Origin of the sequence: Chlamydiifrater volucris (assembly GCF_902806995.1) — a bacterium.
Classification (GTDB): domain Bacteria; phylum Chlamydiota; class Chlamydiia; order Chlamydiales; family Chlamydiaceae; genus Chlamydiifrater; species Chlamydiifrater volucris.
In genome coordinates, this window is sequence record NZ_LR777654.1 from 634,387 (window position 1) to 749,729 (window position 115,343).

At 40.2% G+C, this 115,343-nt stretch carries 69 protein-coding genes (2 of these 69 only partly in view); 40 read left to right on the forward strand and 29 right to left on the reverse strand.

Annotation, left to right across the window (positions count from 1 at the left end; genetic code table 11):
* Both radA and KJA62_RS02775 read left to right on the forward strand, forming a co-directional pair.
* Window positions 1-68, forward strand: partial view of a DNA repair protein RadA gene (radA, locus tag KJA62_RS02770; protein WP_213318502.1) — the end only. Its footprint begins 1,297 nt before the window's first position; only the last 68 of its 1,365 coding nucleotides appear in the window; the start codon falls outside the window, past its left edge; the stop codon is at window positions 66-68.
* Complete coding sequence (locus tag KJA62_RS02775; RefSeq protein ID WP_246481910.1) at window positions 46-804, forward strand: hydroxymethylbilane synthase; 759 nt, start codon at window positions 46-48, stop codon at window positions 802-804. The genes radA and KJA62_RS02775 overlap by 23 nt, the downstream gene beginning before the upstream one ends.
* On the opposite strand, the gene KJA62_RS02780 is transcribed toward KJA62_RS02775, so the two are convergent.
* Window positions 716-1,501, reverse strand: coding sequence for an SDR family NAD(P)-dependent oxidoreductase (locus tag KJA62_RS02780; protein ID WP_213318504.1), 786 nt, complete (start codon window positions 1,499-1,501; stop codon window positions 716-718). The two genes, KJA62_RS02775 and KJA62_RS02780, sit on opposite strands and share 89 nt — an antisense overlap.
* Window positions 1,502-1,537: 36 nt before the next feature.
* The gene (locus KJA62_RS02785; protein ID WP_213318505.1) at window positions 1,538-3,718 is read right to left on the reverse strand and encodes an HDIG domain-containing metalloprotein; all 2,181 of its coding nucleotides are present in this window, start codon (window positions 3,716-3,718) and stop codon (window positions 1,538-1,540) included.
* Between the two features lie 212 nt (window positions 3,719-3,930).
* Here KJA62_RS02785 and dnaX point away from each other — a divergent pair, with 212 nt between their 5' ends.
* Both dnaX and KJA62_RS02795 read left to right on the forward strand, forming a co-directional pair.
* Entirely contained in the window at window positions 3,931-5,373 is a 1,443-nt protein-coding gene (dnaX, locus tag KJA62_RS02790) for a DNA polymerase III subunit gamma/tau (protein ID WP_213318506.1), read from the forward strand.
* Window positions 5,374-5,375: 2 nt separating this feature from the next.
* Window positions 5,376-5,669 (forward strand): YbaB/EbfC family nucleoid-associated protein, encoded by a 294-nt coding sequence (locus tag KJA62_RS02795; protein WP_213318507.1) that lies wholly within the window; start codon window positions 5,376-5,378, stop codon window positions 5,667-5,669.
* A gap of 75 nt (window positions 5,670-5,744) precedes the next feature.
* Here the strand turns inward: KJA62_RS02795 and ptsP are convergent, their stop codons facing one another.
* Genes ptsP through KJA62_RS05185 form a run of 3 tightly spaced genes read right to left on the reverse strand, consistent with a single transcriptional unit; the run spans window position 5,745 to window position 8,549 of the window.
* Window positions 5,745-7,472, reverse strand: a complete 1,728-nt coding sequence (gene ptsP / locus KJA62_RS02800; RefSeq protein WP_213318508.1) for a phosphoenolpyruvate--protein phosphotransferase — start codon at window positions 7,470-7,472, stop codon at window positions 5,745-5,747.
* An 8-nt stretch (window positions 7,473-7,480) separates the two neighbouring features.
* Window positions 7,481-7,774 (reverse strand): HPr family phosphocarrier protein, encoded by a 294-nt coding sequence (locus KJA62_RS02805; RefSeq protein WP_343215980.1) that lies wholly within the window; start codon window positions 7,772-7,774, stop codon window positions 7,481-7,483.
* Between the two features lie 7 nt (window positions 7,775-7,781).
* On the reverse strand, window positions 7,782-8,549 hold the full coding sequence (locus KJA62_RS05185) for a hypothetical protein (protein ID WP_246481888.1): 768 nt from the start codon (window positions 8,547-8,549) through the stop codon (window positions 7,782-7,784).
* 494 nt (window positions 8,550-9,043) lie between these two features.
* Between KJA62_RS05185 and KJA62_RS05230 the strand changes: the two genes are divergently transcribed.
* The 4 genes from KJA62_RS05230 to KJA62_RS02830 all read left to right on the forward strand — a co-directional run bounded on the left by KJA62_RS05230 (window position 9,044) and on the right by KJA62_RS02830 (window position 14,773).
* Window positions 9,044-9,976 carry a ComEC/Rec2 family competence protein gene (locus KJA62_RS05230; RefSeq protein ID WP_425513837.1) on the forward strand — a complete coding sequence of 311 codons (933 nt, stop codon included), beginning with the start codon at window positions 9,044-9,046 and terminating at the stop codon, window positions 9,974-9,976.
* A gap of 21 nt (window positions 9,977-9,997) precedes the next feature.
* Window positions 9,998-10,948, forward strand: coding sequence for a hypothetical protein (locus KJA62_RS02820; protein ID WP_213318511.1), 951 nt, complete (start codon window positions 9,998-10,000; stop codon window positions 10,946-10,948).
* 70 nt (window positions 10,949-11,018) lie between these two features.
* Complete coding sequence (locus tag KJA62_RS05200) at window positions 11,019-13,661, forward strand: hypothetical protein (protein ID WP_281412402.1); 2,643 nt, start codon at window positions 11,019-11,021, stop codon at window positions 13,659-13,661.
* Between the two features lie 47 nt (window positions 13,662-13,708).
* On the forward strand, window positions 13,709-14,773 hold the full coding sequence (locus tag KJA62_RS02830; RefSeq protein WP_213318512.1) for a hypothetical protein: 1,065 nt from the start codon (window positions 13,709-13,711) through the stop codon (window positions 14,771-14,773).
* Between the two features lie 64 nt (window positions 14,774-14,837).
* On the opposite strand, the gene KJA62_RS02835 is transcribed toward KJA62_RS02830, so the two are convergent.
* The 4 genes from KJA62_RS02835 to KJA62_RS02850 all read right to left on the reverse strand — a co-directional run bounded on the left by KJA62_RS02835 (window position 14,838) and on the right by KJA62_RS02850 (window position 19,019).
* The gene (locus KJA62_RS02835; RefSeq protein ID WP_213318513.1) at window positions 14,838-16,871 is read right to left on the reverse strand and encodes an alpha-ketoacid dehydrogenase subunit alpha/beta; all 2,034 of its coding nucleotides are present in this window, start codon (window positions 16,869-16,871) and stop codon (window positions 14,838-14,840) included.
* 27 nt (window positions 16,872-16,898) lie between these two features.
* Window positions 16,899-18,068, reverse strand: coding sequence for a molecular chaperone DnaJ (gene dnaJ / locus KJA62_RS02840; RefSeq protein WP_213318514.1), 1,170 nt, complete (start codon window positions 18,066-18,068; stop codon window positions 16,899-16,901).
* A gap of 29 nt (window positions 18,069-18,097) precedes the next feature.
* Window positions 18,098-18,274, reverse strand: coding sequence for a 30S ribosomal protein S21 (gene rpsU, locus KJA62_RS02845; RefSeq protein WP_213318515.1), 177 nt, complete (start codon window positions 18,272-18,274; stop codon window positions 18,098-18,100).
* A gap of 133 nt (window positions 18,275-18,407) precedes the next feature.
* Window positions 18,408-19,019, reverse strand: a complete 612-nt coding sequence (locus KJA62_RS02850) for a hypothetical protein (RefSeq protein WP_213318516.1) — start codon at window positions 19,017-19,019, stop codon at window positions 18,408-18,410.
* A gap of 316 nt (window positions 19,020-19,335) precedes the next feature.
* Here KJA62_RS02850 and lon point away from each other — a divergent pair, with 316 nt between their 5' ends.
* The gene (gene lon / locus KJA62_RS02855) at window positions 19,336-21,798 is read left to right on the forward strand and encodes an endopeptidase La (RefSeq protein ID WP_213318517.1); all 2,463 of its coding nucleotides are present in this window, start codon (window positions 19,336-19,338) and stop codon (window positions 21,796-21,798) included.
* Window positions 21,799-21,977: 179 nt separating this feature from the next.
* On the opposite strand, the gene KJA62_RS02860 is transcribed toward lon, so the two are convergent.
* Window positions 21,978-22,340: a hypothetical protein gene (locus KJA62_RS02860; protein ID WP_213318518.1), complete on the reverse strand. Its 363-nt coding sequence runs from the start codon at window positions 22,338-22,340 to the stop codon at window positions 21,978-21,980.
* Window positions 22,341-22,592: 252 nt separating this feature from the next.
* Between KJA62_RS02860 and KJA62_RS02865 the strand changes: the two genes are divergently transcribed.
* The 9 genes from KJA62_RS02865 (at window position 22,593) to KJA62_RS02905 (ending at window position 37,173) form a co-directional block, all read left to right on the forward strand.
* The gene (locus KJA62_RS02865) at window positions 22,593-24,098 is read left to right on the forward strand and encodes a hypothetical protein (protein WP_213318519.1); all 1,506 of its coding nucleotides are present in this window, start codon (window positions 22,593-22,595) and stop codon (window positions 24,096-24,098) included.
* A gap of 70 nt (window positions 24,099-24,168) precedes the next feature.
* Window positions 24,169-25,692 carry a hypothetical protein gene (locus tag KJA62_RS02870; RefSeq protein WP_213318520.1) on the forward strand — a complete coding sequence of 508 codons (1,524 nt, stop codon included), beginning with the start codon at window positions 24,169-24,171 and terminating at the stop codon, window positions 25,690-25,692.
* Between the two features lie 57 nt (window positions 25,693-25,749).
* Complete coding sequence (locus KJA62_RS02875; protein ID WP_213318521.1) at window positions 25,750-27,375, forward strand: hypothetical protein; 1,626 nt, start codon at window positions 25,750-25,752, stop codon at window positions 27,373-27,375.
* A gap of 112 nt (window positions 27,376-27,487) precedes the next feature.
* Complete coding sequence (locus KJA62_RS02880; RefSeq protein ID WP_213318522.1) at window positions 27,488-28,969, forward strand: hypothetical protein; 1,482 nt, start codon at window positions 27,488-27,490, stop codon at window positions 28,967-28,969.
* A 48-nt stretch (window positions 28,970-29,017) separates the two neighbouring features.
* Entirely contained in the window at window positions 29,018-30,517 is a 1,500-nt protein-coding gene (locus tag KJA62_RS02885; protein WP_213318523.1) for a hypothetical protein, read from the forward strand.
* Window positions 30,518-30,583: 66 nt separating this feature from the next.
* Window positions 30,584-32,059, forward strand: a complete 1,476-nt coding sequence (locus KJA62_RS02890; protein ID WP_213318524.1) for a hypothetical protein — start codon at window positions 30,584-30,586, stop codon at window positions 32,057-32,059.
* A 75-nt stretch (window positions 32,060-32,134) separates the two neighbouring features.
* Window positions 32,135-33,643: a hypothetical protein gene (locus tag KJA62_RS02895; protein WP_213318525.1), complete on the forward strand. Its 1,509-nt coding sequence runs from the start codon at window positions 32,135-32,137 to the stop codon at window positions 33,641-33,643.
* A gap of 118 nt (window positions 33,644-33,761) precedes the next feature.
* Complete coding sequence (locus tag KJA62_RS02900) at window positions 33,762-35,366, forward strand: hypothetical protein (RefSeq protein ID WP_213318526.1); 1,605 nt, start codon at window positions 33,762-33,764, stop codon at window positions 35,364-35,366.
* Between the two features lie 289 nt (window positions 35,367-35,655).
* On the forward strand, window positions 35,656-37,173 hold the full coding sequence (locus KJA62_RS02905; protein WP_213318527.1) for a hypothetical protein: 1,518 nt from the start codon (window positions 35,656-35,658) through the stop codon (window positions 37,171-37,173).
* Here the strand turns inward: KJA62_RS02905 and KJA62_RS02910 are convergent.
* On the reverse strand, window positions 37,150-37,524 hold the full coding sequence (locus tag KJA62_RS02910; protein WP_213318528.1) for a hypothetical protein: 375 nt from the start codon (window positions 37,522-37,524) through the stop codon (window positions 37,150-37,152). The genes KJA62_RS02905 and KJA62_RS02910 overlap by 24 nt on opposite strands.
* Before the next feature lie 10 nt (window positions 37,525-37,534).
* Between KJA62_RS02910 and KJA62_RS02915 the strand changes: the two genes are divergently transcribed.
* From KJA62_RS02915 to KJA62_RS03020, 22 genes are all read left to right on the forward strand, one after another.
* Window positions 37,535-38,839, forward strand: a complete 1,305-nt coding sequence (locus KJA62_RS02915; protein WP_213318529.1) for a hypothetical protein — start codon at window positions 37,535-37,537, stop codon at window positions 38,837-38,839.
* Window positions 38,840-38,863: 24 nt separating this feature from the next.
* Window positions 38,864-40,366, forward strand: a complete 1,503-nt coding sequence (locus tag KJA62_RS02920) for a hypothetical protein (protein ID WP_213318530.1) — start codon at window positions 38,864-38,866, stop codon at window positions 40,364-40,366.
* A 297-nt stretch (window positions 40,367-40,663) separates the two neighbouring features.
* A complete protein-coding gene (locus KJA62_RS02925; protein WP_213318531.1) occupies window positions 40,664-43,231 on the forward strand; it encodes a hypothetical protein in 2,568 nt (855 codons plus the stop codon).
* A gap of 88 nt (window positions 43,232-43,319) precedes the next feature.
* Window positions 43,320-45,965 carry a hypothetical protein gene (locus KJA62_RS02930; RefSeq protein ID WP_213318532.1) on the forward strand — a complete coding sequence of 882 codons (2,646 nt, stop codon included), beginning with the start codon at window positions 43,320-43,322 and terminating at the stop codon, window positions 45,963-45,965.
* Window positions 45,966-46,353: 388 nt separating this feature from the next.
* Complete coding sequence (locus KJA62_RS02935; protein ID WP_213318533.1) at window positions 46,354-47,976, forward strand: hypothetical protein; 1,623 nt, start codon at window positions 46,354-46,356, stop codon at window positions 47,974-47,976.
* Window positions 47,977-48,053: 77 nt separating this feature from the next.
* Window positions 48,054-50,843: a hypothetical protein gene (locus KJA62_RS02940; RefSeq protein ID WP_213318534.1), complete on the forward strand. Its 2,790-nt coding sequence runs from the start codon at window positions 48,054-48,056 to the stop codon at window positions 50,841-50,843.
* A gap of 233 nt (window positions 50,844-51,076) precedes the next feature.
* Window positions 51,077-53,881, forward strand: coding sequence for a hypothetical protein (locus KJA62_RS02945; protein ID WP_213318535.1), 2,805 nt, complete (start codon window positions 51,077-51,079; stop codon window positions 53,879-53,881).
* Window positions 53,882-53,999: 118 nt separating this feature from the next.
* Window positions 54,000-56,621 carry a hypothetical protein gene (locus KJA62_RS02950; RefSeq protein WP_213318536.1) on the forward strand — a complete coding sequence of 874 codons (2,622 nt, stop codon included), beginning with the start codon at window positions 54,000-54,002 and terminating at the stop codon, window positions 56,619-56,621.
* Window positions 56,622-56,781: 160 nt separating this feature from the next.
* Window positions 56,782-59,388: a hypothetical protein gene (locus tag KJA62_RS02955; RefSeq protein WP_213318537.1), complete on the forward strand. Its 2,607-nt coding sequence runs from the start codon at window positions 56,782-56,784 to the stop codon at window positions 59,386-59,388.
* Window positions 59,389-59,571: 183 nt separating this feature from the next.
* Window positions 59,572-60,546: a hypothetical protein gene (locus KJA62_RS02960; protein WP_213318538.1), complete on the forward strand. Its 975-nt coding sequence runs from the start codon at window positions 59,572-59,574 to the stop codon at window positions 60,544-60,546.
* Window positions 60,440-62,290 (forward strand): hypothetical protein, encoded by a 1,851-nt coding sequence (locus KJA62_RS02965; RefSeq protein ID WP_213318539.1) that lies wholly within the window; start codon window positions 60,440-60,442, stop codon window positions 62,288-62,290. Before KJA62_RS02960 ends, KJA62_RS02965 begins: the two co-directional genes overlap by 107 nt.
* A gap of 255 nt (window positions 62,291-62,545) precedes the next feature.
* On the forward strand, window positions 62,546-65,281 hold the full coding sequence (locus tag KJA62_RS02970) for a hypothetical protein (RefSeq protein ID WP_213318540.1): 2,736 nt from the start codon (window positions 62,546-62,548) through the stop codon (window positions 65,279-65,281).
* A gap of 313 nt (window positions 65,282-65,594) precedes the next feature.
* Window positions 65,595-67,220 (forward strand): hypothetical protein, encoded by a 1,626-nt coding sequence (locus tag KJA62_RS02975; RefSeq protein ID WP_213318541.1) that lies wholly within the window; start codon window positions 65,595-65,597, stop codon window positions 67,218-67,220.
* 44 nt (window positions 67,221-67,264) lie between these two features.
* Window positions 67,265-69,946, forward strand: coding sequence for a hypothetical protein (locus tag KJA62_RS02980; RefSeq protein ID WP_213318542.1), 2,682 nt, complete (start codon window positions 67,265-67,267; stop codon window positions 69,944-69,946).
* A gap of 55 nt (window positions 69,947-70,001) precedes the next feature.
* Complete coding sequence (locus KJA62_RS02985; protein ID WP_213318543.1) at window positions 70,002-70,247, forward strand: hypothetical protein; 246 nt, start codon at window positions 70,002-70,004, stop codon at window positions 70,245-70,247.
* A 3-nt stretch (window positions 70,248-70,250) separates the two neighbouring features.
* Window positions 70,251-73,022: a hypothetical protein gene (locus KJA62_RS02990; protein WP_213318544.1), complete on the forward strand. Its 2,772-nt coding sequence runs from the start codon at window positions 70,251-70,253 to the stop codon at window positions 73,020-73,022.
* 75 nt (window positions 73,023-73,097) lie between these two features.
* On the forward strand, window positions 73,098-75,662 hold the full coding sequence (locus KJA62_RS02995; protein ID WP_213318545.1) for a hypothetical protein: 2,565 nt from the start codon (window positions 73,098-73,100) through the stop codon (window positions 75,660-75,662).
* A gap of 83 nt (window positions 75,663-75,745) precedes the next feature.
* Window positions 75,746-77,116 carry a hypothetical protein gene (locus KJA62_RS03000; protein WP_213318546.1) on the forward strand — a complete coding sequence of 457 codons (1,371 nt, stop codon included), beginning with the start codon at window positions 75,746-75,748 and terminating at the stop codon, window positions 77,114-77,116.
* A gap of 413 nt (window positions 77,117-77,529) precedes the next feature.
* Complete coding sequence (locus tag KJA62_RS03005; RefSeq protein WP_213318547.1) at window positions 77,530-80,025, forward strand: hypothetical protein; 2,496 nt, start codon at window positions 77,530-77,532, stop codon at window positions 80,023-80,025.
* Window positions 80,026-80,143: 118 nt separating this feature from the next.
* Window positions 80,144-81,544 (forward strand): hypothetical protein, encoded by a 1,401-nt coding sequence (locus tag KJA62_RS03010; RefSeq protein WP_213318548.1) that lies wholly within the window; start codon window positions 80,144-80,146, stop codon window positions 81,542-81,544.
* Window positions 81,545-81,631: 87 nt separating this feature from the next.
* Window positions 81,632-84,193 (forward strand): hypothetical protein, encoded by a 2,562-nt coding sequence (locus tag KJA62_RS03015; protein ID WP_213318549.1) that lies wholly within the window; start codon window positions 81,632-81,634, stop codon window positions 84,191-84,193.
* 317 nt (window positions 84,194-84,510) lie between these two features.
* Window positions 84,511-86,106, forward strand: a complete 1,596-nt coding sequence (locus tag KJA62_RS03020) for an RING finger protein (RefSeq protein WP_213318550.1) — start codon at window positions 84,511-84,513, stop codon at window positions 86,104-86,106.
* A gap of 14 nt (window positions 86,107-86,120) precedes the next feature.
* Here the strand turns inward: KJA62_RS03020 and KJA62_RS03025 are convergent, their stop codons facing one another.
* The 18 genes from KJA62_RS03025 to KJA62_RS03110 all read right to left on the reverse strand — a co-directional run.
* Window positions 86,121-87,542, reverse strand: a complete 1,422-nt coding sequence (locus tag KJA62_RS03025) for a hypothetical protein (RefSeq protein WP_213318551.1) — start codon at window positions 87,540-87,542, stop codon at window positions 86,121-86,123.
* 13 nt (window positions 87,543-87,555) lie between these two features.
* Window positions 87,556-88,941 (reverse strand): hypothetical protein, encoded by a 1,386-nt coding sequence (locus KJA62_RS03030; protein ID WP_213318552.1) that lies wholly within the window; start codon window positions 88,939-88,941, stop codon window positions 87,556-87,558.
* A 279-nt stretch (window positions 88,942-89,220) separates the two neighbouring features.
* The gene (locus tag KJA62_RS03035) at window positions 89,221-90,567 is read right to left on the reverse strand and encodes a hypothetical protein (protein ID WP_213318553.1); all 1,347 of its coding nucleotides are present in this window, start codon (window positions 90,565-90,567) and stop codon (window positions 89,221-89,223) included.
* A 126-nt stretch (window positions 90,568-90,693) separates the two neighbouring features.
* Window positions 90,694-92,085, reverse strand: coding sequence for a hypothetical protein (locus KJA62_RS03040; RefSeq protein ID WP_213318554.1), 1,392 nt, complete (start codon window positions 92,083-92,085; stop codon window positions 90,694-90,696).
* Between the two features lie 91 nt (window positions 92,086-92,176).
* Window positions 92,177-93,568 carry a hypothetical protein gene (locus tag KJA62_RS03045; protein WP_213318555.1) on the reverse strand — a complete coding sequence of 464 codons (1,392 nt, stop codon included), beginning with the start codon at window positions 93,566-93,568 and terminating at the stop codon, window positions 92,177-92,179.
* A 112-nt stretch (window positions 93,569-93,680) separates the two neighbouring features.
* Window positions 93,681-94,640 (reverse strand): hypothetical protein, encoded by a 960-nt coding sequence (locus tag KJA62_RS03050; RefSeq protein ID WP_213318556.1) that lies wholly within the window; start codon window positions 94,638-94,640, stop codon window positions 93,681-93,683.
* Window positions 94,630-95,028 carry a hypothetical protein gene (locus KJA62_RS03055; protein WP_213318557.1) on the reverse strand — a complete coding sequence of 133 codons (399 nt, stop codon included), beginning with the start codon at window positions 95,026-95,028 and terminating at the stop codon, window positions 94,630-94,632. The genes KJA62_RS03050 and KJA62_RS03055 overlap by 11 nt, the downstream gene beginning before the upstream one ends.
* 382 nt (window positions 95,029-95,410) lie before the next feature.
* Window positions 95,411-96,694 carry a hypothetical protein gene (locus tag KJA62_RS03060; RefSeq protein WP_213318558.1) on the reverse strand — a complete coding sequence of 428 codons (1,284 nt, stop codon included), beginning with the start codon at window positions 96,692-96,694 and terminating at the stop codon, window positions 95,411-95,413.
* A gap of 541 nt (window positions 96,695-97,235) precedes the next feature.
* Window positions 97,236-98,546, reverse strand: coding sequence for a hypothetical protein (locus KJA62_RS03065; protein WP_213318559.1), 1,311 nt, complete (start codon window positions 98,544-98,546; stop codon window positions 97,236-97,238).
* Window positions 98,547-98,924: 378 nt separating this feature from the next.
* Window positions 98,925-100,229: a hypothetical protein gene (locus KJA62_RS03070; RefSeq protein WP_213318560.1), complete on the reverse strand. Its 1,305-nt coding sequence runs from the start codon at window positions 100,227-100,229 to the stop codon at window positions 98,925-98,927.
* A 447-nt stretch (window positions 100,230-100,676) separates the two neighbouring features.
* Complete coding sequence (locus tag KJA62_RS03075; RefSeq protein WP_213318561.1) at window positions 100,677-101,657, reverse strand: hypothetical protein; 981 nt, start codon at window positions 101,655-101,657, stop codon at window positions 100,677-100,679.
* Window positions 101,658-102,062: 405 nt separating this feature from the next.
* The gene (locus KJA62_RS03080; protein WP_213318562.1) at window positions 102,063-103,163 is read right to left on the reverse strand and encodes a hypothetical protein; all 1,101 of its coding nucleotides are present in this window, start codon (window positions 103,161-103,163) and stop codon (window positions 102,063-102,065) included.
* Between the two features lie 86 nt (window positions 103,164-103,249).
* A complete protein-coding gene (locus KJA62_RS03085) occupies window positions 103,250-105,880 on the reverse strand; it encodes a hypothetical protein (protein WP_213318563.1) in 2,631 nt (876 codons plus the stop codon).
* Between the two features lie 243 nt (window positions 105,881-106,123).
* A complete protein-coding gene (locus KJA62_RS03090) occupies window positions 106,124-106,813 on the reverse strand; it encodes a hypothetical protein (RefSeq protein ID WP_213318564.1) in 690 nt (229 codons plus the stop codon).
* A gap of 180 nt (window positions 106,814-106,993) precedes the next feature.
* The gene (locus KJA62_RS03095) at window positions 106,994-108,424 is read right to left on the reverse strand and encodes a hypothetical protein (RefSeq protein WP_213318565.1); all 1,431 of its coding nucleotides are present in this window, start codon (window positions 108,422-108,424) and stop codon (window positions 106,994-106,996) included.
* 142 nt (window positions 108,425-108,566) lie between these two features.
* Window positions 108,567-112,169, reverse strand: coding sequence for a cell envelope integrity protein TolA (locus KJA62_RS05195; protein ID WP_246481890.1), 3,603 nt, complete (start codon window positions 112,167-112,169; stop codon window positions 108,567-108,569).
* 134 nt (window positions 112,170-112,303) lie between these two features.
* Window positions 112,304-113,902, reverse strand: coding sequence for a hypothetical protein (locus tag KJA62_RS03105; protein ID WP_213318566.1), 1,599 nt, complete (start codon window positions 113,900-113,902; stop codon window positions 112,304-112,306).
* 59 nt (window positions 113,903-113,961) lie between these two features.
* Window positions 113,962-115,343, reverse strand: partial view of a hypothetical protein gene (locus tag KJA62_RS03110; protein WP_213318567.1) — the 3' portion only. The gene runs 280 nt beyond the window's last position; 1,382 of the gene's 1,662 nt are visible here — the last part of the coding sequence; its start codon lies beyond the right edge, outside the window; the stop codon is at window positions 113,962-113,964.

The following is a 115,343-nucleotide window of genomic DNA, read 5'->3' on the forward strand; positions in this document are numbered from 1 at the left end:
AACTGAAAAAAGAATTACAAATCATAGGGGTACGAACAATCCGTGATGCTATTGAACTCCTCGAATAAAGATCCTCTCCATGCCTTCCGTATAGGCAAAAAAGTTCTCTCCATCGCTGCTCGACAGTCTTCGCTATCTAAAGTTCAGGCTGTAGGATTTATAGCAAAATTGAAATCTTGGTACCCTAAGCTTACGTATCGATTAATTACCACACCAACCTATGGAGACAAGAACAAGCATCTCCCATTGAGCTCTGTTACATATGAAGATTTTTTTACAAGAGAAGTTGACGACCTATTGATGGATGATTCATGCGATATTGCTATCCATTCTGCTAAGGATCTTCCCCTTTCTCCCTCCCCAGACATTCACATTGTCGCCGTCACTTCAGGAGAAGATCCCAGGGACGTTCTTGTTTACAGGCATAAGACCATCCCCCAAAACTGCACAGTAGGATGCTCGTCAGAAAGAAGAATGCTAGCCGTTCGAGCTATCTACCCACATGCCCTTTTCAAAGATATTCGAGGAAATATTGAAGAACGTCTTTATCAGCTGAAATCTGGAAAATTCGATGCTATCGTCGTAGCAAAGGTAGCTTTACAAAGATTAAACCTTAACCTAGACAACACCATCCTATTGCCCCCTCCCCATCATCCACTCCAAGGAAAGTTAGCAATTACAGTAAAAAAACATCCCCAATCCTGGAGAAAAATGCTCATGCCTTTTCACGACAGCTCTGCAATCGTCTCCGAATATTTGCATATATTTGACGAGACGTTGCATAAGGAAACAACCGAGCTATAAACACTCCTACCTTGGTAAAGAACGGGAACACATATTTCCCTCTTCCTTTCTTCAACATTACCCAAAGAATTTTTGCAGCTTTTTCTGCAGAAATATGAGGCTCTCTCCAGTTATTGAATTCTGAACAGCATGCCTTCGAAACAAAAGGGGTCTTTACTAATCCCGGACATCCTACCAAAACCCTAATTCCATACTGTTTAAATTCCGCATCTAAAGATTGAACTAAAGCTGTCTGGTATGCCTTTGAAGCTCCATACACAGCCATCCCAGGAGCCACCACTTCACCTGAAGAGGAACTGACAACCAAAACAGTCGCTTTACAATGTCTATCCCTGATAATTTGCAAAACACGAAGAAGCAATTGAGTTGTAGCTAACACATTAATATTTAACATAGAAAAAACTTTTTCTTGTTCTATATCACAAGCATCACCATAAAACCCTTTTCCAGCACAAAAAACATAATTATCAATATCCCTTGTAGAAAGCATGCTCAATAGCTCTTCTTGAACATTTTTTTTCGTTAAATCCCCCACATGACAATAACATTCTGCCTTTGGGAAAAACTCATGATCAAAAAAAAGAGTTTTAGACGCTTCTGAAGGAAAGGAGAGTATTAAAGAATGCCCCTTGCGCGCAAGAAACAAAGCCAACGCCCTCCCTATACCGGAACCCGCCCCAATAATGCATGTCATCATAAACAACGCCAATGCGCGAAAAGATCAAGAAACATGCTAAACAATAATCCCCTTTTCATTCTTTTCGTCATCAATAAGAATCGTAGCTTCTGGATATTTATTTCTAGAATGCAAGGCGCTACAAAGCATTTTTACTATAACAGAGTGAATAATCGCAAGCTCCTCCAAATTAATGGGAGAACAAGAAAACTGCTCATCAAATAATTTCTGAGCAATAATTTTCTTTATCAATTCATTGACTGAATCTTCATTAATTTCATCCAAAGAACGTGAGGCCGCTTCAACAGAATCTACTATCATTAAAATTGTAGACTCTCTCGTCGATGGTTTCCTGCCTTGATACCTGAATAGTTCTTCATCTTTCTTTCCCACAAGGGAATGACTTTGGACATATTCGTGATACACAGAGCGTAAGAGGGATGTGCCGTGATGCTCTTCTATGACACGAATAAAAGATTCTGGTAAACCGGCCTTTTTGGCCAATTCCACACCTTCTGAAACATGTGATATAATAAGCCGAGCCGTCTCGATAGGGTCTTTGGAAAAAGAAGCCCCACCTTTAGCTATCGATCGGTTTTCTATGAAAAACTCAGGACATATCAACTTACCAATGTCGTGATACTGCGCAGCGACGCGACAAAATAACCCGTCAGCCCCTATAGCGTTTGCCGCTGCCTCAGCCAAACTTCCGACAAGGACTGAATGCTGATAGGTTCCCGGAGCTTCTTCGAAAAGACGTTTTAAAAGAGGACAATCAGAATCTAGTAAGGCGAGCAAATAATCGTTACTTGAAGCCCCAAAATAACTCTCTAAAATAGGTATGAGACCTACAACAACTATGACGGTGACAAAACAATAAACAAGGCTGCTAGAACAATCTACGTAAAAAGCTTCTATCGACCAATTACCCAAAAACAGCCGCACAGCGGACAACACATTAACAGAGACTATCCACAACCGAATCCCAACACCAAAAATCGCAGACAATCTCTGTGATTTTTCCATAATAACTGAAGCATAAAGGGTACACAGCAAATTTACACCTAAAAAAGTGCTGCTATTCCAAATATCAGACCCTAAAGTATAGATTATAGCTAAGAGCACCCCTGTGATACCTGCAACGGGGACCCCCACTAAACGAGCAATCAATATGCTGGTGAAGGGCACTAGAAGAGGATACGAAGCCCACTCACTGAGGTGTAACACCCCTGAAGCAAAAAAGATTTCTACCAATTTAGTAACAAATAAAGAAAAGCTAATAATTAGTGCGTAAAGAATAAATTTGTCCGTAGATACGAATAATTCAGTTTTTAAAAACCGAAGAAGCAAAAAGCCAATAAAAATAACTATTAAACTAAAAAGAAAACTCTCTATTATCCTTCTCTGAGTAAGAATCGTAGAGGTCCTGTCCAAACTACTTCTTAAGAAACGAATTTTTTTCAACTCTTTAGGACCTATCCTTTGGTACTTAGCAACCAACACAGACCCTTTAGGAACCTTTGCTACTCGTTTCGCCGTAGACAGTTCGTTCCTAAAAAAGACCGACGTCTCTTTATCCAAAACAACATCTAATTGACTATGTCCTAACCTAGAAAGTGCAGACTGAATAGCCAACTCTGGAAAGCCTTTCTCCTCGAGGTGACGCCGAATCTTTCCTAAACACTCCGAAACAAAGATTTCTGAATCTACGGACATCTTTACAGGAAGAATAAGCCGCGATAAGCCCTGAATGGAAGAAGGTCTAAGCTCCTCTAAGCACCAATGCGTGGACAGATCTACAAAACAGACCGAACGGAGAAAATCTCTAGCAGACTTCAATACAGCTTCGGCTTCTTCTCGGGGAAGGGATGGCGATGCAGTTAATTTTCTGTGTACATCTTCCTCCAACTTTCCTGAACCACTCCCACCTTCTCCAGAGCAATCCTTAAAAGCCAGGCTATATGCTTTCCCGAAGGAATCTGGTAACTCATCCCCAAAGACCGTCCTAATATCTAAAGAGATCTCCAGATCCACGGGAGAAATTATAGCCTCATGAGCCACATCTCCTAAAGAATATGATGGGAGGTAAAAGACCTTCAACCACGAAAACAGGAACAGAGAACTCCCTATCAACCCAATAGCTAACCCTTTCATGCAAAAATGGGTCAGCTTCCTCTTGACCCCAGAAAACTTACAACTCGAACAGGACCGCCGCCTCAGGTCTACATAATCGCCCATAACATCTTTCTAGTTAGCCAACGAGTGAGAGAGGATATGCTATCGCCCATTATTTTATCAATTTTTCCTAGCTTCCGACAAATGGAGTAAAAAAACTACCTCTTTATACCTAATGCGAGGTATAAAGTTTTAAGGAGTTCTTGGGGAGCTCCTCCAAGAGATCTACAAGCGGTTAAATTAAAACATTTTAATACGTCTTATAAAATTGAGTCATGACGCCCTCTAAATCCTATATAGTTTCTGCAAGAAAATATCGCCCTAAAAAGTTTTGTGACATTATAGGGCAGCCCTCGGCTGTCACCGTTCTACAAAATGCTTTACGCCTTAACAGGTCGGCCCATGCTTACGTCTTTTGTGGCACAAGAGGGACAGGAAAAACCACTTTAGCTAGGTTATTTGCGAAGTCACTAAATTGCTCAAACCTTTCGTCAGACATAGAACCCTGTAATGTCTGTCCCTCGTGTGCAGAAATCTCTCAAGGAAACTCTTTAGACGTTTTGGAAATTGATGGCGCTTCTCATAGGGGAATTGAGGATATTCGCCAAATCAACGAGACAGTAATTTTTGCGCCAGCAAAATCTGCTTACAAAATATTTATTATTGATGAAGTTCATATGCTTACCAAAGAAGCTTTTAATGCTTTACTCAAAACTTTGGAAGAACCCCCTAACCACGTAAAGTTTTTTCTTGCGACAACGGAACCCCATCGAATTCCCACCACTGTCCTAAGTCGTTGTCAACGGATCACTCTTAAAAGAATCCCCGAGAACCTCATTGTAAAAAAATTACAAAAAATGGCCCAGGAATGTGGACTAAAATCCACAGAAGAGGCTCTACTACCTATAGCTAGAGCAGCCGAAGGCAGCCTAAGAGATGCAGAGTCCATGTACGACTTTGTCGTATCCATGTACCCTGATGAGTTGTCTACAGAAGCCGTTTGTGACGCCGTAGGTATTCCTTTGCCAAATACTTTATCTGACTTGCACCAAAACATCTTAGAGAAAAACTACCCTCGTATCTTCTCTATCACTAATGAACTTTTTGAATCGGGAAAAAGCATTGCTCACTTTCTAGACTGCCTTATTAACTTTTATTGTTCAGCCCTTTCATCTACTGACTCAAAAACAAAATTAAATATTTCTGAAGATAAGCTTTTGGAAATTACAGATTTCCTAAGTAGATCTGTTGCTAACCTTAGCAAAACCGTCTTCGAGAAAACTTTCTTGGAGTCCACACTCATTCAACTTATCTACTTGATCAATAGACCTTCCTCAACGGAAATTTTAAAGGAAGTTCGAGCATTAAAGGCGTCTCTACCCCTTAACAATACTACTCTCCAAACAACCTCAGAAAGCTCAGCGATCCTCAAAGAAGAGGCAAAGAAAGACTTGTTTAACGAGCTACGCTCCCTTCAGCCTACAGATAATTCTCCAACCCAAAAACCATCCTCTTCCCCCCAAGCTCAAGACTTTAATAACTTGATCCCTTCCCCCGAATCATCTCCAAAAACATACAGCACACCATCTTCCACAACGCCTGCATCTACAAAATCTAAAAGTTCTAAATTGATTTCTATAGAAGAATCAGCATTCACTGATACAATACTTCAGTTCACTTCTGTTGAATTTTCAGGAATCCTCACAAAAGGAAAATAATTATGGGTAGTGGTTTTGCCAAAAAGAAAAAGGAAGCTAAATTAATGGAACAACGCTTTCGAGAAATGGAAGCCTCCTTGCAAGAGCAGCGCATAGAAGGGTCTTCGGGCAACGGATTAGTGACCATTATTCTTAATGGAAAAGGAGATCTTGTCGATATTTCCATAAAACCAGAATGTATTGATCCGGAAGACCCTGAATGCCTAGAAGACCTCATTAAGGCTGCATATAAAAATGCTAGAGAAGTAATGATGGAGTCTAACGAAACTTTGGGCTCTTCCCCCTTCCCTTTTTAATCGAAAACAAGATCCAAGCATTTACTGCTGAGAACAGATAAAACCTTGTGAACTGGCCTCCTTTCGGTCTCATCTTCACTTGATGGTTTGGTGTCTTTGTAGATAATCAGGAAGTTCTTCAATGCATGTTGCTTCCAGAGCTCTTGCAGCCAGGTTGCGGCATTCAACTAAATCCAGTGTTGAAGCTATAGAACTTACCTGATCAATGGCAGCCAACGAAATAGAGACTTCTTGTACACCCAATCCTACTAGAAGAGGAATAAATCTTGGATCACCAGCAACTTCCCCACAAAGGCACACTTTTCTATTAGCATTCTTTGCTACCTTGACAATTCGAGAAATCATACGAATCACAGCAGGGTGCAAAGGTGCTTCCAAGTGGGAGTCCCCCTCTTGGTCTCTGTCTAAGACCAGAACATTCCTTGATAAATCGTTGGTCCCTATAGCAAAAAAATCACTCTCTCGAGCAAACTCCTCCATTAGAAAAACCATAGAAGGCACCTCCACCATGCATCCCAAAGAAATCTTTTGAAAAGAACAAGAAGGGTCTTCTTTCTGGCAACCCTCAACGAGTTCTAGCATTCGGTTTCTGATAAACCTAAACTCACTAACATCCGAAACCCATGGTATCAGCACTCTGAGAGGCCCTGATGCTGTTGCCAACAAAGCAGCTTTTAGTTGTACATCCAAGACCTCAGGATGGCGAATCAGCCAACGTAAAGATCGTTCTGATTCAGAACCAGAAAACCCTTCGTAAACCTTATCCCCACCAAAATCAAACAAACGCAAAACAGACGGAAAAGCTGCTCTATGGGAAGCTAATAGCTTGTACGCATGTAATTGTTTATGGAAACAAAAATTATCTACGTCTTCCAGAATGGGAAATTCGGAACGAAACAAACCTACTGCTACATTAGGATAGTCATTTTGCAACGAACGTAACGCATCGATGCTTTCTATGTTAGCAGAAATTTTTAAATGCGATTGTTTCAAATTAGATGAAGAATGATCAACCGTCTTAGATTCTTCCCAGAACCTTTTTTTCTCGTAGTAAAATTCCAAAGTTGATGCTTTAGGATTGAAAACAACCTCTCCATTGACAGCATCAACTATGACCATACAACCATGGTACTTCTCTATCGTTTCCCAGGGTATCCCCGCAACATAGGGAATACCTTTTGCTCTTGCGACAATGGCTGTGTGCGATGTTGCAGACCCCTTCAAAGACACAAAAGCCCGAATGTATGATGAATTGGCCCCAGCAATATCAGAAGGAATTAATTCTTTAGAAAAAATAATATGATTTTGTCCAACTTCCCCTATATCATCTTTACGATTGCTGCACAAATGCCCTATGATGCGATTGGAAACGTCCTGGATGTCCTGTAGCCTGTCTACAACCACACTGCTTCCGGAGGAATTGGAGATTTTCTCTTCTATGCGCTCTATGACAGACGAAAGCACATATTCGGCATTCTTTCTATCTTTGCGTATCGTATCAACGACTTCCTCAGTGATCAAAGGATCTTTGATAATTTCTAAATGTGCTTGAAGAATAGCAGAAACTTCTGAGTACCCCTGTTCCCCTTTATTTTTTTCCTTCAACGCTGCAATGTCGGAACCAGAATTTTTTAATGCCCTGTAGTACCTGTTGATTTCATGCTCAACCTCCTCCTGAGGCAAGGTAAGTTCACTGATGCATGCCTCTGTTTTAGACAAAAAATTGGCTTTGCCTACAGAAATTCCTGCAACAATAGACGTTCCCCGAAAACGTTGCTCCTCTGATAAACAATGATCGTTCATACTCTGATTCATTCCTCATCAAATTTTCTAGCAAAAACTTCTTGCAACTTAGCCGCCAACTCTTCAGCATCTTCTCCACAAAAATTAACTTCTACCTCTCCTTCATAAGGAATTCCCAGCATAAGAATGCTCATAACGCTTCTAGCATTCACTGTTTCTCCAGCATAAGTAAAAGTTATTTCACAATCACTTCCCTCAAATAAACGTACCACTGTTCCTGCCGGACGCACATGCATTCCGCTTTTATTCAAAACCTTTAACATGATGGTTTTATTCTTTTTACAAAGTCCTTTAGAGTGCATTTCCTCTTCAATAATCATAAATAATGTCTCCGCGTAAATACCTATTAAACCAATCTAAAAACGAAGGGTAATGGTGGAACTCTGAAAAAAAAGGTTTTACACCCAGCATAACATCCCCTGTTCCTCCCAAATCATCTTTGGAAAACAACATATTCGGCGAAGGAAAATTGCGACAAACCTCCGGATTCACCAGAAAGCACTGATAATTGTCTGGGGACATGCCTTCATAAAAAGGAAAAACCCCTAGAGAATAACAATCTTCTGTCTCGTCACAAACATTTTCTTTAATAAGGAGTTTCCTAAATTTCTGAAATGCTTTAGCCAAATCCTTCGAAGACAAAATTCCCTTATCTTCAAAATGGCCAAAACCATCGTGGATATTAAAGAAATTCATATAAATTCTATCTCCACAGAATGAAGGAATTTGCTCAGAACATTGAACAGGCGGGTAGCCAACAAAACTGTCTCTGTCTTCTCTACCAATATATAACAAGCACGGCTGGAAAGGACTCAATGAGGAAACCTTATAGGCAAAAACCTCTAGCGTATCCAGAGAGGAAAAAAATTCTATAATTGCAAAAGAATCTTCAGGAGAAATATCCAAACAAGAAAGCCAAAAATCTCTAACTAACTCTATGCGCTCTCTCTGATTAAGACCTGCCAACTCAAACCAACCTCTAGGCAACAAAGGCACTTTAGCTAATACTGTCTCCCAAGACGCATGATTTTTTAAATCTGAAATCGATAATGTATCGAAAAAAAGTGAATCTTCCAATCCAGTAACCTCGTGTCAAAAGCTTATTTCCTCTCATGACTTTATCCTCTGTACATCTAGAACTTTCCTACATTTGTAAGAAATTCAGATGGTCCATAGAAAACTTTTATCACTCGAATTTCGTTTTTATTACTGCGTTACACTGGTTATCAGGAACCTCAGCTTCTATAGCTCCCAACATCTCTACTTTCTTATTGCTCAGTCTGATGCCTTTTTATCTCAAACTACGATCAAGAGCCCGCAAGATTTGTCTGATCGCTTTCTTCATCCCAGTATGTATGCACGCCGCCGCCTTTAGTCATCCCCCTTTCTTACACCCTCATAGAAAAAGCCTCTGTAAACAGAAAAATCCTAACTTCACAAAAAAAATGCGAAGAGGGTTTACTTTGAGCATAAAAAAACAGTTTTCCATAACTACCAAGCAAGGGCCGCTAAATGATATACTCGAATCAAATTTTAAGTCTAATTGCTTTTCTAAGAGATTTATTGAAAAGATGTTGGAAACTAGAAGCCATCTTAGGATTTTTCTAATAAACAAAATTCAATCAAGAGTGAAAAGTACTAGTTCATCTCAATTTCTTCAGACTCTTCTTCTGGGATCCCCTCCAGAAAAGCTATTACGAGAAAGATTTAGTTCCTTAGGAATCTCTCACATATTGGTTGTGTCTGGATTTCACTTTTTCGTACTCCAGAGAGTTCTTTACTCCACAACTTGTTTACTACCACCTAAATTCCGTCCATGGACAGTTTTGTCTGCGTTAACACTATTCTGTTGGATCCTTCCTTATTCTCCCTCTACTCTGAGAGCGTGGATCGGAACTACCCTTGCCATCTGCTCACTACTTGCAAGAGGCCACTGCTCCTCATTTAACCGATTAGGAGTTAGCCTCATTATATGTGCTACCTTATTCCCAAATAATTCAATGAGCTTTATTTTAACATTTCTATCCACAGCAAGCATCATGCTATTCTCTCCAAAGATTGCATTTTCTCTAAAAAATATTCTCCACAAGTTGCTAATTAAAACACATGAATCAACAACAAACTATTCATTGTTAATTAGAACTCTTAACTACCTTGTCAATTCTTTTTCTCTCACCATAGCATCTCAAATACTTCTTCTCCCTATTATGGCAAATTACTTTGGAAAAATAACTCTCAGTGGAATACTCTACAGCTTTTTTATTTCTCCTTTGATTTATCCCCTTTTTTGTCTTTCTCTTCTTGCTTTATGCACAAACATACCCCTCATCTGTAGATTAACAGACGGTTTTGCTACGTGTGTGCTAGACCAAATTATTCTCAAAGACTTTTTTGTCTTTAAGGAGTTCTCTCTTCCCCATTTATCGACTCTTGTAATACTTTGTTACATTCTAGTGGTCTTTGCACTAGGTATTTTTTTGCGGACACGCTCTTGGAAAGACTAACCAGTAATTGTTATTAGCCCCATGATATCACGTACTTCACATCAAAATAACGCAAGCCCCATCATGACTTATTCAAGGACACCTATTCACAAGGTTGTTCTTGTTGTCTTGGGCATTCTAGTTGCAGCTCTTCCTCTAACAACAGCATTTTCCTTTCCGTTGCCAATTGTATTAGCTTTTATTATTCCTCCTGCGTTAGTTTCTATCCTTCTTGCAGCACTACTTTGCTATAAAAAAAACATCTCTGCAAAAGATGTTCCTTATTCTGTAGAAAATACTTACAAACTATTAAAAGAATATACAGTAGAGTCTTGGGAACCCAAATATAGCTCCCTAGGGGGGGCTAATCAAATTTCTCTTTCCCATAAAACAACAAATATTCGATTGTGCCTACACCAAGGACATCCTTTTGATTGTAAGCAAACACAATCCCTATCAGCTTTCTTATTTTCTATAATTCCCTCCATGGAAAAGGAAGGAAACTGTTCCAGAACTCACTCGTGTTTATCAGCTATTTCTAATCCTTTATGGGAAAAAATAAGAAAATCTCCGAAGGATCGCATGCTGCCCGGAGAATATCGTATCATTCTCTGGGAGCCCTCCCAAGGACTTCCCCCCAGATCCAGCCATCTTATTTGGACCGTTGAAACAACCTTAGAGGATTTAGGCGGCTTTTCAAAAGACACCAATGAAATCTCCTTCCTGAACCTCTTCTCTACTTTCAGAAAAAGTTATTTAGAACTGTTTCTGTTATGCTTTGAACACAAAATTTACGAAATTCACCTACCTCTGTTAGGAGATAATATACCCAAACCCGTTATCATTGATGATAAAAATTGGGAACTTATGAAAGTCTTTCCTCTCCTTGCAGCTGCTTCTCAAGTAGCTAAAAATCAAAAAGAAAAGCCTTTAGAAATCCATATTGATAGCAAAAAAAAGACGCCTCTAAAAGGTTTATTATTAACTCTTTAATTTCATCATAACTGGATTTGTGCTATTCTTCCCGCAGTTTTTGGTGAAAATTAAACAATAGAGCGTCACAATGACTTCTGCCGCAACATCTGGTTCGTCCGCAAACACAGCAACAGTTTTATCTAAAGAGTTATCTTTTACGGAGAAATCCCTTTCCTTTACCAACAGGGATATAACGAAGATCGCGTTGATAATTGTTGGGCTTGTTTCGGCTGTTAAACTATTTGTGATGGCCGCTTGTTATTTTGTTTTTGGCTCTTCCATTATAGGCTCAGTCATCTTTACCGTTGGAGCTGCCTTGCTCCTGCTTTCTTTATTGGCTATTGATGCTAGAAGAAAAACCTTCCCTCCAGGAGCACTGCCATCTGAGTTGTACCCCACACATACTAGGGATCTCCCCCTTCACTTTGCTGCCAAGCTTTGGCATTTGCCAGAAGTCACAGACTTCTCTTCAGATTACACTAGCCAAATACTACAGCCTTACACAGTTTCTGCCCCAGGAATTTCTGGAGATTTAAGTTATGACGGCAGTGCTTTATTAGTAAGACTCTTGGGTATTGGTAGAGACGATTGGAGACATCACACTATATTCTTCCGTGATTGCCGATTAATTAAAAGAGAAATCCCCAATCTGGCAAGACACATAGACGGATTAGTTCTAACGAGAAAAAGAAATGTCATAGCTTTAGATGAGCAACCTGTTTTCATTACGGAAAGCCTTTCAGAGCAACTGTTGTCTCAAGCACTGGCGTCCACACAACAATTATCCCAGGAAGAAGTAGCTACTATTGATATTCCACAGGAGCACGTTAATCAATTAGGGAAACTTATTCTTATTGTAAATAATGAATTTAATGAAAAAACAAGTCCCAAATTATTTAAAAAATTAGTTCAGACTTACACAGCCGTATTCTCCATCGCCATTCAGAACGATTTAAGGTCTATTCAACTGCCATTGTTAGGTATAAGTGATTCTGACAAGAGCGATTTTGAGCGAGAAAACCTTTGTTTACTAGCTCTACTACACGCAATACAGCTCAATCTACTAGTACAACCAGAACTAGCCCACTTTAGGGTTAATCATTTGCCTAAAAGAATTTTAGAAAGAGATCCTAAACTCTATGCCAGGATTTGCGAATATCTTCGAGATCCTCAAAAACCTCTTCCAGATAGGAGCTTCTTTAAGGAGACTCCTATTTTAGAGCACGTTCCGGCTGATAGAACTGTCCAGTATTACTCTAGTAAGTCTGAAGTGGGCTTGCTACTTACACAAGCTACCGAGAATTTTCTCGAAAGGCAAAAAGCTCGACAAGCAGAAAAGCTTCGGGAAGCTGCTGCTAAAGAAATCAAAGACGCAGGGGATAGACCTACACCTGCTCCAATATCCCAGGAGACTGTTTCTGCGGTCTCAGCTTTACTAAGCTCTTCGACAGCTAGACAGATCTCTTCTAGAGTTAAAAAGAAACCCGACTCTAGGCCAATGTCAACTCCTACACCTGTAGCTCCAGCCCCCACTCCTGTGGCCCACACACCTGTAACTACCCCTGAAGCAACTCCTACACCTGTAGCTCCAGCCCCCACTCCTGTGGCCCACACACCTATAACTACCCCTGAAGCAACTCCTATACCTGTAGCTCCAGCCCCCACTCCTGTGGCCCACACACCTATAACTACCCCTGAAGCAACTCCTATACCTGTAGCTCCAGCCCCCACTCCTGTGGCCCACACACCTATAACTACCCCTGAAGCAACTCCTATACCTGTAGCTCCAGCCCCCACTCCTGTGGCCCACACACCTATAACTACCCCTGAAGCAACTCCTATACCTGTAGCTCCAGCCCCCACTCCTGTGGCCCACACACCTATAACTACCCCTGAAGCAACTCCTATACCTGTAGCTCCAGCCCCCACTCCTGTGGCCCACACACCTATAACTACCCCTGAAGCAACTCCTACACCTGTAGCTCCAGCCCTCACTCCTGTGGCCCACACACCTATAACTACCCCTGAAGCAACTCCTACACCTGTAGCTCCAGCCCCCACTCCTGTGGCCCACACACCTATAACTACCCCTGAAGCAACTCCTACTCTTGAAGGGCCCCTGGAATTATCTTTGCAAAATCTTCTTGAACAGCTCAGTTCTTTGCTCTCACTTTCTGGAAAAGGAGCTTGTTGTAAAAAATTCTTGTCAACGAAATCTAAAAAAGAATCCTTTAGCATTGTCAGCAAATGCTCCTCTTTAACTCAGAATATGTTTAATACAAATACTCCGAAGGATTTATTTGCAGAACTTTTTGAAAGAGAGAACCCCATAACGCTAACTCCGGATTCTAGATTAATGATAGTAAACGAGTTAGTCGAAAGGTTCTTTGGATCTTTGACATGCACAGAACTTTCAGAATATCTACTAGAGATTTTAAAGAACGATTCTTTCCTTTCTGAGTTTGGCAAGAAGAATCGTACATCTTTGCAAAAAGTATACGCAGAGGCCTTACAAAACTCTCAATTGTCTTCGCCTTCAGAAAACATATCCCCTTCAATGTTTGATTTGCATAAAAAAGGAGTCGTTAAAATGGGTAAAGCGATAAGCAAAGCTTCACACAAGGCTGTTAAAGTTGTTAGGGGACTAGGATCATCAGACAAGTCTCGACCGCATCATGCCGAACAAGACAAATCCAAAGATGATCCTAAATCTGATCCAGAGTGGCAATAACAAATTTTTAATTTCTACATAAACAAAGGTATACTTTCGGTATCATTATGACAACACAAATACCTATAGTCTTCTCCCGCCCCCTAGAGAGCGCGAATGTTAGACTTTCCAATCTATTGGATAATAACAAACGCGTTGCTACGAGCATATCGGATATCACAAAAATAGTTCTAATTACTATAGGATTGATTTCTTCGTTAGAACTCATTTGCGCTGCCATCTACTTACTCTCAATTGCCATCATGCCTGTGGCGCTCTTTGTTCTGGGCGTGGGGTTGGCAATTCTTTTAGTCTCTTTGGCAGGAATTGATTCGTACAAAAAAGATTTCCCATCTACGCTAGAAGATCTTACATCTATTCCTCTCAACACCTCGTGGTTAACAAAGCAGTATATGCCATCTTCTTGGCAAATTCCTTTCCTAGAAAGTGAACCTGAAGGAGAGCTAAACAAGATTTTGACAGAGAAATATGCAGTTTTCAATGTCGAAGGGGAAGATGAGTTTGACCAATATTCTGAGATATCTCATAAAACTCTCCCTTTTACAATCCTCTTACGAGAAACGCCTCGATCTATAAGAAATAGAGTCGCAGACGATTCTTCCGCAACGGTATTGGTTTCTAACACGCAAAAACCTGATTATGGGCATGGCAAACAAGGCTTCTACCTTCGCGGGCTTCCAATAGGATTCAAAGATAAAATCTTGAGAGAGATGATAAACAGACCCATTCCTTCTGATGATATATTTGCCTGGGAAACCCCCAAAGGCACGCAAGGCTCTGGAAGATACATCTTTGCTCTGGACTTATCTTCAAAGTTGACCCAGTTACCCTTTCAGGGTAGCCTTATCTCTTCTTCCTTTACGGAACAATTTTTTGCAGATTTGGTTCAGTTAAATTCGAAATTGATCGTCTTTGCTAATATGAACCAAATTTCAAATCTGCATTTGCAAGAGCTATTGGGCATCAATCTTTGTCCTAAAACTCATCCTGAGAGATCCGAATGGAGGAACTTGTGTTTCTTGGCCTTACTGTATGCTGTAGAACTGGAGCGAGTCAGAGGAAACTTCGTAAAAACTATCAGTATAGACACTGTTGGTGACTGGAGGAACTAAAAACCTCCAGTCTTTCAAGACTTTTTTCAATATTTTCCTTCGCTTATAAGTAAAGTTATGGAAATCAAAATTCTGCTAGCTCTTTAATCCCAGCAAGAATCCGATCCTTTTGAGGAAGGACTTCACTTTCGAGGACCTTACAGTAAGGGACGGGAGTATTGAGACCGCATAATCTGCGTATGGGAGCATCAAGGTGCATACCAGCTTCTTCTGCGACAACAGCCACAATCTCACTTCCAAAACCGCAGATTTCTGGTGCTTCATGGATGACTAAAAGCTTCCCGGTACTCTTCACGGACTCTATAACCATAGCAGAATCCCAGGGGATTAGGGTTCTCAAATCAATAAGAGTAATGGATATCCCCAGGGCATCCAACTCAGATAGTAGATCTACACACAACACCAAAGGCATTCCCCAAGAAACTACCGTAAGATCTCTTCCGTCTCGGACTTTCGCTGCCTTACCGAAAGGAAGAATATAGTTACTGGAGTATACTGCTCTTGAGCTAAAGATTCTTCTTTGGTACAGGGCCTTATGCTCCATAAAAACAACAGGATTTCTGTCTCTAATCGACGCTTTCATGAGGGCTTTGGCATCTGCTGCATTGCTTGGGTAAGCCACTTTTATTCCGGGACAATGAGCCAAAAACCCTTCTATACTTTGAGAATGGTAAGGCCCCCCCTGAATATACCCTCCGCAAGGAGTCCTTATAACAATGGGGCACTCCCACTCTCCTGCAGAACGATAATGTATACTTGAAGCCTCACCAAATAGCTGATTAATTCCGGGCCAAATGTAGTCTGCGAACTGTATTTCTGCTACAGGCTTATGAATCTCATCAAAGGACATTCCTACAGCTGTGCCGATAATGGTAGCCTCAGCCAATGGAGTATTGAAGCAACGATTTTCTCCAAAAGCATCTGTTAGCCCTCTGGTAACTCCGAAGACTCCTCCTTTATCACCTGCTACATCCTCCCCAAAAACAACGACACCAGCATCCCTTTGCATTTCTTCCAAGATACCCTCTCGAATCGCATCTCGCATAGTTTTAGGTTCATTTTCCGAAAAACTCGATTCATGAATATTTTCATAATCAATGAGAACGTCAGTAGGAGGAGCATATACATGAAGAGAGGCTGTTCCCCTACCTGGGAACGGTGTCAATAAAGCTTCTGAAGCTGCCGCTTCCACTTCCTTGCTCACTTTAGCCTTCAAATCTAAAAGCTCTTCTCTTGAAGCTTCTCTCCTTAAAAGAATCTCCCTTTCTAAAACGGTAATAGGATCTTTAGATTCTTGTAAAAGAGACAACTCACTTGCTGTGCGATATTTTTCATGATTATCAGAATTGCTATGAGCCTGTAATCTAGCAACCTCTGCAATAACAAGCGCAGGCCTACTTTGGATCCTGGCCTCTTCTACAGCCTGAGCAAAAACTCTATCTAAATCACAATAGGAAGTCCCTGACACTTCATAAACGGATATACCTTTGTAACATTGTCCTAAAGCAGCTAAATCTGCTCCGCATTGTTTATCGAAAGGAACAGAGATGGCCCAGCGATTGTTTTGTATTACAGTAACAACAGGCAAGTAATGTAGGGAGACGTAATTCAACATCTCATGGAACTCGCCTTGTGACGTGGCTCCTTCCCCAGCAGATACGTAGACAACCTCTTGAGCTCCAGAATTCTTTACGGCCCACCCTCTACCTGCTGCGTGCAAAAATTGCGTACCTACAATACTAGACTGACAACAAATACGCATCTTTTTGTGCGAATAGTGATATGGCATCATACGACCAGAAGAATGATCTGGAATATCTCTGGCCAGAAAAGAAGCAAAAATTTCTTGTAAGGAACAACCTAAAGCCAAAGGGAGTGCTTGGTCTCTGTAGTAAGGGAAGAACCAATCTTTTCCTGGCTCTAAATACTTGGCTGCTAGGATCCCGACCAATTCGTGGCCGGCGCAGGACAACTGAAAACTTCCTCCCGAATCACTTTGTCGAGAGAGCTTGAACATTTTTTCTTCCGCGAGACGTACGCGATACAAAACCTCGATTGCCTCAACTAAGGAAGACTGAACTCCCCCTTTTACAAGCATCCTACCCCCTTAGCAATCTATTAACCGTTATACAGCAAAATCAGAGAAGAAACTCTTAATTTTGTCTAAAAAACCACGTTTCTTGGGAAAATTTTCAGCTTTTTCTGTAGAAGAAAATTTCCTTAATAGATCTTTCTGCTCTTCCGAGAGCCTTTGCGGAGTCTCGACCCAAACTCTGACAAGTAAATCTCCCTTGCCTCTCCCATGAACGTTTGGAAAGCCATGCCCGCGCACTTTCAGCACTGTACCACTCTGGATACCCTCAGGTATGGTTAATAAGCAAGTACCTTCTTTGAGTAAGGTAGGGATTTCCTTCTTCATTCCTAACGCCGCATCAACAAAACCTATAGGAAGGTCCAAGATTAGATTATCGCCTTGTCTTTCAAAAACGGGATGCGAGGCTACATCGATACACACATAGAGGTCCCCTGAAGGCCCTCTATTTTTTCCTGCATCACCGTAGCCATCCATCTTCAGACGCATTCCCGAATCAACCCCAGCAGGAATATGCACAGAAATCTGACGCTTATCTTTAACTCGTCCCTGTCCTTTACAGTTCTTACAAGGATCTACAATAACCTTTCCTTCTCCTCCGCATTCAGGACAGGTAGAGGCCATAGAGAAAAACCCTCGCGTTTGGACAACTTGACCGGAGCCCCTACATTTTCCACAAGTTTTGACTCCGTCTTTGGTCGAAGCTCCGGAGCCGTCGCAGCTAGCACACGCCTGGTAACCAGAAATCACCAACTCTTTATCCACTCCGCGCGCAGCTTCCTCAAAACTCAGTTTAATATGAACCTTCTTACTAGCCCCTCTAGAAGCGCTAGCGGCATCCCCGCCAAAACTATCTCCGCCAAGACCCCCAAAAAGATTGTCAAAGATAGAGCCTCCGCCTCCCAAATCACCGAACGCGCCCATAAAGGTCCTGAGAGCGTCCTCCATATTACCGAAGCCTCCCCCAGAAAAACCTCCAGCTCCAGCAAAGGGCCCATCCTTCCCGTAACGATCGTAAGACTCTCTTTTTTTAGGGTCACTCAGAACTTCATAGGCCTCAGAAACTTCCTTGAAACGCCTCTCAGCCTCAGCATCCCCGGGATTTTTGTCTGGATGATATTTGACCGCAAGCTTCCTGTATGCCTTTTTTATTTCTTCTGCAGAAGCACCTCTCTCTACACCCAACACAGAGTAATAGTCCATACACTCCTAAACCAAGTTTCACATCAAAATTACCGGCTACGATATTTTGCTGCAGCTTTAGATTTCGCTCTTTTCTTCACAGACGGCTTATCATAAAAACGATGCCCTTTGGACGCTTTCATGATTCCCTCTTTATCAACTTTCTTCTTCAAAACTCGAAGAGCCTTGTCTATTGGCTCACCAATTCTCACTTTAACACTTGGCATCGACAACCTTACAATAGATTCAAAAAACAAATCCCTCCGCTCCAGAGAAAAACATTTCTGTAGAGAGCGGTTCGCGGCAAATTGTAACACCATCATCATTACCCTTCAAGAGTTAGTTCACTCTAAATCTCCCTCAAAACGGAGAAGGTCCTGAATAATCTAATTCCAAAGAATTTTCCGCAGCACCTCTTTCCCATTGAGACTTTAGCAGAGACAGCACTCTGGAAAAATTTGGCACAACGACATCCACCGTTATATCATCAGGAATATTTTCAAAAAAACCCTTGTTAGGACATAAAATCTTTCGAGAACCATACCCTTTACAGAAATCAAAAATTTCCTTCACTCCAACCACCTTCGGCTCTACTAGAGTCCTAACCTCTCCGTCTACTAGCTCTCGAAGACAAATAAAACCCTCCCTCTTACTTACAGCAATACAGACAGTAAAAACTCCATTCTCCCGAGGAACAAAAGCTTCTGTGGTCGACCATCCCAAAATTGGAATTCGCAAACTATGAGCTATCCCTAACCCATAGGCCACACCCTGACGCAGAGAGGAAAATCTACCAGGACCTTTGCATACCCCTATCATCTCTGGTGGATAATCTAACCCTCTAACAAAATCACCGAGAGAATCTAAACCCTCCTTATCCGGCAACTCTTTGAGAAACGAAATATCATAAAAATCCGCAGAATAAGCAAAAAAAGGCCTTCCCACGGAAGTATCTAAAAGCAAAACTCGCATACCAACAGATATTTTTAACGCAGTGAACTAGAGAATGATAAAGCAAACTTTGTTTAAGAACAACTCCGTGTCAAAACTACCTATGAATCACTTTTCTTCTCAAAAAAGAAATACTATCTGGCATCGGAAAAACATCATCTTCTAAACCATCAATAACTCTTTGGGTATAAGCAAACTTGTGCGTAGTGAATTTTTTACTATTCAATCCCCTAATGGATCTTCTTAAGACTTTTTTCTACACCTCCTTTCTCTCATAAAAAAAAACCAGATGTGCTAACCTTTGCACTTTAGAAGCAATTAATTCGTGTAGGTAACAGTGGATTCTGAGGATTCAAAAGATAGTCAAGAATTTCCAGAGACTAACCCTTCTGATATTGAGAAAATTTTGGATGATAGCGAAGAAATGGAAGAGAAATCTGCAAGGAAGCATCTCCCATCAGAGCTTTTCATCCTTCCTCTCAATAAACGCCCATTTTTCCCCGGAATGGCTGCTCCAGTCCTTATTGAATCCGGCCCTTATTATGAAGTGCTTAAGATGTTAGCTAAGTCCTCCCAAAAGTATGTGGGCCTTGCTTTGACGAAAAAGGAAAATGCCGACATTTTGAAAGTAAATTTCAATAAGCTATACCGTGTAGGTGTATTGGCTCGGATTTTGCGCATCATGCCGATAGAGGGCGGTAGCGCTCAGGTTCTTCTGAGCATTGAGGAGCGCATACGCATAGAAGAACCCATCAAAGACAAGCACCTTAAAGCAAAAGTTTCTTACCATCCCGATAACAAAGAATTAACGGAAGAGCTCAAAGCCTACTCTGTTAATATTGTCTCGGTTATTAAGGAATTACTTAAGCTTAACCCTCTCTTTAAAGAGGAGTTGCAAATCTTTTTGGGTCATTCCGACTTCACAGAGCCCAGTAAGCTAGCGGATTTCTCGGTAGCTCTAACAACGGCTACCAGGGAAGAACTTCAAGAAATTTTAGAAACTGTCGATATGCATGACAGAATCGATAAGGCCCTCGTTCTCTTAAAAAAGGAACTAGATCTCAGCAGGTTGCAAAGAAGTATTAATCAAAAAATTGAAGCCACGATTACCAAAACTCAAAAAGAATTCTTTTTAAAAGAGCAGTTGAAAACAATAAAAAAAGAACTCGGCCTTGAAAAAGAAGATAAAGCTGTAGACATAGACCGATTCACTGCTAGGCTGAAAAAACGATCTGTTCCTGAGTACGCCATGGACGTTATTCAGGAAGAAATTGAAAAACTCCAAACTCTGGATACTTCTTCGGCCGAATACGCTGTTTGTCGCAATTATTTAGATTGGTTGACGATCATTCCCTGGGGAGTTCAGAGCAAAGAGTATCATGATCTAAAAAAAGCTGAAAAAATCTTAAACAAAGATCATTACGGACTGGAAGACATTAAACAACGTATTCTAGAGCTTATCAGCGTAGGAAAGCTTTCTGATGGGTTAAAGGGCAGCATTATTTGTCTTGTAGGTCCTCCTGGAGTAGGAAAAACTAGTATAGGCAAGAGCATTGCCAAAGTTTTGCATAGAAAGTTCTTTCGTTTCTCCGTAGGCGGTATGCGTGATGAAGCTGAAATTAAGGGTCACCGCAGGACATATATTGGATCTATGCCGGGGAAAATGGTTCAGGCTTTAAAACAAAGTCAAACCATGAATCCAGTCATTATGATTGATGAGGTTGATAAAATCGGTTCTAGCTACCATGGAGATCCTGCTTCTGCCCTTTTGGAAGTTTTAGATCCTGAGCAAAACAAAGATTTTTTGGATCACTACTTGGATGTCCGTGTAGATCTATCCAACGTTTTGTTCATTCTTACAGCAAATGTTTTGGACTCTATTCCCGAGCCTCTTCTGGACAGAATGGAAATCCTTCGTTTGTCTGGATATATACTAGAAGAAAAATTACAGATTGCAACTAAGTACTTGATTCCCAAAGCTAGAAAGGAAATGGGGTTAAAGGCGGATGATGTCGTTTTTCAGCCAGAAGCTATAAAGCAAATGATTAACAGCTACGCTAGAGAGTCTGGTGTACGAACACTAGATGGGAATATTAAGAAGATCTTAAGGAAGGTGGCTTTTAAGATTGTCCAAGACGAAGAGAAGCCCAAACCAAGGAGAAAACAGCAAAGAATTACTGTGGAAAATCTCTCCGATTACTTAGGAAAGCCTATTTTTTCTAGCGACAGGTTCTATGAACATCCTCCAGTGGGAGTGGCAACTGGGCTGGCATGGACTTCTTTAGGTGGCGCCACTCTGTATATTGAGAGTGTTCATGTTCCCGCAGACAAGACTGAGATGCAACTTACAGGTCAGGCCGGGGATGTTATGAAAGAATCTTCTCGTATAGCATGGACTTATCTTAATAGCGCTTTGGATAAATATGCCCCAGGATTCACCTTTTTCAACAAGTCCCAGGTACACATCCACATCCCTGAAGGCGCTACACCAAAGGATGGTCCTTCAGCCGGAGTCACTATGGTCACCTCCTTATTGTCTCTTCTCTTGGAGACCCCTGTACTGAAAAATTTGGGTATGACAGGAGAGCTTACCCTAACGGGAAGAGTTTTAGGAGTCGGAGGTATTAGAGAAAAACTTATCGCAGCAAGAAGGTCGCAACTAACAACATTAATCTTTCCCGAGGATAACCGAAGAGATTATGATGAATTGCCGGGATATCTTAAGAAAGGGCTGAAAATACACTTTGTTTCTCATTACGATGATGTATTCAAGATAGCTTTCCCAAAGAAGAAAAAGTAACCGCGATCTTAAAGGCGTAGTTTGGCTTCTATTAGCAGCAACTGCGCCTAACTTGTTTTGTATTTTGTCTTTACAAGATAGCTTCTCTATCTTTTAATTCTCCTTTTGCTATCACAACTAGGTACTATGGCCCTATCACCATTGCAATATCATCCCCATTTGCAGATAAACGATACCATTCATGAGCCTTCGTCTTCCGCACAAAAGACGAACCGTGTTTTTTTTGCCATCCTTGTAATTCTTTCGTTGATGATGGTGGCGTCCATAATTTGTTTATTAATAACTCCAGAACAGTGGCAAGTGGGATTAATAGGTTTTTTTTGTCTCTCTCTTTCTGTTATTTCTTCCTGTTTACTTTCTTTTTGCACCCAGCACTCTTCTATCTTCGAACTTCCTAAAGTACCTTCTAGCCCAGAACAAAAAAAAGAAAAATCTTCTAACGAATCACAAATAGATAATTTACCTGTCCCCCATCTCTCTCTTAATTCTCGATCAAGTTCCTTATCTTCTTTGGCCTCTCTTTGAAGAGTGTCTAGCAACACGCAAGCATATGAGAAGAATTTACTCTTAAGGAAAAATTCTCTCTTCCATCTTTTATGAAAATCTTAAAACAAATTTTTAAATACAAAATCCCTCTCTAATCTACTTCTGAGATAGAAAGTCCTTAAAAACAAAGAAATCAAAAACAATAAAAACATTTTTATAAAGAGGGTTAAAAAATTAAATTAAATTGATCAAAATCAATCATAATTAATAACTTTCTATCATCTAATGAAAAGCATTTAAAAATTTTTATGTCTCTACCCGTAGGCAGTTACGACCCTTTTAAAGACCCTATCCCTTCTACTTCATCACAAGCGTTGGAGGAATTGGACACAGCAAACAAGGTGCAGCGAACTTTTGAACTATTGAAAAACCTTCTAGATACGACAGAAAAAAGAGATAGCAGTCCTAAAACTGGCTCCGTGCAAGCGTTATTAGAAGAGCAATATGATTCTATTGTTATTGATGCAGCAAAGCGACAAATTATTAGACTTATCCAAGAAACATCTCAAAACTGCCTCCAAATCGCCAAGACATTAGTCAATAGGGAGATATGTTTAGAACAGCGGTTACAAGAAAGCCATCTCCTCACCCGACAAGAACTGGCTTCCATCAAAATTTCCCTGAAAGAACTTTGTGAGAAACAATCTCCTGTACAGCAGACAAAATCAGAAAAGCAAAAGAGCTTACCCTTAAAAAAACGAACTTACAAAGAAGCCTTTCTTCCAGAAGAAGATCTTTTACCTAAAAAAATTTCATACTCCCCAGAGGTGACTCTTCGACTTTCTAATAGCTCTTTAGAGACAGTGTTTGCGCTACTCGATATGGTGAAAGATAACAAGGGATGGGGAACAAAAGATTTTACTTGCTCTACTCATACTCCTTCTGGATGTGCAACTTGCTCTCCAATCCAACATTTGATGACTACAGAAAAATCAACTAAAGAAATGCAGTTAAGAAGGCAACTTTGTGTCTTGTTGGAATATACTTCAAGGGAAGCTCTAGCTAAATGCCTTCATGAAAATCGTCATATATTAGCTTCAATACTAGGAGGTGCTTGTCTCCCTAACCATCACTTAGCCTTTATCATTGACCAGTGTCAAATTGATGATGACATCTGTCTTCCTGATACTCCGAATCCAAAATCTCAAGCACAAATTTATAAATATATGGAAGAAATCATCAGTGCTGGAGTTGAATCTGCTTTCGTCAAAGGGATAAGGTCTGTCTGGAAAACAACAAAAATGTTCCAGATCGCCGATGCTCTAACTATCACTTCAGAGTACGACACAAACCACGAGGAAATTCTTACCAAGACATCATTTTTAGATGCCCTACCCAAGCTGCAGAAAACGTACTTCTTTACTTCTAAAGGTAGAAAAAGCAAAAACCACGCAGACGCGGCCTATTCTTTGCCGTTCGGCCTTTTCCTGACGCAGGCAACCTTTGCTACTGCTCAAGCAATATTGCATAACCCTTCTTCTGCGTTTTTATTAACAAAAACAAGTTTGGGAAAACCGCTTCCAACATTAACTCTATTGCTAAGAATACTCAGTCTGATTCTTTCCTTACACACAAAGTGGAAACTACGCCTTCTACCCTGCAAGGCAAGTGTAAAAGCTCGAAGTTATTTGCATTTCAATGACGCCGATTCTGAAGCTTTGGAAAACGACTTCTTATCGTTTACCAAGGAAAATGAAATCAAAATGAGTGGAAGTAATTACTCAAAGAAAAAGCCCCAGCCTAAAAAGCAATGAGACATTAACCCATTTTAAATACAAAAAACATCGTTAAGTAAAGCACGTTTAGAATTATTTAAATTATTGCATGACAAACCCCGTAAATCCGCGACTCTATCGCTCTCAAATCCTAACAGTTACCTCTGAAGGAGATTCTCTCAAAGAAAACGAAAAATCCATAGAAGAAAAAGTCCATAGTGCCTTTCTTATCCTAAAAGATCTCCTGACGCTTTCTTCTGAGGAGAACCCACCTGGAACCTCTCAGCAAGAACGTCCAGTATTACATCAGCTAGAAATGTACGACAGTATTGTTGTCCAGGCTTTGGGTCAACAAATTTCTCGCCTCTTAAAAGAGACAGCTCAAACTTGCTCCCAGGTAGCTAGGGCCGTCATCATGAACAACATGTCCATTGAAGGAAGATTACAATCTTGCCAACTTTTTACAAGAGATGAGTTGGAAAAATTAAAAACGACTCTACAAGATTTAAGTGAAAGCGGGTCATCTTCCTCCAAGCGTTCCCTTGAAGAAGGAAAGTCTCTTCCACTAAAGAAACGTAAGTATATCCCAGCAGATGAATTTTCTCCCTTGGTGTTACCAGAAACTTCTTCAACGTCTGCTATTGCAAAAGCCCTGCAATCCACTCAAGTACTATGCCACAAAGAATCTCTCTTAGCATTGCTAACTATGGTAGAGAAGAAGTTAAAATGGACAATAAACAACTTTACTTGTCCACAGCATACCCCTCCTGGTTGCACTTTTTGCGCTCCTATTTGTGCTTTAATGTTTTCGCCTAAAGAAGAAATCCCACAATTGAGTGACCAGCTACAAATTCTACTACAATACACAAGCAAAGAGCGCTTGGCAGGCTGTTTAAGCTCTAACACAAGTTTACTTCAAAATCTTTTGAAAGCACGGTTCTTTCGCAACCATCAATTAGCAATTATCCTATCAGAATGCGATATAAGCGATGATATTTGCTGCCCTAATGTTCCCAATCCAAAACACCAAGTCCAAATATACACCTTGACTGAGCAACTAATCACTGCTGGACCTAATTCTCCCTTCGTACAAACGATAAGAAAACTGTGGAAGCAGAGCACCCTAGAAAAACTTGAAGACTCTTTAGAACTGTCATTGAATGATCAAGGAACTACTAAACAGTCAATAACCAGAGATTTGTTCATCGCTCTTCTTCCTAAATTACACCGCACCTACTACTTTTTAACTTCAGACAAAAAATATCGGAATTTCTCCGACAGGCCAATCACACCACCCTTTGCGAGATTCCTCGCTAACGCAGCTTTTGCAACTGTTCAGTCCATTATAGAATCCAAAGAGTGCTCTGAGTTTCTCACAAAAACTCCAGAAGGAAAACTACTACCTTCCTACAGACTACTGATACAAGTCCTATGTTTAATACTTTCATCCAGCATCAAGTGGAAATTACGCTTGCTGCCGTGCAAAGCGAGCATAAAAGTACGTCATCATCTCGCATTTGACGAGAGCACTACCAGGATCCTCCACGAAGAGTTCTCTCTATTTGCACAGAGAAACCATATCAACGTAAGTGGAAGCTCTACCATTAGGGACGTTAAACCTTCAAAAAGTTAACCCATTAAAACAAACGGTAAATCGAAAAAATTAAATAAAAATAGGAATTCTTTATCAATGTCTTCATCTATAAGCAGAAGTTCTTCTCCACAATCTCCTGCATACATACAATCTTCAACAAGGAGCCCTGATTCTTTAGGCAACCGGATAGAAAAGACATTCCACACCTTGCAATCTCTTTATCTTTTCTCTTTAGATAAAAAAACATCCGAAGAGCTAACAGCTAAATACAATTTAGCAGTGGTGGACGCCCTTTCCTCGCAAATAAGCTCTATCCGTATGGAGACAACAAAAAACTGCTTACAGATAGCACAGGCCATGATAAGCCTAAATATTCATCTAGAATCTCGGCTACAGTCTTGTCAAGTTCTAACGAATAAAGAACTTCTAGATATAAAATCTACTTTAAAAGATCTGGATGAAAGCGGTTCATCATCGTATTCGGAAGCTACCTCTTCCTCGGAAATGCGACAAAAAAGTTTATTAGAGAAATTCACCGTCTCCTCGTCCAAGGAAGGAGAAAAACTTGCTAGTCAAGAAAAACGAAAAGCGACAGACTCTGCTCTTCAAAGCTCTTTACCATTCAAGAAGCGCAAACATTTCTTTGAAGAAGCTTCCTCTGCCCTTCCTTCCTTACAATTTCCATCTATTCCTCCTCTCACCCCTTCAACTCCCCTGCCACAAACTCGAGTATTACAAAAACCTACGTCTCACCCTTGTTCTGTAATTCTACATACCAGCAATATTTCAGAAGAAATTCCGTTAGAATCCATGATAGCATTTGTCGATATGGTTGCATCTCGGAAAGGCTGGGGCCCATCAGACTTTTCATGCCATAATCACCTCGGTAGCTCTTGCCCTACTTGCCGACCTATTCAACACTTAATGATACTAAACAAAACACAGAAAGAGATTTTTCTAAGAAGACAAATAACTGATTTATTAAGCTACACCACTAAACAGTCTCTAGCTAAATGCCTTGCTTCAAATCCTATATTATCGGAGTCCATAAGAAATGCTCACTATCTACGCAATTATCAAATAGCTCTAGTTATTAAAGAATGTGGCATTGGTAATGAGGTTTGTTTACCTAAAGTCTCTAATCCTGCTACTCAACTTTCCGTTTATCTTCCTTTGTTATCTTTGATTAGAGAAGGTTCTAATTCTACATTTGTAAAGTGCATCAAAGAAATTTGGCTGCAAACCAAAAATAAGGGTTACCCACCTGTCCTTCGAATAGCAGAGGATAGCCCACAATCCGCTCGATTCATCTATCTGGAAGATTTTGCCAAACATTTTCCAGATATTCAACGCTCTTACCCTGCTGTGAATAGAAGAAGAGGTATCCCTGCATTTTCGGACAAACATATGACAAACTCTTTTGCTAAGTTTTTAGCTTGTGTCACTTTTGGAACAGTCAACGCAATCCTAGCGAACCCTCAGTATCACCACCTTCTTACACCTATGCCCTCGGGAGCCAAGCTACCCTCTATGGACTTAATCATGCGAGTATGTTGTCTCGCCTTATGTTCCAACACCAAATACAAAGTGCGGATACTTCCATGTAAGATCAGTGTGAAAACACGAGACTATCTGCATTTTGGAGAGGAAACCACCAAGGAATTATTCCAGTCCCTACTGGAGTTCACTGTATCAAACAATATCAAGCTTAATGGCTGTTAATTGTCTGTGAAACAAGGTTTTTATTACAAAAACCAAATGAAATTAAAAAAATGAATTAAATTGAAACAAAAACAAAATAAATAAAATTATATCCCTAAAAACAAGAGAATTCATGACTTTGCCTATAGGCTCACCACATCTTTCACCTATTTCTTCCATCGAATCACCCACAAGTTCTGGAGGAAGCCAACAAGATAGAATCAAAGATCTTTCATCACTAATTCAGGAACTTCTCCGCTTTTCTACCGGAAGCTCTAGCTCATCAGCAATACAATCAAAGGAAGATGTATTGCTAAGCTTATACAGTATAGATTCTATAGAATCCATCTCTGAACAACTTTTTAGCGTAATACAGTCGACTTCCGCCAGCTGTTCTAAAATTGCTAAAGCTTTAATTGCATCCAATATTTCGTTAGATAATAAGTTGGCATCTAACCAAAGACTAACCCCTGAAGAACTCTCACTAATATCCTCTTCTTTGAGTGGAGATGGCTCGTCTCCAGGCATCTCAGAGAAAAGAAAAATCTCTGAAGAAACGGACCTTGAAGAACAAAAAAAACTGCCGCTGAAAAAAAGAAAGATATTCTTCGGATTACATTCGTCTCTACTGCCAGAGACGGAGGAATCTCATATTCACTCTTCAAAGCCAACCCCAATTTGTTCTTTGGAAATGGTTCGAGAATTTATAAAAACTGCACGGGAGGAATGCATAAGGGAACCCATATCCTTCCCTTGCCACAAGCACGAGATTGACAAATGTTTAATGTGCCAACCAACCTTCTTATATAACCAACCTGTACCGAATGAAACAGAACTTCTTTTGAAAAGGCAGCTGTATATCCTCACGGAACACTCCGACGTTGAAACTATTGCACAAGCAATTTTTACAACCGAAAGTCTCCTGGAATGTTTTCTCGATAGAAAATACTTCCGCAATCACCAACTGGCAGTTCTCCTAGAAAAAGGTAATGTAGGAAATTCCATTTGCATCTCAAACTTACCCAATCCTAAGTTGCATCTTGCTCTCTATACGCCTATGTCTTCCCTAGTGGAACAGGGATTAAAGAATACTTTTATCCAAAACATATTGAAATTGTGGAGCACATCTACAGAAATTGTAACCCCAATGACCACTCTAGATATTCTTGCAGAATCAGGAGCCATAGAATCTCTAGACACATCGACTTTAGAGAAAAGAATTCCGAAAGTCATTAGGACATACGTGAACGTAAGTAAAAAAACAGGAGATACAAGCCACGTAAAAAGACAGATGTCTTCTACATTCTCTTCTTTTTTGTCTTCTGTCATCTTTAAAACTATTCAGAATATCTTAATGGACTCCTCCTATCACTTTCTCCTAGAGGAAACAAGCTCTGGACAGAAGCTTCCTTCTTTTGAATTGCTGATGCGTATCTGCTCTCTAATTCTTGGATCTAGTTTCAAGTGGAAGACACGTCCTCTACCCTGTAAAGCCAGCGTAAAACTCATGGACCATTTAGAGTTTGACGTAGAAACAACCCAAAAGATTAATGAATCTTTAGTAAGATTTATTAGACAAAACAAAATAAAACTTAAAGGAAGCAGAGATTTTTAAAAAACCTTCAAAAAAACTAAACTAAAAAATTAAAAAACATTAAAAACCATGTCATTACCCATAGATCGTCGTTCACCAGGTACTTCTCCTCAACCTTCTACCTTACAAGAACCACCCCAAGAAGAAAGAACCATCGCTCCTTCCCTGAAAGAAAAAATTCTTAGCACTTTCGATCTATTGCAAAACTTGCTCTTATTTCATATCCAACTAAAAGACAACCAAAAATCTGAACCTCACACATCGTTGTCTGAATATAACATTCAAACTGTAAAATCTACTTCGCAACAGATACAAGAAGTTATGGAAGAAACAACCAAAGGATGCATGGATATAGCTAAAGCATTGATTGCTTCAAATATTTCATTGGAACAAGGGTTATCTTCTAATAGGTTGCTCACAAGTACAGAACTATCTCTTATAAAATCCACCTTAAAAGATTTCGAGGATGCAGGCGGTACAAGCAGTACAAAAAGACCATCACCCTCACAAGAAAAGGAGCTTGAACAACACCTGCCATTGAAAAAACGAAAATACTTTTTAGAAGCCATCTCTACCCCCTCTCTGATCCCACAACCTAAACGATCTTCCCTGGAATCTGAATGTTCCCTAGAAACGGTAAAAATCCTCCTGGGACTTATTAAACAAGGACAACGAAAAGAATTTCTATGTTCCATGCACACACTCTCAGAGACTTGTTCGCTATGTCTACCTATAAAACATTTTCTTTCAACAATTCATGCTGAAGGTTCCCGAGCACCGATTTTGGAACAACAAATCAGTGTGCTATTAGACTGTACGACCATGGAAAATTTAGCTAACTGCTTGTATAAGAATAGGGACATATTAAAAAACCTACTAAATGCGAAACATATTCGCAACCACCAGCTAGCCACAATAGCCCTAGAGTGCGATATTGGAGATGAGATATGCCTCAATAATTTAGAGAACCCCAAAACACAGGCAATCATATATTCCCACGTAAGTAAGTTCACCTCTGAAGGTTTATCTTCTCCTTTTGTATCAAAAATGAAAGAGATTTGGGAAAGCTCTAATCTCCCTCAAGAAATCGCTAAATGCTTCGAGATCATAAATCCCGAAACAAACGAAGTCCAAAAGATGACAGACCAAGAGTTTGCCTCATTAATCCCCTGTATACAACGTTCCCATCGATTCAGAGACCAAAGAAGAACTCATGGAATCAATTATTCCAATAGAATGATGTCGCCAAAGTTTGCTAAATTTTTGTCTTCTCTTGTATTTAGAACAGCCCAGATTATTCTACTAGACACCTTGTCATACGGTTCCTTACTAACAGAAGGACCCAACGGAGTACTTTTCCTAACGAAAGATTTGCTCATGCAAATTTGTTCTCTGATTCTTTGTTCTAATACATCCTGGATTCTTCGCATACTTCCTTGCAAAGCTAGTGTTAACCGTAGAGAAACTTTGGAATTTGAACCCAAAACCACAGCCTTATTGCATGAAGCCATAGTCAGCTTCACTCGTAGGAGCGGCATCATATTGCTTGGAAGATGCTTTCTCAAATAAGCATTTGCATTAAAAAATGGATAGCGTACACTGGCCACCTTTCGATATCACCCTGGAGCATATCGGATGTCTTCTCCTGTCAGTGGGGCTGACGGAAGCCCCTCAAGGGACTCTCCCTCCAGTTCGTCTAGAGAAGAACCCCGCTCTTCCTCGCCCGCGCTTCCCTCCATAGACACAAGGATTACCAGAACGTTTTTACTGCTTCAAGACTTGTATTTGGTTTCCTTACGAGAGATTCCTCTATCCCTTCAAGGGTACAATCCGATAGTTTTAGAGCAAACTGCTGAACAAATTCGGTCAATGATGCATTGGGAAAGAAATTTTCTCAAAATAGCTAGGGCTATGGTTAGCGCTAACATTACTCTGGAGACCAAACTAAGAGATAATTCGTCCCTTACAAATCAAGAAATATCTCTGATAACAAATACACTACAAGACATTGCCGAGGCTGGAGGAAGTGGGACATCTACCAAGGCTCAGAAAGGAACCAAACGACCTGCCGAGACAGAAGATCAAGAGGTGCCCAAGAAAAAGAGTACATCTGTGCCCGGGACTTCCAGTGAATTCCAAGAAGAACAGAGTTTATGCTCTCCTGAAACCATCTCAATGATTCTGGACATAGCTTACAACAGGCTGGGTTACAGAAAGAATGATTTCTTTTGTTACTACTTCCATAAAGAATTGCTTTGTCAGCATTGCCAAAGAGTTCAGAACTTCTTGTCTCCCCAAAAAAACAAAACAGAAATTCAGTTGCGCCAGCAACTGAAAGATTTGCTTTTGTTGTACACTAACCACAGAAAGCTTGCGTCTTGCCTACACAGGCATAAGCAGCTTCAGGAAGTTCTTCTACAGGCACAACCTTTTACTAACTTTCAGCTTGCTCTGATCATAAGTGATTGCCAAGTTTTAGCTCCAACGGGCCTTCCTAACCTTCCGGACCCCATGAACCACTTATTCATTTACTCCCGGTTAGATAAACTAGTTAAGGAAGGTCTCAACAGTCCTCTCATAAGAGCCGTAAGACAGGTTTGGTCTACGGATCGCCAACCCAGCCTGAAAGCTGACCTTATGGTGATAGCCTCTGACCAGTCTGGAGAAAAAATAGAAACCATCACCACAAGACAATTACAAGACAAACTTCCGGACATACGGCATTCCAAGTTAGTCGTAAGAAAAGCCTATTACATGAAAAAAACAATGACCCCCCTTTTTTTGGAAACCGTTGCCACGATAGCTCTGAGAACTACCAAGAGCCTTCTAAAGCGTCCAGAATTTAGCTTTTTGACTGTGCCTTCGCCGTCAAAAAGAAGACTTCCTACTCTGGATTTGCTCCTTGATATTTGCGCCCTTGTTTTTGGTTGTGGAGGGGAATGGATGGCAGAACCTCCACCATCTCGGGTGAGCCAAAGAATTTCTCCCCAAGAAAGAAATTGTTTGTTTTTTGCATCGCCTCTAAGAGAGCTTTTGCACGAAGAAATTTTGAAATACATTGAAAATAATAATATAGAATGCAACGAAAACTATTTATTTTCAAGAAAATAAAAAATCAATTCAATTGAAACAAATCATCAAATACACACAGAATTATCTCTTCTTAAAGTAATTAGAGATATAACAATGACCTCCCCTGTAAATAGCAGGTCTTCCTTTTCTCAAACCACACAACAGTCATCAGACAGTTATTCCTCAGATGATGAACAAGCAAGGTGTTCTACAGAGACTCTTCCTTCCATAAGCTCTACAATTTCAGAAACTTTTTTTCTTTTGCAAGACCTGCTTCTCTTCGCCTTAGAACAAACAAGATCCTCGGGTGATTCTTCTGTAGAATCCCATATAAAATCTTCTCTTATAGATAAGTATTCTTTATCTACTATAGAGACAGTATCCAAGCAAGTTTTCGATCTTATGAAATCTACATCCGAAAGCTGTATGAAAATAGCAAACTCACTGGTGAGCTGCAACCTCTGTCTACGTGGTAAAATACAAAACCATTTAGCGTTGACAGAAGATGAACTGTCTCTAGTTCGACAAACACTAAAGGACATTAATGAAGCTTCAGGAAGCGGGCAAGGAAAAAAACGCACTGCTTTGACTGAAAAGGAAACACCGCTAAAAAAGAGAAAATCACGCTGGCAAGAACTCACTACAAGTGAAGTCTTTGTTAATGAAGCCCCAAAAAAATCTCTGCTGGCTATCTTAGAAACTATTCAAAACAATGCCGACTGGAGTAAAGAGGGTTTCCAGTGCCCCGAGCATTTCGAGCAGCCTTACTGCCCTTTTTGCTCCCCCCTTCAGAACCTCTTACATCCCGTGAAACAACAATCAGAAAATGAACTCAGATGGCAGATTCAGGTGCTGCTACAATATACTACAAAAGAGGCACTAGCAAGTGCCTTGAAACACAATATTGAGGTGCAAAAAACATTTTTGCGCGCCAGAAGCTTTAATAATCTACAACTGGCCCGCATTCTCCTAGCTTGCGATATCTCCGATGATATTTGCCTACCTAAAGGTCCTAATCCCAAAGGCCATGTTGAAATTCTCGAATGTTTATATTCTCTTGTTAATGAAGGACCTCAAAGTTCTTTTGTTCAAATAATACAAACAATTTGGAGAAATGCTGATCCCACAATATTGTCGAGCTACTCCTTTAAGATAGCCTCTGACTCCAAAGGACTCAACATTCAAGACATACCCGTATATGCTGCCCCTCAGCTTATTCCGGATGTGAAGCGGTATTATCCCAGCAAAGACAAGAATAGTGGACTCATCATTTTTACTGAGAGGCCCATGACCTCTTACTTTGCTAAATTTTTAGCTACAGTTGTCCTAACAACCCTACAAGCTATTTTAGATAATCAAGAATTCCAAGCTTCTTTACGAGATTTATTCGTCAAATCCCCTGAAGGAGAGTGGGTTCCTTCCATGAAATTATTCCTAAAAATATGCTCGTTAGTGCTTCTTTCCACCAACACTTGGAAAACATTTTCTACTCCATGTAAGGCAAGCGTTCTAACGAAAGAACCCTTATCTTTTGAACCAGAAGCAATAAACTCGTTAGAAAAAAATCTTTTAAACTTCACAAAAACCAACTACATACGCCTAATTGGAAGTGAAATATTCTGAATAAAAGCACAAGGAAAGCTTTCTTGGCTCAAAGGGGCTATCTTTAAGTCTTTTTTATTTCTGGAAAAAGTTTTTTAATTAGAATCGAAGAAAACCAACTGTCCTTTGGGAAGAGAAAATGGCCTCTCCTGTAGGTGGTGGAGGCAGCCCCTCCAGGCCTCCTCCTCCAGAAAAAGAACCACAGGTCACGAAAAAGTCTTCTATAACGGAGATGGTTGCAAAAACTTTAGCTCTCCTGCAAGATCTCCAGTTTTTCCTTTCCGAACCGGAGAAAGTTTCTTCCCCTATCATTATGGAGAAACTTCGTCACCTAAAAACGCTCCAAACAAACGCGGAAGAAATTCGCAAACTCGCTCAAGAAACCTCTACTAGTCTTAATAGTGTAGCGACAGCAATGGTCGCCTGCAATATACAAATCGAGAAAAAGTTAAAAAAAAATACAGAGCTCTCGCGACAAGAAATTGCATCCATCAAGGCCGCCCTACAAGACATCTCAGAGGCAGGGGGAAGTGGATTATCTGCCGAGCATGCGCTAATGGAAAGAGACCCCCCTGCGCTCTCTAAAACATCTTCTACCGAACAGAGTATATCAAAATCTGAACCCTCTGTACTATTGCCACTAAAAAAACGTAGTTTTGCTCAAGCTTTCTCCAAAGAGGATCCCTCAACAGCATCTTCCGGACAGATTCTTTGGGACATCTTTTCCGCCACAGAAGCTCTTCAACCTCCATCCACTCATTCCCTACAAGCTTTCATTGACTTACTGGATATGACCATTAGCAAGCTGCCTTGGCATCTTTCAAGCCTCTCTGAACATATTCATACCACACCGGTGTGTATTCGGTGCTTCCCAATACAAAAATTGCTTAGCTGCTTAGTCATAACAGAAAATGAAGCAACATTAAAATGGCAATTACAAATCTTACTAAATCACATTAATAAAGAGCAGTTGGCGCTAGCTCTTCTAAATATACCAGAAGCTACGCAAGCTGTGCTACATATACCAGAAGCTACGCAAGCTGTGCTACGAACTCAATATCTAAGTGACTCCCTACTAGCCCTTATCCTTTACAAATGTAATGCACCAGAATCCTTATGTTTACCTAAAATGGGACATCCCAAAACACAGGGAGTCGTATATTTTTTCCTAGAAAAAGTTATTGCCTTGGGAATTCATAACAGAACTATCGGAATTATCCGAAGAGTCTGGAGAACAACTCGAAACCCAGAGTGTCTTCTCAAAAATCTGTCTATACGACTCGCTTACGACTCACGATGTTTGACTACAAAAGAGATTTGCCAAGAAGAATTCGTCAAACTTTTTCCAAAAATATCTAGAGCTTATCCATTCGGCAAAGGACAAGCAGCTTATTACACGAGCAGAGCTGTCCCTTCGTCTTTCATTGATTTTGCCTTTTGCGTAACAGTGAAAACTTTAAGAGCGTTGCAGCAACAGCCTGAGGTTGCTGATTTATTTTTAAAAAGCCCGGAAAACACCTTTATACCTCACACCGAAATGTTTATGCTTATCCTTTCGTTGACTCTTCTTTCTTCCAGTTCCAAGTATAAAATTCGAGTTTTATCAAGCAAAGCTAGTGTCACTCGAAGACAATTTCTAAGTTTCAAAGAAGAAGAGTCTAAAGTTCTAAGCAAAGAACTCCTTGTCTTTGCTAAAAGCAATGGAATAAAAATATCGGTACCGTTGGCTAGCGATGAATTGTGATGATTCTTGAAGCACAACTTAGTGTTTCAAGGCTAGAAACTTGTGTCTTCCTTTCCATCAAGAACACGGGATTGCTTTCTTATTGGATGGACTGAAGAGAAAGCAATTGCACTCCATTAAAATTTTTGGATACAGAAGGTCGAGAATTATAAGCCATCTTTCAAGAGCATAAAAGGATTATTAAAAAAAATAATTTATAAAAACAACCAAACTGTCAAAAAATGAATTAAATTGAAACAAAAACAAAACAACAATAAATTGTCCATCTTAGTAAAAAGTTGAGCATTACATGTCTTCACCCATAGGTAGTAGATCCCCATCCCCGATACCCCACACATCCTCCCAAGAACCGCCTCTCCAATCGCCCCTCTCTGGGTCCGTAAGCAACTACCTTCTACAAACCATGCTGTTATTAGAAGACCTAATGGCCTTCTCTTTGAAAAGAAAGCATGAAACTATCCTTACACAATCCCCATTTCTGAGAGGGCTAAATGTTCTAACAGTAAAGTCCACTTCCGAACAGATAAAGGCCCTTGCTATAGAGACATCGAAAAATTGTGCAGAAATTGCCCAATCTTTGCTTAACTGCAATATTTCTATAGAATCATCTTTGCTAGCAGACAGAGTTCTTTCTGAGAAAGAATTAGCACAAATCAAGGCCTCCCTCATTGGAGTCCCAGCGGAAAGTTCCGAAACGCCCTCAGAAGCAGAAAGTACTTCTTCTGGTTCATCCACACAATCCAAACAACATGTAGCATCTCAAGAGCAAAGACACTTGCCGCTGAAAAAACAAAAACTAAGATGGGGATCCTTGGTACCTTTAGAAACTCCTCCTCTCCAGGAGAGTACAGAACAACGGAATCTCTGTTCTTTGGAAGCGTTGGAAGCAATACTAGAGGTTGTCCATACGAACGCAAGAATAGGAATTGCTCTAGTCAAATTCTCTTGTCCAAGAGGACATACTGAATCTGTTTGTCATACTTGTGCACCCTTGCAAACCATGTTGACAAACATGCACTCCCCCCAACGAGAGGCTTCTATATGGCAATTAGAAGTCTTACTCCAGTATACCACCGTTAAAAAGTTAGCTGCTAGCCTTCATGCAACCCCTTCTATCCTCAAAAAGATTTTGCAAGGGTCTACTTTGCTAAATCATCAGTTAGCCATACTTATTGACTCTTGCAACATACCTGATGCTATTTGTTTACCAAATACAGCGAATCCTGCTCTTTTAGCCAATTTCTGCCGAACTTTGGAGGAAATCATTTCCTCAGGGATCCAATCATCCTTTGTGCAAGCCATCTTGCGAATATGGCAGAGTAGAGAGTATTTACAAAGTTCAACGGCTTCCATAAAAATCTCTACAGATGAGGGTACTGAGAAACATGACTTTTTCTCCCTATCTACGAAAGTTCCTTACATAGTCCGCGCCTATCTACACCAAACCAAGGGGAAAAAAGTAACATCCTACAGAAGGGTTGCTATGACTCAAGCATTCGCTGACTTTGTGGCCAAAATCACTATCAAGACGGTACAAATATTACAGGATACGCCGGAATATCAAGATATGCTTGTAAGAACTCCCGAAGGATTCCTCGCTAACATGAACCTCATAAATCGTATTTTTACTTTGATCTTCCTCTCCAGCGTGAAGTGGCAAATCTACATAGACTCTTGCAAAGCAACTGCTGGACAACTTGCTCAACGATCATCCCTTAGTGAAAATGAAACAGAGATTCTGTATGCAGCGCTGAGAAATTTCTCAAAACAATATGCCATTACATTACAAGGAAGCTCCTACTTTTAAAAAAAATTTATACAAAATATAGAACCGACTACTACTTCTAATGTCTTCACCCATAGGTAATACACCACCCCAAACACCACCATTATCCCCTTCACATGATCCCCAAGAAAATGTAGTCATCCTTTCATCAGAAGAATCTAGCAGCGATAGCGAATCCTCAACACCTAGTAGATCAACGCTGTCCCACTCTGCACGAGCTCTTCTAGCTCTCGAGTCTTTACGAACATCTCTATCTACATCTTCCGCTAGCAACCAAGAAGAAACTCCTTCCACATCCAGGGAGGTGACTACGCAACAACAGTCATCTGAATCCCCGTCCCTACCCGCCTCCTCAAAAAAAACCCAGCTCATATTTCAGATTATGCAGCTACAGGAGGAAGGGATTAACCAAGAATTGATCTCCCAAGCTTGCGAGAGACTGCAAATTTCTTTGCATCGACAACTCAATGAAGGAGTTCCTTTCTCCCAAGAGCAACTACTCTATCTTCGACAGGTATGTCAAAGCGTTGCGCAGGAACAAAAAGAAGCAATTTCTAAGCGATGTCGGGAAGAATTAGCAGAAAAACACCTCCCCTTGAAAAAAAGAAAAATTGCTCATGCGGCGCTTCAAACTCCGTCATTAATACAATCTCCTTCGCTAATTCCTTCCGTACTGCTTCCTCCTCATCCTCAAGCGCAACAAATATCCGAAGAGTTCTTTGACTCAATAGCTTACATGACTTCTTTGGCTAAACTACCGGAAACTACTTCAGGTAGCTGCTCACATAACATTTGTGGAATCCTATACAACGAGGATTCCTGCCCTAGCTGTCTTCCTTTGAGAAATTTTTTAGCAACACAAAGAATAAATTTTGGACTCATTTTCCAGCTTAGAATGCTCTTCCAAACAATAAATAAAACGGAGCTTCTAAACGCTTTTCGTGTTCTCTCTTTTATTCCCGAAGCTCTATTTAGCAGAAAAAAATCTGTCTTATCGGACTACGAACTTGCCTGCATTTTAGAACTGTGCCCTTCGGGAAGCAACCTCCTGCTACCCAATAAAACCTCGCCACTCTCTCAGTTAAAAATATACAAAGCTTTAGCCAGTCTGTTAGCAACCCAGGCAACAGATCCACTGTCCCAAAAAATTCGCTCCTTGTGGAAGGAGGCTAAGGGGCCAATACCAAATCCAGACAATATATCTAACTTGTTTGTGATCAATAGAAAAGGCGACGTCGAACCTTTCAATAAGGCCTCTCTAACCCCCTTACTATCCTCACTACATAGAATCTACTACCAAAAAAAACAAGGCGTTAAAGGGGAAATTGTGCTTCGAAAAAACATCCCTTCAACACTTTCGTACAGTAACTTCATTACTTTGACCCTTACCTATACGCTCTCTCTTATGATGGATGACCCTTCCTGTAAAGATTTTTTCTTTACCTCGACCAAAGGTATTACCTGTTCATCTAAGATTATTGCTCGCATTATTGCTATGGCCTTAAACGCTAACCCGGCAAACACAATCAAAATTTTCCCTTGTAGAGCAAGCTTATCAACCACAGAAACCCTAAATCTTTCTGAAGAGTTGAGAGAAGAGCTCTTTAGAGAATTAAGAAACCTAATCTTTCAAAACAACCCCAGAGGGATCCCTGGCGGTTGGTCCCTCTTTACATCAAAAAAATGACAACCCAAGGTAAAGCATACACATATGACGACACCGATAGATTCTTCTTGCTCAGGAACTTTTTGCTCTTTTCCCTTATCAACCTCTCTGGAAGAAAAAATAAAATCTAACCTTATAGCGCTCAGAACAATTACCCTGCAACGCATCTATAAAACAGAAGAAATTCGCTCCTTATCTGAAAACTTATTCTCCATCAGAAGACAAGGTTTCGGACCCAGAACTATTTCTGAGGCGCTTGCTATTTCTAATATCTCTCTCAATCTTTTACTGCAAACAAACCAGACATTATCAGAATCTCAGTACACAAGAATACTTTCCAACTGTAAAGATTTGAAAGAATCGTCAGGAAGCAGCCACGAAGCCATACAAACTCCAACATTGACTTCTACCTCAGCACAGGAAGAACATCATTTACCCTTAAAGAAGAGAAAAAAAACTCTTGAAGAATTTGTTAAAATAATAGAGCCTTCCTCAGCCCCTGAACTGAGGGAAACTGAAAAATCGGCAAGGCTTCTGACAATAGATACTCAGCAAGTGGAGACAACAGCTAGAACGCATGAACAAAGTTCCTCAGCTCTTGTTTTTCTTCTAGAAACGATAATAAGAGATCACCCCCAAAGTAACAAAAGACCTTCTCTTAGAGCTATTCAATGCCCTGAAACTAATGGGGAAGAACTCTATCACTCTTGCTCCAAATGTGCATTAACCAGAAAGATTTTTGTTTCTCTATCCTACACATTAAGAAAGCAGCTTGCTGTTTTGTCAGAAGCTTCTTCAAAAGAAGTCGTGGCGGAAGCTCTGCTAAATCTTCCTTTTGTAGAGAGTCTCGAAAATCTCTCTTCCAGGCATCACTTCACTCACTTAGAAATAGCTCACATTATTGCCAGATGTAACATAAAAGATGAAAACATATGCATCCCCGGACGAAGAAATCCTGCAACTCAGATCCCGCTCTACAACTCCCTAGAAAGGGTCATCTCTTCAGGATTATCCCACCCTCTCACGCAGACTATCCTGAATATCTGGCAACATTCTCCCGTAGTAGCGCGATCTTTTTATGAAGAATCCGCAAGCCTGCTAATTGTGAAAGATAATGAACCTCAATTAGTATGTACAGCAAACATAGAATCCTTGTTCTCTAACATAGATCAAAGATATTTCCACAAAGGAAGGAGCAAACGCTACCATACATCGATGTCTCAAGGATACAAAACATTCTTAGCCACTATTGCGTTACTTACCTTATATATCCTTAAAAACTCGCCTTTAGGGATTCCTTACTTAACAAATACCGCAGAAGGGACGGCCGTTCCTTGGCATGTTATCGACCATCTTGTCTGCTTAATCCTCTGCTCCAATCCAGCATGGAAAGTAGCGGTCTCGGCGACAAGGGCTTCCATAGGACCTTCTCAAGAATTGGGATTCTCTGACCAAGAGGCGGAAACGATATCACGGCACTTACTAAGATTTACTACTGCTAATGGTCTATTCCTAAGAGGTCAAAGTGTATATAATGCTTCATCCTGATAGCTTTCCTAAGAACAAGTTCAAAGCTTGTTCTTAACTCGAAAGATCTCTAAGTAACAAACACTTACACCAAAAAGAGGAACCCACAAAAAGTTGCTGTATAAAATGTTTTGCCTTTCCTATTTTTAGTCATTGATCTAAAGTGTGTTGCAAAAATTTCTCAGGAGGTTTTTATTCTCTGTATTTACCCCTCGAAGTCTTCCCTGTAGCTGATTTCTCTGAAAGAGATCCACCGACACCAATTGATGCTATTACGTAATACGAGCCCCACACCTGCCGCAGTTTGGAAAACCGCTTATGAGCATCTCCAAATCTACTGAAGCACCCTCTCCTGGCACAGAGTCTTCCCCCGTTTCTCTTCAGGAAAGAACGGCTGTTAATCTAAGTCTTATTCAGCAGATAATTTTACAACAACCTCCTCATCAAGTGGGTCAGCGAGAATCTTTATACAACCAAATTAACGCTATGGTTAATCAAGGGTTCGGTTTGTCCACAATAGCCGAAGCTATGGTTATCTCCAGATTATCTGTTAAAACCCTACTGATGGAGGATCGAATCCTTTCACAATCAGAGCTGAAAAATGTTTTGTCTTGCTGCCAAGACCTATCGGAAGCCTCTGGAAGTGGATCCCAGCAACCTCCACCAGCTCCTCAAGTACGATCGCCAGAAGAAATTATGTCTACTAGCCAACAACCTAGTATTAGTCCCGAAGAACTACAACTGCCTCTTAAGAAAAGGAAAACTATCTACGAAACTTTCATTAAACAAGTACAAGAACCTCCAGAGATTCCTTTTCCGGAAGCGCCATCCATAGAGTTTTTGTTAGATACAGCCCAACAAAACGCCTATATGTCCCTACTTAAAGAGATACCGTGTCCAAATGGAGAATCAGAGAGCCACGAGTGTCGCAAATGCTCCATGGCAAAACAAGCTGTTCGAGAAAAAAAACGAATGCTTTTCATGCAGCTGGGAGATTTTTTATCATATACAAACAAGACTACCCTTGCTCATACCTTAATTACTCTGGTTAGGGAAGGTAAGATTGCTAGTTTAGAGTCGACATTATTTTTCTCCAGGCTGCAAATCTGCCATGTACTCGAACAATGCAAAGTGGGAGATGAAGTATGCCTTCCCGGCAAAAAACACCCTGCTGAACACTTACAATTCCTTCAAAGTCTAAAAGATACTATCAACGAAGGAATTCATTCTCCGTTAACACAAAAAATACTAGATCTTTGGGACGCTCCCCTCTTCTTAGGACATATACCTTCTGTCGTATTGGTACTAAAATCTGATAATACCTTGGGCATTCTTTCTGAAGAAAACTGTTTCGCTATAGCTTCTAAGCTCGAACATAGGTATTATCGTGGCGAAAGAGCTGCCGATCTTCGATTTCTATCTTCCTCCCATATGAGCTTTTTAGCAAAAATTACTTTTGCCACAGTGAAAGCAATGAAACTTTCTAAAGAAGGATTCAAATTTTTCTCCCCGACTAAGTTTGGATGGGTTGCTATTGAATGGAAAATAGTAGAACGCATTTACAATATCTTGTTCGCTTCCAACCGTTCTTGGAGAGTGGAAATTCCTGCATCTGGAATAGCATCGCCAGCACCAGAAGATCTTAGATTTTCTCCCGGGGAAATAGATCTCGTATCTCTGCAATTACAAAAATTTACCCAAAAGAACTGCATAGTCCAATCTGCAAGCGGATATTTACCTCGCACTTCAGAAGTTGAAGTCGCTCTTCAAGAAGAAGTTGCGCCCTCTGAAAAAATTTCAGAAACTTCAGAAACTACACCCTCTGCAGAGGAACCTCCCAAGAAAAAGTCTAGAAAAACACGCCATACGCCAGAGAAAATTGAAGTAAAGTGCTCCGATGAGATCGTTCGAATGGAAAATCCTTCTCCTCTGCTTCCGTCACAAGAGGAAGATAGGGAGGCCTTGCTATTTTTACTTTCAGAAATTGCGAGAGTAGGATCTCGGAAACTCACTGTGAAATGCCCTAAAAGTACAGAAGAAAGCAAAGATTTAGAACATGTGTGCTCACACTGTTTGCTGGCAAAGCAGTTTATTTATTGCAGCCCTCCCATAATGAGAACACAACTAAGCACCCTACTGTCGCACACTACACAAAATCAACTCGCAGAAGCAATCTTAAATCTGCCTTCCAGCAGAAACTTTGCAAAATTGATCCAAAAACCAAACTTCGACAATCTGTCTGTTGCCATTCTCATGCGCGACGCTAAAATAGGAGACTCCATATGCCTCCCGGGAGGAAAGAGTCCCTTATCCCAAATAGAACTGTATTGCATAATGGATAAGGTAATTTCTTCTGGGCTGAAGGACCCTATAACTTCGGATATTTTAAATATTTGGAAAAAGTATACTCCCTCACTTAGTCATCACAACATAAGAGAAGTTCCGTCCATATTAACCTTAGAAAACAACCAACTGACACTCACAACATTAGATTCACTAATACCGCTTATCTCATCTACGGAACAACTGTTTACTTTTGTTTCAGGCCAACGAAAGCGGAATAGATGCATAACAAGCTCCCATGCTAAGTTTTTAATTACTATTACCCTTCATACCCTAAAAGCGTTCTCTTTATCGGCAACAACCCAGAAATATCTGGCATCTACACCGCAAGGGACTGCTGTCCCTAAAGACATCGTGGAACATACTTGTGGTCTTATCATGGCTTCACATCCAACTTGGGGTATTATAGTACTCCCTACTAAAGCTTCACCCGATATAGAAATTTTGCGATTACCTTTAGAAGAGACGACAATACTCCATACTGCCATGCAAAGATTTTGCAGAATACACAGGCTTGGCTTCCGCGGAAGAACCAAATTTTGATTCTGAAATAAAATCCTTTTAAACATCTAGTTTTTAACAAAATCCGTACAACATTTACCCATTTAACATCAAAAAGAATAACAAAGATATGAGTGTATCTAAACTTTTTGAATTCGCCTCATCAACTCCAACCCTTTCACATTCCGCACCTCTCGAAGATAGAATTAGAAGCAACCACAAGCTCATTCAAGAAATCGTTTCGACCAATCCCTTGGATATGACAGGAACCGAGGGCATCTTGTGCAGCCAATTATATTTTGCGGAAAGAAAAGGGTTCAACTTTCGCTTAATTGCTGAAGCTTTGGCCATTTCGGAGATATCTTTAAGAGTAATACTGAGAGAACAGCGATCATTGTCTGCAACTGAATTCAACAGTCTCCTGAGAAGTTGTCAAGATTTATCGGAAGCTTCTGGAAGCAGCTCCATCCCAGCCTCCGAAAGATTTGAACCGTCCTTACAAACTCCTTCTCTGGAAGAGGAGTCTGCCATGGAAATAGAAATTTCTACTACTCCAAAGAGACCCCTGGAAAAAGAAGAATTGGCGCTCCCTCTCAAAAAGAGAAAAATCTGGACAGTACTCCAGCCTTCCCCAGCTCTTTCTCGTCCCGCACCTATGGAAAGCCCTCCCCAACATGAGTCCAAGGAAGCAATCTCCCTACTGATGAGCACTGTCATAAATATTCGAAACGGTGTTCCGAATCCTGTTGATTGTCCTGAAACAGCTCCTCATCCCCGCTGTGACACTTGTGAGCTATCCCATTATGTAGCTTCTCAAAGAGATCTCTTTTTAATTAAGCAATTAGGGATATTACTCCTCCATACGTCTAAGGAAGTACTGACGGAATCTATAATCCACCTAATGGGACAAAAAAGGATTGCTCCCCTTTACGGTAGGCGATATTTCACTTCCCTGGAAATCGCTTACCTTGTCGATGCATGCCGACTGGGCAAAGAGATCTATTTGTCTCGAAAAAAAGATCTCAGATTAGAAGTGAATTTATACAAAATTATGGAAGATGTCGTGCGAGGGGGAATTAGACATCCTTTGGCGCAAGCATTGAAAGAACTTTGGGATTCTCCACATCCAGTGAAAATTCAAGACGTATCTATCGCCGTGAGAGAAGCTGATGGCTCAGTAAATGTGCTTTCCGTACCTTTAATAACCGCCCAATTTTCTTCTGTAACTCCTCGTCACGCTCATATGAAAAAAGTAGGGAAAAAGTTTTATGTTTCCTCAACATATTTCGGTTTTGTAGCACAAGCAACCATTCTTTCACTTAAAGCTTTACTGACAACCCCCAAAGGAGCACCTTTTATAGAAAGTACCGATTCCGATTCTGTCATTTTCCACAAAAGTACTGTGCAACATATTTACAGTCTCATACTATGCTGCCACCCTATATGGAAAGTAGAAGTTATTCCTTGCAAGGCCTCTCCTGCTTTCCCACAACTTTTAACACTCCCTGAGAAACAAATTTCTGAATTGTTTCCTGTACTAAAAAAGTTTGTTAGAGTGAACGGCATCCGACAAACGCGCGGACAATACTTTGATGAAGAAATGGCCAAAGAAATTTCTGGTATTACCGCACAAGAAAGCTCCGAAGAAACTGCATCCTCAGGAGAAGAACCTTCACATTCTGAAAGCTCTGATGAAGAAGACATTGCAATAAGAGTCTCTAGAGCCCATCATGGAGAGGCTAGCCCCTCTTCGGAGGTCGCAGAAGAAATCCTTCCTCTCGAGGAAGAGTCAGTAGAAAGGCAACAAACAATTAGATCCGTATCCTTCCTTCTCGAAACTCTTAGTAGAGATACTTCATCTCCCCAGACATGTCCTGACCTTACAAAACATATTCCCGGGGAATCTGCTTGCTTTATTTGTGGACTATCAAAACTCCTTCTACACAAAAGTTACTCCAGCTTATTAAATCAGATAAAAAGTCTGCTAGAATTCACAGATAAATCTCGTTTGATAAAAGCACTAATGAAGTTATTCAATGGAGACCCTGCTTCGGAACTCGTTAAAAAGGGATCTTTTACTAATCTCGAAATAGCTTGTCTCCTCAGAGATTGTAAAATAGGACCCGCCGTATGTTTGCCTGGGAAAGAGAATCCTGCATCATTAGCCAATTTGTACTGTTCGGTAAGTAAAGTCATCTCTTCTGGGCTAGAAGACCCTTTAACAAAAGCGATCTTAGAAATTTGGGAAACATCAGATCCTTTGATATCATCAGCAAAAGAAACCTTAGACCCTCCTTTGGTGATTAAAAATGACGGGAGTACTCATGTTTGCCAACCGGCATTACTATTACCTATACTTACTCCCGTTCCCCAGAGGTACTTTGATATGCGAAGAGGTGCAAGAAAGCGCGGACGCCTTGTCTTAAAGATGTCTTTAACAACGACAAATTTTATCGCTAAAACAACGATGTTTACAATAAAAGCTCTACAAGAATCCTCCTTAGGGAGGCCTTTCCTAAAAGACTCTCCCTCAGGCCCTATATTCCCTTGGGAAGTTATGGAACACATTTACTGCCTAATCCTAGCTGCACATCCCATATGGAAACTTGCCATATTACCCTGTAAAGTAAATCCTGGAGGACTCCAAGAACTATCCTTTCTCAAAGAAGAGATAGAACTCATCTTTGGAAAACTCCAACGCTTTACTTCAATCAATTTTATCTTTCAAGCGGGACACAGTCTTGTTAGCGCCAGGAGGAGAGAAGCTGAAACGTGAAAGCTATCCGCAAGAATATTTCCAATGAAATACCAAGAATACTGAAAAGGGTTATGAGTAAAATATTGGTAACAATAAATCTTCTAGAAAGACAAGAGAGATTTGCATCGCAACCTTAAAGCACACCAAATCTCTAACCAAAGAAAAAAGTTTTATCTTACTCAATCTATAAACTTTAGAAAAAAATTGGAATATGCGAAGTTCTTTGTCGTGTCCGTAGAAGAATACTGTGACAAACAAAACTTCCACCTCTTTCACCTTGGACCAGGAGGTTTTTCCATATCCAAACCTTATATTACCTCTCACTATATTACCTCTCACCTGGTTAATAGATAGTTACGTGCATTGCATGCTTAGATCCTTCAAAAAATACTAACCTCTTTAAGTAATGAGCATCTCTAAACCCTCTTCGACCCAATATACACCGACGGAAAATCCTACTTCATACTCCCTTAAGGAGCAGATCTCAGCTAATTTACAGATTGTGGAGGAAATTATCAAAGGCCCCTTATCCTCAGGATCCCCATCAACCAAAGCAGAAGAACTGAAACATCAAATCACTTCCCTCTTTAGCCTCGGCTATAGCTCAAAACTAATTTCAGAGGCTTTATCAGTGTCTGATCTTTACTTAAAAACTCTCCTGAAAAAGAATATGATTCTGACAACTCCCCAATATAATCTAGTCCTAGCTAATTGCCGAGACCTAAGCGAATCATCAGGAAGCAGTTCTACTCAAACAGCCCCTCAATCACTATTGGATCCTTCCTTACATGAGGATATTAGATCGGAATCTTCGAAAGAAAAATACTTGGACTCTCATCTACCTTTGAAAAAACGTAAAATCTCTTTGCAATCGCTCCCCAACCCAACAGCACCCTCCTTATCACCACTGAAAGATATCTCACAGACAGAGGCTCTACAACAAGAAAGAACTTATCAAGAACAACCTCCCCAACCAGGCAAGAGGAAAGAAAAAAGTCACCATATAGACGATCCCCATCTAGAAATTTCCAGCTCTTCAGAAGAGGAGGAAGAGCCTTCAACAACCCTTACTCAGGAACAACTCGTCATTCTCGTAAAAACTATTCAACACAAAGACAGAGAGAGAGGTCTAGGCCAAATTATGTGTCCGAATAGACAATCGGTGACAGAAGGGAAACACTCTTGTTTATTGTGTCAGTTTACACAACAACTTCTTCGCGGCAATCCGGTAGTACTAGTTAGGCAATTAAAAATGCTTTTGGAGTACACAGATGTAAGTAAGTTATCGTCAGCGCTAGCTTCCTTATTTGCCAAAGAAAGTACACATGCAGTACTTGAAAAAAGAAGGCTTTCCAACCTTGAGGCAGCGATCATCATTGATAAATGTGAAATAGGCGATGCCATATGTCTCCCTGGGTACCAAAATCCAGCCTCACAACTAAGGTTGTACCAATCCTTGGATAATGTTATTCGCCAGGAATTAAAATCCCCATTGACTCAAGCTATATGGCAAGCATGGCAAACAGACAGACCTCCCTTCTACCCTGCACCAGCCTTTCCAAGAACAGTCTTCATCATCAATGAGACAGGACATCTGCAAAAATTATCTGCAGAGCTATTATCTACCCTTTTCTCTAAAGTTGCTCACCGTTATTTTGCTCAAAGAAAAGATAAAACCTCTCGAGGAAAACTTGAGACAGGGATGCCTCCTCGAGTTTCAGATTTTCTTGCAGACATGACTCTAGCGACCTTAGAAGCCCTCAAACGATCTGGAGTGGGAAGCCCTTTTTTACTCTCTTCCCCTGAAGGACCGTTATTTCCTTGGTCAACCGTAGACCATGTATTCTCTCTTATTCTTGTCTCCAATCCCACGTGGAAAGTAGCCGTTCTCCCTAGCAAACTTTCTTTCAAAACAACAGAGGAACTATCTCTACCAGAAGAAGTCATATGTATGCTTCAACCCTCTATGCAACAATTTGCTGCAAAAAACAGAATATATTTACCTGGAGTTACTCCTTACTCCAAATAAACTACTGATGAACAGAGTTATTTTCTCTCTTGAATCTCGATCTTTCGACCTTTTCCACAACCTAACGTAGTTAAACAATGACCATATCTAGAACTTCCGAATCCCAACAACTGGAAACACCTTCTACGGCATCCTTGGAGGAACGTATTTCTGCTAACCTTAGGATCATAAAAGAAATTACCCAAAACCTTACTTTCCACCCAAAACCTCCTGACCATGATCCTGATAAAGAAATTTTACGAAGCCAAATACTTTCTATTGCTTACCGTGGTTTCTCTCTACCACTCATGGCCGAAGCTATGGCCATTTCAAATATTTTCTTAAGGACTATGATCAAGGAACATAAGACATTAACTCTAAGTCAATACAACCTCATTCTCTCCAGCTGCAGAGATTTATCAGAATCCTCAGGAAGTAGTTCTACCCAACCAGCGTTAAGAACTCCGAGTTTACAAGCCACTGCAGAAACAATCACGTTAGAAACAACAGCAATAGAAAAGACTGAGCCCGTCCTCTCCGTACCCGCGAAGAAAAGAAAAACTTGGAGAGTAACTTTCGCAGAGCAGAAAGAAAAACCTTCAGAAGCAGGAGAAAAAACTAGGAAAACACCTAGACTATCAGAAAAAGCTTCCGCTGCCCTAGAATTACTTTTGGACACTGTTGCTCTCAATAGAGGACTGGAATCTCCTTCCACTATTCCATGTCCTAAGAAAGGCTCCGAACCACAACATCTGTGTTCCATATGCATGCTGACAATGCAGCTTTCCAAGCTGTCTCCAAGTCATTTATTTTCCCAGTTAGAATTTTTGCTTTCATACTCTTCCAAAGAAGTTTTATTGGAGGTACTAACCAATCTAATTGAAAACAAAGAGGTTTCTATCACTCCCAATAAAACCTCTTTTTCCTATCTGGAGCTTGTATACCTTGTTTCCGATTGTAAAATTGGAGAAGTCGCACAAGTTCCAGGTAGAAAGCATCCCTCCGAAGAAGTGGAACTTTATCGATCAATGTCTTGCATCATCAAAGGCGGAACCTCCAACCCTCTGACAAGACTTATTACTCAAATTTGGAACTCTGATGTGGAAATAAGAAACAAAGAAGCGCCTCTTCTCATTGAGGAAGAGGATAAAAAACTCACATCAATTTTACCTTCGTCGCTATCCCCCATTTTTTCCTCCATAACTCAAAGAAGACTACAAGCAAAAGGCAGAGAAGATCGTCGATATGGATTATCTCCAGCCTTTGTGAAACTCCTATCCAACATTACCATGGCATCTCTTCATGCTTTTAAAACCTCTTCTTTAAGTTCTTCTTACTTAACAAAAACTCCTTCGGGGGAATTAGCAGTTCCTAGATACGTGCTGAAACATATATGCAGCTTGATCCTAGCAATACACCCTTTTTGGAGGGTAGAAATTCTTCCTTGTACAATTTCCCATGGCCCAAGAGAAACTCTTTCTATGACGGAAGAATCTAAGAAGGTTATCATGCCAGCACTAAAAAACTTTATGCACACCAACAGAATTAACCAACCAAGAATGCATTATTTTGAAGAACTATCAAAAAAATCTACTACCACGCAGCCCCCTTCAGGAGCTCTAGATCCAACACAGTTAAGGACAATGTTTACTCAAGCCCCTGAAAGCGTGCTAGTAAGCTCTTTAACAGAAGCTCGCGAGGAATCAGAAGACTCCTCAGTAGAGCTTGAAGAAGTTGCAGGCTCATCAAGAGAAGTCCCACAAGAACAATCCCGTGGAAAAAGAACCGAAAAGACCCATTACCTTCAAGCGCTCCCTGAAGAAACGGACTACCCTCCTGCTCCTCAAGGAGAACTCATAGAACTCACAGAAACACCTTCTGATCCCGTAATGACCCCAGAGGCACTCTTCTTTTTATTAAACGTGTTAAAAAATAAGCCCGACAAAGGAAAAGTCCTTATACCCTGCCCTAATATCCTGCAAGGATCCATCTTTAAACACTCGTGCCCATTGTGTATTCCAGCAAGAAACCTTTTAACTAATAAATACTCACAAGTAACCAAGCAATTAGCAGAATTACTAAAATATACAACAGAACAGCAATTATTATATGCTCTAATGACTCTATTTTCTGCTCAAGCTTTAAGAGAGTTACCCAAGAGAATAAAACTCTCAAACCTTGAGTTGGCCTGCCTCATACGTCTTTGCGGCATTGGGGACAGTATATGTCTGCCAGGGAAACTAAATCCTGGCTCCCAAGTACCTCTTTATTGCTCTCTCAACAGTGTAATCCAGGCAGGGTTACAAGCGCCGTTGACACAAGCGATCCTAGAATTATGGGATACTTCCCCATCATTGCCCTATCCCAAAGAGGAATTGTTATTGTCTACATCGGTTATAGAATCCGACGGCTCTATTCAAACATACCAACATTCTGCCTTACAGGAACTATTCACCCCTATTGCGCAACGTTTCTTCTCCTTTTTAGGAAGTGAATGGCGACGCAGAAAATATTCTGAAAACATGTCGCCTCGACATACGAAATTCCTTGCTACCCTTACCATATTCTCTATAAGAGCTCTCCAAGATTCCCCCTTAGGAACCTCCTTTCTCCAAAACTCCCCCCAAGGCCCGCTCTTCCCCAGATATGTCTTGGACCACGTTTATTGCTTAATACTTCTCGCAAACCCTGCTTGGAGGGTAGTCGTTCTCCCAAGCAAAGCCTCCCCAGACACCGTAGAAGAACTAACTTTCCCCTTGGAAGACACCTACCACCTGTATTCTAAGTTACAAAAGTTTACAAGAACCAACCGTATTCTTATGGCCGGGAACACTCCTTTTAGCACCAAAAAAACTATCCGAGGAGAAGAAGATCCCGAACAAACCTGAGAATAACAATGGCGTTAAAACTACGAAAACTATAACCTACTCGTTCTCTGAAACAAAAGGTTCTCAATATCTAAACCAGTAGAGAACAAAAAAGCTCTGAACGCACTCCTCTCCTCCTTGCTAGGGTAGTCCTGACAATGCGTTAGAGGGGAGATACTTTCTGAACTACTCCTACTAAGTCACCTAATTCCTTCTGGCAACTTTCACCGAGATATCATCAAGTCAGTAGTGTTATGAGCGTCTCTAGGTCTTGTGGAACGGAATCTTTAGAACAACGGGGAAATTTCCCTTCATCGTTAAGTAGCCGTATCTTATCTAATATCCAACTTATTCGAGAAATCACAGAATCTCCACCTTTCTTCCCTGCTTCTCCGGATTTCAATACAGAAAAGGAGATCCTACGCAGCCAATTGTTTTCCATAGCAGCAAGAGGATACAATTACTCGTTGGTAGCTGAAGCTATGGCTGTCTCTGGCGTCTATATGAAAGTTATGTTACAAGAAAATACTGCTCTCACAAGAGCTCAGTTCTACTCCATACTCTCCGGATGTCGAGATTTGTCAGAAGCTTCTGGAAGTTCCTCACAACCTCCTCCTTCAATACCAATAGTTGTCCCTGAATTAGAAACTTCTGAAGAGCAGGAATCGATGGAAGAATTACAAGTTCTAGAAACATTAGCAACCAAAAGATCAAAACCTTCAGAAATAGAGGAAGTTCCTGAAGAGTCCCTGCTCCCCCATACAGATTTAACAATCGTTACCGAAACAGGCTGGCAAGAAAGAGAAGCTAGTAATCTACCCTTAAAAAAAAGAAAGACATGGCAACTACTGCTGCCTCCACAACAAAAACAACCTTCAGAAGAAACTATTCATCCACAGACTTCCTTCGAAGCACCCGAAGAAGATTTATTCAGAAAAACATCTTCTTTCTTTGTTCTTCTAGATGCCATTGTCAAAAACAAAAGAAGAATCCCCCCATTCAAAATCCCTTGCCCAAACGGAGGACGCGAACAACAACATGTGTGTTCTATATGCATGTTGTCTCATCACATAATGTCATCAGAATCGAGCCGCACTTTGTCACAACAATTGGAAACTCTTCTTCTACACACAACCAAAGAAGCTCTGGTGGGTGCACTAATCTCCCTTACCGAAGAAGGCAAGATGACCTCTCTATACGACAAAAAAGTGTTCACCAGACTCGAAGTAGCTCGTATCGCTGCCAAGTGTAATATGGGAGATGCCATATGCCTCCCTGGAGTAAGAAATCCTGCTGAGGAAGTCACTCTTTATGAAAGCATGGAACGCGTAATCAAAGGTGGATTACAACACCCTTTAACTCAAACAATCAAAGAACTGTGGGAATCTTCTACGCCTGTACCAAAGATGGACCCTTCCATCCTTATGGAAGAACATGAGAATAAATTTAGTCTTGTCGCCCCCTCATCTCTTGTTCCAATTTTCTCTTCACTAACACTGCGGTGTTGTTATCATGGAAAAAGGAAAGACCGTAGAACACCTTTATTCCCTTCCTATGCCACTTTCGTCGCCAAACTAACTATCCTCTCTCTACAAGCCATAAAAGCGTCCCCACAAGGGATCAAATATTTAACTAAAACAAGTTTTAATTGGACGGCTTTTCAAAAAGAGACAGTAGCTCACGTTTATTGCCTTATACTAGCCTCTAATGATTCATGGAACATTGAGGTATTGCCTACTGTATTGTCTGTAACACCCAAACAAGTATTATCTTTCTCCACGGAAGATATGATTAGAATGACACCCTCCCTAGCAAATTTTGTTCGAATTAACGGTGTTCCCAGACCTCAAGGCATTCGTCTTGCATTCGTGAGTCAAACCGCAACGGAGGAGCTGCAAGAACCTAGCACATCACGTCTTTCTTCTGTGGACCAGGAACCTCAAAAAAAGAAAAGAAAAACCCATCATGTGGAGGAAGCAGAGTACGTGGAAGAATCTACTTCTCTCCGAACATCCGAAATATCAACCACTTCAGGAGAAACAGGTAGTCAAGAATCCACCTTGGCATCATTACGTACCCCCTTGTCGTTCCTTATGAACTTCATCCTTCAGACCAAGGGCCGAAGAATGTCTTTAGTGGACTGCCCCAACAGCTCAGGACCAACCTCCGGACATACTTGTTCCCTATGCCTTTTAGCCAAAGGTATTATCCAAAGACAATCCTTTCTTCTCATAAAACAGCTAGAACGTTTCTTAAACTACACAACAATGGATAAGCTAATACAAGCTTTAATAAACGTATTTTCCTCAGATCTTCTGACCGAACTTCCCGAACGACATTCTTTAACCAATGTAGAAATGGCTACCATCATAAGAGACTGTGGGATAGGAGACGAGATAGTGCTTCCAGGAGGTAAAAATCCTGCTTCTCAAGTAGATCTATACCTTGCTATGGAACACATAGTTTCTTCTGGATTACGTGAACCTTTAACCGCAACGATTTTAGAATTATGGAAAACTCACTCTCCTACTTCTCCCTTGCAAAGCAAGGAGCCCCTCTCCGTCATTATAAAGAAAAAAGATGGAAGTATCGGCACATGCCAAAAATCGCTTTTACAACCCCTCTTTACCCCCATATCGCAACGGTACTTTGTACGCAAAGGAGAGCGTTTTTCTAGAGGCAAAACAATAGAAGTTATGTCCAAAAAATCATCAGCATTTGTAGCCAAAGTTACAATAGCTACATTAAAGGCTCTTGAGAAATCTCAACTAGGAGCTCCCTACCTAGTCTCTTCTCCTTTAGGATCTGTCTTTCCCTGGAGAGTCGTAGAACACATTTTCAGTCTTATTCTTGCTGCAAATGCATCATGGAAAGTTGTTGTTCTGCCAAGTCAGATATCCCCAAGATCTGCGCAAGATCTATCGCTAACTCAGGAGGAGATTGCTGAGGTTTTACCCGCATTGCAAAGATTTACTCGACTTAATAAAATTTTCTTGTCCGGCAAGAGCCCTTTCGTCAGAAGAGGACCTGAAGAAGCAGAAGAGGAAGAAGAAGACTAAAAGAAGAAAGGAACCAAGCCATCCACCAGTAATTCTGTCTCAATACTGATCAACGTAGAATCTACAGCTTACCTATATCCCTTTTCCCTTAACACCTCAGCAGTACCTGCATAGCACAATGAGTATATCCACATCCCCTAAAACTCCACTGGAAAAACCAGCAGAACAAACCACACCTTCCATCGCAGAAAAAATACAAGAGACTCTCAATACTATTCAGGAAATAATCCAAACGCAACATGTTACAGGACTTGCTTCTGGACTTATACACAGTCAAATTCACTCTCTAGTCAGTAAAGGGTTTGGTATGCCTTTAATAGCTCAGGCCATAGTTGTTACCAACATATCGCTGAAGACCCTTCTCAAAGAAAATCGCTCTCTAACAGCAGCAGAACTCAATCTCGTATTGTCTAGCTGCAAAGACTTAACAGAAGCTTCAGGCAGTAGCTCCTCATCGCAACAAATCCTTTCCGAAGAAAAACCTCAAACGCCTCAAGAGTCCCCTCGCCTACCCCTGAAAAAGAGACCTCTTAAGCACTTAGAGCAATTCGAAGTTGTTGAAGTGCCGGCAGAAGCACCTCCACCAAAGAAAAAACATTCCGAAGAAGAGTCTCTTGCTAAATCTTTGCAATTCCTACTAACAACAATACGAGAAAACAGGTATCAAAAAGTTCCTTACCCAGTTTATTGTCCAGAAGCAAGCCGTGAACAGGCAGCGATGCACCGATGCGAAATATGTTCTTTAACAAAAAATATTATTGAAGAACAAAATCATTACCTAATCTTTCAGATGGAACAACTTACAGAACACGCCCATTTACAAGATGTGGTAAAAGCAGCTGTGGAATTAATTAACAGCGGGAAAATTACAAGCTTGCAAAAGGGGTCTAGACTATCTTATTTGGAAGCAGCCCATCTAGTTGTTAAATGTAGATTAGAGAATAAATTATTTCTCGCAGACAGACCCATCTCCCAGAAATTACTCGCCATCTACCAAGCAACGAAAGATGTTGCATCCATGGGAATCAATCATCCTCTGACAAAATTTGTAATCCAACTATGGAACTCTCCAGAAAAATTGACACCAGCGCAAACAATATTGGCTGCCGACGATAAGGGAAATGCAAGCTTGCTTTCTATCCCACTTTTCTTGCCTACGTTCTCTGCCCTCCACCAACGAAGATTTTTTGCTGGAGGCTCTTCAAGCGCTAGACCCTTATCTATTTACCTATCCTTGTTCCTGTCTGAACTAACGATGGCTACCTTACACGCAATAATAAGCTCTCCTCAAAATGAACTTTATGTAACAACAACCCGATTTGGGAAAAAAGCTATCTTATGGAGAACTGTGAACCATGTTTTAGGATTAATACTGGCATCGTCTTCGGATTGGCATCTTGAAACACCCAGTAGCAAACTTAATTTTGGTGTGCCTGAAGATCTTAGGTTTCCTAGCGAAGATCTTAACATTGTTTCCCAAAGCCAACAATCATTCATAAGAACCAACCAAATACTACAGACACGAATGGCTCAATCTCTGCCCTCCGTAGAAAATCTACCTGTAGAAAGCCTCCTTTTAAATTCTTCCTCAATCCATGGGACAACACTCGCTACACAGGCTGCCCCTGCAACGCTGGAAGAAGCCCCCCCAGCAACACCACCTGCTTCCTCTACTCCACTCAAGCACCAACAGAAAACGCACCATGTAGAATTAACAACAGCGGGAATGGGACATGCCCCTAGCGAAGAATCAGGACCTGCATCATCTTCCCCAACGCAAGAAGAACTCCTTCAACGCCAATCCGTAGCGTTTTTGTTGAAAATGATTGTTCTCAATAAACAACGAAAGATCGACCCGATCATACCCTGCCCCAATGACTCCTCTGGAGGCAGCCTACATCACATATGCCCATTGTGCTTCCTAACCAAAATTCTTTTCTGCAAAAGGAGACTTCGTATAGTAAACCAAATCGAAATCCTCCTACAGCATACGACGGAAACTGCTCTAGTTGACACTATGATGAATTTGCCGCTCGGTAGAACCATTCTCACTCTTTCTGAGCAGGAACTTTTACTACCATTGGACCTTGTCTATATCGTTGCCAAATGCAAAATCGGAGAAGCTATGCAACTACCGGGCAAAAGAAACCCTACGGATTTGATTGATCTGTACTACTCCACAGAGAAGCTTATCCTTGAGGGACCTTCAAATCCCACAACAACCCTTATAAGCAATTTGTGGGAACAAACTACTCCAGAGGTTGTGCAGTCTATTCGCAAAAAAAATACGTTTCCTGTAAGGATCTTCAAAGATGGCGCCTTACAATCACTATCTCTACGGCAGTTATCTGACCTTTTCTCCGGCCTTGAGATACAGTTTTTCCAAAGATACAAGGAGAAAATGATAAGAAAACAGAAGGGGTCAATGGGTAAGCCTTATGTGAAGTTCTTTAGCACCTTGGCCTCGTCGACATTACATGCTCTTATAGATTTTGAAGAAGCCAAATCTTATCTTGTTGACTCTCCTGAAGGACCAGCAGTTCCTTGGGAACTCGCTCAACACGTATGTGGTTTAATGCTATCCATAAACCCTACCTGGAAACTATCTATAACCCTTTGCAAAGCTTCCCTTGGTGATTCGCAAGAATTGAGTCTACAAGAAGAGGTCGCTACTCCTCTATTCCAGAATTTACTGAAGTTTTCAGAGAAGCATTCTATGTCCTATCCCTATACCGGGTAGAGTAATGCAATATTAGCCTATAACGTCTAAATAGAAAACATGGTGAAAAATAAAGAAATACGAAGCATCCGCAATTCCCACCCCCAATACCGAATGAAAATACAACCTACAATCCGTTGTCAAACAACTAATTTTTAGTACTTAACACATATATCGTACTATGAGCATTTCTAAACCCGCTAAATCTCCATCAGAAAAACAAACGGAACAACAATCTGCCCTTTCCATAGAAGAGAAAATACGAGAGACTCTATCCGCTATTCAGGAAATAATCCAGACGCAACACGCCAAGGGATTCGCTTCTGGGCTTATACATGCACAGATCAACTCTCTAATCCATGAGGGATTCGAACTCCCTTTGATATCACAATCCATGGTTATTGCCAAGGTATCGTTAAAGACTCTCCTTAGGGAAAATAGATCCTTAACAACGGCAGAGATCAAACTCATAATGTCCACTTGCAAAGACCTGACAGAATCTTCAGGCAGTGGCACTTCATCACAAAAAATGACTTCAGAAGAACGCCCTGAACCTCCACAAGAGCTTCCCCCATCTCGATTACCTTTAAAGAAAAGACCCCTCAAACAAGTAGAGAAAATAGGAGCTCCCGTAATCACAACAGGAGAACCTTCGGTTAAAAAGAAACGATCAGAAGAAGCATTGTCTTCGTCCTTACAATTTCTCTTAAAAACGATACGAGATAACAAAAATACAAAAGCTCCCTATCCTGTTTATTGCCCGGAGGCAAGCCGTGAACTAGTAGTGACCCACCAATGCACGATATGTTCTCTAACAAAAAATATTATTAATCAGGGAAACCATCACCTAATCTTTCAACTAGAACAACTGGTGGGGGAAGTTTGCGTAGAAGATTTGACAAAGGCAACGATGGACTTAATCCATGAAGGGAAGGTAAAAAACTTACAAAAGGGTCTCGCATTATCTAATCTGGAAGCAGGCTACTTAGCTATTAAATGCAAATTAGAAAACAAGCTGGGCCTTGAGGAAAAGAAAGTTTCCCTGGAATTATTAAATGTTTATCAAATCGCGAAAGATGTCGCGTCCATGGGAATCGAAGCCCCTCTGACAAAATTTATCATGCAATTGTGGGGATCTCAAACAAAACTGAAGACACCAGATATAATACTGGCTGCCGACAGTAATGGAAATCCCAGCGTCCTTTCTGTTCCACTTTTCTTGCCTACGTTTTCTTCCCTCAACCAAAGGAAATTATTTTCGGGAGGCACTTTAAGCCTTAGGCCGTTCTCCATCTATTTTTCTATATTTCTGGCCAAGACAACTATGACTACCTTACATGCAATAATAAACTCCCCTCAAAACGAAAGTTACGTAGTGGAAACCCCGTTCAAGAAAAAAGCCATCTTATGGAGAGCTGTAAACCATACCCTGGGTTTAATATTAGCATCCGCTTCAGATTGGTTTCCTGAAGTGCCTTGTTGCAGATTAAGCATAGGCGCATCTGAAGATCTCAGATTTCGCAAAGAAGATCTGGAAATCGCCTCCCAGAAACAAAAAATGTTCGTGGAAACCAACCGAATACTTCTACCACAAATAGCTCAACCTATTCCATTTGTAGGAGGACTACCCAAAGAGAGTTGTCTCCTAAATTCTTCTCTGACACAAAGACAAGTCCCCGTCACACACACTCCCTCCGAAAGCTCCTCGGAGAGCCCTCAGACAGCATCTATTTCCACTTCACTTAAGCATCGAAAAAAAACGCACCATACAGAACCATCAACAGAAACGAAACAAGCTCCCTGTAAAGAATTAAGCTCTGCCTCTTTTAGACAAAAATCTTCTCACCTTCAAACTTTGTTATTTCTCCTGGAAATGGTACTAATCAACAAACAACGAGCCTCTCCAAAAATACACTGTCCCAGAAGCACTTCAGAAAATAGTCTACACCATATATGCTCTTTATGTTTCTTGGCTAAAATACTCTTTCATAGGAAGAGGCTGCTTATAGTTGCTCAACTGGAAGTCCTTCTGGCGCACACCACAAAAAATGATCTAGCTAATGCTATATTAAAGCTACCCTTTAATAGGACTATTTACACTTTGTTCGAGCAAGAAGTTCTGTCACCTTTAGATCTAAGTTATATTATTTTTATTTGTAAAATTGGAGAAGCTATGCAACTCCCTGGAAAAAGCAATCCAGCAATAATGACAGGTCTATATTATTCCATAGAGAAAATTGTTCTTGAAGGACTTGAGAATCCCATGACAGTCCTTATAAACAATTTATGGAAGCACACCATTCCTGAACCCTCAAAATTTGTCCGAGAGAAAGGAAAACTTACTGTGCTAACCCTCAAAAGTAATTCTCTAAAACTTTTATCCAAATCGGAAATCATGAATTGTTTTTCTACGCTTGAATTACAAACTTTCCAAAAATGCGAAGGGAAGGTAGTGAGAAGATACAGAAAATCTATGGACAAGGCTCACATAAACTTTTTTGGATCTTTGGTTTTGTTTACCCTACAGGACCTCTTAAGTTTCAACGAAGCAAGACCCTATCTCACGAACTCTCCAGCAGGGCTAGCCGTTCCTTGGGAACTCGTTCAGCACGTTTGTAGCTTGATATTAGCTATAAATCCTGCGCAGAAAGTATCTATCACTGGTTGCAAAGCTTCTCTTGGTAAATTACAGGAGCTAGGGTTTCCAAGAGAACAAGGAGGATCTCTATTTCAAAATTTACAGCTCTATGCCAATAGGAACTCTATTTCTGTCCTTGCTTTCAGGTAGCACAGTTGATTTTCTACCCCTGCTACTGCCATGCATGAAATCTTATCTGAAAAGGCTTCTCATTTCTCAAAGCAACATTCTCCCAGAAACTACGCAAATTAAAAAGGATAGCCTTACACCTAGAGATTTTACCGACTACCTTCTTGCACCTTGTCACCACCAAAAAACAACTAAAAACCCACAATGAGCATTTCCAAAACCCACGAAACTCCCCAACAAACAATTTCACAACCGTCCTTAGAAGAGCGCATATTAGCTAACCTAGAAATTATCAAGGATCTAGCAAAATGCCCTACTTTCTTCCCAAAGCCTCCAGATCATGATCCCGACATAGAAATTCTTCGGGGGCAAGTACTCTCTGTAGTAGCAAAAGGATTTTCCCTTTCTCAATTGGCCAAGGCCATGGCTGTTTCCGATGTTTATCTGAGAACCATGCTCTCCGAAAGATCGGCTCTTACATGTTCTCAATATGAGCTTGTCCTTGCCACCTGCAAAGATCTCGAAGAAGCATCAGGAAGTGGATCCTCACAAGCTGCACCTCCGATGCAACCTCCTTTGCCACAGATTTCTGAACTATCTCTTAGAAGAAAAAGTGAAGAAGAAGAAGAAAAAAAAGCCAATCCCATTCCGCTGAAAAAGAGAAAAACGTGGCGAGTATTGTTCGAGAAAGAGAAAGAAACAGAACCTTCAGATGATCAACAAGCACTAAGACAAAGGGAAGAAATATCCATGTCCTTACAAGTGCTTTTGGACACGGCCATAGAAAGCCAAAATGAAGAACAAATCCTTCGCATTCCTTGCCCTCGTAGAGGATCCGAACAACAACATATCTGTTCCGTCTGTACGTTGACCGCAGATTTGTCTACCACAGAAGACTCTCGCGTATTGCAACAGCTACATACTCTCCTCATGCATGTATCAAAGGAAGATTTATTGAGAGTATTAACAAATTTGTTGGAAAAAGGAGAACTCTCTTTTTCAAAAGAAAAAAAAAGGGATTTCTCATTTGGAACTCGCCTACATTGCTGCAGACTGTGGAATAGGGGAAGCAATGAGAATTACAGGACAAAAAGATCCCACCGAAGAGGTGGATCTTTACCGGGCTATGTCGGCTGTTATCAAAGAAGGTGTTGGAGGAACATTAACAAGTCTCATTAAGCAACTTTGGGAGGCTGATAAACCTGTGTATCCTCTAGAAAAAACTATCTTAATCGAGGAGCACGATAAGACAACCTTATGTCTATCCCCTCAAATGTTGCATCCCATATTCCTTGGACTGACCCAAAAACGTGCATATTCAAAACAAAGATTAGAACGACAACAAGGACTCTCCCTCTCTTTTGTCAAACTCTTGTCCAGACTGACCATGACATCCCTACAAGCATTCAAAAACTCTATACTATGCCTTCCTTACTTAGTACAGACTCCATCAGGAGACAAGGCCGTCCCCAGGCATATATTGAGACATATATATGCACTAATTCTTGTAAGCCATCCTACATGGAAAGTAGAGGCTGTTCCTTGCAAAATATCCATTGGAGCTAGAGAAATGTTTTCTCTTCCAGAGGCAGCAGTTGAAGAACTCCTTCCCGCAATAAGAAAATTCATAGAACTTAACAATATACAGAAAAGCAGAATCAATTACTTTGGAGATTTATCTACAAGACGTCCGCCCAAATCCGCTCCCTCTCAGACTATAGATCAGGGCAAAATAAAACAACTTGTTGCAAAAACCCTTCAGGCGCAACCTCAACCAGCATCTGAAGGGTTCGAAGGAAGCGAAGAAGAATCTACAGAGAAAGGATTACGAGAAACATTGCCTCTAGAAACTTCTTCACCATCGGCATTTCGCACTGAAGAAATCAGCGAAGAAGGGCGATCTTCACCAAGGTCAGAAGAAGGCTCTGAAGAAATGTCTGAGCCTTTGTTGTTTTTGTTGGACTCTATCCTCAAAAACAAGGGTAAAGAACAGCTTGTCGAAGCAGAATGCCCAAAGGTTAGTAACCATATTTATGGAAGCTCCTGCTCATTATGCATTCTAGCTACACAAATTTTAAATCAACAACATGAACCCTTTATCAAACAGTTAGAGGCGATTATGGAATACACAACCAAAGAAAAATTAGTGCAATCATTGATAAACTTATTTTCCACAAAATCTCTAAAAAATCTTTCTAGTAAAGAGAAATTTTCTAACTTTGAAATAGCATGTATTATCAAATCATGTGATATCGGGGACGAGATATGCTGCCCAGGAAAGCTAAACCCAGGATCCCAAGTAGACCTTTACTGTGCACTAAACGAAGCCATCAGCTGTGGATTACACTCTCCTTTAGCCCAATCTATCATGGAAATATGGGACTCTTCAGTTCCTCTCACCTACACTAAGCGTCAAGATCTGCTGTACGTTCCTATTATAAAGGCGGATGGTTCTGTTTATAAATGCACGCATGAACTCCTAGAAAACAAACTTCGACCAACAGCACAACGAATGTTCTCCAAAACAACGGAAGGAATGCGCAGAAGAAGATATTTAGAATGCATGCCCTCTGCCTACTTGAGGTTTGTGACATACTTATCTCTGTTCACCGCCAAAGCTCTTAAAGATTCTCCTTCAGGAACTCCTTTTCTAGAAAAGTCTCCCCAAGGGCCCGTTTTGCGCGAAAATGCTTTGGAACACATATATAGTCTGATACTTCTAGCAAATCCTATACGCAAAGTGGTTGCTCTTCCAAGTAAGGTGTCTCCCGAAAAAATCGAAGAATTCTCATTATCTGAAGAGGAAACCGCCATAGCACATTCCCATCTTCTGAAATTTGCTAGAACCAACCGGTTCTTCTTGGCTGGAAACAGTCCTTTCAGCCTAGCGAAAAATTTACCCATAGAGAGCGAAGAGGGATAAAAAATCAGAAAAGCTAAAGATTTGCACCAAAAATACCAATATAACAAACGTCAAAGACCTTGGTGGTACAAAAGAGACGAGTTATTTATTAGCATTCTGAAAAAACTAACAAGCTTTCAGTCCTTTTTTATCAGTTTTTTCTTTGTTCTTCTCTATGATCTCTGCTTCTTTAGACGCAGAAACACCTAGAAGGTTTTTATCATACATTCTGATCATACAAAAAAGTAATAAGTAATATCTTGAGTTAGTTCTATCATGAGTATCTCTAGATCTTTCGAAATAAAATCCTCACAAGAACGAAGAACTTCATTACCTCTCAGCGAACGAATCCAGCTCAATACCCGACTTATAAGAGAAATTGTCGAAAAACCACCCTTTGTCCCCATCCCCTCCACTTTCAATGCTGAGAAAGAAGTTCTTCGTAGTCAACTCTTCTCCATAGCGGCACGAGGCTACTCTTACTCATTGATATCCGAAGCCATGGTTGTTTCCGAAATTTATATGAAGACTATATTAAAACAAAATACAGCACTAACAGAAAGTCAGTACCAAATGGTCATTGATAGATGCCGTGATCTGTCAGAATCTTCAGGAAGCAGTTCTTCCCAACCTACTCTTCTACCTCCAGCATCGGCTCCTGAATTAGAAGCTTCTGAAACACTAGAGACTCAAGAAAAAGGACGGCCTCCTTTTGGGGAAACTTCTTCATCAGCGATGGAAATGCCTTGCGTTCTCGAGAGAACTTCCTCAGAACAAAGATTAATCGAAATGCTACCGCTGAAAAAACGTAAGACATGGCGACTATCCTTTCTTTCGGAGTACGAGCAACAAGGAAAAATGCAATCTACCATAATAACCTCCAAAGACACAAAATCTCTTGTATCCCCCATGATATCCTCGCTAAACATTGTGTTAGATACCGTCATAGGAAAAGCGAAAAAGAAACCTCCTTTTGAAGTGATATGCCCCAAAAAAGGAGTCGATCGCAAACACGTGTGCCCCTTATGCATGCTAGCTCATCATGTGCTCTCATCAAAAAAAAGCTCCGTCTTACTGAAACAAATAGAAACATTGCTTATACACACAACAAAGGAAAATCTTCTTGAAGCTCTATCCACACTAATTACCGAAAAAAAAGTAACACCTCTGTATGACAAGACACAATTCTCTAGACTTGAAATGGCTTACCTTATTTTCCAATGCAAGGTAGGTGATGCATTGTGTCTACCGGGAGAGAAAAACCCTGCTGAAGAAGCAGGAATCTATATGAGCATGGAAAAGGTAATCAAAGATGGCTTAAAAAGCTCCCTAACCCAAACAATAAAAACTTTGTGGGAATCATTCCAGCCCGTGGCAGAGAAAGATCTTTCTGTCCTTGTCGAGGAAGGTGATAATAAGTTCCAAGTTATCTCTTCATCCTCACTTATAAACACCTTTTCTTCACTGACTCAAAGACGATTTTCTGCAGTAACAAAAAAAGAACTACGGACTCCTTTAGGACCTTTTTATGCAAATTTTGTAGCTGAAGCAACTATACGCTCCCTACAAGCGTTGAAAACATCACCCCTGGGCTCTGCCTTTCTGACCCCTACTGCATTTCAATATCCTGCTATTCGAAAAGGTGTGACGGAACATGTATACAGCCTCATATTAGCCTCTCATGGATCATGGAGAATAGAGGTACTACCTAGCGCTCTGTCAGTGACGCCTAAACAAACGTTAGCTCTGCTTTCAAAAGATTTATCTTTAATACTTCCTTCTTTCAAAAATTTCATCGTAGTTAACAGCATTGTCAAAATCAAAGAATTACATCTAGTTGGTCTTGAGGATATTGGGGAGCAAAAAAGTCCTGAATCGTCGCTTCATGCTATCGAGGGGAAGCAAAAATCCCAAAAGAGAAAAAGAAAAATCCGACACGTAGAGCAAGAGGAAGTCGAACAAGTTTCTCCCAGTCAAACGCCAATATCTTCTCCTCTACATGAACCATCCGCTAGCATATCCAAAGAAGAAGCCTTAACTGCGCTGTCTTTTTTGTTAGATTTTATTTCTCTGAACAAAGGACGAAGAGTATCATCTGTCGATTGTCCCAGTAGCTCCGAAGTAGGACACACATGTTCCTTATGCGTTTTGACCAAACAAATTCTTCGTAGAAAAGCTCCTCTTCTCATAAAGCAACTAGAGAGACTTCTTTCCTATACAACAAAAGAAACTCTGATAAATGCTCTCATGAATTTGTTTTCTATTAACATCTTGACAGAACTCTCTGAGCGCGTCTTTCTCTCTAATATTGAACTCGCTTACATATTAAGGGACTGCAAGATAGGTGATGAAGTCGCTCTTCCGGGAAACCAAAACCCTGCTAGGCTAGCGGATATGTATTTTACTGTAGAAAAAGTTTCTTCTTCTGGACTATGTGACCCTTTGACAAAGAGCATCCTGGAGATATGGAAAACCTCTCCTCCTCTTTCTCCCATAAAAAGCAAGGAACATCCGACTGTTCTAGCAAAGTACGAGGATGGTAGTGTAAAAGTCTGCCAAAAGTCTGTACTACAACCACTGTTTACTCACGTGCCACATCGCTACTTTGAACGCAGAGGAACGCTAATTACCAGAGGAAAACTCTTCAACACAATGTCTAAAAAACACTCAGCGTTTATTGCTAAACTCACGTTATACACACTGAAAGCTCTTGAAAACTCTCCCCTAGGACTTCCTTATATTGTCCCTTCCTCCGAAGGAGCCTCTTTTCTATGGCAAACCATAGAACATGTTTACGGTGTTATTCTTTCCTCAAGTACGGCATGGAAAGTCGCCGTCCTAGCAAGTAAAATATCACCCAGAACAGCACAAGATCTCTCTTTTTCCCAAGAAGAAATTTCCGAAATTCTACCTGCATTGCAAAGATTTACTGGAATTAACAAAATCTTTCTCCCAGGAAGAAGTATCTTTACAAAAACTAAAACAGAAGAGGAATCAGAGGAGGAGGATTAAACAAACTGTAAGAAGTTTTCTGTATTCTCCATCTCAAAACCACCTCAAATAATGATTCCTATAAGACCCAAAGATCCAAAATGGAAAAAGCAATAAAGCGAAAAGATTGTCTTTGAGAAAAAAATTAAATATGCCAACCTGTTCACACACAATAGCTTCGCGCAAGCTACACTGACTGCCAACAGGAATTTAGGAAAGGCTTTACCCTAGACATACTAATCTCCCCCCCTCTGGAAGTTCCTATCGATCATAAATCGCTACCAATTTTGATCCCTGTCTCTTTATCTTAGAAACTCCCACTTTTTTTGACATTATGAGCGTCTCTAAGCCTTCGACGACCAAACAGTCAGAAATCAAAGAAACTCTCCCTTCTCTAAGAGAACAGGCGGCTATAAATCTTCAACTTATCGCAGAGATCGTTGGTCAGGTTGTTGTCCCTGTCCCCAGAAGCCCTGAGAGCGCAGGGTTGAGAGACCAAATATTTTTCATGTCTAACCTTGGTTACAGCCCAAAGATCATTGCTCAAGCTCTCTCAGTATCAGGAATATACCTGAAGACTCTAATGCACAAAAATCTTTCTTTAACAGAAACAGAGTATCAAAAAGTCCTATCAAGTTGTCACGATTTAAGTGAGTCTTCGGGTAGTGGTTCTGTTCCACAACCACCTTCCATACCGCCCCTCGTCTATAAGGAGAAAGAAAAAAGCCTTTCTTCAGGAACACCAGAAGAAATCGGGGAAACAGAAACTTATTCGGATCCTGAGGAACCATCTCAAGTTCCTCCACCAAAAAAACAAAAATCCACCGATGCAAAAGAACCCAAAAAAAGAAAAGAAAAAACACGACATTTAACCCTTCCTGTTTTACAAGAAGTTCCTCAACAACTTCCAGGTGAAAGTCATGTAGAAGAAACTACCTTACAAGAGGCGCATAAAGAACTTACCCTTTTAGCAAATACTGCAGAGACGCAAAGACAACTCACAATCTTACTAGACACTATCCAATGTGGAGAAGGGTTATGTATAAAATGCCCCAGATCTTCAGAAGTTCTGGGTAAAAGCCATTTTTGCTCACTATGCCTTCTAGCTTATAATCTGACTGGAAGACGATCAACACTTCTCGTTAGACAGTTGGAAACTCTCCTTAAATATACTGAGCAGGGACGGCTCATAGACGCTTTGATAAAACTTTTTGGGCTCGGTATTGCAAACCTTCTGTCCGCCAAACAGTGTTTATCTAATATAGAATTGGCGCGCATCATAGACCTATGTAAAATAGGTGATGAAATATGCTTGCCAAACTATGCAAACCCGGCTTCTCAACTTAAGTTCTACGAATCTTTATCCAATATCATTGATGCTGGATTACGTTCCCCTCTGACGCTAGCAGTAAGAGATGTATGGAGGACATCTGAAAAGGTTACTTCCTCTAAAACCGTATCTAAACTGACTGTTTTAATTATTAATAATGAAGGAATATTGCAAAAGATCACTCCAAAAATGTTTGCACCAATCTTCTCCAGTATTTCTTTCTGCTATTCTGCAAGAACATCAAGAGGCAAAGAAGTCAAGGGGCGACGATTACCTTTTATGACTCCTAACCTCTCAACTTTTCTCGCCAAGCTGACTTTGTGCACCCTAGAATCCTTAAGACTTTCTGCACAAGGAAAATCATTCTTGACATCATCTCCCGAAGGCCCTGCTTTTCCTTGGAGCGTTGTCGAACATATATATTCTTTGATACTGCTAACAAATCCTAAATGGAAAGTCTCCATCCTTCCTTGCCAAGCCTCCCATGAAGTTAGAGAAGAACTCTCTCTACCAGGAGAAGTGAAAAAACAATTTCTTCCCTTGATAAAACGTTTCACATCTGTAAATGGAATTCACTTGCCTGGGAGGAGTGCATTTTCTTCCAAAGAAAGCCCTTATGAAGAGACCTAACAAACGAATTTTCTCCAAGCACCTGGAAAAAGTAAAAAACAACTATGAGCGTTTCTAAAACCCATGACCCCCAAAAAGCACTTCTACCACTATCCTTAGAGGATCGTATCTCTCTAAATTTAGAAATCATTAAAGATTTAGCGAGAAATCCTACCTTTCTCCCAAAACCTGTAGATTACGATCCTAATAGAGAGATCCTACGAGGACAAATGTTCTCCATTATGGCCAAAGGAGTCTCTATCTCACAACTCGCTAGAGCTATGGCTATCTCAAATATCTATTTACAAACCATAGTTAAAGAAGGAAAAGCTCTCTCGAAATCTCAATATGACCTTGTCCTTGCCAGCTGCAGGGATCTATCCGAGGCATCGGGAAGCAGAGACTTACAACCTATGCCATCACTCTCCCCCTCCCCACCTCAAATTTCTGAACCACCCCTCGGAAAAGAAGGTGAAGAAGAACCTAAAGAAGCTCCTCCTGTCCCATTGAAGAAAAGAAAAACATGGAGACTACTATTTATGGAGACAGCAGTAGAAAGTGAGCCATCCACAACACAACAAATTTCAAAACAGATGGAAGAACTTTCCGCCTCACTCAAAGTTCTCCTAGATACTGTTCTAATAAATAAAGGGAAACAAGGATCTTTATTTGTTAAGTGCCCATATAGGGGATCAAATGAAAAACATACCTGCCCCACATGTAAATTAACTTTTAGTTTAATCCGTCTAAGAAAAAGCCACTTGTTACAGCAAACTGAAGCTCTTCTTGAGCATACATCAAAAGAAATCCTATTAAAGGCTTTTGTCGATCTTGTAGAAAAAAAGGAACTCTTTTTCTCCGAAACTAAAATGTCCTTCTCACATTTGGAGCTTGCCTACATAAGTTTTGAATGCCGAATAGGAGAAGAAATAAAACTTCCCAATCAAAAAAACCCCTCAGAAGAAGTAGACCTTTATCGAACTATGGAATCTGTTATTCGCTCTGGATTAAACCACCCTTTAACACGAACTATCAAAGAACTTTGGGAATCCGATAGTCCCGTGTTTCCAAGAGAAGAGCCTATACTTATTGAAGAAGGTGATAAAAGTTTAGTACGTGCCACCATCGATTATTTATCTCCTATATTTTCTTCCATCACGCAAAGACGATCGCAGTCAAAGGGGAGAAAAGGGTGTCAGCACGGAATGTCCCCTACTTTTTCTAAAATGTTATCAGATTTGACCTTGAGTTCGTTACAAGCTCTCAAAAATTCCTCTTTGGGAGCAGCTTTTTTAACGCAAACGCCGTCTGGAGACACTGTTATTCCTAAACAAATACTGAAACATGTATATGGATTAATTTTATCAGCACATCCTTCTTGGAAAGTAGAGGTCACTCCTTGTAAAATAGCTTTTGGAGCAAAAGAAACTTTATCTCTCCCCGAAGATTCTATTCACGAGCTGCTTCCTGGACTAAGAAAATTCATTACTCTCAACAGTGCCCAACCAACGCGGATCCCATACTTTAGGGAGCTACCCATGAGGGCAAAACCAAAAGCTCAAACCTCCGAAACTATAGACATCCAAAGAGTGCAACATATGCTTGCAAAAGCCATTTCTCTAACCCAAGAAGAAGGTGAGGAGCTGCAGGAGAGCGAAGAACGAGTCGCCTCTAAAAAACATGCCCAAAAAACTCGACACACAGAAACACCCCCATCCTTTGCTAAAGAAACACACGGAAAAGAAGAAACCAAGAAAATTTCCGAGTCTCTACAGCTTTTGCTAGATTCTGTCCTTCAGAACAAAGATCAAGAATATGTGCTTATAAAATGTCCTAAAATAACAGAACACTCCTACGGAAGCACTTGTTTCCTATGTCTACTCGCTTATCAAGTATTAGCTGAAAGACGCTCTCAGCTCGTTAAACAATTAGAAAAACTTCTGGAGTACACAACCAAAGAAAAATTGTTACAATCTCTAACAGACCTATTCTCTCCAGAAAGTTTAACGAACCTACATAAGAAGAAGAACTTCTCTAACTTTGAATTGGCGTGCATTATTAAACACTGCGGCATCGGGAACGAGGTATGCGACCTTCACCAACTCAACCCAGGATCTCAAGTGGAACTATATTGCGCATTAAGTAAAGTCATTCAACAAGGGATAGGCTCTCCACTAACTCAAGCTATTCTAGAAATATGGGAAGAAGATCTTCCACTTACTTATTCCAAACAGAAAGATCTACTGTACACCCCCATTATGAAATCTGATGGTTCAGTTCAAAATTGCACCTATGACTATCTAAAGTCAAAATTGTCCTTGGTACATCAACGACTTTTTTCTCAGTGCTTAAAAAAACTTCAAAAAAGGAGAAAAATCCTAGATCACATACCCACCCCTTACCTGAGATTCGTCATAAATTTGTCTTTATTCACCACTAAGGCGCTAAGAGATTCTTCTTTGGGGATACCCTTTCTCAATCAATCTCCCCAAGGACCGGTTCTACCCGAAAGTGTCCTGGAGCACATCTACTGCTTGATCCTTTTGTCAAATCCTGTACGCAGAGTAGTTGTTGCACCATGCAAACTCCCCATGGAAGAACTGGAAGAGTTTTTCTTCCCTGAAGAAGAAGCCAATGTGTTGTATGAAAAACTTTTAAAATTTGCCAGAATCAATAAGTTCTTTCTAGCCGGAAGCAGTCACTTCAGTGTTGCAAAAAATCAACCCAAAGGTGAGGAAGATGAATAAATGCTTATAGTTCCAAGTATTCGTTAGAAAATACTCTTAATTGACTAGACGCATAATGACCATCATAATCCGTAGATTGTATAATCAGAAAGTAAACCTTCTACTACTTTACTCAACAAAAAAATTGAAACAAAAATCTCAATTGAGCCTACCTTCTGCGGATTTTTTTGGTTCTTGTTCGCCAATAGATGCTTTCACTATACGGGCCTTGACTTCTCAGGGATCTCTACTCTCCACGAAGAGTCTCTTAGGGAGCTTTCCCACCGAATCTATGTCTAAATCCAATCATCCAGCTGGTTAAGCCATGAGCATTTCTAAATCTTTTGGATCAGAACATTCGGAACGACATACACCTGTCCCCTTGTCCATAAGAGAGCAGATAGCAGTAAATGCACAATTAATTCAGGAAATGACATTAAACCCTCCTTTCTTTCCCCTTTCTCCGGACATTACTCCCGAAAAAGAGGCTCTCAGAAGCCAACTATTTTCTATGACTGCAAAGGGATTTAGTACTTCTTTGATAGCTAGAGCTCTGGCGGTTTCCGGGATTTATTTAAGAACAATAATAACACAAAATACTGCTCTAACAGAAGAGCAGTACTACAAAGTGTTATTCAGCTGTCAGGACCTGTCAGAAGCTTCCGGAAGCTCTATTCATGCATCCTTACCACCTCCGTCAACTTCTCTCTTAGAAATCCCCGAAGAACTTGAATCTCGCCCTGAAGGAGATTTGCTTTGTCATATTAAAGAGTCCGTTGCTACAGAAAAAATCACTCAGATAACCGAGCCACCCCTCCTCCCTTTCAAAAAAAGAAAAACTTGGCAAGTATTCTTTACCCCTGCACAAAGTCCTGAACCAGAGAAGCCCCAATCTCCCCCTTCTCCACATACGGAAGATAAAATACCCCTCCTAAAAGGTCGAGAAAAAACACTGGCCCAGCTTTCCCTTGTTATGGATGCTGTTGCCCTACAAAAAGAGTCTGATCCCCCCTATATCATTCCTTGTCCTCGACGAGAAGGAAAGAAAAAACATGTATGCTCTTTATGCACACTAGCTAATCGAATGCTATCATCGCAAACAAATACCTCCTTATTAGAGCAATTATTTACCCTACTTGTCCTCACGCCGAGGGACGTCTTACTTGAAACATTAGCCTCTCTCCTTGAGGAAAAGCAACTCCCTCCACTAAGTGAAAAAGACGAATTCTCTAGACTAGAAATAGCTCATATTGCCTCCAGATGCGATCTGGGAGATGAGATATGTCTGCCTGAAACAAAAAACCCTGCAACCCAAATCTCTATCTACCAGTCAATAGAAGATGTTATCAAAGCAGGACCTAACCATCCTCTGACAACAACTCTCAAAACATTGTGGAATTCTTATTCTCCAGTGAAAAGTTTGCATAAACTTTTAGTCCAAGAAAAAAGTGGCCAATGTGTTCCTTTTTCCCCGTCATCGCTTGTACCGACCTTAGAATCATTAACATTAAGAGCTTGTTATAGAGGAAGAAGAAAAGACAAATCGGCCCTCCTACATCCATCATACGCAAATTTTGTATCTAATCTGACAGCACTATCCTCACAAGCACTAATAAATTCTCCCCTAGGATCCCCTCACTTGGTTTTAACAAGTTCGGGAGCCCCTGCCATCCCCAGGAGCACTATGCAACATATATACAGCCTCATACTGGCAACGAATTCCATATGGAAGGTAGAAGTACTCCCTACCGTACTTTCTGAAACTCCCATCCAAATATTATCTCTACCCGAAGAAGATTTACCCGAGACGATTCAATCTATAAAAAATTTTATTACAGTTAACGACATCAAAAAGCCTCAAAGCCAACTTTTCCTCTCGCCCCCCGAAAAGCAAACAAGAAAAAGATCTGCTGGCGCTCTAGTTGCTACCTCTCCACCACTCACGAGAGAAGAAGATACCCTTACTAAACCACAAGAGAAAGAATCGGAACAAGAAGTAATCTCCGGAAAAAGAAAACATAAAATTCGTCATACAGAAGACGTCACCACACATACAGAACAAATGCAAGAACCAGAACCATCCGATACAGAAGCTACTACCGACATAATACTATCTCAATCTCAAGAGGTTACTGCCTTATCATTTCTTATAGACTTCGTTATAGAAAGTAGAGGAAGACGAGTGCTACATATCAATTGTCCACAAATGACCTCTGAAACAGTTCAACACGTATGTCATCAATGTATATTAGCAAAACGTGTATTACAGAGAAGATCATCTCTCCTTATGACGCAATTGGAGAGGCTTCTTATGTATACTTCCAAAGAAAAACTAGTGCGAGCCTTAATGCATTTGTTTTCTGATATTAAATTACAAACCCTTGGAGAACGCCACTCTTTATCAAACGTCGAATTAGCTCTCCTACTAAGAAACTGTGATATCGGAGACGAAGTGTGTGTTCCCGGAGCACTCAACCCTGCCTCCCAAGCGGAACTATATTACGCGATGGAAAAAGTAATTTCTTCAGGATTACAAGAGCCTCTCACATCAGCTATTCTAGAAGTGTGGAAAACCTCTCGCTCCTTACTTTCTGAAAAAGATGAAGAGAAATTCTCCATCCTGGTCCTACGCGACGATGAGAACCTTGGTCCGTGCGATATCCCTACATTGCTGCCCATCTTTACTTCCTTTGCACAACGCTATTTCTTGAAAAAAGAATCAAGAGCTACTCGGGGGGTAACTATCTCCTCGATGTCGGATTCAACAGCGAGGTTTGTAGCAAAAGCTACTATTTGTACATTAAAAGCTTTCGCCCACTCTCCTCTAGCCGTTCCCTATCAAGTTTTATCCCCTTTAGGATGGGTCTTCCCTTGGAAAGTTGTGGTACACATCTTTAGCATTATCCTATCTTCAAACGAATCTTGGAAGACTGTCGTTTTACCCAGCAGAATATCTCCAGTATCCTCCCAAGAGCTATCTTTTTCCCAAGAGGAAATAAGCGAAGTACTACCATGCCTAAAGAGATTTCTCAAACGAAATAAAATTTTCTTGCCGGGAAAAAGTCCATTTTCGAAACAGCAACTAAAACAGTACTGATGCACAACAAAGCATGGCGCCTCAGCGCCCACCACGTTTCCCTATTAAGCATCCTTAGCACCACCTGAAATAACAATGAGTATCTCCAATCCTTTCGAATCTCAATCCAAAACGCGAGTAGAAGAATCTTCTCCTTCCTCAATAAAGGAAAAAATACAAGAAACCTTCGAAACCATACAAAAGATTGTCCAAACACAAATTGCTGAATACAGACCCAGTCTTCTGCAAAGTCAAATCACTTCTCTGCAAAAGGAAGGGTTTAGTTTACAACAAATATCTCAGGCACTGGTGGTGTCTAAAATATCCATAAAAACATTATTAGGAGAAAACAAGTCTTTAACCACTAAAGAGTTCAGTCTAGTATTGTCCAGCTGCAAGGACTTGTTAGAGGCTTCTGGAAGTAGCTCTTCATCTCAACAAATTGAAACCCAGATAACGACAAAAGAAAGAGATCCCAAAAGAGAATCTCTCCTTCCTCTGAAAAAAAGACGTGTTCTCTATGCAGAACTTCAACAATCCGAAGCGATTTCTTCTGGAGTGCTTTCCACAATCGAGGAAACAGGCAGAGAACCTATCAAAGAACAACCTCTAAATTTTCTCCTGTCAACAATATTAATCAATAAGGACGTTGCATTGGATTCTTACTCCGTTGTGTGCCCAGAAAAAAATCCTGATGAAAACGAGAGTGAACATCTTTGTGAACTGTGCTCGCCGATCAAAACTCTCATCAAAAATGATAGAAGATCATTAGCGTTTCAACTAAAACAACTTATGCACAAAACAAGCCCAAGAACAGTCCTAAGAGCTCTCTTAAAACTTTACGAAGAAGGTAAGCTTTCAGATATACGGGAGATTCCTTACTTTTCTCACCTAGAAACTTCCCATCTTGTCAATCGATGCGAAGCAGAAGCATTTTTCCGTAAACCAGGGAAAACATCTTCTTCTAAACTACTAAACCTTTATCAAGCCACAAAAAACGTTGTGTCTCTGGGAACCAGCCACCCATTAACCTCCTTAATTATCCAACTTTGGGATTCTGCGATACTCCCATCAGGAGCAGAAGCTACCGTAACAGCTATCAGCGAAGAGGGTACTATCAGTATGCTCTCTACCTCAGTATTTTTGCCGTCTTTTACATCTTTATTACAATGTAGATTATTTTTAGGAGGTAAAAAAACTCTTCGCTTCATGTCTCACTCTTACTCATCATTTCTAGCTGAACTAGTAATGGGCACCCTACAAATCATCAAAAATTCTCCTCAAGGAGCTCCTTTCGTTGCCACTACCAGTTTTAACGAAAAAGCCGTTCCATGGAAAACAGTACGTCATGTGATGGGATTAATATTGTCCTCCAATGACAAATGGAAGATAGTCCCCCCCACTAACAAATTATGTTTCGGCTCTCCAGAAGAAATCAGATTTTCTAAAGAAGAGTGTTCTATAATTTCCAAGAAACGAGAAACCTTCTCTGAACGAAACAACATAGTTTGCCCCAGAACACCACCAGAAATTCCCCAAAACGTCCTATTACCAGAAGAAAGCGCACTACTATCTACAGTAACAGAATACGAAGCACTCTCACTGCAACAAAGAGAGCCTTCTCCCAAACTATCAGAGGGAGATTCTAAAATCCAACCGCTACAAATGGAATACTCCACGCAGAAAGAATCGTCTCAAAGCCCTTCGGAACGTGTCTCCCAACAATCTCTTATTTTCTTACTAGAAATGGTCCTTCTTAATAAAGGACGCGAAGCGAATCCAAACATACGCTGCCCTAACAGCAGCAAAGATATTGATCCCCAACACGTTTGCTCATTCTGCTTCTTTGCTAAACGACTATTTTATCAAGACAAAGTGGAAATGATAAAACAATTTCATATACTCCTTAAATACACGAGTAAAGAAACAATAGCTTCCTCTCTTCAACAACTACCCTTGAATAGAACATTTGAAAAATTATTTGATCAAGGAATGTTCTCACCTCTTGACTTAGCCTACCTAATATCTCTATGCGGCATTGGGGAAGATATGCGTCTACCTGGGAAAGCAAATCCTGCATCCACTACAGATCTATATCTGTCCACGGAAAGAGCTATCTTAGGAGGGCTCGAAGAACCTTTAACAAAAATCATCTACAATATTTGGAAACAATACCCTCGTCTCTCTCTAACTTTCAAAGAAAAAGAAGAATTGTCCATGACAGTACTGACGGATAAAGGCCTAGAAACCATCAATCTACAGTCCATCAGCCAATATTTCTCACTCCTAGAGCTTCAGCTTTTACAAAAGAGTGGAGAGAAGGTTTCAAAACGACAAAAGGGAACCATGACCACATCAAACGTTAAATTTTATAGTTTATTAACTCTAATCACATTACATATCCTGAAAGATTGCAAAGAAGCTCTCCCCTACCTATCAACAGTTCTGCAAGAACCTACCATTACGCAAAAAACACTCCTACACCTATATAGCCTTGTCCTAGCGATAAACCCGAGGTGGAAACTAAATGTCGTCTCTAACAAAGCTTCCAGAGGTAAAACTCAAGAATTGGGTTTTCCAAAAGAAATGGCCTATGTTCTGTTCGAAGCTTTACAGGAATTTGCAGCTAAAAATTATATATCTATCCATACTATCAAGTAGAAATTCTCCTGCTGACTGGAGGATATTATCACAGCCCTGAAAGTTCGAGCAAAATTTCTTAACTTAACCGACCCAAAATAAAAATGAGTGCTCCAAGCCCACCCAGCAGCCCACCTAGCTCAATACCAATGACGCAGCCAACACCTCTCAAAGAGCAAATTAACAACAACTTCCGTCGTATACTCTGGCTAATTTCTAGAGAGTGTCTGGAAAACATTGAACATAAGATCCTGTGTTCGCAAATTGAGTCTATGTTTTCTTTAGGATTTAGCTACCAAGTAATAGCTAGAGCTCTAACAGCATCTAAAATATCTTTAGGGGTCCTGATGAAAAATAACTCCCATCTGTCTGCAAATCAATACGATATTGTTGTCACCGCTTGTGAAGATTTATCCGAAGCATCGGGAAGCAGCTCAAGCTCAGCAACCAAATCGAGTAGAAAGAGAAAAGCCGAAGAAGAACCTAAGCAAGGCCCTTCAACCTCCACAACAGAAGGCTCTGATTTTCCGACATTATCTAAACAACCCTGCGGAGCTTCCAGCATTATCACATTATTTTTAGACACAGTTTTGGAAAGAAAGATAGAGGAAAAAGCTCTCATACCATGCCCTCAAAATATCAATAAGGATCCTAATCATGTGTGTTCCACCTGCACTTGCATTAAGGATCTTTTCTCTTGCAGAAAACCTCCCCTGATACGACAAACTGAAAAACTTTTAGAATACACTGAGAAAAAATCTCTTAGTGAAGCCTTGTCTTTGCCAATACTTGAAAGCGCTATTCAACAGAGACATTTAGGAGCTGTTGATGTTCTTCTTCTCATTGATAAATTAGGAATTGGAGATGCTGTGCGCCTCCCCAATGAACCTCACCCCACGTCCTGTCTTGGGATCTACTTATCTATGGACAAAGTAATCAAATCAGGAATGACAAACGCGTTAACACGAGCCGTTACAGTGTGTTGGAAAACTCCTTCCGTCACTCCTTCTGAAGAAAAATCCATAAGCTGTCTGTTTGTTTCTAGAGGCAATACAACCTGTGGATTTTTTAGAGAGTCTTTGGAATCAACTTTTCTCAAATTGCGTATACTTGTCCCCCAAGGAGAACAGCTAACCCTGACAGACAAGATGCCCCCCTTACTTGCAGTATTCTCATCCAGAGCTACTTTCCTCACCCTGTGCAACTTGCTGAAAAACCCTCTCGGAGAACCTTTCATCCTGCGCAGTGATAGATCCGAAAAAATCGTCCCCTGGTCCGTGGTAGAACATGTTTATAGTCTCATCTTATCCATTATGAAAAAAATTTGTATTCCGAAAAACAAAATATCAGCACAAGAAAAACTACTTTCTTTCCCGCCACAAGAGGCTTCCGAATTATCAACTATCCTCTATGGTTTTGCAGACTTTTACAATCTTAGAGAAAACTTTTCCAGCTGTTTTTGTACTCTTATTTAAGACACAAATACACTTAAACCTTTCTGTTGGAAAATAGAGGACTATCGGTTGCAAAACCAAGCTCTCGGATTTGATTTCGACAGCTTAAATACGCCACCCAAACATATACTCATAATAAGAAAAATAGATGGATTTTATGGGAATAACTCCTAACCTAATAATAACCAATATTCTCTTATCAAGACGCCTACGAATACCGAAAACTAGGGGCACAAATAAAAATCTATCAAGAAAAAACATAAACCACTAATCTGTATATTCTTACTCAAAACCACACTCCACGAACAAAGTAAAATCCAAAACAACAAAAAAACTCTTCTCATACACCAGTCGAAAATATGACCTACTAAAAAACTATTGCAGAATAGAATTTCTGTACTGCCTAACCTAACTCCTTACAAGAGTTATTATCTATGAGCGTTTCTAATCCCTCTGGATCTCAGCCAAAGACAAGTTTAGAGCTACGTTCTTCCTCTATAAAAGAACAAATTCAAGAGACTCTCAATGCAATCCAAACAATTGTTCAATCTACACAGATCGGACACTCTCCTTCACCCCTACATAGCCAAATTATTTTATTGAAAAAAGAAGGGTTTAATCCGCAGATAATTTCACAAGCAATGGTTGTATCTAAAGTATCTATAGCAACAATTCTGGGAGAGAATAGACCTTTAACTCCCCAAGAACTAGATCTCGTATTAGCCAGTTGCAGAGATTTGACAGAAGCTTCTGGAAGTGGCTCTTCGTCTCAACCTACCACGCAATCAATGAAAAGAAAACAACTTGAAGAAGAAATATCTCGCTCTCCTTCTCCAAAAAGAAGTCGTCTACTTCAAGAGAGCACCTTACAGACCGAAGACATCCTTACAGAGCCAGCTTCCTCCCAACATGCTGCAGAAGAATCTTTAAGAGCTCAATCGTTAAATTGTCTTTTGGTAACCATTATGAAAAATGAAGGTTGTACAGAATCTTACCAATTTATGTGCCCTAGAAAAAATCCCATGCAGAAAGAAGATGAACACCAATGTGAACTGTGCGAGCTAACAAAAATTACCATCAGAGAAAGCAAGTATTTACTTATCCATCAATTAAGACAACTTATGAATGAAACAGACCAAAAAATTTTGTTAAAAGCCCTTCTAAAGCTTTACAAAGAAGAGAAACTCTCAGAATTGAAAACTATTTTGTATTTTCCTCCTTTAGAAATTACACACCTAATTAAGGAGTGCAATCTTGAGAAGATATTTCCAGAAGCAAAGGGGGAAAACGTATCAAAATTATTAGGCGTATATCAAGCAGTAAAAAATGTTGTGTCCCTAGGAATTCAACATCCACTGACAGCGCTAATCATCCAGATTTGGAAATCAACAACACCCATAGTGGGAACAAAAACACCCATACTAGCCATTAGTGAAAATGAAGAAATCTCCTCCCTTTCTCCTACTTCATTCCTACCTACCCTGTGTTCTATTCCACAACGAAAACTATCCTCCGGAGGAAAAAGACGTCGTTTGATTTCCCCCCATTGTTCCATGTTCCTGGCAAGAATAATTATAACCACACTACATGCTATCAAAGCCTCTCCCCAGGGAACCCCTTACATGGTGAGGACTAATTTTGGAGAAAAGGCCTTTCCCTGGAAAATTATACGTCATTTGATAGGATTCGTCCTGTCCTCTCACGATAAGTGGATGTTACAACCCCCTACTAATAAACTATGCCTTGGATCTTCCGAAAAAATCAGATTTCCTGAGGAAAAGTGCCTTGAAATCCTCGAACTCCAGAAAAAATTCGTGCTTAGCAACCATATAATCTATCCCAAAACACCACCAAAAATTCCTCAAAACGTTCTCTTACCAGAAGAAAGCCTTCTCTTGTCAACTCCTTTGGTGCAATTAGAACAGACTTCCTCTACTTCAGAACAAATTTTGGAAGGCATCTCTTGCCATGCTCGCCCGGAGACTACCCCTCAACAATCTGTGATATTCATGCTAGAAGCGATACTATCTGAAAAAATCCTTAGGGCTACTAACGTGCGTTGTCCCAACAAAAACAAAGATCCAAGTTCTAGACATCTCTGCTCTCTGTGTCTCTTTGCCAAAAAATTATTCTGCAAAAGAAAAGCACGTATGGTCGCCCAAATCCGGATATTCCTAAGATATACAAATAAAGACACTTTGGTCTCCGCTCTTCTAAATTTACCTTTAGGAAGAACTGTCGAAAAATTACTAGACCAAACGGTATTCTCACCCTTAGATTTAGCGTATCTGATTAATCTATGTAATATCGGAGAAGATATGCGTCTTCCTGAGAAAAAAAATCCTGTCCTCCTGGTGGATTTGTATCACTCCATGGAAAAAGTCATTCTTGGAGGGCTTGAAGATCCTCTAACAAAAATCATCTACACTATCTGGAGACAATCCCTCAGAAGCTCTTTGAGTTTCAAAGAAAAAGAAGATCTGTTAATAACAGCCCTTTGGGGAAGTGATGTAAGACTAATTGACTTACAAGTCATCATTAACTATTTTTCGGATTTAGAATTTCAATTTTTGGAAACACGCAAATCGGAAACCGTAAGAAGACGCAAGGGACACATGTCCTCACAGAGTGTTAAATTTCACAGTCTGTTGGCGATTATTACGCTACAAGAGTTGAAAAATTGCGAAGAAGCTTGCCCCTACCTGGTGACCTCGCTTCAAGACTGCATACTACCTAAGGAAACAGTTCTTCACGTATATAGCCTTGTACTAGCCTCAACTCCAAGACGGAAACTAGTTGTTACTCCTAGCAAAGCCTCCTTCGGTCAAATGCAAGAGCTAGGATTTCCAAAGGAAACTGCTAACATCCTACTTGAAGCTTTACAGGAATTTGCTACCAAAAATTATTTGTCTATTCACTCTCTTAAGTGAACTTTCTCAATTCTAAAAAACTAAAAAGCTTTCCGTCTTTGCAAAAAAAAGTTGCCATTCTCGTCCACAAGCTCGAATGCGATCCCCTAATCCTTAACTTTAAGATACAAAGGTAGAAATGAGTGCTCCAAACCCATCTGACATTCGCTCCCCCTCCCCATCAACTTCTGCTGCACACCCACTGTCTCTCGAGGAGCAAATCAGCATCAATCTTGAACTGATTCGTTGGTTGGTATCTCCGAGAGGTTTATATGACGGTAGATACAAAATTTTATGCTCACAAATTATTTCTTTGACTGCGGGGGATATCACTCCCCAAGTATTGGCGAGAGCTCTTACAGTGTCTAGAATATCCTTAAGCCTGTTGATGCAAACAAACTCTTCCCTATCTACTAATCAGTACAGAAGTATTCTATCTGCTTGCAATGACTTATCCGAAGCTTCTGGGAGCGGTCTAAATACTACAACTAGTACGAGCAGAAAAAGAAAAGCTGAAAAAGATTTGGAAGAAAGCTCTTCTACCACGTCAGAATCAGGAAGTTCCAGCTCTGACCACCAGCCAACACCGTCCAAACAACCTCGTGAATCTTCCTCTATCTCACTGTTTCTAAATACGGTATTGGCAAAAAAAGCGAACAAAGACGCTCCGATGCCATGCCCAAATAACACTAGTAATACCGCAAAACATGCATGCGACACTTGCTTCAGCATAAAACGTCTCTTTTATCCTGGCAAGTGCACCCTGATACGACAATCGGAGAGGCTTCTAAACTATACACCAGTGTCGAAGCTTAGTCAGGCTTTGTCTTTACCTATGTTCAGGAATTGCCTCAAAAATCGATTTCTAAACGCTGCTGAGATTGTTGTTCTCATCAATGAACTTGGCATTGAAGAGGCTGTACGCATACCTGGCAATCCCCATCCTACTTCTCTCTTAGGAATATATACAGCTATGGACCAAGTGATTAAGCTAGGACTCTCAAGTGCTTTAACAAAAACTATCATGGCTCTGTGGGCATCACCTATCGTTACCTCTACAGAGATAGCAGCTACAAACTATTTACTCGTTTCCAGAGGATCTACTTCTTGCCTAATTTCCAAAGAATTCTTAGAAAATACGCTCTCCAAAATAGAAATACGCATTGTTTTAGGAGACTCTGGTAAAGGAGGTCCCAAGGAACAAATATCCCCTCGCCTTGCAAAATTTTTATCTTTGTCAGTTTTTTTTACTTTGTGCAACCTTCTGGAGTCTCCACGGGGAGCTCTTTTTATCAATCACGACGATAAGTCTGGAGGAGGAATTATCCCTTGGGATACGGTACGGCATGTGTATGGTCTTGTTCTGTCTCTACATTCCGGATGGAAAGTTGCTGTTGCGCCCAATAGGATATTAGGAAATGAAGAAGAAATAGGATTTTCAAAAGAAGAATCACAGATATTGTCCTCTCTCTTCCACAGCTTTACAATCTTTTACGGCCTCTACGAAGACTCTGATCAACTACCTGCTGATACTCTTTAACCCTAAAATCGCAAAAAATATTAAAAAACAATTCTCTAATACATTAGGAAAAACAAACTTCTTCCTATTCCTTAGCAAAACAATACTATGAGCATTTCCAACCCTTCCGAATCTAAATCAAGAGCAGGTTTAGGATTACCTTCTGTCTCTATAGGAGAGAAAATCCAAGAAACGCTTAACATAATCCTAACAATTGTTCAATCCACACAGATCAAACACCCTCCTTCACCCCTATATAGCCAAATCATTTCATTGAAAAAAGAGGGATTTAGCCTGCTGCTAATCTCACAAGCAATGGTTGTATCTAAAATATCTATAGCAACAATTCTGGGAGAAAATAGATCTTTAACTTCCCAAGAACTAGATCTCGTACTAGCCAGTTGCAGAGATTTGACAGAAGCTTCTGGAAGTGGCTCTTCGTCTCAACCTACCACGCAATCAATGAAAAGAAAACAACTTGAAGAAGAAATATCTCGCTCTCCCTCTCCAAAAAGAAGGCGCCTACCTCAAGAAGGCATTCTACAGACCGAAGACGTCCCTACAGAACTAGTTGCTCCACAACACGCTGCAGAAGAGTCTTTAAGAGCTCAATCGTTAAATTGTCTTTTGGTAACCATTATGAAAAATAAAGGTCGTATAGAATCTTACCAATCTATGTGCCCTAGAAAAAATCCCATGCAGAAAGAAGATGAACACCAATGCGAACTATGCGTAATCACCAAAAATATTATTAAAGGGGGTAAACATTTGCTTGTCTTTCAATTAAAACAATTGATGAAGAAAACAAATGAAAAAATTGTCCTAAACGCTCTTTTAGCTCTCTATGAAGAAGGAAAACTTTCGGAGTTGGAGAACATCTCACGCTTTTCCCACTTAGAAATTGCTCATCTGGTTAAAGAATGCAACCTTGAAGCAGTGTTCCCTACTTCGAAAGCAAATATATCAAAAGTATTGAACTTATATCAAAAAGCAAAAGACGTTGTGGCCTTAGGAATCCGGCACCCTCTAACAGAATTAATCATTCAATTGTGGAATTCAACAATGCAACCTGTAGAGACGGACACGACAATACTAGTTATCGGCAGCAATGAAGAGATAACTCCACTTTCAGCTAATATATTCCTACCCACACTATCCTCCGTTCTACAATACAGACCACTTATCAAAGAAAATACCGGAGGGAAAAGGTATCGTCCTCTTACTCCTGGACACTCAACATTCTTAGCAAAAATGACGATAGCTACCTTACAGGCCATTAAAGACTCTTCTCAAGGAGCCCCTTATATTGTCTCTACCAATTTTGTAGAATCAGCTTTTTCTTGGGGAACTGTTTGTCATGTGATAGGTCTTTTACTATCCTCAAGTACCGAATGGATGCTGCACATCCCTACTAGTCAACTTTGTATCGGATCTAGAGAGGATATTAGATTTTCTAAGGAAGAATGTTTAATGATCTCTGAAAGTAAAAAGAAATTTGCAAAAAACAACCACATTCACCCATATACAAAGGCTTTAGTTCCCAGAAACATCCAACTGCCCAAAGAAAGCTGCCTGCTGTCAACACTAGAAATGGAGGCCCAAACAACAATCCCATCATCAACCAAATCTGTTCGCCTAGTGCCAAAAAGTAAGCCAAGTTCTGCAGACAAGAAAAGCAAAGACGAAAAGAAGACAGAACAGCTTATAACTTCTTCATTACCAACAGAAACAATAGAATCATCCTTACCAACGGAACAGATAGAAACTCGGGATTTTCTTTCGCTCCTACTGCAAACAATACTGGGAAAAAAAGAAGATGAATCGTCTCCTGTACCGTGCCCAAATAATCCTAGCAAGCAGAGTCAACATGAATGTGATTTGTGCACCAGTGTAAAGTATTTTGTTATGTCAAAGTGTGTTTTGGTGCAGCAACTAGGCAAACTACTATATCATTCTACGGAACAAAAACTTTTAGAGATTTTGTCATTGCCTAGGTTTGGGAATTGTGTCAAAAATCGCCTTTTAAGTCCCATTGAATTGATTCTTGCCATTGACAAATGCGAAATCGGTGAGGCCGTACGCCTCCCCAATGAATCTTTTCCTACTTCCAATCTAGACGTATACTTGTCCATCGACGAAGTGGTCCACTCAGGACTCTCAAATCCTTTAACAACAGCCATAACAACACTTTGGGGAAACCCCGCTATTACACCCTTTGGAGCACAATCTTTGGATTGTTTGCTAGTCTCTAGAGGCGCAATCTCTTGCGTTCTCTTTAAAGAATCTTTACAGAAAACATTCTCTAGTTTGAATATACAAGTTCTTCAAAGTGACGGAGCTCGTAGTCCCAAAGAAAAAATATCTCCTTCGTTAGTAAAATTTTTATCCAAAGCTGCTTTTATCACATTACATAATCTTCTGTACTCTCCATTAGGCATTCGTTTCACGTTGCTCAGTGATAGATCAGAAAAAATGCTCTCCTGGGAGACTGTAAAACATGCTTGTGGACTTATCTTAGCCGTACAGGCTGGATGGAGAGTGGTCCTTCCTCCCAACGTAATATCTCCGGGTTATGAAGAGATTGGATTCTCGCTCGTAGAAACTTCTCCGCTATTTTCCCTTTTCCGTAATTTTGTAGCTTATTACGGACTTAATGAAGGAGATTCCTAACTCCTTAAATTTCCGAAAATTTTTCTAAACCGTTGTGAATGCCTGCAAGGGATTAACAGATACATCCCCTGCCCTGTGCTAATTTGTCACAGCTCACCTATCCCCATATACTCTTCATAAGTCATTTAAAATTACTCAAAGCATCCGTATGTATAACAAAATAAAATAAGCCTTACTCTAAAAACTCATTCCAAAAAAATACCCTTAGTCATTATCCTTCAAAGACTTAACATTTTAACGCACAGCCTTCATCGACCTTTTCTTACAGCGATCCTCCCATAGGCTTACCATTTTTGACACTACAGACAAAAAAAAAGATGAGTATTTCTAGCCCTTCTGAAGCAGGAAGTCCTTTCCCCAGCTTTTCTCCACAACCCTCAACTTCTTCCACAGAGAATCGTATCCAAGCAAACCTCAGAGTTATCCAAGAACTTGCTGAAGCTCAACTATTACAAATATCGGAAGAAGGAGCTGGACTATATTCTCAAATCTTCTCCATTAGTGGAAAAGGATATGATGATGAACTAATAGCAAAAGCTTGTTCTGTCTCACAGATTTCTCTCAGGGCTTTATTAACAGAAAATCAATGCCTCACAGAAGAACAGTTCAAGCTGATTGTATCTGCCTGCCAAGATATTGCTGAATCTTCTGGAAGTAGTACGATGCTTTCTTCAAAACAGAAAAAAAAGAAAAAAGAGTCTCAAATAACCGCTCAGTTATTGTCCACTCCTGAACACCTTCCTGGACGCACTGTAGATACTCCAGAAACACAAGAAGTAGAAAATTCCTTACTTCTAGAACTTCTTACAAAATCTAGCTCCTCCGAGAAAACTCTTTCAACACTGAAGCGCTCCATCCCGTCTCAACAATCCACTTCCCTAGAGCAACAATTCGAAGTAGAAGGTCCAAAGAAAAGACAAAAAATTTCTATACACACCCTCTACAAAGATGTACTACCCCCCTCAGAAAACACCTCTCCCGAGAACGATATAAAAATAATAACATTTTTATTGGACACCATTCAGGAAAAAATGACTGCTTCTCATCCCTTTCACATACACTGCCCTAATAAATCCCTCAGTGAACTCGGGAGGCATACCTGTCCTTTTTGTTCATGGATAAGAGCTTTCTTCGGACATAGAAGGAGTGCGTTTGTGAAGCAGATGGAGATATTCTTAGAGTGTGCATCTAAGGAAGCGCTTGCTAGAGCCCTAGTAAAACTCAATTTTAAGAATAAGGGGGTCTTTGAAAATAAGCGCTTGTCTAGTGTCCAAGCGGCTTACCTCATTGCAGAATGCGGAATAGGCCGTCAAATTTGCCTTCCAGATATTCCTAATCCATCCTCGCAAGTAGGATTGTACCAAGCTCTAGAAACTATGGTTTCTGAAGGAATACATCAACCTCTTTCGCAAATCATAAAACAGTTGTGGGAAACTACTACCGGGAGACTTCTCCCCAACCGAGAAGAAAATGCAACTATCCCAATTCTTCGCGGAGAGGAACTTTGTGAATCAAGCCCTATAACATTACAGACCCTCTTCTTAGGAGTAAGATATCGTCCCGCCCACCAAAGAAGAGAAGGGCAACGATATATTTCTGATTCCCACGTCAAATTCTTAGCAAAACTTACTTTTCTAACCCTGAAAGCCTTACTAGAATCACCCCTAGGAACTCCTTACACCGTACTTTCAGGCCCTCACAGAGCTATCCCATGGCACGTAGTGCAACACGTGCACAGCCTTATCCTAGTCGCCGTTCCAAAAAGAAGGGTAGCCGTTTTGTCAAGTAGAGCATCACTAGGAGCTTCGGAAGAAATTGGGCTCCCTTTCAACGAGGCCCTGGAATTCTTTACAGCCATAAGGCAATTCGCTGATGCAAACAACCTCTTAAGAAGAAGATACTTAGAAGAATAAGCTTCTACGAAACCCTATTTCTTTAAACCCAAAATAGTTCTTTCAAAATCTTGAAGATCAGCTACGTTTTCTTCTCCAAGATAACCACAATCGTTTAAGAAAGCTAAGCCCTCCTCTATTTTGGTGGACAGTTCGGATTTCTTACTACAAAACGATCTTAAATCCCAAAGAGGCTTGGGATTGGAAAGAAAATCTTGATCACTACATCTAATTTTGAGTTGCAACCTTCTTTCTCTAAATTTTCTGCTGCCAGAACCTTTTTCTGTAAAATCCAACAAGTCATTAGCATTACCAAAAGATTCTCCATGTAATAAAGTATATCTAAAATAATCGGAGGCCTTCCTACACAATGAATCCCAGTCCCATTGTACTCCTTTAGGGCAAACCGAAACACCTTTAGACCTATCTTCTTGAAAAACAGATAAAACCGCTGGAAGCCAGCCAGAAAACTTTTCTAATAAGAGCAACGTTGAGCAAGCTTTTGTTTGTCCCCAAAAATCCTTTATTACGGAGAAAAACTCAGTTCTATAAACACTAGACTTTTTAAAGATAGACGCATCAGCTTTGGATAAATATGAAAAACTATGTCGAAGCCATGAAAAATATGCAGCCTCTGCGGCTACTATTTGAGGATACTTTTCTATACATTTCGCGTACACAGCAGATGGATTCTTAACTCCTTTTCGAGATTCCTCTTCGTATATTCTTGAGATCTCTTTTAACTCTTCCAGAGAAAGAAAACCTAATAAAATAAACGATAATTCTCTTTTGCTTCTGCCAGATACTGCAATATCTCCTTTCTCTTCATGCAAAGCCTCTAACTTTCTTTGAGCAAAACAAATGTCGAAACTTTGCTCTATCACATCAGAAACTAGTTCAGGAGAAATATACCTTTCTTGTAAAACAATGTCTGTGATGCCCCTTTTGGATTCTTTTTTAAGGTAAGGAGAAGTCAAAAAGGATTCTCGAATCAATTCCCTCCTAGCATTTTCCGCCTCCTTGGCAACCCTTTCAGCCTGGCGCTTCTCCTCCGCAGTCTTTTCTGCTATCTCCCACTTTTTCGTTTCTAACCTTTTTAATTCAGAAAGCTCTAACTCTCTAGCGTCAGTTAAACGGCGCAAAAATCGCAATCTGAAACCCGCTGCGCAAGAAAAGCTTAATAGAGAGACCAGAAAGAATGCAGAGGCTGCAACAGCTATGACGAACGCCTCCGGAAGCAATAACTCTAATATAAGAACATTAATTCCAAAGAAAAATACACAAGATAGAACCAACCTGAGACTTGTTGCGACGCAAACAAGAAATATGTTCCTAACTTTGGTAAGAATTTCAACTTTTTTCTCTAAGTAATCCCCTGTGTCTCTAACCTTTCGGAGCTGCCCCTCTATCTCAGATAAAGGAGACAAGAATTCCTGACGATCGCTAACAAAGCTCAACTCTACCTCCCCATCAAATTCTATCTCTACTTAATCCTAAAACCTCATATTCTAATTCTACAAGGTCTTCTAAACTGCCCCCAAGACACTCTATATTCTCCAGCTCTCTGAGCCCTTCCTCAATCTTTTGCTTTAGAGAGGGATATTGCTCGCACAGTGCCTCTATATTCCAGACATTGCTAGGAGTTTTAATAAAACCTCTCTCCTCAACTGGACCACTAGATCGCTGTATCGAAGAAGAAAATTTGTCTTCATCAACAAGAAATTCTTGAAATTTCCTCAGGTTACCAGAACAATTCCCGTCAAAGCATGTCTTCCTCCCATATTTCATGGCTTTTTCGCAAAAGCTTTTCCAAGTCATTTTTATATTGAAAGCTACATCTAAACTACTCTCTTTATAAAATAAGGCTAAGGAAGCTAACCCTACACCAGAAAAAGAAAGGTCTATTCCTCTTAAGTGCTGAACATTTACATCTCTGCCAGACGAAAAATGTTTTCTACTTAGCCCCCGAAGCGCCTCACAAAAGAATGACAAGTAATCATCACGAGAACAGGATAATACATGCGGAAACACCTTTTTTAACCAATTTAAAAACATAGCCTCAAAAGCAATAACCTTGGGAAAAGTCAGAACTAACTTTGCATATTCAGTAACATTGAATCCACTCAAGTTTCCGCTTTCTAATTTTTTAATTTCGTCTGCGATGGATCCCATTTCTTCGGAAGAAAACACGCCAGAGAACAAGAGAGGAAATTCTCTAAGAAATCTTTCACGCAAGAAAACATTCGATGCAAAATCCTTAGAAGAAGAATCGTAAAAATAATCTAATTCTGGCCAAAAATCATATCCGCATACGTCTTTCCCCAACTTCGAAAGAGCGAAACAAGGGAAAGACATTGCTAATTTCTCTTCATTGGAAAATTGATCTAACAAATCCTTGATGTGTTGCTTTACGAACCCCCCTTCTTGAATAACCACCTCACTTATCTTTGCTTTTTCGGCTATGGTCTTTTTTTCTTCTATTGCCACGAGAAGCTGTAATTGACGCTTTTCTGAAGAAAATTTTTCTTGTCTCCTGCAAAACAGACTCCTCAACTTTTGACAGAAACTCAAAGAAGGAGTAGCTGCCTTATCCTTTTGCAATTCAATAGATAAAGGCTTTCTATGAAAACATGGCCCTAACGCACAAATATATACGCTACCAAAAAACAACAAAATCAATGTAGAGGCTAGCGCGCTTGCTAAAATCAAGCTCCCATGAACTCCTAAAGAAACTCCAAGAGCTAAGTTGCCTAAACATCTGAAGAAAAAACCTGACAATAACATGGCACTGATACTCAATAACCAGCTGAAGAAAAGGACTTTTATTGTCTGAGAAACAGACAGAGCTCTCATCATATTCTTAGATTTTGAAAAGCTTTCACAATGTGAGTCGCTTGCTTGAATACGATGAACACAGCTCTTTGTTCCTTTATTAAGAAAAACCAAAGGAAACCTCTCCTAAAACAAAAGAAAACAAAAAATCCTAACAAAAAAAAAAAAAAAAAAAAAATGGAAACCTTAAAAGGTTCAAAGAAAAAATTATTAAAAGAAAACAGAAAAAGATAAAATGATAAGAAACCACCGTGTAAAAATGTCTTTCAGACAAAGAAATTTCAAAAGAACCTAAGATCTTGTCTATTTCAGTCCCAGGATTGTCATTTCGAGATCCTGAATATCCTTAACTGACATCTCACCCAGATATCCGCAATTTTCTAGAGCAGACAGTCCTTCATCAATCTTATCAACAAGCATTGGATCACTTTCGCATAGAGAAAATAAATCCCACATGGGGATAGGAGTTTCGAAAAAGCCTTGATCAGCTTTTTCATAGAAGAAAGAAAATTTCTTTTTCTTGGAAAGACTACTTTCAACTCCATAGTCCACATACTCTAAAAAACATTCCCAATTCCCCAACCCGCCTTCATGAAATACAGCATCCCTACAAAATTCCGACACTTTCCTACAAAAAAAGTCCCAACTCCAATTCTCTTTTTCACGAAGCTTACGAATATTTGATCTTCGAATATCCCCCAATTCAAAATTAGAAAAACAGACAGGCCCCCATCCCGAAAGACATTGCAGTATAGGAAAACATCTTCTGCTGTCCTCAGGACAATTCTTAACAAAAAAATTTAAGTGAAAAAAGAAACTAACCTTATATCTTGTAGCGTCCCAGAAAGATGCTGATTTCGCTCGACTCAGATAAGGAAAAGCCTGCTTAATCCAGGCAAAATAAGCTCCTTCTGCCGCTACAAGGTTGGGATATCTTTTGATACATTCTGCATACAGCTTGTCCTCGCTGTAAAACCGGTGATCTTCAGCTTGTTCCCAAAGATTGTTTATACCTTCTAATTCTTCCCAAGACAAAAAACCAAGAAGAATAAAAGCTAACTCCCTTTGACAGCGGCGAGCTATAGCACTATCTACCCTGTTCTTTCCTAGAAATTCCTCTTGAACGGAACTTAACCAAGATATCCGCTCTCCAGAAGCTCCTTCTATACAAGACAAAGGAGATTGATAATACAAACGCTCAGAATCCCTTAGAATCTCCCAAACATCTTCTTTTATGTAAGAGCATCCTGTTGGAACAACGCCTGCTTCAATGGTATCTCCAGGCTCCCTAGCAATAGGTAAGCACAACTCTTCCTGCTTTTCTCGATAGAGAATCTCTTTAGAAACCCTCAAGCGATTTTCAATCTGAAATTCGACGAAAATAAGTCCCAATATAGCCAAGAAGAGTAAGGAAGAAAACACTCCCACTAAAAGAACTGTTGGAGCATTTATAACCACCCCAGTCACTAGAGCATTAATAATACCTCCAATACCAAGAACTAGTACCGAGCCACTGATGAATAAACAAGACGTACAAAGACGTTTGATTAAAGATAGCGCCTTTTGTTCGTCATCTAAGACACCTTTAGAGCCTTTTTCTAAAAGACCTACCCCAGACTGAGTAGAGGGATTTGCTCTAGCACTATTCATACATCACAATACGAAAAACCAAAGAAAAATCTTAACAAAAACAAGAAAAAAGAAGAATCTACTAACTACTAGACCAAAGCAAGTTACAGAAAACAAATTTCAAAACATCAACAACGTTTTCTCTCACTAAGGCATTTTTAGACCTAGAATGACCCTTTCAAAATCCTGCACTTCTTTAATAGATTGTTCCCCAAAATACCCATAACTATCTCCAACAGCCGATAGTCCTTCCTCGATCTTCAAGAGTAATTCAGAATCTTTTCTACACAAGGAAGACATATCCCATATAGCTTTAGGATGTAGAAAGAAGTTATCAACAGTCTTCTCGTAATTGAAAGAAAAAGTCTTTTTATTAAAAAATTCTGCAGCCTCTCCCTTATCAGAAAACTCCATGAAACTCAGCCAATCTCCAAAAATATTCTCATGAAAAATGGAACACCTACAAAATTCAGAGACTTTTTTACAAAAAAATCTCCAATCCCACTCGTGTAACTTCTTTTCCCCTAAAATAGAAACCTGTTCAGACAATATTTTTGCCATATCAAAATTAGATAAACAGGCCGGGATCCATCCAGTAAAAGCTTCGAAAAGAAAACCTGCCTTTTCTTCACCGCTAGGCCAGTTATTTACGAAGCTAGACAGACGGAGAAATAATGAAGATTTATATCTCCATGCCTCCCTAAAAATCGCAGATTGGGCGTTTCCCAAGTATGGAAAACTATTTCTCAGCCAAGAAAAATACAATGCTTCTGCAGTTATTATTTTGGGATAAAGCTTTATGCATTCCGCATATAAAACCTCCTCTAGTTTACCATCCTCCTTTATCGAATCATAAAACCTTACTATCTCCACCAACTCTTCTCTGGAAAAAACTCCTAAAAATATGAAACCAAGCTCTCTACGACTTCGTAGAGCAACTATACTTTCTATTCTACAATCTCTTGAAGCTTCTTTTTGAACTCTGGTAACCCAGTGCGACGAATCTCCAGCTAAAAAATTCATACATAGCAAAGGCTTCGAACATATCTCCCTCTCAAATTGACTTAGCATTTTCCGCACCTCACTCTTCAAATGAGAGCAGGCTCTCCCCACAATCTCCTCATCTAATGCCATGAACTGAGAAGACCAATCCGTCATCACTGAAAGTTGAGATCCTCCCCTCATTTTCTGTTTGATTCCTTCAAACGATTGGCCTACTTTCCCTTCTAGCAAGCATTGACCCAAGCCAGCATCCAAATATTTACTAAGAGAAAGCACTCCAAAAAAAGAAAAAAATAGCAGTACAGCCGAGATTCCCAGGAGAACAAGGTGGCCACCTAAAGCAAAAGAATTACAAAAAGCATTCACGACACCCAACACAGATATTGCAAACACAAGACCACTAAAAAATAACCCCCCAAGAAAAAGGATCCTTGCTAACTCCCAGTTTACTATCCTATAAGCCAATCTACGCCTTGATGCCTCTAAACAACAATCTCCAGAAGAAGCATTACTGAGAGATAACGAATTACTTCTCATGACTACAAACCAAAATTTTCCTCATCTAAACGCACCTCAAACCTGTATGTACATTCCTTTAAATACCCTATAGCTCACTTATACATCATCGTCACTTAGACTCGTCCAAACCCAAAACTACCTTTTCAAAGCTTCGAACTTCTTCCGGAGATTCGTTTCCTAAGTAACCTGATTGATACAAGTAAGAAAGCCCTTCTTCTATCTTCGCTAACAGCTCTGGATCTTTGTTACACATAGATTGCATGTCCCATAAACTTTCCGGAGAAATGAAGAAATTAGTGTCACTCTTTTCGTAACTAAATAACGGCTCTTGCTTTTGCAAGAAATATTCCTCCTTACCTTGAGACAAATATGATACGAAACCAAACATGCTACCAAATATTGGGTCATATCGTACGGCTTGATCACAAAACTCTGAAACTTTACGACAGAAAAAATCCCAATTATCACAATTATTCTCTTCCATATATGCTTTGAGAGCTCTCAAATTAATCTCATCCAGGCAGAAAACAGAAAGGGAGGCCGGAACAGCTCCTGAAAATTTTTCAAGAATAGAAGCCACTACCCTGACTGTATTAACTTTAAAAGGAGAAGCAGCAATCTTCAGCCACCTAAAGAAGAAGTTTTTATATTCCCCTTTGTTCTTGAAAATAGCTTCCTTAGCATCACCTAGATAAGAAAAACTACTTCTTAACCAACAGATCCAAGTTGCCTCCACAGCAACCAGCCTTGGCCATCGCTTGATACACTTGGCATATAGGAGATCTGAACTGCTTGCTTCAGAGGGATCTATGTAACCACGTTCTTCTTGACAAAACTCACTGATTTCCGAAATTTCGTCCATAGAAAAATATCCCATAAGAATGAATGAAAGCTCCCTACCACAACGCTGGTTATCCGATAGTTGGCCGACGATTTCTTCATGTATAACACTAGGCCATGCAATTTTCTTAGAAGATATCTCTTGAATAACGGAGAGAGGACTAGACAACCTGCTCTTCTCCTCATTAGAAAGTGTTTCCCAAACACTCTCCTTTACATAAAGACAACCTACCCTTTCCAGACTTGGAATCTTTCTCACTCCTATATCTTTAGGAACCGTTACAGGTCTCACTTCTAAGGGTTTTTCTTTCTTTTTCTCAACCTCCAATTCTGGTTCTTTTTCAACTACTTCCTTCTTTGAAGGAAAAGTACGAGTGAATACATTTCTTGCCATAACAAAAGCCGCAGTAAACACCAAAGACAACGCTAGAGAGCAGCCCAGTAGCAGACTGATATTACCTAGAACAACTGACCCAGACAAAATATTAGTTAAGAAAAAAAATAAGAATACCAGGCTACCTAACACTGCCCCAAAAACCAGAGCAACTCGGGATACTCGCGAGGATTCAATCTGAAGTAACGCTTCGTTTCCAAAAGAATTTTCCGCGAAAACTTCCTGTGCCCCTCCTCGGGAACCAAACGATGATCTACAATTTTCCATATCCCCTCCTAAGACACAAAACCGCCTTAAAATTGAAAAACAGTAGGGGAGGTTACACATAAATCTGTAATATAAGCAAGGGCCACAAATATCAATTTTAGAATCGGACCAATCAAGGAGATTTTAATCCTAACACGATGCTTTCCACTTCTTGAAGTTCTTCCACCGACTGCGAACCTAGATATCCGCACTGGGATAAATGTGATAGACCTTCCTCGATTTTGATAGCTAATTCAGGATCCTTTTCACAAAGAGAACTCATGTCCCACAGACTTCTTGGGAAAGCAAAGAAATCTTTATCTGATTTTTCAAAATCAAATAAAAAAGGCCTTTCTTGAAGAAAAGAACTTTGATCTCCTTTTTCTAGAAATTCGACAAAACATGACATCTTTCCTAAGGCATTTTTATAATGAACAGATTTATTACAAAAATCTGAAACTTTGCGACAAAAATATTCCCAGTTATTGTACTCCTTTTTCCCCTCCAAGTAAGATTTCAACCTTGATAGCGCCTCAACTTCCAACTTCATGCTAGCCAAACAAGCTGGCGCCCACCCAGACAATCTACTAAGAGCTGTGGCCACTCTAGATGTCTTCTCTCCATCACCCCCAAAAGTAGAAAAACAAGACGAAATACGAATCAACAAGGTAGATCTGTACCATCCATTAGTCATAACTATAGAAGATCCAGCGTGACGCAAGTAAGAAAAACTACTCTTAAGCCAAGAGAGATAAGCAGCTTCTGCTGCAACAATTTTTGGTGACCGCTTTATGCATTGAGCATACAAGGAATTATAGAACACATCGCCGACACTCCCTTTCTTGCACTCTTCCTTACAATAGCTACCTAATGCCACCAATTCCTCTAAGGACAGAAAACCTAGAAGAATAAATATCAATTCTCGCTCACAACGAAAATTGGGCGCTACCTTACCTTTGGTGACCTCCACATCAAAATCCGAAAGCCAATAAGGAGATTCAGAAACAATTTCTTCCATTAGAGTAATTGGACTGGTCAATTTTTTCTTTTCTTCATTAGATAGAGTCTCCCAAAAATCACTTTTAACATACATACTCTTGAGCAATCCCTCCGAAACTCAAGCAATTCAGGGGCATTCCCTCTTCAATAGGATTTTCTATTAAATCTTGTTCCTCAATCTCATGGTTCACGGCCATCTTTTCTGCTTTTATACAATTAGCTAACAATTTAGAGGACCGATTAGACACAAGTAGATATGCGAACACGCTAGAAATAAAAAAAGCGGCTGACAAGAGAATCCCCAACAAAGAACCCGCAACGACACTAGAAAGAATGGATGCTGCGCCAAATATCATGCAAAAAAGAAACAAAGCAGTAACCAGTTCTAGTCTAAACAAGACTAGACTAGATTTCCTTCTAGTCTCCTCTATCTCCAGCACCCTCCGAGAAGGTTTTTCTAAAAAAACGCCTCCATCGACCATAAAAAATTGTCCCCGGACATACAAACGGAAACAAAAAATTTTAACCCCCCCAAAAAAAACTACTGTTTTAATAAAAACAAAAAATGAAATATCTTTGTTTCTTATCCAGAGATGAAGACGTAAACCACAGAAGTTAAAGACCCTAACAAGAAATAGACGTCATATCATTCCATATTTATTCGAAGAAGTCCCTGTCCTTTAAGTAAAAAGATACAGCGATAAGCCTACTTCCTTTTTTCATCTCACTTATCTTCCAGAAAGGTTTTCATTACCTCTAACAAATTTATAAGCTCTAAACATCACTTCTTTAAAGAGACATCTAACAAATTTTCTAGTGCTTTTTACTCTTAAAAACAGTCCTAATTTTGAAAAAAATTATCCTCTATTGAAGTTGTCCTTGTAAGCCTAAAACTAAGCGTTCAAAATTTTGAATATCTTCCAATGATTGTTCTCCGAGATATCCACAATTACTTAAGGCTGTCAGACCTTCCTCGATTTTATTAAGTAACTCTTTATCCTCATTGCATAAGGATTTCATGTCCCATAACGGCATAGGAGAACAAAAAAAATCATAAGCAGACTCTTTATATACAAAGGGAATCTTATTAACAGAAAAAAGACCTAGTGAGTCTTCTTGGACAAACGATTTGAACCGCGTCAAATTACCAAAACTGTTTTCTAAAAAAACAGTTTTATTGCAAAAGTCCGATGCTTTCTTACAAAAAGTTGGCCAATCAATATTTTCTACTATGTCGTCGGGAAGAGAATCTAAAGTTTTAAAATCTAGAACAAAATTAGACAAACATACCGGCCCCCACCCTGAAAACCTCTCGAGTATGGGTATTACTTTTTCTAATGCGTTATCTGGGCATGACTTAACAAAAGTCTCCAGTCGAACGAGTATAGAACTCCTATATCCGCACAAGTTGCGAAAAATAGAAGAATAGGCCTTTGCTGTGTATGAGAAACTATTTTTCATCCAAGCAAAAAATGCTGCCTCAGCAGCTACTACATTTGGGCACCTCTTTATACACCTAGCATATAAAGAGTTCTCAAAACTTAAACTTACTTGACCTGTTTCCTTTCTCTCCTTATCTGTTTCCGTTTTGCAAAACAAGGCCATATCTGCTATCTCGTTCCACGAAAGAAATCCCAATAGAACAAACATCCAATCTCTCTTACACCTCTGGACCACTGCGAAATCCGCATCCAAGCAATTAGATTCTACGTGTACGGAAGATGGCCAATAACATTTCTTACTGGCTAAGCATTTAAGAACTAGCCAAGGATTCTTGCTTTCTTCCCTTTCTAAATCAGTCAAACAACCCAACATGCTAGGTTTTACATGAGGATGATGACTAATTTCTTCCAAAGATACTTCTCTAATCTGAGAAGTCCATAATACCCTTTTAAGAGCTCGTTTTCCTTCTTCCTCCTTAGAGTACGGTATGCTACTCCTAATATCCTTTCCTTCGTTATCGATCTTTCGCAATCTACGCCTGCAGGAAACTGCAAACACCGCTAAAGAAATTGAAAAAATACAAGCCAGGATAAGATGAAATGTAACAACAGATACAGCTCCGGAGAAAAGTAAAGTAGAAGCCACTATCCCCGCTCCTAAAAATACCAGCAACCCAAGGAAAGCTCTGCAACACAAACGAGACACCTTTGACGTACACATTAATCTTTCGAAAAGTCCGTTACGACTTTCCCTTAAAACTATTCCTTCACATTTTACATCAGAAATCTCGGATACATTTTTTGCAAACAACAATACCCCCTAGCTTAAAGACATTCCCATCAACCAATTTTTTAAGAACTTAGCCCCTAAATCGTTTCCCTAGTCCCCCTTTTGAAAACCTCTAAAATTTTTCAGACTTTCTTATTCCATTCCTAAAAGGAAAGCCTATACAATTCTAACCTATTAGAGATAAAAGCAATCTGTACCTCCAAAAAGATTTCTTACTAGTCATCTTTGAAAAATCATCCACTTTCTGTCCTATCCCAGAAAAATAACACTTTCCAAAAACCTTTCTAACAAGAAAGTCTAAAAATCTAACAAAAAAAAAAAAAAAAAAAAACAATGAAGATTCTATTAGAGAATTTTTATTAAATAATTTTCACATTGTTTAATAAAAACACAGAAGACGGTGCTAATGAACAGAAACAGGCAAGCGTAGCAGCACTTGCCCGTTTAGCTATGAGATTTATGATCTATATAGACCCAAAACAACCCTCTCGAAATGTTTGATTTCCTCCACAGACTGCTCTCCCAGATATCCACAAGTATCCAATAGAGCCAAACCTTCCTCTATCCTATCCCTAAGCTCTGCATCCTGCTCACAGGCCACTCCCATATCCCACAATGCACCTGGAGAAATGAAGAAGTTTTTCTGCGTTTTCTCATAAACGAAGGGATCTGGCTGCTCCTGCAGAAATCCAGCAGCAGACCCTTTTTCCATAAATTCTGTAAAACATCTAAGATCACCGAAAGCTCTCTTATGTCGAATGGAAAGAGCACAGTATTCCGCAGCTTTCTCACTAAATAGCTCCCATCCCCACTGTTTTTCTTGGTAAGAATTTATTACCATTAAAGTCTCCGGAGATAGCGAAAAGCTGGACAAACTGAGGGCCCCAAATCCTGAAAGTTTGTCAAAAAAATCAACAACTCTTTGCGCAAACTCACCTCTGTGATTGTTCACAAAGAAAATTGCCCGTTCAAAGAATGAAGACCTATGACACCATATGTCAGAAAACGACGCCGACTTAGCATTACCTAAATAAGGAAAAGCCTTCTTCGTCCATGCAAAAAACGCAGCTTCAGCTGCTACTAAACCGGGATATTTCTTTATGCACTTAACGTATAGGGCGTCATAAAAGCCTCTATCAATGCTTCCCCCCTGTTTTCTCCAACTATCCTTTTCTTTTTCGCAAAACACCGCTAAATCCTGCAGTTCTCTCCAAGTTAAAAAACCTAGTAGAGCAAAACTGAGCTCCTTTCTACAACGGATGTATATCCCATCCTCCAAACGTTCATAAGCACTCTCTGGGTGCACACCAGTATCATATTCCCAATGCTTTGGAGCAACAGCTTCTATGATGCCTTTTGCTACAGACAAGGGATCTTGAAAAACAGGTCTTTCGTAATTATCCAAGGTTTGCAAAGCACTCGCTTTTATGTATGGACACCATGATTTATGTTGCTCGGCAACACCACCCTCTAAAGTTGTCTTGATTTTTTCTCTCAGAAAAAAGATCCCCTTAGCTGAAAGTGCTACCAACAACCCAGAAATACTCGCTGTTAGTAGAAGAGAGAGATTAAGCGGAACCCCAAAAAGAGCATTCACTACACCAAAAACCAATGCAGGAATGAGAATAAGAGCACTAAGCACCACAAGGGAAACGCACAAAGCATGAGCTGACTCCATCCAAAACATTTTATGTCCCACGGACTTAGCTTTTTCTCCCCAAGGACATATAGTTTCCCTATTACCAATACTAGAAACTGTTTCAGACATCATTAAACCCTGCTTTCACTTTACAATTAATAACTCACAGCACATTACCACAAAAAGCCAGACAAGAAGTAAAGCCGCCTATGCAGAAAATCTCTAAATTTCTACAAAAACCGACTCTCTTGGTCCTACCTAACTTTCCGCAAAGCAAAAAACGGCCACTCCCCAACTGCTTAAAACAACAGCGCGAAGCACACGTCCCTTTCTACTGAAAAGCAACAAAGTTAAACGAAAAGTAAAAAAAAAAAAATGGAAACTGTAACGCTTCCACAAAAATCGACTACAAGAATTTATCGTCTATCAAATGATCAACAACCTAAGTCTATGAAGACGAAACACTTCTAATAACCAAGATGCTAGGAATAAGCTTTTTTTGAAGTTTTACTTAGATCTTTCTGTTCCTAAAACAACCCTTTCAAAATGTTTAATCTCCTCCGTAGACTGGCTACCTAAATAACCACAATTGTCTAGATAAGACAAACCCTCTTCAATTTTTGTCATAAGCTCTGGATCATTAGCACAAAGAGAGCCCATATCCCAAAGAGAGCCAGGAGATTTGAAAAAGTTTTTGCTCTCTTTTTTGTAACAAAAAGAATCTGCCCGCTCCTTGAAGAAGCTACTATCTCCTCCTTTTTCCAAGAACTCCATGAAATACTTCAAGTCCCCATATACATGTCGATAAAAAATAGTTTTCGAACAATATTCAGAAGTTTTCCTACAAAATAAACTCCAGTCATCCAAAAAATCGTTCTTGCATGAGGAAATACTCTCTAGGTCTTCTGGCTTAAGTAAAAAATTGGATAAACATACAGCTCCCAGTCCTGAAAGGCTTTCGAAAAATAGTAAAGATTTTTCATTTTTACCGCTTGGAAGATACTTAATAAAAGAACTTATTCGAGCAAATAAGGCTGACCGGTATCTCCAAGCATCTAAAAATATCCCATAAGACGCGTTAGACTGATAAGGAAAAGCATCTTGCATCCATGATAAATAGGCTGCTTCTGCAGCTACTATCTTGGGATATTTTTTGATGCACTTGGCATACAAAGCGTTATAAAATCTTGAGTCTCCTCCCTTGTTTAAAGACATTTCTACCTTACAAAACGCTTCTAACTCCTTAAGCTCTTTCAGAGAAAAAAACCCCAGCAAAACAAAAGGATACTCCCTTTTAGCACGCAAAAACTCCCCATCCTTCAGTCCGTAACTACTTTCTGGATGAACTCCTATGCCGTAATTCCAATAATTGGGCATCGTTGACTCTATAATGTGCTGAATCGCTTGACGCGGACACTGAAATTTTAAAGCCTCATCAGGGGATGTCAACTGCGATAAAACATCTTCTTTGACGTATAGACGCCAAGACCTCTGTAGTTCGACCCCTTTTTCTGTCAAACCTTTTACGTGCCTCGCCAGAGAGTTCGAGAGTTTAAATAAAATAGATATTAATGATCCGAAAACACCTACCGTAAGCAAGAATGAAATCTCAAGAGTGATACCTGAAAGTGTGTTAACAACTCCAAAAATCAACATAGAGCCAGCCAATAAGGAGCTTATAAGTAAGAAAAAGACACAAACTGCTTTAATTATTTCTAGCAGTGCGATCTTGTATCCTATCGCTTTTGATGCCTCCCGCAATGAAATTTCTGAATTATTGCGAATGTTAAAAACTATACCTTCATTCCCCATAATCTGGCCTGACAAATTGCTCGCAAGTCCTTTAAAATACGCTTAAGAACAGTCCCTCACCATCTAGGAACATCTATTCAAAAAAAAAAAAAACAAAACTGAAGAAAATTCTAACAAAAAAAAAAAAAAAAAAAAAAAAAAAAAATAGAAACTATAACATTTCTATTAAACAAATACGACAATCAATTGAAAAACATATCACCGAATACCAGAGACTCGATCAACTGAAATTCCTCTATCTCCTGGAAAAACAAAAAGCTAAAAAACAGCTACTTTTCCCTAATACCATTTTTCAATGCGCCACTCGCCGTAGGTGAAAAACCATTCTCTGGCAACTGAGAACTTTCATGACTGAAGATGTTCAGAAAAAAAGCGAAGAAAACCCACATATCAACATAGACTTTCCTCGATGATTGAGAAATCTCCTCTAAAAATTTACCCTAAACCCTAAAAATCAAAATCCTCATACTTCAATTCATCTCCTACTTTCGAACTACTACCTGCAGCCTCTTCTTCCCTTTCTTCCACGGAGACAGTCCCCCCGGCAGATGAAGCCTCTCCTTCATAATCTCTATCCCATCTTGCATTTTTCGAACCAAGATGAGGTATGCTGCTACCAGAATAAAAACCAATGAAGTCTCCTTTCAAAAGCTTTATAGTGTCAGAGAACAACCTCTTCATAGAACTTATTCCTTCCTCTAAGCGTCCCACCAACGAGTCTTCTAGATCATCTTCATCTTCACTACCTCGCTCGGACAATCTAAACGTAAAAACTTTCGAACCGCTTGCACCTTCCTCAACAGAACCCCCAGGAGAATTCGCTTCAAAAGCCAACTCTTTCTTAACTTTATCTTCTTCAAAAAGTTCTTCAATTGGAGATTCCTTCACAATACCCGACTCAAAAGTTGCCGACTCCCCTTTAAGTTTGTCAACCTCTGCGACCCCTTCTTCAGAAACTGGCCGTTTAGGGCCAAAAGGACCATCCACTTCTTCTTGACCCCGAGTTTCTAAATCTTTCCCAGCTTCCGATTCTTCCTCCGATTCAGAGATAACCTCACTCGACACAGATACCCTTCTAGCTTGTTCCATCTCGACCTTAATCTGTAATCTAGCTCTGCTTTCCTCTAAGAGAGCTCTCCCTTTCCTATTGATAAGAGCCAACCCCACCCCTGATAACAGACATCCTATTAGCAGAACGCTAGAAACTGCCAATAAAGGTAATATTAAGATAGATGAACTTGAGACCACACTTAACAAACCTAAACAAAATGCAGTAAGCAAAAGAGATGCGCCTAAACAAACGATAACCCCAGAAAACAACTCCTTCATTCGAGTTGCAATTTCAATTTTTTCGTCTAAAACTTCTTGGATATTCGCTCCTGTTCTAAACAGACCGGCCAGGTCTGTTAGACATTTGCTAACAGTCATGAAACTAACCCCACCATTGAATAAAAAAGCAGGCAATTTTAACAAAAAATTTTTTTAATCAAAAGTACAAGTAGATCTTACTTCAGAAAACTTTCCTAACTGTACACACGTGATTCTGTGTCCTTCTGAAACATATAATCTCTAGTCTACCCAAAGAAGACCTTCATACTATAGTTAACCTTTATAAGGTAATTAGAAGTTAGCAATACATCAGAGCTCGAAAGAATTTCTAAAAACAACTATTCTGAAGAACCAGAAGAATTCTTCGTTCTATGAGTGAACCTATGCTCTTGGTTACATTGAAAGTTTTAATCTCCCTAAAAATTTTCAACAAAAAAAAGAGAATCCACGCTACAAAGGTGGATCCTTTTCAAAAATTTAGCTAAGTTCTTAATAAAAGAAACTCTAAGAAGCTAATTCTTCCTCGCCTAAATCGTTTTCAGAATTCGTTCCGGTCCCTTCTACTTTAGGTGATCTCTCCAATTTCATTCCTCCAGATTCAATCTCCAATTCGATGTCTTCTGTCAAAGGCACTCCACCAAGAGGATTTACACCTTCAAAACCTCCCGTCAAAACTTTCGTTGTTTCCAAGGCTAAACCTTTTAGAGCTTCTGCAGCTTCTTTTACCGCTCTAGAAACCTCCTCTTTAATCCCTTCTGCCAACACTGGTTCAGACTTCGCACTCTCAAAACTTTCTTCCTCGACTTCACTACAACGCTCTTCCTCCTCAGACAACTTCAACGCAAGAGCCTTTAAGTCTTCCGCAACCTCTTTAATAGGACTCGCGGGAGGTTCTTCCTCAGAACCTGCTCCCTTCTCAACTTCACTCTCTTCCCGAGTCTGTGTAGATGTAGTTCCTAGTTCTGTTTCAGTTGAAGATTTTTCTTCAGCGCCTGCTCCTCCTTTCACCTCCTCGCCTTCAAAACCTTCTTCAGATGCACCAGCAACAGGAGATCCTTCTATAGGATCTGATTCTTCCTCTGTTGATGCTCCTCCTTCCGGTTCTTCGACTTTAACAACCTTCACAGCTTTTTCTTCTGCAGAAACTGGCCATTTAGGGCCAAAGGGACCATCCACTTCTTCTTGACCTCGAGTTTCTAAGTCTTCCCCTGCTTCCGACTCGGACGCTGCCTCACTTGATACAGACTGTTTCTTTGTTTGCTCCATCTTAGCTTTGGTCTGTAATTCCATTCTCTTTTCTTCTAGAAAAATCCTTTCCTTTTTACCGACGAGGATAAGCCCTATGCCTGACAATAAAAATCCTACCAACAAAGTACCAGCAACAACCAACAAAGGTGCCTTGACAATAGCTGCCACGGAGGTGACCCCTAATAAACCTGTAAGAACTAGGGTAGACAGAAGGGCTATGCCCAAACCAAGAATTGCTTTGGCAAATAATGCTTTCATTCGGGCAGAAATCTCTAAGCTCCTCTCCAAGTTTTCATGAATTTTTGCTTCTGTCTTAAACAGATTAACCAGTTCCCCCGAGCATTTACTAATAGTCATAAAAAATAACCCCAATCCTTAAAGTGCAATAATCTTAAAATCAAAAACTTAATAAAAATCTACCTAAAAATCTGTATTTCCAAAAATTACCGTGACTTCTTTAAACCCAATATAATACGCTCGAACTCCTGCAATTCTTCTATAGTCTGCTCTCCGAGATAACCATAGTTACCTAAAAGAGCTAATCCTTCTTCTATCCTGCCTAGAAGCTCTGGATCCTCCTCACATAGAGGACTCAAATCCCATAAAGGTTCTGGGGCATCAAAAAAGCTTTCCGATACATCATCACGGGAAAACTCAAATTCCTCTTCTTTGAAGACATCACTATCTTCCCCCTTTTGTACGTAATTCAAAAACCCGGCCAAACTCCCAAAGGCGTCCTTCCGAAATACCGTATGTGCACAGTACTCTGACATCTTCTTACAGAAGAAGTCCCAGTCCGACAATTGCTCTCTGTACTTCGCGATAAGATTTAAACTACGTATGTGTAGATCTAGTTTGGACATACTAGCTATCTGCCAACCAGATAGTTTTTCTAATAGCTCGGCTTCCTCCTTGTTATTTTTTATTTGGCGAACAAAGAAACAAATCTCAGAAAACAAGGTTGAGTAATAATAATACCGTAGTCTAAACATTGGGTCTTTATCTTTAGCCAAGTAAGGAAAACTATGCTTAATCCAAGAGAAGTATGCCGCCTCAGCGGCTACTAACTTACAATTCTTTTTGATGCATTTCGCGTATAAAGTGTTATAAGACCTGGAACTACCAAAAGAAGACAAAGCAGCTGTTTGCTCTTCCTTATAGAGCGCAGCTATTTCTTCTAACTCCCTTATAGAAAGAAAACCTGTCAAGACACGAATTAGCTCCCTTTTACAGCGAAGTTGAATTCGAAAGATGGAACGTTTAGATTTCCCTTCCGATTCTAGATGAACGTCGGATAACCAAGAAAAATCACTCCAGAGAGACTCGTTCCCCGAGGCCATCCTTGCTACTGAAGCTGGACATGCCGTATCTAACTCTTCAAACAAGCTGACCAACTTGTACTGGGCCGTTTTACATACCTCATAAATCTCTGATACCACAGACCACTCTTCTCTCTCCCCCTCACTTAGTCTTGGCGCTTCTAATGCTCTAACAACAGCTCTTCTACGACTAAATCTAGCTTCTAATATCGTTGCAACTCTGTGACCAACAGCACCCATAGCTTCTCTCAAAGCCTCCAAGACACTTCTCTGCAGAATCTCATCTTCCATCATAGCTGATTCTGAAGTGCTAGTATCAACTAAAGATTCTGAAGCAGCCTGTTGATCATCCTCAGAAACCGACACACGTTCTTCGTCTATCTCTAGTTCCTCCGAAAGAGGAATTCCCCAAGAAAGGTTTTCTTCTAATACTCTAAAAAACTTACCCTTTACGGATTTTGCAGCATCTTTCAATGCTTCGACCACTGTTTTAGGAGCAGGCACAGAAGTCATTTCCTCTCTAGAAACTTCTGATTTAGAATCCTCTAGAAAAATAGTTCGGACAGCAAATCGAGATACTAAAATTCGTGCGGCTCTACGACCAACAGTATACATAGCTACTCTGAGGGCTGCTCTTACATTGTCGAGCTCTACCTTTAGAGAAGTCATGACATCCATTTTCTTTTCTATTTCATCGGTTTCTTCCAGGGTTTTGAGAAAAACTTTTAACTCTTCGGATATCTGCTCGTCCTCTACCTCTTCGTTCAAAAGAAGACCCCCCAAAGCTCTCGAACTGTCTCCAGCTATCTGAGACATACGTTCTCTAACAGTATCTATAGCCTCCAATAATGCCTCTAACACACTTTTGGCTAGCACCTGCTGTTGCAAAAGAAACTCTGGAGATTCTTTATCAGAGGCTTCACCCTGCTTCCCAGCTAAACTTGTCCCAGCAGCTCCTTTCTGATTCTTGATCTCCTCACTCGATAAAGAAGTTTTCAGTACTTCCGACTCTTCAAGAGCCGCCTCTACAACCTCCTGAAGAATGTCCATAACTACTTGTACAGAAATTTCTTCTTCCTCCACCCCTTCAATCACAGGATCTACTTCTTGGAGTTCCTCTACTTCTTCCGGTACTTCTGGCAGTTCAAAAGTCTCTCCCACCTCAAGGTCTTCACTAGCATTTTCCAACACCTCGACTTCTTCTGTATCGGCAGCGCCCTCCATAACAACAGGCTCCACAACCTCGCCTACCTCAAGTTCCGCAAAAGCTACTACAGGCTCCACAACTTCTTCTTGAATTTCCACAGCCAAGTTTTCTATATCTTCGTCTTGCTGATAAACTTCTACGCGAGCATCAACTTCATCTTCACTTTCTGATGATTGTAAAGAAATCTCTGAAAGCACTTCGTACTTTTCAGAAAACTCTTGCACCATCTTTCTTTTAGAAACGCAACAAGAACATAAAGCAAAAGCAAGCAAAAAAATGGAAGAAACACCCGCCACAGCTAATAGAGGGACCATTTCCAAAAAAGGGAGGCCCATAGCACTTAAAGGAACGACATTCATCAATCCTAGAAGCACTAAGCTAGACAGTAAAATAAGACTACAAATGACAATAGATATAAAAAATACTTTCTGCGCTCGAGAAGCTACTATTGCTTTATGATCCAATTCTTTTGCGATATCCTGAAAACTTTTTTCGTTACCTTTTCCCGTTAATCCGTAATCTTCACTCTTATACTTACTGACCGACATTTAAAATAATTCACCTATCAAACAAAAAACAGCTGCAAGTTTAACCAAAAAAAAAAAAAAAAAAAATGAAAAACTATCTACTTCTATTTTGATGAAAACTAGAAACAAAAAGTAAAAAAACAACAATCCTTCCCAGAAGCTTAAGGTCCCACACCTCCTTTCTAGAGCGATAATAGGAGTTTTTTAACTTCCTCTTTGACGAAAGATTTTTCGCCACTGTCCCCGCAATGACCATCCTGAAATTTAGTTGTTGAATTGTAAGCTCTGGAAAAACCCTGTCATGGCAGAAACTATTTCACAACTTCCTTCTTTGAGAGTAGGCATACTCTCTAAAGGTTCTTTCAATGAGGAGGCCTTCTCCGCTAGATCACTTTCTAGCAACGTCTCACTTTTCACTAATTCTTCCATAGCTTCCACAACCTCCACAGAAAGTTTCTCTTTACAAGAATTTTTCTGCTCCGTAGATACATCAAAATCTGCCTCACAAACCCTCTTAAGAGCATCCTCCCCTGTCTGCGTAGCTACTTCCATTTGAGATACAAACCTTGCTCTAGAGTAAACCTGCTGGATGCCTCTACTCCTACTTCCAAAATCTTCTGGAGACTTAATTTCCGAAAGAAAAGAAAATTTCTTACGACTAAAATAAAAACACGCACCAGAAACCAATAGAAAAGCCACAGAAATACTCCATGTCAGCATGGAGAGGACGTCTAAAAGCAACATCCCAAAAGCGCCACCTAAAGAAATGACATTGATAGCCCCTAAAAGAACAAAATTGCACACCAGAACTAAACCAGAGATTACAACAACTGCAAACAATACATCTCCTAAACGAGACGTGATAACGACCTTTCGATCTCCTGATTCTGTACCACAAAAGTCCTCTGCGCCTTGAAATATCTGCCCTTTACCTAAACAATTTCCTAGTTTCATTAATAACGCCTACTTTAAAAAACAACTGAGGCTAACAAAAAAAAGAAAAAATGGAAATTATCCCATATGAAGAAGCAGAAATTATTTTTTCTTAAAAATAAAAATTTACATAATCCAAAAGAAAAACTCCTAGACCAGCTGTGAGAAAAACAAGAGATTTAAACACCACGCTTTTCCTGACTACAATCCTAAAATAAATCTCTCAAAAACTTGCAATTCTTCAATAGGTATTCCTCCAAGATACCCACAATCAGAAAGCATCCCTAACCCCTCTTCTATCTTGGCCCTAAGCTCCTTATCTCTTTCACAAAACTTCTTCATATTCCAAATCATCTGGGGAGCATCGAAAAAATCTGTTTCGGCTTCTTCAAATTTTAGAACCGCTTCTTTTCCCAACAAAAAACTACTACTATAACCCCTATCTACAAAATCTAAGAAAAAATCCCAATCTCCATAAACATTATCATACGAGATAGATCGATAACAAAATTCCGAAACTCTGCGGCAAAATGTGTCCCAACTTACAAATTGTTCTTCTATGCCTTCTTTAAAACCTTCACTATCCAAAGAAGCCAAGGATACAGGCGCCCACCCCGACAACTTTGCTAGGAGCAATACTGCATCTCGTTTACGAAAAGTAGACACTTCTTCAACAAAATCTTTTAAGCTAGTAAAGAATAATCTCTTGTAAGACAACGCAGTTCTAAAAGGCGCTGATTGATCTAAGAAGACATGCGGATAGCTGTTCCTTAACCAAGAAAAATATGCTGCTTCCGCAGCTACTATCTGAGGATATTTCCTTATGCACTTGGCAAATAATAGCTCGTAAAATTCAAAACTATCCTCCCCTAGTCTTTCAATCTCCTTATCATACATACAGACGACGTCTTCCACTTCAAAATATCGAAAAAAGCCAAGAAAAACTAACGGTAACACCGTTTTACAACGATACGAAACCCCAAACCAAATGTCGTCCCTAAACAAACCCTCAACATTGAAAAGGAGAGGCCAGCGAAATTTTTGCTTAGCAATGGTTTTAGATATAAGAAGAGGATGTAAAAGAAATCTCTTATCCTCAGACTCTAAAGCGCGTTTTTTCACGTCCTTCTTCACATAATCACAAGAAAAAAAAGCTTCTTCCAAACCTTCTCCCATCAGCTTCTCTGCCCTTATATCCATCCTCTCTGACGCCTCAGAAACTATGGATTCTGCAAACTCTCCTCGCAATCGATCCTCCACCATTTCTCTTTGCAACAAGAGCCCTTTTTTACATACACTAGAGAAGTGACACCCCAAAGCGGACACTGTTAAGATAAATAATGCCACACCGCAACAAAGGAAAGTCTCAAAAGAAAATCCCCCTAAAAGAAGCACCCCCGATCCAAACACAACCGCATTGACAACCCCACACCCTAAAAAAGCTAATACCAACACCCCACTAACAACCATGCAAGTGAAGAAAAACATCTCCATCAAATTAACAACGGCCAACTTATGATTTAACTTCTCTTTAAACGCATAAATACTCCTTCCATCACCACTAGAGAAGATAACACTGAACCCACTATACTCGCTAATAGACCCCAAGACTCCTCCAAAACTTAACTGCAAAAAAACACCCCCAACGAATACTCCCTAGTCACTTACAGGACCCGAGAGATTTCGCTAAACCTTAACTTTTCCACACACAGCCGGACAAAAAATCACACCCTCGTTCTTAATCATGAAAAATTTCTTAATAGACACAAATCCTCTAGCTACCTTTTCCATCTGTCTCACTCGCTGAAGGCTCTTCTTTACTACTATCTTTAGACGAAGACTTTTCTGAATCAACTGCTGAAGTCCCTTCCTTAGCTTCTACACCTCCTGTAGAAGTCGCAGCGATTTCTATTCCTTCTCCCGACAACACTCTTGGATCATCAAAAAGAGACGCCAAAACCCCCATCGCTACATCCAACTTTTTGAAACCCTCCTCTGTAGATGCCTGCGACTTTTCAACAACTTCGCCCGCAGAAGAGAGAACCTCCTTGATAGTTTCTTCAGAAGATCCCTCGCCCGACCTTTCTAACACCTTTTCTAAAGAGGGAGCCTTACTGGGATGTCCAAAACCACTTCCTTTGCGAGTTAGAGCAATCCGCCTTCTAGAAGATGATGGCGTCAAAATTAGCTTTCTCCTAGTAGAGCTGCTTTTTATTGGAGCAGGAATTTTTGATGCTTCCGAAGACTTCCTGGGCGCTTTTGATGTTACACCAGGCTTATCCTTCTTACCCTCTGAAGTTTTCAAAGGAGTCTTTTTCTGTTCGGAATCTTCCGTAGTAGTGTGAGATCTCACCCCTTCAGGTTTGCCCCTTAAATCACTTGAAGTCAAAATCGAAAATTTTCTTTCTTTTTTGGAAGATTTTGTAAACACAGGCCTGGGAGGCTCACGAGATTGAGGATCATCGTCTAGGGAAGGATCACATGAAACAACCCTCCCAGGAACCTGCCAAGGAGAAGCTTCTTTCATTTTAAGATCCTTTACGAAAACATACCCCGGAGCCTTCGGAGATATAAGACCTTTTTCAGAAGCTTCTGTAGAAACTTTCCCTGGACTGGTTACAAGAGAAGAAGAAGTAACAATTTCGCTTTTACCAAGAATCCTGTCCAAGGCCTCCACCATCCCTTCGGTAAGAGATGGACTCTCCATACTAAATTCTAACTCTAATTCTTCATCGATAGGCGACAAAGCCTCCCCCTTAGGTGCTGGAGAATGCGTCGCTTCCATAGCAACAGTAGCACTTTCTTTTTCTCCTCCACCCGTCAATCCTTCGTCACTTTTGCTGAAAAACCACTCTATTTTTCTTACCAACTCCGGAGTTAACTCTGGATGATGTGGTGCTGTAGGACTTCCTCCCGCGGAAGATAATTGAAAGCCAGTACTCCCCTCTTGCGTAGCAATGACTTCAGGACCTTCCTCAGCTCCCTCAGACACTTCCGAAGAAGCAGCTCTCACTACCCAGGTACCCCCAGTCAATACCGACATTTCGTCCTCAGGACTTAACTCCTTTTCAACAATCTCTCTCTCTCCCTCTACGACTCCCTCAGATGTTTCTGACAGTGCAGTACTTACTATCCAAGTACCCCCAGTCAATACCGACATTTCGTCCTCAGGTCCCAATTCTTCTTCAACGACATCCCTCCTACCTTCTCTAAGAAATTGTGACCCAGAAGACTCCTCATCATGAGCAACCTCCTCCCGAGTACTTTCTAACGTTTTACTAGAAGGAGAAACCTCTTCCTTCTCCAATAACTCCGGCCTCTCAATGCATTTCTCCGGAACAGGTTCCATTTCATCATCTGGACCAAACAGTGATTCTTCTGCTTTCAGGAGATCCCCATCATCTTTCAGAGACTTAGTCAATGATTGGACTTCCCCTAACAGGGATTGTTTTTGAATAACATCAGTCGTTGAAAAAATTCCTTCCTCTGAAAACTCTACCAATTGCTCCAAACCACTCAGTGTCTCCAGGTCGACACCAGCACCTCCCTCCTCACTAAGATCACCAACCTTTCCGAAAGTAGCTTTAAAAATAGGCGTACCTGCCGCTAGAGGTCTTGAAAACTGAAGTTCCTCCGCAAGTAATGACTGCTCCAAAGCACCTTTCTCTAACTCTTCTTCAAACAAAGACTCTGTGGTCGGAGACTCTCTATCTTCTATGGAAGGAGCTTTCTCGGAAGGAGCTTTCTCGGAAGGAGCTTTCTCGGAAGGAGCTTTCTCGGAAGGAGCTTTCTCGGAAGGAGCTTTCTCGGAAGGAGCTTTCTCGGAAGGAGCTTTCTCGGAAGGAGCTTTCTCGGAAGGAGCTTTCTCGGAAGGAGCTTTCTCGGAAGGAGCTTTCTCGGAAGGAGCTTTCTCGGAAGGAGCTTCTGAGGAAGTTTCCAGATCCGAGAATTCCTCGGAAGATCTTTTTTTCTGCATTCCTAAAATTATCTTCTCGAACTCCTGAACTTCAACAATTAACTGATCACCCAAGTATCCACAATGACGAAGTTTCTCTAGCCCTTCATCGATACTGGAAGATAATTTCGGGTCCTTGTCACACAATTCACCCATTTCCCACAGCTCTGTTGGAGAATCAAAAAAGTTTACAGGAGTTCTTGTATAATCAAACGTAATAACCTGTTTCCTAAAGATTTCGCTGTACAATCCATGTTCCGCATACTCCAATAAAGATGCAGCCTGACCAACCTCTCTATCAAGAAAAAGTGTTTGATTAGAATATTCCATCACTTTTTTACAGTAGTAATTCCAGTCCCAGTTGACTGTGCTGGGGCATACTAGAACTCCCGTAGAACTGAGGTTTTTTTCATCATGAGACAAATAATTTGGACTAAAAACTGCCATGCACGCCGGTATAAGTCCGGAAAATCTATCAAACCAATCGAGAATACGAAAATCCATCTTGTCAGAGAAAAACTTTAACTCTGTCAGGAACTCTCTTCGGTAATTCTTGTTCCAAAAAATTGCTTCTTTCGCTCTACCTAAATAGGAAAATGCACCGCGAAGCCAAACAAAGTATGCTGCTTCTACAGCCACTAAAGCTGGAAAAGATTTTACACACTCGGCATAGACCGAATTACAGAATTTCGGGTCAAAAATATCTCCTTTAGCAAGTTCCTTGCGTAATAAATCTCCAAGACCCAACATTTCTTTCCGGGTAAAGAAGCCAGAAAAAACAAAACGCAATTCCCTCCTACACCTATGCGAAGCTCCTACATCAGGACACTTCCTGTAGGTAGATTCTATCTTTGGCTGCGAAGGCCACAATATGTATACTCGGGAAATCAGTTTAGCTGCTTCAGAAGGCCTTAAACAGGCTCTCTTTAGCAAGATATCTAACTCCATCTTCTTTACGGATTCTTTTATGTGTGGGCTTGCAAGAAAATCTGCTTCTATTCGGAGTTTTTCCTCAGAGGACAACTCCACGGGCTTCTTGACTTCCAAAATTCTATACCTGTCTTCTAAAACCTCTTTTTTTAAATAAAGCCTCCACGCAAATTTGCTTGAAGCTACAAGACCCCCTATAGAAGTTAGAAATATAATCAGTGCCGAAGCAAGGATCACTATACCCCACGTCAATGTTAGAGAATTTCCCAACAAAGCCCAGACGATGCTTTTTGCTGATAAAGACCCTACTATTCCGAAAGCTACGGGCAATGAAAGTATAACCCCACTAAAAACAATACAAATAAGAAAAAGCGCTCGAATTATGTTAACAGACCGAATCTTGGATTTTATTTTTTCTATAGGTTCGAAAAGACTCTTTCCCTTGCTGATGCCAGCCGAAGACGCTGACTCTACGCACTCACTAACAGACATATCCCTACACCTTGTTGTTGAGCAAAAAGAAAAAAACAGGCAGAGAGGATAAGGAAACGGTTTGTTTTATAGAACGAATTTCCGAAAAAAATCGTTTTCTCCTCAGGAGATTCTTTAAAAAAACACGTAAAATTTTAATCCCGGGAAGAAGAATTAGTACTCTCATCGAGTCCAAGAGCAGTGATCTCTAAGTGAATTAAAGAGAATAACTCGCCTCCAGAGAATTCCACTTCTTTCAAAAAACATAGCCCTTCACGAAGCTTAGCTTCTAGTACAGGATCCTTTTGATACAAAGGACGCATATTCCATAGGGGAAAGGGATTTTTATCAAATCTATGCCCACTACGAACATACTTTAAAGCAAGAGAGCTTGTTTTACCAAACACAGCATCTCCACTCTTCACATACTCGTGAAACTTGTTCAAGTTACCAGCAAATCCCGGTACTAGCGCTGCCCTTCTAGAATATTCCATAGCTTTCTGACAGAAAAATGACCATGACCATCCCTGAGAACAAAGTTCCTCTCCTTTACTCTTTCGAAAAAGCGCCATGGTCGCGGGAAGAACACCAGAAAAATTCTCCAGGAACGACCACGAAGATTGCTCTTTAAAAAATTCTTTGTTCCTTGCCAAAGAATCACAAAAATACCTCTGATAGTAATCAAAATGTTGAGAGGATATCGTGTAAGGATACACCACTCGCAACCAGTTCAAGAACATCGCTTCTACCGCGACTAAGCGAGGATATTTTTTTATTAAATCCGCGTATATCGTTAGGTAAGACTGCTTACCAGAAAGCTTTTGTGAAACACTGTCTGCAATCTCTTTGATCTCCGAAGAAGAAAAACTTCCAAGCATCAAAAAAAATAATTCCTTGGAAAATCTAAGAGAAAAAATTTTGCAAAAATCCCTTATCGAGCATGATTCTAAAGATCTCTCTTCCTGACATAATTTTTTCTTCCACTCTCCACAACACTTCGAACCATTAAAAAGTTCTGTGTCACTATCACTCAAAGATTCTTCCTGACATTTGGAAAAGTCCATTTCTAATTCTTTCAAATGCAGAGAGGCAAAACAGGGGAAGCTAAGTCGTAATTTTTCCTCATCAGTAAGAGCATCTATGACACTTTTATCTTTTAAAAATTTTCCGCGTTTAAGAACTTGTGTGCAACCGTCCATGAAAAGATCTACTCCTTTAGCATCTATTGAAACACCAACTAGTTCTTGGAGTAACGCTTGTGTCTTTTCGGAAAACAATTCTGCCTTAGAGTCTCTCATCTCCTTATTCTGAGCAACAACAAGAGGCCTTAAAATATCCAAATCTAGTTCGGGAAATTTCACTAAAGATCCATCACACAGCTCTTTCTTAGCATCGATAACTTCTAATACTTGAGATTTAATCATACTCACTTCATGTTCGATGGCTTCTTCTGAAGATGATAAAATTTTCAACATATGCCCTAGCATTACCCTGAACCCAGCAATAAGTACTGCTACTCCTACCAAGGATAACAGGGCTGCTGTAATAGCCACGTATACTCCCGCAATACTTGGAAAAACTATTTCAAATACCAATGACAACGCAGAAATCATCAAACAAATAGCTGACCCTAGGAAAACAGCTTTTGCAAAAGAAGATACTTTAACAAAAACATCTCTCTGAATAAGTCCACAATTTTCTACAGACTGAAAAGAAGCACTACCTTGAAAATCAGTTGTCAGCGAAGACTCCATTTTCCAACTCCCACATCTGTCCCCCCATCACTAGAGATATTTTTCAACACATTGTCCTCTCATTCAGATCTATCTAACCCCAAAATCTCCCTTGCAAACGCTCGCATTTCTTCCACAGAAAATGCTCCTAAATAACCACTACGATGCAACTCCTGAAGTCCCTCTTCAATCTTTAAGGACAACTCAGAATCCCTGTTACAAAGGGTATTCATTGCCCATAGAGGAGCCGGTCTTTCAAAAAAGTCTGCAGAAGATGTAGAAAATTCCATATGCTCAGCACTTTCTTCATCTCTCCTGCTCTCATCTCTCCTGCTCTCATCTCTTCGCTGTACATACAGAAGCAAATCCTGTAGGGAACCAAACCGATCCCTTCGGAAAAGCGTTTCACTACAATACTCCATAGTAGCATCACAAAAATCCGTCCATCCCCACTCCTCCATAAATCTGTAATCAACAGGGTCTCTGGAAAAATGGTCTGCACTTTCTTCTTCGAAGAGACTGCTTTGTGACATCAAAGTCTTGGCAACATCCAAAGATGACCCTTTTTCCACCTCTCTATGATCAAAGAGAGATAAACAAGCAGGAATAATCCCTTGAAACTGCGATAACCATTTCAATCCTTTTCTCTCGCGCTCACAAAAGGCTCGCTCATCCGAAAACGGCATTAAAGAATCAAAAAACGCTGAGCAGTAGGCAAACGGTTTAAAAAATAAAGAATCTTTAGCCGAAAACAAGTAGGGAAAACTCTGTTGCAACCAGAAAAAGTATGCAACTTCTGCGGCTACTAATTTTGGAAACTTTTTAATGCAAGCGGCATACAAATCATTGCATTGGTTGTAGGCACTGTCTCGCTGTGAAACCATTTCTATAGCTGATTTTACGTCATGAAGGGCGATTTTATCTTTACCCTGTGATGCATCGGCAAGATCAGAAGAAAACGATTTGCAATAAGCAGCGAGTTCTTCAAGTTCTCTCAGAGTAAAAAATCCTAACAAAATGAACAACCACTCCCTTTTACAACGTATGGTAATAGCTAGCTCAGGGTTCGTTCGATGCTCAAATTCAGGCTTCACCCGCCATGGCGCTAGAAATTGTCCAGCGTATTGAACAACTCTGGGAGATGGATACAAACGACGCATCTTGCTAAGGGCATGTATCTTATAACTTTCTTGTCTAACACTTTGCTTTATGTGTGGACTGGAAACAAAAGCTGTTTCCACCCATTCATCCATCAAAGGATCTACGCCTATTGGAGACTTACGCAAAAAAATCTTTGTTAACTCTTTTGTTTTAAAATCATGGACAGCTAAAGAAACACTCTCCTGCAGGAAATCTTTAACAAAAGATTCTCTTTGCTGAGATACCTCCGAAGCCTTCCGATCGTATTGACGGATCCTTTCAATAACTTTTTCCATCTTCCTCTTATTACTCAGTAAGACGC

What these genes read in the sequence shown, in the direction of transcription:
- KJA62_RS02775 (WP_246481910.1), top strand. Translation starts at nt 46, where the DNA reads ATGCTATTGAACTCCTCGAATAAAGATCCTCTCCATGCCTTCCGTATA.
- KJA62_RS02780 (WP_213318504.1), bottom strand. Translation starts at nt 1,501, where the DNA reads ATGATGACATGCATTATTGGGGCGGGTTCCGGTATAGGGAGGGCGTTG.
- KJA62_RS02785 (WP_213318505.1), bottom strand. Translation starts at nt 3,718, where the DNA reads ATGGGCGATTATGTAGACCTGAGGCGGCGGTCCTGTTCGAGTTGTAAG.
- dnaX (WP_213318506.1), top strand. Translation starts at nt 3,931, where the DNA reads ATGACGCCCTCTAAATCCTATATAGTTTCTGCAAGAAAATATCGCCCT.
- KJA62_RS02795 (WP_213318507.1), top strand. Translation starts at nt 5,376, where the DNA reads ATGGGTAGTGGTTTTGCCAAAAAGAAAAAGGAAGCTAAATTAATGGAA.
- ptsP (WP_213318508.1), bottom strand. Translation starts at nt 7,472, where the DNA reads ATGAACGATCATTGTTTATCAGAGGAGCAACGTTTTCGGGGAACGTCT.
- KJA62_RS02805 (WP_343215980.1), bottom strand. Translation starts at nt 7,774, where the DNA reads ATGCACTCTAAAGGACTTTGTAAAAAGAATAAAACCATCATGTTAAAG.
- KJA62_RS05230 (WP_425513837.1), top strand. Translation starts at nt 9,044, where the DNA reads ATGTTGGAAACTAGAAGCCATCTTAGGATTTTTCTAATAAACAAAATT.
- KJA62_RS02820 (WP_213318511.1), top strand. Translation starts at nt 9,998, where the DNA reads ATGATATCACGTACTTCACATCAAAATAACGCAAGCCCCATCATGACT.
- KJA62_RS05200 (WP_281412402.1), top strand. Translation starts at nt 11,019, where the DNA reads ATGACTTCTGCCGCAACATCTGGTTCGTCCGCAAACACAGCAACAGTT.
- KJA62_RS02830 (WP_213318512.1), top strand. Translation starts at nt 13,709, where the DNA reads ATGACAACACAAATACCTATAGTCTTCTCCCGCCCCCTAGAGAGCGCG.
- KJA62_RS02835 (WP_213318513.1), bottom strand. Translation starts at nt 16,871, where the DNA reads ATGCTTGTAAAAGGGGGAGTTCAGTCTTCCTTAGTTGAGGCAATCGAG.
- dnaJ (WP_213318514.1), bottom strand. Translation starts at nt 18,068, where the DNA reads ATGGACTATTACTCTGTGTTGGGTGTAGAGAGAGGTGCTTCTGCAGAA.
- rpsU (WP_213318515.1), bottom strand. Translation starts at nt 18,274, where the DNA reads ATGCCAAGTGTTAAAGTGAGAATTGGTGAGCCAATAGACAAGGCTCTT.
- KJA62_RS02850 (WP_213318516.1), bottom strand. Translation starts at nt 19,019, where the DNA reads ATGCGAGTTTTGCTTTTAGATACTTCCGTGGGAAGGCCTTTTTTTGCT.
- KJA62_RS02865 (WP_213318519.1), top strand. Translation starts at nt 22,593, where the DNA reads ATGTCTCTACCCGTAGGCAGTTACGACCCTTTTAAAGACCCTATCCCT.
- KJA62_RS02870 (WP_213318520.1), top strand. Translation starts at nt 24,169, where the DNA reads ATGACAAACCCCGTAAATCCGCGACTCTATCGCTCTCAAATCCTAACA.
- KJA62_RS02875 (WP_213318521.1), top strand. Translation starts at nt 25,750, where the DNA reads ATGTCTTCATCTATAAGCAGAAGTTCTTCTCCACAATCTCCTGCATAC.
- KJA62_RS02880 (WP_213318522.1), top strand. Translation starts at nt 27,488, where the DNA reads ATGACTTTGCCTATAGGCTCACCACATCTTTCACCTATTTCTTCCATC.
- KJA62_RS02885 (WP_213318523.1), top strand. Translation starts at nt 29,018, where the DNA reads ATGTCATTACCCATAGATCGTCGTTCACCAGGTACTTCTCCTCAACCT.
- KJA62_RS02890 (WP_213318524.1), top strand. Translation starts at nt 30,584, where the DNA reads ATGTCTTCTCCTGTCAGTGGGGCTGACGGAAGCCCCTCAAGGGACTCT.
- KJA62_RS02895 (WP_213318525.1), top strand. Translation starts at nt 32,135, where the DNA reads ATGACCTCCCCTGTAAATAGCAGGTCTTCCTTTTCTCAAACCACACAA.
- KJA62_RS02900 (WP_213318526.1), top strand. Translation starts at nt 33,762, where the DNA reads ATGGCCTCTCCTGTAGGTGGTGGAGGCAGCCCCTCCAGGCCTCCTCCT.
- KJA62_RS02905 (WP_213318527.1), top strand. Translation starts at nt 35,656, where the DNA reads ATGTCTTCACCCATAGGTAGTAGATCCCCATCCCCGATACCCCACACA.
- KJA62_RS02910 (WP_213318528.1), bottom strand. Translation starts at nt 37,524, where the DNA reads ATGAGCTGGGTTTTTTTTGAGGAGGCGGGTAGGGACGGGGATTCAGAT.
- KJA62_RS02915 (WP_213318529.1), top strand. Translation starts at nt 37,535, where the DNA reads ATGCAGCTACAGGAGGAAGGGATTAACCAAGAATTGATCTCCCAAGCT.
- KJA62_RS02920 (WP_213318530.1), top strand. Translation starts at nt 38,864, where the DNA reads ATGACGACACCGATAGATTCTTCTTGCTCAGGAACTTTTTGCTCTTTT.
- KJA62_RS02925 (WP_213318531.1), top strand. Translation starts at nt 40,664, where the DNA reads ATGAGCATCTCCAAATCTACTGAAGCACCCTCTCCTGGCACAGAGTCT.
- KJA62_RS02930 (WP_213318532.1), top strand. Translation starts at nt 43,320, where the DNA reads ATGAGTGTATCTAAACTTTTTGAATTCGCCTCATCAACTCCAACCCTT.
- KJA62_RS02935 (WP_213318533.1), top strand. Translation starts at nt 46,354, where the DNA reads ATGAGCATCTCTAAACCCTCTTCGACCCAATATACACCGACGGAAAAT.
- KJA62_RS02940 (WP_213318534.1), top strand. Translation starts at nt 48,054, where the DNA reads ATGACCATATCTAGAACTTCCGAATCCCAACAACTGGAAACACCTTCT.
- KJA62_RS02945 (WP_213318535.1), top strand. Translation starts at nt 51,077, where the DNA reads ATGAGCGTCTCTAGGTCTTGTGGAACGGAATCTTTAGAACAACGGGGA.
- KJA62_RS02950 (WP_213318536.1), top strand. Translation starts at nt 54,000, where the DNA reads ATGAGTATATCCACATCCCCTAAAACTCCACTGGAAAAACCAGCAGAA.
- KJA62_RS02955 (WP_213318537.1), top strand. Translation starts at nt 56,782, where the DNA reads ATGAGCATTTCTAAACCCGCTAAATCTCCATCAGAAAAACAAACGGAA.
- KJA62_RS02960 (WP_213318538.1), top strand. Translation starts at nt 59,572, where the DNA reads ATGAGCATTTCCAAAACCCACGAAACTCCCCAACAAACAATTTCACAA.
- KJA62_RS02965 (WP_213318539.1), top strand. Translation starts at nt 60,440, where the DNA reads ATGAGAATTACAGGACAAAAAGATCCCACCGAAGAGGTGGATCTTTAC.
- KJA62_RS02970 (WP_213318540.1), top strand. Translation starts at nt 62,546, where the DNA reads ATGAGTATCTCTAGATCTTTCGAAATAAAATCCTCACAAGAACGAAGA.
- KJA62_RS02975 (WP_213318541.1), top strand. Translation starts at nt 65,595, where the DNA reads ATGAGCGTCTCTAAGCCTTCGACGACCAAACAGTCAGAAATCAAAGAA.
- KJA62_RS02980 (WP_213318542.1), top strand. Translation starts at nt 67,265, where the DNA reads ATGAGCGTTTCTAAAACCCATGACCCCCAAAAAGCACTTCTACCACTA.
- KJA62_RS02985 (WP_213318543.1), top strand. Translation starts at nt 70,002, where the DNA reads ATGACCATCATAATCCGTAGATTGTATAATCAGAAAGTAAACCTTCTA.
- KJA62_RS02990 (WP_213318544.1), top strand. Translation starts at nt 70,251, where the DNA reads ATGAGCATTTCTAAATCTTTTGGATCAGAACATTCGGAACGACATACA.
- KJA62_RS02995 (WP_213318545.1), top strand. Translation starts at nt 73,098, where the DNA reads ATGAGTATCTCCAATCCTTTCGAATCTCAATCCAAAACGCGAGTAGAA.
- KJA62_RS03000 (WP_213318546.1), top strand. Translation starts at nt 75,746, where the DNA reads ATGAGTGCTCCAAGCCCACCCAGCAGCCCACCTAGCTCAATACCAATG.
- KJA62_RS03005 (WP_213318547.1), top strand. Translation starts at nt 77,530, where the DNA reads ATGAGCGTTTCTAATCCCTCTGGATCTCAGCCAAAGACAAGTTTAGAG.
- KJA62_RS03010 (WP_213318548.1), top strand. Translation starts at nt 80,144, where the DNA reads ATGAGTGCTCCAAACCCATCTGACATTCGCTCCCCCTCCCCATCAACT.
- KJA62_RS03015 (WP_213318549.1), top strand. Translation starts at nt 81,632, where the DNA reads ATGAGCATTTCCAACCCTTCCGAATCTAAATCAAGAGCAGGTTTAGGA.
- KJA62_RS03020 (WP_213318550.1), top strand. Translation starts at nt 84,511, where the DNA reads ATGAGTATTTCTAGCCCTTCTGAAGCAGGAAGTCCTTTCCCCAGCTTT.
- KJA62_RS03030 (WP_213318552.1), bottom strand. Translation starts at nt 88,941, where the DNA reads ATGATGAGAGCTCTGTCTGTTTCTCAGACAATAAAAGTCCTTTTCTTC.
- KJA62_RS03035 (WP_213318553.1), bottom strand. Translation starts at nt 90,567, where the DNA reads ATGAATAGTGCTAGAGCAAATCCCTCTACTCAGTCTGGGGTAGGTCTT.
- KJA62_RS03040 (WP_213318554.1), bottom strand. Translation starts at nt 92,085, where the DNA reads ATGAGAAGTAATTCGTTATCTCTCAGTAATGCTTCTTCTGGAGATTGT.
- KJA62_RS03045 (WP_213318555.1), bottom strand. Translation starts at nt 93,568, where the DNA reads ATGGAAAATTGTAGATCATCGTTTGGTTCCCGAGGAGGGGCACAGGAA.
- KJA62_RS03050 (WP_213318556.1), bottom strand. Translation starts at nt 94,640, where the DNA reads ATGTATGTTAAAAGTGATTTTTGGGAGACTCTATCTAATGAAGAAAAG.
- KJA62_RS03055 (WP_213318557.1), bottom strand. Translation starts at nt 95,028, where the DNA reads ATGGTCGATGGAGGCGTTTTTTTAGAAAAACCTTCTCGGAGGGTGCTG.
- KJA62_RS03065 (WP_213318559.1), bottom strand. Translation starts at nt 98,546, where the DNA reads ATGTCTGAAACAGTTTCTAGTATTGGTAATAGGGAAACTATATGTCCT.
- KJA62_RS03070 (WP_213318560.1), bottom strand. Translation starts at nt 100,229, where the DNA reads ATGGGGAATGAAGGTATAGTTTTTAACATTCGCAATAATTCAGAAATT.
- KJA62_RS03075 (WP_213318561.1), bottom strand. Translation starts at nt 101,657, where the DNA reads ATGACTGTTAGCAAATGTCTAACAGACCTGGCCGGTCTGTTTAGAACA.
- KJA62_RS03080 (WP_213318562.1), bottom strand. Translation starts at nt 103,163, where the DNA reads ATGACTATTAGTAAATGCTCGGGGGAACTGGTTAATCTGTTTAAGACA.
- KJA62_RS03085 (WP_213318563.1), bottom strand. Translation starts at nt 105,880, where the DNA reads ATGTCGGTCAGTAAGTATAAGAGTGAAGATTACGGATTAACGGGAAAA.
- KJA62_RS03090 (WP_213318564.1), bottom strand. Translation starts at nt 106,813, where the DNA reads ATGAAACTAGGAAATTGTTTAGGTAAAGGGCAGATATTTCAAGGCGCA.
- KJA62_RS05195 (WP_246481890.1), bottom strand. Translation starts at nt 112,169, where the DNA reads ATGTCTGTTAGTGAGTGCGTAGAGTCAGCGTCTTCGGCTGGCATCAGC.
- KJA62_RS03105 (WP_213318566.1), bottom strand. Translation starts at nt 113,902, where the DNA reads ATGGAGTCTTCGCTGACAACTGATTTTCAAGGTAGTGCTTCTTTTCAG.